110 protein-coding genes, 3 tRNA genes and 1 pseudogene (1 of these 114 only partly in view) are annotated in these 113,916 nt (G+C 70.8%); 69 read left to right on the top strand and 45 right to left on the bottom strand.

Annotated elements, in window-relative coordinates:
* Positions 1-730: 730 nt before the first annotated feature.
* The gene (locus MED15_RS21195; protein WP_112585916.1) at positions 731-985 is read right to left on the bottom strand and encodes an SCO4848 family membrane protein; all 255 of its coding nucleotides are present in this window, start codon (positions 983-985) and stop codon (positions 731-733) included.
* A 169-nt stretch (positions 986-1,154) separates the two neighbouring features.
* Here MED15_RS21195 and MED15_RS21200 point away from each other — a divergent pair, with 169 nt between their 5' ends.
* Together MED15_RS21200 and trpS are read left to right on the top strand one after the other, a co-directional pair.
* Positions 1,155-1,625, top strand: coding sequence for a PRC-barrel domain-containing protein (locus MED15_RS21200; protein ID WP_112736751.1), 471 nt, complete (start codon positions 1,155-1,157; stop codon positions 1,623-1,625).
* A gap of 269 nt (positions 1,626-1,894) precedes the next feature.
* Positions 1,895-2,953: a tryptophan--tRNA ligase gene (gene trpS, locus MED15_RS21205; RefSeq protein WP_112736753.1), complete on the top strand. Its 1,059-nt coding sequence runs from the start codon at positions 1,895-1,897 to the stop codon at positions 2,951-2,953.
* Between the two features lie 58 nt (positions 2,954-3,011).
* Here the strand turns inward: trpS and MED15_RS21210 are convergent, their stop codons facing one another.
* A complete protein-coding gene (locus MED15_RS21210) occupies positions 3,012-3,737 on the bottom strand; it encodes a hypothetical protein (RefSeq protein WP_112601335.1) in 726 nt (241 codons plus the stop codon).
* A gap of 72 nt (positions 3,738-3,809) precedes the next feature.
* Between MED15_RS21210 and MED15_RS21215 the strand changes: the two genes are divergently transcribed.
* From MED15_RS21215 to MED15_RS21235, 5 genes are all read left to right on the top strand, one after another.
* Complete coding sequence (locus MED15_RS21215) at positions 3,810-4,460, top strand: winged helix-turn-helix transcriptional regulator (RefSeq protein ID WP_146766738.1); 651 nt, start codon at positions 3,810-3,812, stop codon at positions 4,458-4,460.
* A gap of 40 nt (positions 4,461-4,500) precedes the next feature.
* The gene (locus MED15_RS21220; RefSeq protein WP_167457700.1) at positions 4,501-5,712 is read left to right on the top strand and encodes a low temperature requirement protein A; all 1,212 of its coding nucleotides are present in this window, start codon (positions 4,501-4,503) and stop codon (positions 5,710-5,712) included.
* A gap of 129 nt (positions 5,713-5,841) precedes the next feature.
* On the top strand, positions 5,842-6,189 hold the full coding sequence (locus tag MED15_RS21225) for a YciI family protein (protein WP_112736825.1): 348 nt from the start codon (positions 5,842-5,844) through the stop codon (positions 6,187-6,189).
* A 2-nt stretch (positions 6,190-6,191) separates the two neighbouring features.
* Entirely contained in the window at positions 6,192-7,448 is a 1,257-nt protein-coding gene (locus tag MED15_RS21230) for an RNA polymerase sigma factor (RefSeq protein ID WP_112736759.1), read from the top strand.
* 16 nt (positions 7,449-7,464) lie between these two features.
* Positions 7,465-8,055, top strand: coding sequence for an HAD family hydrolase (locus tag MED15_RS21235; RefSeq protein WP_112585927.1), 591 nt, complete (start codon positions 7,465-7,467; stop codon positions 8,053-8,055).
* 4 nt (positions 8,056-8,059) lie between these two features.
* Here MED15_RS21235 and MED15_RS21240 read toward each other — a convergent pair whose 3' ends face one another.
* A complete protein-coding gene (locus MED15_RS21240) occupies positions 8,060-9,031 on the bottom strand; it encodes a quinone oxidoreductase family protein (protein ID WP_208646705.1) in 972 nt (323 codons plus the stop codon).
* Between the two features lie 57 nt (positions 9,032-9,088).
* Here MED15_RS21240 and MED15_RS21245 point away from each other — a divergent pair, with 57 nt between their 5' ends.
* On the top strand, positions 9,089-9,964 hold the full coding sequence (locus MED15_RS21245; RefSeq protein WP_244220528.1) for a YoaK family protein: 876 nt from the start codon (positions 9,089-9,091) through the stop codon (positions 9,962-9,964).
* Between the two features lie 12 nt (positions 9,965-9,976).
* Here the strand turns inward: MED15_RS21245 and MED15_RS21250 are convergent, their stop codons facing one another.
* The 3 genes from MED15_RS21250 to MED15_RS21260 all read right to left on the bottom strand — a co-directional run bounded on the left by MED15_RS21250 (position 9,977) and on the right by MED15_RS21260 (position 14,529).
* Complete coding sequence (locus MED15_RS21250; RefSeq protein ID WP_112736761.1) at positions 9,977-11,056, bottom strand: COG1361 family protein; 1,080 nt, start codon at positions 11,054-11,056, stop codon at positions 9,977-9,979.
* Positions 11,057-11,145: 89 nt separating this feature from the next.
* On the bottom strand, positions 11,146-13,119 hold the full coding sequence (locus tag MED15_RS21255) for a purple acid phosphatase family protein (protein ID WP_112601345.1): 1,974 nt from the start codon (positions 13,117-13,119) through the stop codon (positions 11,146-11,148).
* Positions 13,120-13,263: 144 nt separating this feature from the next.
* Positions 13,264-14,529, bottom strand: coding sequence for a HupE/UreJ family protein (locus MED15_RS21260; protein ID WP_244220529.1), 1,266 nt, complete (start codon positions 14,527-14,529; stop codon positions 13,264-13,266).
* A gap of 133 nt (positions 14,530-14,662) precedes the next feature.
* On the opposite strand from MED15_RS21260, the gene MED15_RS21265 reads away from it, so the two are divergent.
* Positions 14,663-15,325 (top strand): type 1 periplasmic-binding domain-containing protein, encoded by a 663-nt coding sequence (locus tag MED15_RS21265; protein WP_112736765.1) that lies wholly within the window; start codon positions 14,663-14,665, stop codon positions 15,323-15,325.
* A gap of 70 nt (positions 15,326-15,395) precedes the next feature.
* Here MED15_RS21265 and MED15_RS21270 read toward each other — a convergent pair whose 3' ends face one another.
* The 3 genes from MED15_RS21270 to MED15_RS21280 all read right to left on the bottom strand — a co-directional run bounded on the left by MED15_RS21270 (position 15,396) and on the right by MED15_RS21280 (position 18,473).
* A complete protein-coding gene (locus tag MED15_RS21270) occupies positions 15,396-17,060 on the bottom strand; it encodes a glucuronyl esterase domain-containing protein (protein ID WP_244220530.1) in 1,665 nt (554 codons plus the stop codon).
* A gap of 230 nt (positions 17,061-17,290) precedes the next feature.
* Entirely contained in the window at positions 17,291-17,980 is a 690-nt protein-coding gene (locus MED15_RS21275; RefSeq protein ID WP_112601326.1) for an RICIN domain-containing protein, read from the bottom strand.
* Positions 17,973-18,473, bottom strand: a complete 501-nt coding sequence (locus MED15_RS21280) for a sigma-70 family RNA polymerase sigma factor (RefSeq protein WP_091396991.1) — start codon at positions 18,471-18,473, stop codon at positions 17,973-17,975. The genes MED15_RS21275 and MED15_RS21280 overlap by 8 nt, the downstream gene beginning before the upstream one ends.
* A gap of 181 nt (positions 18,474-18,654) precedes the next feature.
* Here MED15_RS21280 and MED15_RS21285 point away from each other — a divergent pair, with 181 nt between their 5' ends.
* Positions 18,655-21,885 (top strand): S8 family peptidase, encoded by a 3,231-nt coding sequence (locus MED15_RS21285; protein ID WP_112736769.1) that lies wholly within the window; start codon positions 18,655-18,657, stop codon positions 21,883-21,885.
* A 67-nt stretch (positions 21,886-21,952) separates the two neighbouring features.
* Here the strand turns inward: MED15_RS21285 and MED15_RS21290 are convergent, their stop codons facing one another.
* A complete protein-coding gene (locus MED15_RS21290) occupies positions 21,953-22,675 on the bottom strand; it encodes an SDR family NAD(P)-dependent oxidoreductase (protein ID WP_244220531.1) in 723 nt (240 codons plus the stop codon).
* 332 nt (positions 22,676-23,007) lie between these two features.
* On the opposite strand from MED15_RS21290, the gene MED15_RS21295 reads away from it, so the two are divergent.
* Complete coding sequence (locus tag MED15_RS21295; protein ID WP_112736773.1) at positions 23,008-24,495, top strand: MFS transporter; 1,488 nt, start codon at positions 23,008-23,010, stop codon at positions 24,493-24,495.
* 188 nt (positions 24,496-24,683) lie between these two features.
* On the top strand, positions 24,684-25,205 hold the full coding sequence (locus MED15_RS21300) for a class I SAM-dependent methyltransferase (protein ID WP_112585952.1): 522 nt from the start codon (positions 24,684-24,686) through the stop codon (positions 25,203-25,205).
* A 94-nt stretch (positions 25,206-25,299) separates the two neighbouring features.
* On the opposite strand, the gene MED15_RS21305 is transcribed toward MED15_RS21300, so the two are convergent.
* The 4 genes from MED15_RS21305 to MED15_RS21320 form a co-directional block, all read right to left on the bottom strand.
* Positions 25,300-26,829, bottom strand: coding sequence for a non-reducing end alpha-L-arabinofuranosidase family hydrolase (locus tag MED15_RS21305; RefSeq protein WP_112585954.1), 1,530 nt, complete (start codon positions 26,827-26,829; stop codon positions 25,300-25,302).
* A 527-nt stretch (positions 26,830-27,356) separates the two neighbouring features.
* Positions 27,357-28,949 carry a serine/threonine protein kinase gene (locus MED15_RS21310; protein ID WP_112736775.1) on the bottom strand — a complete coding sequence of 531 codons (1,593 nt, stop codon included), beginning with the start codon at positions 28,947-28,949 and terminating at the stop codon, positions 27,357-27,359.
* 340 nt (positions 28,950-29,289) lie between these two features.
* Positions 29,290-30,402, bottom strand: coding sequence for a ricin-type beta-trefoil lectin domain protein (locus tag MED15_RS21315; protein ID WP_112601323.1), 1,113 nt, complete (start codon positions 30,400-30,402; stop codon positions 29,290-29,292).
* A 389-nt stretch (positions 30,403-30,791) separates the two neighbouring features.
* Positions 30,792-31,073, bottom strand: a complete 282-nt coding sequence (locus MED15_RS21320) for an SCO0607 family lipoprotein (protein ID WP_112731767.1) — start codon at positions 31,071-31,073, stop codon at positions 30,792-30,794.
* Positions 31,074-31,391: 318 nt separating this feature from the next.
* Here MED15_RS21320 and MED15_RS21330 point away from each other — a divergent pair, with 318 nt between their 5' ends.
* The 3 genes from MED15_RS21330 to MED15_RS21350 all read left to right on the top strand — a co-directional run bounded on the left by MED15_RS21330 (position 31,392) and on the right by MED15_RS21350 (position 34,155).
* Positions 31,392-31,640 (top strand): dihydrofolate reductase family protein, encoded by a 249-nt coding sequence (locus MED15_RS21330; RefSeq protein WP_244220532.1) that lies wholly within the window; start codon positions 31,392-31,394, stop codon positions 31,638-31,640.
* 1,058 nt (positions 31,641-32,698) lie between these two features.
* On the top strand, positions 32,699-33,490 hold the full coding sequence (locus MED15_RS21345; protein WP_112736779.1) for an inositol monophosphatase family protein: 792 nt from the start codon (positions 32,699-32,701) through the stop codon (positions 33,488-33,490).
* A 473-nt stretch (positions 33,491-33,963) separates the two neighbouring features.
* Positions 33,964-34,155 (top strand): tyrosine-type recombinase/integrase, encoded by a 192-nt coding sequence (locus MED15_RS21350; RefSeq protein WP_112736781.1) that lies wholly within the window; start codon positions 33,964-33,966, stop codon positions 34,153-34,155.
* 73 nt (positions 34,156-34,228) lie between these two features.
* Here MED15_RS21350 and MED15_RS21355 read toward each other — a convergent pair.
* Together MED15_RS21355 and MED15_RS21360 are read right to left on the bottom strand one after the other, a co-directional pair.
* Positions 34,229-34,301, bottom strand: a tRNA-Arg gene (locus tag MED15_RS21355).
* A gap of 35 nt (positions 34,302-34,336) precedes the next feature.
* A tRNA-Ser gene (locus MED15_RS21360) sits at positions 34,337-34,427 on the bottom strand.
* Between the two features lie 146 nt (positions 34,428-34,573).
* Here MED15_RS21360 and MED15_RS34300 point away from each other — a divergent pair.
* A complete protein-coding gene (locus MED15_RS34300) occupies positions 34,574-35,980 on the top strand; it encodes a hypothetical protein (RefSeq protein ID WP_244220533.1) in 1,407 nt (468 codons plus the stop codon).
* A gap of 4 nt (positions 35,981-35,984) precedes the next feature.
* Here the strand turns inward: MED15_RS34300 and MED15_RS21370 are convergent, their stop codons facing one another.
* On the bottom strand, positions 35,985-36,755 hold the full coding sequence (locus MED15_RS21370) for a CPBP family intramembrane glutamic endopeptidase (RefSeq protein WP_112583994.1): 771 nt from the start codon (positions 36,753-36,755) through the stop codon (positions 35,985-35,987).
* Between the two features lie 144 nt (positions 36,756-36,899).
* Between MED15_RS21370 and MED15_RS21375 the strand changes: the two genes are divergently transcribed.
* Positions 36,900-38,015, top strand: a complete 1,116-nt coding sequence (locus MED15_RS21375; RefSeq protein WP_112583822.1) for a globin domain-containing protein — start codon at positions 36,900-36,902, stop codon at positions 38,013-38,015.
* A 68-nt stretch (positions 38,016-38,083) separates the two neighbouring features.
* Here the strand turns inward: MED15_RS21375 and MED15_RS21380 are convergent, their stop codons facing one another.
* Complete coding sequence (locus MED15_RS21380) at positions 38,084-39,613, bottom strand: peptide deformylase (RefSeq protein ID WP_112583823.1); 1,530 nt, start codon at positions 39,611-39,613, stop codon at positions 38,084-38,086.
* Between the two features lie 324 nt (positions 39,614-39,937).
* Between MED15_RS21380 and MED15_RS21385 the strand changes: the two genes are divergently transcribed.
* Entirely contained in the window at positions 39,938-40,714 is a 777-nt protein-coding gene (locus MED15_RS21385; protein ID WP_112601320.1) for an IucA/IucC family C-terminal-domain containing protein, read from the top strand.
* Between the two features lie 38 nt (positions 40,715-40,752).
* On the opposite strand, the gene MED15_RS21390 is transcribed toward MED15_RS21385, so the two are convergent.
* Positions 40,753-42,588, bottom strand: coding sequence for a DUF6311 domain-containing protein (locus tag MED15_RS21390; RefSeq protein ID WP_112736783.1), 1,836 nt, complete (start codon positions 42,586-42,588; stop codon positions 40,753-40,755).
* 212 nt (positions 42,589-42,800) lie between these two features.
* Between MED15_RS21390 and MED15_RS21395 the strand changes: the two genes are divergently transcribed.
* Positions 42,801-43,511: a class I SAM-dependent methyltransferase gene (locus MED15_RS21395; RefSeq protein ID WP_112583825.1), complete on the top strand. Its 711-nt coding sequence runs from the start codon at positions 42,801-42,803 to the stop codon at positions 43,509-43,511.
* 63 nt (positions 43,512-43,574) lie between these two features.
* Here the strand turns inward: MED15_RS21395 and MED15_RS21400 are convergent, their stop codons facing one another.
* Positions 43,575-44,117, bottom strand: a complete 543-nt coding sequence (locus MED15_RS21400; RefSeq protein ID WP_112583826.1) for a YbhB/YbcL family Raf kinase inhibitor-like protein — start codon at positions 44,115-44,117, stop codon at positions 43,575-43,577.
* Positions 44,118-44,227: 110 nt separating this feature from the next.
* Here MED15_RS21400 and MED15_RS21405 point away from each other — a divergent pair, with 110 nt between their 5' ends.
* Positions 44,228-44,416 carry a hypothetical protein gene (locus MED15_RS21405; RefSeq protein WP_112583827.1) on the top strand — a complete coding sequence of 63 codons (189 nt, stop codon included), beginning with the start codon at positions 44,228-44,230 and terminating at the stop codon, positions 44,414-44,416.
* Positions 44,417-44,539: 123 nt separating this feature from the next.
* On the opposite strand, the gene MED15_RS21410 is transcribed toward MED15_RS21405, so the two are convergent.
* Positions 44,540-44,629: transfer RNA gene (locus MED15_RS21410), tRNA-Ser, on the bottom strand.
* 161 nt (positions 44,630-44,790) lie between these two features.
* Here MED15_RS21410 and MED15_RS21415 point away from each other — a divergent pair.
* Positions 44,791-45,786 (top strand): NAD(P)H-quinone oxidoreductase, encoded by a 996-nt coding sequence (locus MED15_RS21415; RefSeq protein ID WP_112736785.1) that lies wholly within the window; start codon positions 44,791-44,793, stop codon positions 45,784-45,786.
* A gap of 20 nt (positions 45,787-45,806) precedes the next feature.
* Here the strand turns inward: MED15_RS21415 and soxR are convergent, their stop codons facing one another.
* The gene (soxR, locus tag MED15_RS21420) at positions 45,807-46,280 is read right to left on the bottom strand and encodes a redox-sensitive transcriptional activator SoxR (RefSeq protein ID WP_112583829.1); all 474 of its coding nucleotides are present in this window, start codon (positions 46,278-46,280) and stop codon (positions 45,807-45,809) included.
* A 47-nt stretch (positions 46,281-46,327) separates the two neighbouring features.
* Between soxR and MED15_RS21425 the strand changes: the two genes are divergently transcribed.
* Positions 46,328-47,023, top strand: coding sequence for a transketolase (locus MED15_RS21425; RefSeq protein ID WP_112583830.1), 696 nt, complete (start codon positions 46,328-46,330; stop codon positions 47,021-47,023).
* A gap of 5 nt (positions 47,024-47,028) precedes the next feature.
* Positions 47,029-47,922, top strand: a complete 894-nt coding sequence (locus tag MED15_RS21430; RefSeq protein WP_112698880.1) for a transketolase family protein — start codon at positions 47,029-47,031, stop codon at positions 47,920-47,922.
* Here MED15_RS21430 and MED15_RS21435 read toward each other — a convergent pair.
* A complete protein-coding gene (locus tag MED15_RS21435; protein ID WP_030487790.1) occupies positions 47,908-48,615 on the bottom strand; it encodes a glycosyltransferase family 2 protein in 708 nt (235 codons plus the stop codon). The genes MED15_RS21430 and MED15_RS21435 overlap by 15 nt on opposite strands.
* Before the next feature lie 123 nt (positions 48,616-48,738).
* Here MED15_RS21435 and MED15_RS21440 point away from each other — a divergent pair, with 123 nt between their 5' ends.
* Positions 48,739-50,958 carry an ArnT family glycosyltransferase gene (locus MED15_RS21440; protein ID WP_167457701.1) on the top strand — a complete coding sequence of 740 codons (2,220 nt, stop codon included), beginning with the start codon at positions 48,739-48,741 and terminating at the stop codon, positions 50,956-50,958.
* A gap of 209 nt (positions 50,959-51,167) precedes the next feature.
* Entirely contained in the window at positions 51,168-52,769 is a 1,602-nt protein-coding gene (locus tag MED15_RS21445) for a ricin-type beta-trefoil lectin domain protein (protein WP_112601315.1), read from the top strand.
* A gap of 39 nt (positions 52,770-52,808) precedes the next feature.
* Here MED15_RS21445 and MED15_RS21450 read toward each other — a convergent pair whose 3' ends face one another.
* From MED15_RS21450 to MED15_RS21475, 6 genes are all read right to left on the bottom strand, one after another.
* Positions 52,809-53,408, bottom strand: a complete 600-nt coding sequence (locus MED15_RS21450; protein ID WP_112601314.1) for a hypothetical protein — start codon at positions 53,406-53,408, stop codon at positions 52,809-52,811.
* Positions 53,409-53,464: 56 nt separating this feature from the next.
* Positions 53,465-54,931 (bottom strand): sensor histidine kinase, encoded by a 1,467-nt coding sequence (locus MED15_RS21455; protein ID WP_112736788.1) that lies wholly within the window; start codon positions 54,929-54,931, stop codon positions 53,465-53,467.
* Complete coding sequence (locus MED15_RS21460) at positions 54,924-55,616, bottom strand: response regulator transcription factor (RefSeq protein ID WP_112730307.1); 693 nt, start codon at positions 55,614-55,616, stop codon at positions 54,924-54,926. The genes MED15_RS21455 and MED15_RS21460 overlap by 8 nt, the downstream gene beginning before the upstream one ends.
* A gap of 87 nt (positions 55,617-55,703) precedes the next feature.
* On the bottom strand, positions 55,704-56,210 hold the full coding sequence (locus MED15_RS21465; protein WP_112583835.1) for a hypothetical protein: 507 nt from the start codon (positions 56,208-56,210) through the stop codon (positions 55,704-55,706).
* A 111-nt stretch (positions 56,211-56,321) separates the two neighbouring features.
* Positions 56,322-57,335, bottom strand: a complete 1,014-nt coding sequence (locus tag MED15_RS21470) for a phosphotransferase family protein (protein ID WP_112736790.1) — start codon at positions 57,333-57,335, stop codon at positions 56,322-56,324.
* 56 nt (positions 57,336-57,391) lie between these two features.
* Complete coding sequence (locus tag MED15_RS21475) at positions 57,392-58,564, bottom strand: thiolase family protein (protein ID WP_112736791.1); 1,173 nt, start codon at positions 58,562-58,564, stop codon at positions 57,392-57,394.
* A gap of 112 nt (positions 58,565-58,676) precedes the next feature.
* Here MED15_RS21475 and MED15_RS21480 point away from each other — a divergent pair, with 112 nt between their 5' ends.
* Positions 58,677-59,105, top strand: coding sequence for a PH domain-containing protein (locus tag MED15_RS21480; protein ID WP_112736793.1), 429 nt, complete (start codon positions 58,677-58,679; stop codon positions 59,103-59,105).
* On the opposite strand, the gene MED15_RS21485 is transcribed toward MED15_RS21480, so the two are convergent.
* Both MED15_RS21485 and MED15_RS21490 read right to left on the bottom strand, forming a co-directional pair.
* Entirely contained in the window at positions 59,098-60,009 is a 912-nt protein-coding gene (locus MED15_RS21485) for a rhomboid family intramembrane serine protease (protein ID WP_112583839.1), read from the bottom strand. The two genes, MED15_RS21480 and MED15_RS21485, sit on opposite strands and share 8 nt — an antisense overlap.
* A 94-nt stretch (positions 60,010-60,103) precedes the next feature.
* Positions 60,104-60,634, bottom strand: coding sequence for a peptidylprolyl isomerase (locus MED15_RS21490; RefSeq protein WP_091396894.1), 531 nt, complete (start codon positions 60,632-60,634; stop codon positions 60,104-60,106).
* A gap of 84 nt (positions 60,635-60,718) precedes the next feature.
* Between MED15_RS21490 and MED15_RS21495 the strand changes: the two genes are divergently transcribed.
* Positions 60,719-61,498, top strand: coding sequence for a hypothetical protein (locus tag MED15_RS21495; RefSeq protein ID WP_112583840.1), 780 nt, complete (start codon positions 60,719-60,721; stop codon positions 61,496-61,498).
* A gap of 81 nt (positions 61,499-61,579) precedes the next feature.
* Here MED15_RS21495 and corA read toward each other — a convergent pair whose 3' ends face one another.
* From corA to MED15_RS21515, 4 genes are all read right to left on the bottom strand, one after another.
* On the bottom strand, positions 61,580-62,734 hold the full coding sequence (corA, locus tag MED15_RS21500) for a magnesium/cobalt transporter CorA (protein WP_112583841.1): 1,155 nt from the start codon (positions 62,732-62,734) through the stop codon (positions 61,580-61,582).
* 323 nt (positions 62,735-63,057) lie between these two features.
* Positions 63,058-64,152: an aminotransferase-like domain-containing protein gene (locus tag MED15_RS21505; protein ID WP_112583842.1), complete on the bottom strand. Its 1,095-nt coding sequence runs from the start codon at positions 64,150-64,152 to the stop codon at positions 63,058-63,060.
* A gap of 106 nt (positions 64,153-64,258) precedes the next feature.
* Complete coding sequence (locus MED15_RS21510; RefSeq protein WP_112583998.1) at positions 64,259-64,717, bottom strand: ester cyclase; 459 nt, start codon at positions 64,715-64,717, stop codon at positions 64,259-64,261.
* Positions 64,718-64,800: 83 nt separating this feature from the next.
* Positions 64,801-65,193: a CBS domain-containing protein gene (locus MED15_RS21515; protein ID WP_091396882.1), complete on the bottom strand. Its 393-nt coding sequence runs from the start codon at positions 65,191-65,193 to the stop codon at positions 64,801-64,803.
* Positions 65,194-65,302: 109 nt separating this feature from the next.
* Here MED15_RS21515 and MED15_RS21520 point away from each other — a divergent pair, with 109 nt between their 5' ends.
* The 5 genes from MED15_RS21520 (at position 65,303) to MED15_RS21540 (ending at position 69,081) form a co-directional block, all read left to right on the top strand.
* On the top strand, positions 65,303-65,755 hold the full coding sequence (locus MED15_RS21520) for an NUDIX domain-containing protein (RefSeq protein WP_181518408.1): 453 nt from the start codon (positions 65,303-65,305) through the stop codon (positions 65,753-65,755).
* Positions 65,752-66,519, top strand: coding sequence for a hypothetical protein (locus MED15_RS21525; RefSeq protein WP_112583844.1), 768 nt, complete (start codon positions 65,752-65,754; stop codon positions 66,517-66,519). Before MED15_RS21520 ends, MED15_RS21525 begins: the two co-directional genes overlap by 4 nt.
* Before the next feature lie 78 nt (positions 66,520-66,597).
* Complete coding sequence (locus MED15_RS21530) at positions 66,598-67,329, top strand: phosphocholine cytidylyltransferase family protein (RefSeq protein WP_112583845.1); 732 nt, start codon at positions 66,598-66,600, stop codon at positions 67,327-67,329.
* A complete protein-coding gene (locus MED15_RS21535; RefSeq protein ID WP_112583846.1) occupies positions 67,317-68,384 on the top strand; it encodes an iron-containing alcohol dehydrogenase family protein in 1,068 nt (355 codons plus the stop codon). The genes MED15_RS21530 and MED15_RS21535 overlap by 13 nt, the downstream gene beginning before the upstream one ends.
* Complete coding sequence (locus tag MED15_RS21540; protein WP_112583847.1) at positions 68,359-69,081, top strand: CDP-alcohol phosphatidyltransferase family protein; 723 nt, start codon at positions 68,359-68,361, stop codon at positions 69,079-69,081. Before MED15_RS21535 ends, MED15_RS21540 begins: the two co-directional genes overlap by 26 nt.
* 164 nt (positions 69,082-69,245) lie before the next feature.
* Here MED15_RS21540 and MED15_RS21545 read toward each other — a convergent pair whose 3' ends face one another.
* Positions 69,246-70,517 (bottom strand): glycosyltransferase, encoded by a 1,272-nt coding sequence (locus MED15_RS21545; RefSeq protein ID WP_112583848.1) that lies wholly within the window; start codon positions 70,515-70,517, stop codon positions 69,246-69,248.
* Positions 70,518-70,597: 80 nt separating this feature from the next.
* On the opposite strand from MED15_RS21545, the gene MED15_RS21550 reads away from it, so the two are divergent.
* The 5 genes from MED15_RS21550 to MED15_RS21570 all read left to right on the top strand — a co-directional run bounded on the left by MED15_RS21550 (position 70,598) and on the right by MED15_RS21570 (position 76,074).
* Positions 70,598-71,458: an Fpg/Nei family DNA glycosylase gene (locus MED15_RS21550; RefSeq protein ID WP_112583849.1), complete on the top strand. Its 861-nt coding sequence runs from the start codon at positions 70,598-70,600 to the stop codon at positions 71,456-71,458.
* A gap of 264 nt (positions 71,459-71,722) precedes the next feature.
* On the top strand, positions 71,723-73,294 hold the full coding sequence (locus MED15_RS21555) for a sugar transferase (RefSeq protein WP_167457705.1): 1,572 nt from the start codon (positions 71,723-71,725) through the stop codon (positions 73,292-73,294).
* Positions 73,295-73,333: 39 nt separating this feature from the next.
* Positions 73,334-74,560: a sensor histidine kinase gene (locus tag MED15_RS21560; protein ID WP_112583851.1), complete on the top strand. Its 1,227-nt coding sequence runs from the start codon at positions 73,334-73,336 to the stop codon at positions 74,558-74,560.
* 23 nt (positions 74,561-74,583) lie between these two features.
* A complete protein-coding gene (locus MED15_RS21565; RefSeq protein WP_088950711.1) occupies positions 74,584-75,345 on the top strand; it encodes a LytR/AlgR family response regulator transcription factor in 762 nt (253 codons plus the stop codon).
* 66 nt (positions 75,346-75,411) lie between these two features.
* The gene (locus MED15_RS21570) at positions 75,412-76,074 is read left to right on the top strand and encodes a DUF5701 family protein (protein ID WP_112583852.1); all 663 of its coding nucleotides are present in this window, start codon (positions 75,412-75,414) and stop codon (positions 76,072-76,074) included.
* 92 nt (positions 76,075-76,166) lie between these two features.
* Here the strand turns inward: MED15_RS21570 and MED15_RS21575 are convergent, their stop codons facing one another.
* Positions 76,167-76,718, bottom strand: coding sequence for a Uma2 family endonuclease (locus MED15_RS21575; RefSeq protein WP_167457702.1), 552 nt, complete (start codon positions 76,716-76,718; stop codon positions 76,167-76,169).
* Between the two features lie 183 nt (positions 76,719-76,901).
* On the opposite strand from MED15_RS21575, the gene MED15_RS21580 reads away from it, so the two are divergent.
* From MED15_RS21580 to MED15_RS21600, 5 genes are all read left to right on the top strand, one after another.
* Positions 76,902-77,582 carry a response regulator transcription factor gene (locus MED15_RS21580; RefSeq protein WP_112583854.1) on the top strand — a complete coding sequence of 227 codons (681 nt, stop codon included), beginning with the start codon at positions 76,902-76,904 and terminating at the stop codon, positions 77,580-77,582.
* Positions 77,579-78,661 carry a sensor histidine kinase gene (locus MED15_RS21585; RefSeq protein WP_112583855.1) on the top strand — a complete coding sequence of 361 codons (1,083 nt, stop codon included), beginning with the start codon at positions 77,579-77,581 and terminating at the stop codon, positions 78,659-78,661. Before MED15_RS21580 ends, MED15_RS21585 begins: the two co-directional genes overlap by 4 nt.
* Positions 78,662-78,858: 197 nt before the next feature.
* Positions 78,859-80,361, top strand: coding sequence for a DUF4153 domain-containing protein (locus MED15_RS21590; protein ID WP_244220534.1), 1,503 nt, complete (start codon positions 78,859-78,861; stop codon positions 80,359-80,361).
* Positions 80,362-80,405: 44 nt separating this feature from the next.
* Positions 80,406-80,819 (top strand): DUF485 domain-containing protein, encoded by a 414-nt coding sequence (locus MED15_RS21595; protein ID WP_225855272.1) that lies wholly within the window; start codon positions 80,406-80,408, stop codon positions 80,817-80,819.
* The gene (locus MED15_RS21600; protein WP_091396835.1) at positions 80,820-82,463 is read left to right on the top strand and encodes a sodium/solute symporter; all 1,644 of its coding nucleotides are present in this window, start codon (positions 80,820-80,822) and stop codon (positions 82,461-82,463) included. It begins immediately after the preceding gene.
* A gap of 99 nt (positions 82,464-82,562) precedes the next feature.
* Here the strand turns inward: MED15_RS21600 and MED15_RS21605 are convergent, their stop codons facing one another.
* Together MED15_RS21605 and MED15_RS21610 are read right to left on the bottom strand one after the other, a co-directional pair.
* Positions 82,563-83,408, bottom strand: a complete 846-nt coding sequence (locus MED15_RS21605; RefSeq protein WP_112583857.1) for a hypothetical protein — start codon at positions 83,406-83,408, stop codon at positions 82,563-82,565.
* Positions 83,401-83,901, bottom strand: a complete 501-nt coding sequence (locus MED15_RS21610) for a SigE family RNA polymerase sigma factor (protein WP_112583858.1) — start codon at positions 83,899-83,901, stop codon at positions 83,401-83,403. The genes MED15_RS21605 and MED15_RS21610 overlap by 8 nt, the downstream gene beginning before the upstream one ends.
* A gap of 215 nt (positions 83,902-84,116) precedes the next feature.
* Here MED15_RS21610 and MED15_RS21615 point away from each other — a divergent pair, with 215 nt between their 5' ends.
* The 15 genes and pseudogenes from MED15_RS21615 to MED15_RS21685 all read left to right on the top strand — a co-directional run bounded on the left by MED15_RS21615 (position 84,117) and on the right by MED15_RS21685 (position 99,343).
* Positions 84,117-84,881 carry an ABC transporter ATP-binding protein gene (locus tag MED15_RS21615; RefSeq protein WP_091396824.1) on the top strand — a complete coding sequence of 255 codons (765 nt, stop codon included), beginning with the start codon at positions 84,117-84,119 and terminating at the stop codon, positions 84,879-84,881.
* Entirely contained in the window at positions 84,866-86,569 is a 1,704-nt protein-coding gene (locus MED15_RS21620; protein ID WP_373861052.1) for an ABC transporter permease, read from the top strand. The genes MED15_RS21615 and MED15_RS21620 overlap by 16 nt, the downstream gene beginning before the upstream one ends.
* 90 nt (positions 86,570-86,659) lie before the next feature.
* On the top strand, positions 86,660-87,559 hold the full coding sequence (locus MED15_RS21625; protein WP_112736797.1) for an alpha/beta fold hydrolase: 900 nt from the start codon (positions 86,660-86,662) through the stop codon (positions 87,557-87,559).
* Positions 87,522-88,073: pseudogene (locus tag MED15_RS21630) on the top strand (flavin reductase family protein); the annotation flags it as partial. The gene MED15_RS21625 and the pseudogene MED15_RS21630, both read left to right, overlap by 38 nt.
* Positions 88,074-88,248: 175 nt before the next feature.
* On the top strand, positions 88,249-88,614 hold the full coding sequence (locus MED15_RS21635) for a DUF485 domain-containing protein (RefSeq protein ID WP_088950720.1): 366 nt from the start codon (positions 88,249-88,251) through the stop codon (positions 88,612-88,614).
* Positions 88,592-90,283, top strand: a complete 1,692-nt coding sequence (locus MED15_RS21640) for a solute symporter family protein (RefSeq protein WP_091396810.1) — start codon at positions 88,592-88,594, stop codon at positions 90,281-90,283. Before MED15_RS21635 ends, MED15_RS21640 begins: the two co-directional genes overlap by 23 nt.
* 80 nt (positions 90,284-90,363) lie before the next feature.
* Positions 90,364-91,341, top strand: coding sequence for an NAD-dependent epimerase/dehydratase family protein (locus MED15_RS21645; protein WP_112601302.1), 978 nt, complete (start codon positions 90,364-90,366; stop codon positions 91,339-91,341).
* Positions 91,342-91,417: 76 nt separating this feature from the next.
* Entirely contained in the window at positions 91,418-92,644 is a 1,227-nt protein-coding gene (locus tag MED15_RS21650) for an LCP family protein (protein ID WP_112601301.1), read from the top strand.
* A 159-nt stretch (positions 92,645-92,803) separates the two neighbouring features.
* Complete coding sequence (locus tag MED15_RS21655) at positions 92,804-94,075, top strand: LCP family protein (protein WP_112601300.1); 1,272 nt, start codon at positions 92,804-92,806, stop codon at positions 94,073-94,075.
* A 220-nt stretch (positions 94,076-94,295) separates the two neighbouring features.
* On the top strand, positions 94,296-95,213 hold the full coding sequence (locus MED15_RS21660; RefSeq protein ID WP_225855274.1) for an LCP family protein: 918 nt from the start codon (positions 94,296-94,298) through the stop codon (positions 95,211-95,213).
* Positions 95,214-95,271: 58 nt separating this feature from the next.
* Positions 95,272-95,607, top strand: coding sequence for a rhodanese-like domain-containing protein (locus tag MED15_RS21665; RefSeq protein WP_030487745.1), 336 nt, complete (start codon positions 95,272-95,274; stop codon positions 95,605-95,607).
* Positions 95,608-95,617: 10 nt separating this feature from the next.
* Positions 95,618-96,406, top strand: coding sequence for a glycerophosphodiester phosphodiesterase (locus MED15_RS21670; RefSeq protein ID WP_112736799.1), 789 nt, complete (start codon positions 95,618-95,620; stop codon positions 96,404-96,406).
* Positions 96,407-96,460: 54 nt separating this feature from the next.
* Positions 96,461-97,915, top strand: a complete 1,455-nt coding sequence (locus tag MED15_RS21675; RefSeq protein WP_112583864.1) for a sensor histidine kinase — start codon at positions 96,461-96,463, stop codon at positions 97,913-97,915.
* A 61-nt stretch (positions 97,916-97,976) separates the two neighbouring features.
* Positions 97,977-98,396 (top strand): ATP-binding protein, encoded by a 420-nt coding sequence (locus tag MED15_RS21680; protein ID WP_225855275.1) that lies wholly within the window; start codon positions 97,977-97,979, stop codon positions 98,394-98,396.
* 59 nt (positions 98,397-98,455) lie between these two features.
* Positions 98,456-99,343: a DUF5926 family protein gene (locus MED15_RS21685; protein ID WP_112583866.1), complete on the top strand. Its 888-nt coding sequence runs from the start codon at positions 98,456-98,458 to the stop codon at positions 99,341-99,343.
* Between the two features lie 116 nt (positions 99,344-99,459).
* Here the strand turns inward: MED15_RS21685 and MED15_RS21690 are convergent, their stop codons facing one another.
* On the bottom strand, positions 99,460-100,677 hold the full coding sequence (locus tag MED15_RS21690; RefSeq protein WP_112601298.1) for an arginine deiminase: 1,218 nt from the start codon (positions 100,675-100,677) through the stop codon (positions 99,460-99,462).
* A 163-nt stretch (positions 100,678-100,840) separates the two neighbouring features.
* Here MED15_RS21690 and MED15_RS21695 point away from each other — a divergent pair, with 163 nt between their 5' ends.
* The 5 genes from MED15_RS21695 to pheA all read left to right on the top strand — a co-directional run bounded on the left by MED15_RS21695 (position 100,841) and on the right by pheA (position 104,337).
* On the top strand, positions 100,841-101,578 hold the full coding sequence (locus MED15_RS21695) for a hypothetical protein (protein ID WP_112583868.1): 738 nt from the start codon (positions 100,841-100,843) through the stop codon (positions 101,576-101,578).
* A 169-nt stretch (positions 101,579-101,747) separates the two neighbouring features.
* The gene (locus tag MED15_RS21700; protein WP_112583869.1) at positions 101,748-102,206 is read left to right on the top strand and encodes a hypothetical protein; all 459 of its coding nucleotides are present in this window, start codon (positions 101,748-101,750) and stop codon (positions 102,204-102,206) included.
* Positions 102,207-102,281: 75 nt separating this feature from the next.
* Positions 102,282-102,671, top strand: a complete 390-nt coding sequence (locus MED15_RS21705; RefSeq protein WP_112724985.1) for an ACT domain-containing protein — start codon at positions 102,282-102,284, stop codon at positions 102,669-102,671.
* A 207-nt stretch (positions 102,672-102,878) separates the two neighbouring features.
* Positions 102,879-103,373, top strand: a complete 495-nt coding sequence (locus MED15_RS21710) for a hypothetical protein (protein WP_112736801.1) — start codon at positions 102,879-102,881, stop codon at positions 103,371-103,373.
* A 10-nt stretch (positions 103,374-103,383) separates the two neighbouring features.
* Positions 103,384-104,337: a prephenate dehydratase gene (pheA, locus tag MED15_RS21715; RefSeq protein WP_091397560.1), complete on the top strand. Its 954-nt coding sequence runs from the start codon at positions 103,384-103,386 to the stop codon at positions 104,335-104,337.
* Positions 104,338-104,424: 87 nt separating this feature from the next.
* On the opposite strand, the gene MED15_RS21720 is transcribed toward pheA, so the two are convergent.
* From MED15_RS21720 to MED15_RS21730, 3 genes are all read right to left on the bottom strand, one after another.
* Complete coding sequence (locus MED15_RS21720) at positions 104,425-105,147, bottom strand: AIM24 family protein (RefSeq protein WP_112583872.1); 723 nt, start codon at positions 105,145-105,147, stop codon at positions 104,425-104,427.
* A gap of 110 nt (positions 105,148-105,257) precedes the next feature.
* The gene (locus MED15_RS21725; protein ID WP_181518411.1) at positions 105,258-105,605 is read right to left on the bottom strand and encodes a metallopeptidase family protein; all 348 of its coding nucleotides are present in this window, start codon (positions 105,603-105,605) and stop codon (positions 105,258-105,260) included.
* Positions 105,606-105,754: 149 nt separating this feature from the next.
* Entirely contained in the window at positions 105,755-106,186 is a 432-nt protein-coding gene (locus tag MED15_RS21730) for an OsmC family protein (RefSeq protein ID WP_112583873.1), read from the bottom strand.
* Between the two features lie 131 nt (positions 106,187-106,317).
* Here MED15_RS21730 and MED15_RS21735 point away from each other — a divergent pair, with 131 nt between their 5' ends.
* The 3 genes from MED15_RS21735 (at position 106,318) to MED15_RS21745 (ending at position 108,971) form a co-directional block, all read left to right on the top strand.
* Positions 106,318-107,058, top strand: coding sequence for a hypothetical protein (locus MED15_RS21735; protein ID WP_112601297.1), 741 nt, complete (start codon positions 106,318-106,320; stop codon positions 107,056-107,058).
* 279 nt (positions 107,059-107,337) lie between these two features.
* Complete coding sequence (locus tag MED15_RS21740; protein WP_112583875.1) at positions 107,338-108,159, top strand: HAD family hydrolase; 822 nt, start codon at positions 107,338-107,340, stop codon at positions 108,157-108,159.
* A complete protein-coding gene (locus MED15_RS21745) occupies positions 108,159-108,971 on the top strand; it encodes an HAD family hydrolase (protein WP_091396753.1) in 813 nt (270 codons plus the stop codon). Before MED15_RS21740 ends, MED15_RS21745 begins: the two co-directional genes overlap by 1 nt.
* 2 nt (positions 108,972-108,973) lie before the next feature.
* On the opposite strand, the gene MED15_RS21750 is transcribed toward MED15_RS21745, so the two are convergent.
* The gene (locus tag MED15_RS21750; protein ID WP_091396749.1) at positions 108,974-109,576 is read right to left on the bottom strand and encodes a bacterial proteasome activator family protein; all 603 of its coding nucleotides are present in this window, start codon (positions 109,574-109,576) and stop codon (positions 108,974-108,976) included.
* Positions 109,577-109,660: 84 nt separating this feature from the next.
* Between MED15_RS21750 and MED15_RS21755 the strand changes: the two genes are divergently transcribed.
* Positions 109,661-110,458 (top strand): alpha/beta hydrolase family protein, encoded by a 798-nt coding sequence (locus tag MED15_RS21755; protein WP_112583878.1) that lies wholly within the window; start codon positions 109,661-109,663, stop codon positions 110,456-110,458.
* 80 nt (positions 110,459-110,538) lie between these two features.
* Positions 110,539-111,726: an ABC transporter substrate-binding protein gene (locus MED15_RS21760; protein WP_112583879.1), complete on the top strand. Its 1,188-nt coding sequence runs from the start codon at positions 110,539-110,541 to the stop codon at positions 111,724-111,726.
* Between the two features lie 66 nt (positions 111,727-111,792).
* Here MED15_RS21760 and ddaH read toward each other — a convergent pair whose 3' ends face one another.
* Positions 111,793-112,626 carry a dimethylargininase gene (gene ddaH, locus MED15_RS21765; RefSeq protein WP_341866351.1) on the bottom strand — a complete coding sequence of 278 codons (834 nt, stop codon included), beginning with the start codon at positions 112,624-112,626 and terminating at the stop codon, positions 111,793-111,795.
* A gap of 59 nt (positions 112,627-112,685) precedes the next feature.
* Between ddaH and MED15_RS21770 the strand changes: the two genes are divergently transcribed.
* Both MED15_RS21770 and MED15_RS21775 read left to right on the top strand, forming a co-directional pair.
* A complete protein-coding gene (locus tag MED15_RS21770; RefSeq protein WP_030331732.1) occupies positions 112,686-113,150 on the top strand; it encodes an Lrp/AsnC family transcriptional regulator in 465 nt (154 codons plus the stop codon).
* Positions 113,151-113,222: 72 nt separating this feature from the next.
* A protein-coding gene (locus tag MED15_RS21775) for a zinc-binding dehydrogenase (RefSeq protein WP_112736803.1) crosses the window boundary here: on the top strand, positions 113,223-113,916 show its 5' portion. 263 nt of this gene lie beyond the right edge of the window; the window shows 694 of its 957 coding nt (coding positions 1-694); it begins with the start codon at positions 113,223-113,225; the stop codon falls past the right edge of the window.

The following is a 113,916-nucleotide window of genomic DNA, read 5'->3' on the forward strand; positions in this document are numbered from 1 at the left end:
CCCAAAGGAATCCCAACCAGCCAGACACAAAGCCTGACCAGTCCGGGGTATAAATCATAATTGGCACTGGCTTTACAAGCACCCTGTTGAGTTCTCAAAGAACAACCACACACCGACCAGAAGCCCCACCAAGTGGAACCCCAACCGGGGCTTTTCGTACCGCGTCCCCGCCGCTCTCGCGCCGGGCACTTTTACTACGTTACCTCACCGTCTTCGCCGTGTCAAACCGTGTGTCCCGGTCTGTCATGCTTCGTACGGGTCAGCGCCGGCGCACTCACGCAGCAGCGAACCGCTGCGTCAGGTCGTCGGATTCAGCAGGCCGGCCGCTGCGATCTCCCGCAGTCTCGCCCGGTTCCCTGCCGGTCGTGAACCTTACCCGGTCGGCTTCGCCGCACCAAATCCGCCTCGCGGCCGATCCGGCAAGCCCCGCCCGGACCGCGTCGCACAGGAGCGAACCCCTGCTTGACCCGGTTGCCACCCCGTTTCGGTGCTCTAGGACCTTCGTCCCGTTTGCCCCGTTCCGCGCTGGCAGAGAGAAAGTTACGCGTCTGCGGGTTTGATCGTCAAATCCACGGGTAGCGGCGCGCGTCACATTCTCGCGCCCGACCGGTTTTCCCAGGTCAGGCCCATCCGGCAGCAACCGAGCTCGGTCCGCCCCACCCGGCAGCAACGGGATCCGGCGGCCAACAGCGGGGCGCCGACCGGTCTGATCTCTAGGAGCGGGTGCCGATCAGGACGGCTGCCGACGCCGGGCGGCGAGCCAGGCCCGGACGCCGAGAACGCCGGCGGTGGTGCCGATTGCCAGCGACGCGGCGATCAGCAGCGCGTGCACCCACAGGAAGCTGGTGGGTGCGCCGTCGGCCACCGTGCCGGACGCCCAGGACCGCGGGTCCTGCCAGATGGCCACCGCGAACCTCGGCCAGATCACCCAGGTCCAGACGCCGACCCCGACCAGGAAGAGACTCCACCCTCGCGACAGCACCATGGCAGCCGAGTATGCCAGCGCACCTGTTCAGCGGGCGGGCGACGCGGACGCGGACGCCCTGCCACACCTGAGCAGGAGCGCCGCCGTGCGGAGCGCAGGCTGTTTCCGGCGTCAGCGGGATGGGCACTGCGAAGGGGGACAGCTGAGGACCGTCCCCTGGAGGTGCCCCATGCAACCCTCGATCTTCAACCCCTGGGCCTGGCGTGATCCATCCGCCTTGGCCGGCGGGTATACCCAGACCACCCCCTCGGTCACCCCTCCGGAGGGTCAGGAGGGTGGGCACGACGGCCCGGATGCCCCCGGCCCGGGCACCCTCGTCGACCTGGTGGGTTATCAGGTGCAGGCGAGCGATGGGCGCGTCGGCAGCATCGACGAGACGAGCGACGAGGTGGACGCCGGGCACCTGGTGGTGGACACCGGGCCGTGGATCTTCGGCCAGAAGGTGTTGCTGCCGGCCGGAACGGTCGACCGGGTGGATCACCAGGAACGCGTCGTGTACGTCGACCGGACCCGCCAGCAGATCAAGGACGCGCCACCGTTCGATCCGGACTCGGCCGACCAGGAGTACCGGGAACGCGTCGGCGCCTACTACGCCGACAGCTACCTTCCCCCTCCCGGCGCCATCCCGCGGGTAATCTGAGGCCGTGGTCCGGACGGGCAACTGCGCATCCGAGGCGGTCGACCTGGTCGACGACCGCTTCCTCGCTGCCGTGCCCGAGATCCCGACCAGCTCCGGCGATGGCCGTGAGCAACTTCTGAACGTCCTCCGTGCCGGTGGTCTGCGGTTTCGCGCCGGCGCGCGATGGCGGGCGACTCGCTGAGTCGATCTCGCTGACCGAGCAGGGCTGAGCCAGCCCTGCTCGGCGCGCGCCCACGCGTGACCCACCTTCGGATACGAGAGGCACCACCATGTCCGTCGCACGAATGCTCACCGGCGACCGGCCTACCGGCCGCCTGCACCTCGGCCACTACGTCGGCAGCATCGCCAACCGGGTACGGCTGCACCGGCGCTACGAGAGCTTCTTCATCATCGCCGACCTGCACATGCTCACCACCCGCAACCGCCGGGAGGACATCGATCAGGTTTCCGGCAACGCCCGCGAGATGGTGACCGACATCCTCGCCGCCGGCGTCGACCCGGACCGGGCCACCTTCTACCTCCAGTCGGCCATCCCCGAGGTCGGCGACCTCAACACTCTCCTCCAGAACCTGGTGACCGTCCCCCGGCTGGAACGCGTGCCCTCGCTCAAGGACATGGCCCGCGACGCCGGCAAGGAGGAGATGCCGTACGGGCTGCTGGGTTATCCGGTGCTCCAGGCCGCGGACATCCTCTGTGTGAAGGGGGAGGTGGTTCCGGTCGGCCGGGACAACGCCGCACACGTCGAGGTGACCAGGGAGATCGCCCGGCGGTTCAACCACCTGTACGGGCCCGTTTTCCCGGTGCCCGAGTTGATCCCGGCGGACACCCCGAGCCTGGTGGGCACCGACGGCGCCACCAAGATGAGCAAGAGCCGGGGCAACGCGATCGCGCTCTCCGACGACGCGGCGACGGTGCGTCGCAAGGTGCTCGGCATGTACACCGACCCGAACCGGGTGCGGGCCGACGTGCCGGGCACTGTGGAGGGCAACCCGGTCTTCGCGTACCACGAGGTCTTCAATCCGGACCGCGACGAGGTGGCCGACCTGGCCCGGCGGTACCGGGCCGGGCGGGTGGGTGACGTGGAGGTCAAGGAACGACTGATCGTCGCGCTGGAGGAGTTCCTGTCGCCGATCCGGCAGCGCCGGGCCGAGATCGAAGCCGACCGGGGCCTGGTCGACCGGCTGATCGTCGAGGGCACGGAGCGGACCCGCCAGGAGGTACGCCAGACGGTGCTCGAGGTACGCCGGGCGATGGGGCTGACCGGCGCGTACCAGCAGGTGCGGCGGCGGGCTGAGCGGAGCCGACGCCGGACGGACGCCTCGACCTGAAGGCCGGGGCGTCCGGTCGGCGGCGTGACGCCGGGTCCGCTGCGACACCGCCGGGGTGTCAGCGGATCCGGACGTCAGCCAGGTCCAGGGTGATCGGCGTCCAGGAGAGATCCGGAGTGCGGTCCTCCTGGCGGATGTGGATCCGGCGTCGCGTGGGCACGACCAGCCCGTCGACCTCGGTGGCTCCGCTGACGTAGTGCGCGGTCGGGGAGGAGCCGTTGACCACCGGCTGGTAGTCCATGCGCCGTAGCAGCCCGCCGTCGTCGAAGTAGTACAGCTGGGTGTCGGTGTGGGTGTGCAGGCTCTCGGGGAACGTGACGCGCAGTACGCGCCACGACTCGCCGTTCTCCTGCGTCCACGGCTCGACCTCGTGCGCCTCGACGCCCGGCCAGGTGAACAGGAACGGCTCGACGAGGTAGTGCCAGGTGGCGTAGCCACGGAAGTAGGCAGCCTGGGCGAGCGTCCACTGGCTCTCCCGGGTGTAGCCGGCGAAGCTGGCCCGGGGGTTCGCCAGCTCGTCGATCAGGCTGCCGTCCGCCGCGGTGACGGTGACCCGGTCGGTGTCGCTGTCGTACTCGGTGACCTGGCCGGTGCCCTCCTGGACGTGGCGGATCCGTTCCCGGTGCAGGTCGGCCTCGACCAGTTCGGTGCTGTCGAAGTCGGGGCGACCCTTGAACGCCCAGAACGGGCCGCTGTAGGTGAGCCGGGTGGTGAGGGTCGACGCGGTGTTCCAGCGATCGAGGCCGCCGTGCCGCTCGATCACCTTGGCGAGCAGTGCATCCATGACTTACTCCTAAGTTAGGACTAGGAGGTCCGACATTAGCACTGGTCGGTGGGCGCCGACTACGATGGCGATGTGACTCAGCGGACTTACCAGGACGCCTGCGGGGCGGCGCGCACGATGGACATCGTCGGCGAGCGCTGGGCTCTGTTGATCGTCCGAGAGCTGGTGTTCGGCCCGAAGCGTTTCGGCGATCTGCGGGCCGGCCTGCCGAAGGCCAGCCAGAACGTGCTCAGCCAGCGACTGCGGGAGCTGGAGCAGTCCGGCATCGTCCGGCGGGTGCAGCTCGGGCCGCCGGCCAGCGTGCACGCGTACGAGCTGACCGAACGCGGTCAGCAACTGGAGCCGACACTGATCGAGCTGTCCCGGTGGGGCGCCGGCCTGCCCGCGGAGCCGGACGTCGAAATGAGCACTGACGCGTTCATGCTGTTGCTCAAGGCTCTCTATCGACCACCGACCAGCGCGCCGGTGACCGCTCGACTCCAGTTGCAGGTGGGCACCGACGCCTTCGAGGTGGGGGTGTCTCCGAGTGGGATCAGCGTGGTCCGTGGCCGGTCAGGCGAGGTCGACGTCACGGTCACCGGCACGGTCAGAGCAATGCGGGGCCTGATGTTCGGCGGCACGCCGCTGCGATCGGCGGTCTCGGCGGGCCAAATCGACGTGCACGGCGACATCGCAGCGGCCCAGCGGTTCTTCCTGCTGTTCGGAGCGACGCCAGGCGAGTAGACCGGATGAACAGTCGACCCCTATGGCGCAGAATGCGAGGATGAGGAGGGTTCTCGACATTCGTCCGGTGCCGGCGGGGGTGACGCACCGGACCACGATGTTCGAGATCTTCTTCGACCTGGTCTTCGTCTTCGCGCTCACCCGGGTCATCACGTTCATGGCGGGGTCGCCGAGCGCGCTCACCCTGGCCCAGGGCTTGCTCCTCCTGCTCCTGCTGCTCTACTCCTGGGGTCCGTACACCTGGGTGGGGAACCTGGTCCGGCCCGACGTCGGCCTGGTCCGCGCGGCCACCCTGGTCGCGATGGCGGCGATCTTCGTGGCCGCGCTGGTGCTGCCGGACGCCTGGAAACAGAGCCCGGGGTTGCTCGACGCGCCGCTCACCCTCGCCCTGGCCTACGTGGTCGGCCGGGCGGTGCAGCTGGCGATCTTGTTCTGGGTGAGCGCGACGAACCCGGCACTGCGCTCGACGCTGCGCTTCTTCAGCCTGCCGGTGATCCTGGCGTGGCTCCCGTTGATCGTCGGCGCCCTGCTCGGCGGCGCGGCCCAGACGGCGCTCTGGACCGCCGCGTTGCTGGTGGACATCGGCGGCGCGCGGATCGCGTCCGCCTTGCGGCCGTGGCAACTGGGCAGCGTGGACCACTTCACCGAGCGGTTCGGCCTGGTGCTCATCATCGCGCTGGGCGAGTCGTTGATCTCGGCCGGCGAAGGGCCACGGACGATGGCACCGGTCGGTGCGGCCGTGCTGGCCGCGCTGCTCGGCCTCACCAGCACGGTCTGCCTGTGGTGGCTCTACTTCGATCGGCTGGCCCCCGCCGCGCGGAAGGCCGTCAGCACTGTGCCGGTTGAGCGACGGGCCAGCGTGGCCGGCGACGCGTACGGCATCGGGCACTCCCCGCTGATCATCGGTGCCATCTACGTCGCGCTCGGCATCGAGGAGGTGATCGCCCAGCTCACCGAGGAGTCGGCGCACCCCGACCGACTGGGCTGGGAGGCCGCCACCGCTCTGTACGGCGGCGCCGCCCTCTACCTGCTCAGCAGGTTGGTCTTCCGCCGGCTGACAGTTGGCGCGGCGTACCCGACGCAGGTCGTCGCCGCGCTGCTGCCGCTGGCCCTGCTGCCGATCGGCCGATCCCTGCCGCCGCTGGCCGCGCTCACAGTGCTGACCGCTCTCCTGATCGGGGTGACCTGGTTCGAGCGACGGGTGGACCGACGCGACGAACGACCCGGGTCGGCACAGCCGGACCTGTCCTGAGCAGCGCCGCGGCTTCGGTGTGGCCCGGCCGAAAAGATCTGCCCGCGCCGTGTCGATATCCCCGGCCCGCGTTCGTCGTCATGCTGTACGGCGACCCGCCGCACCGAGAGGAGCCGAAACGTGAAGTACATGCTGCTGTTCATGAGCCCCATGGTTGACGGGGAGGTCGTCGACAACGGGTGCAGCTTCGAGGACTGGATCCGCTACGACCGGGAGATGAAGGACGCCGGGGTCTGGGTCTCCGGGCACCCCTTGCAGGACCTGACCACCTGCACCACCGTGCAGGTCGGCCCGGACGGCGAGCGCACGATCACCGACGGGCCGTTCGCCGAGACCCGCGAGCTGCTCGGCGGGTACGACATCATCGACGTGCCGGACCTCGACGCCGCGCTGGAGTGGGCGGCCCGCAGTCCCGGGGCCATCGGCACCGGATCGGTCCAGGTCCGTCCGATCTTCGAGATCGACATGCAGGAGTGACCATGCAGGGCGAGGGGGCAACCGTCGGGTCGTCGGTGGAGGCGGTGTTCCGGGAGGAACGCGGCCGGCTGCTCGCCTCGCTCGTGCGCCGCTTCGGCGACCTCGACCTGGCCGAGGAGGTCACCTCCGAGGCCATCGAGGCGGCGCTGACGCACTGGCCGACCGACGGCGTCCCGAGCCGGCCGGGCGCCTGGCTGCTCACCACGGCTCGGCGTCGGGCCGTGGACCGGCTGCGCCGGGACCGGGTGCTGGCGACCCGACTCGCCGTACTGCAGGCGGAGGCCGAGCGGGCCGATCACGCGCCGCCCGCCGACGCGGACCGCGACCTGCCCGACGACCGGTTGGCGCTCTTCTTCACCTGCGCGCACCCGGCGCTGGCCGCGCAGGATCGCGGCGCGCTCACCCTGCGGTTCCTGGCCGGCCTCACGACCACCGAGGTCGCGCGGGCCTTCCTGGTGCCGCCCGCCACCATGGCCCAACGACTCGTCCGCGCCAAACGCAAGATCCGCGACGCACGCATCCCGTTCCGGGTGCCCGGCCCCGACGAGCTGCCCGGCCGTCTGCCCTCTGTGCTCCAGGCCGTCTACTCGGTCTTCACCGAGGGGTACGCGGCCAGCTCCGGCCCGGATCTGCAACGGATCGACCTGGCCGAGGAGGCCATCCGGCTGGGCCGGATCCTGCGTCGGCTGCTGCCGGCCGAGCGGGAGGTCGCCGGGCTGCTCGGCCTGATGCTGCTGGTCCACGCCCGACGGGACGCGCGTACCGGGCCGGACGGCGCCATGATCCTTCTCGACGACCAGGACCGTGGACGCTGGGACCGTCAGATGATCGAGGAGGGGCGGAGCCTGGTGGTGGTCGCGCTGACCGGCCGAGCGCCCGGCCCGTACGGCGTGCAGGCCGCCATCGCCGCGCTGCACGACGAGGCCGCCGACGTGGCCAGCACCGACTGGCCGCAGGTGGTGGCCCTCTACGACGTGCTGCTCGGCCTGGTGCCCTCACCGATCGTCGCGCTGAACCGGGCCGCCGCGGTCGCCATGCGGGACGGGCCGGCGGCGGGGCTCGCGCTGCTCGACGAGTTGGCCGACGAGCCTCGGCTGCGCGGCCACCACCCCTATCCGGCGGCGCGGGCCGACCTGCTGCGCCGGCTCGGCCGGTACGACGAGGCCGCCGCCGCGTACCGCAGCGCGTTGACGCTGGTCGGCACCGAACCGGAGCGCGCGTACCTGCTCAGCCAGCTGAGAGCCGTCACGACCGAGTGAGCTGTACCCTTCCCGGGTGAGTCTGCCTCTGCCTCCCGGGCCGTTCGCCGCGTACCTGTTCGACTGCGACGGCACCATCGTCGACTCGATGCCGCTGCACTATCTGGCCTGGCAGCGGGCCCTTGAGGAGTGGGGCTGCGAGTTCCCCGAGGACCTTTTCTACGCCTGGGGTGGGCGGCCGACCGCCGACATCATCGTCGCGCTGAACGAGCAGCAGGGTCTTGCCATGCCGGTGGCGGCCGTCGTCGAGCGCCGGGAGAGCTACTACCAGGAGTTGCTACCGCAGCTCGCCGCCGTGCCCGAGGTGCTGGCGCACATCCACGACGCGCACCGGCGGGTCCCGTTCGCCGTCGTCTCCGGCAGCACCCGCGCGTCGGTCACCGCCTCCCTGGAGGCGCTCGGCCTGTTGGACCGGTTCGACGTGCTGGTCTGCGCCGACGACTACACCCGGGCCAAGCCCGACCCGGAGGCGTTCCTGCTCGCGGCGGAGCAGCTCGGCGTACCCCCGGAGTCCTGCCTGGTCTTCGAGGACACCGACCTGGGCATCCAGGCCGCGACGGCGGCCGGCATGGCTTCGGTACGCGTGCCGCAGCAGCGCACGCCCTGACGTCTCAGGCGACCGTCAGCAGGAGCTTGCCGGAGTAGGACGTCTGTAGGCGCTGGTGCGCGTCCCGCACCTTGCCCAGCGGGAACTTCTCCGCGACGTGCACCACGAACGGCCCGGCCTCGATGAGTTCGTTGAGGCGCTGCAACTGTCGAGGGTTCGATTCGCCGTCGTACGCGCGGACCATGACGCCCGGCCGCTCCTGCGGCTCCGGCCGCACCCCGTGGGGGAACGCGACAACTCCGCCGTCGGCCAGCGCCTCGGTGAGCCGGTCCAGCGTCGCGCCGCCGGCCATCGCCAGGATGGCGTTCACCCCGCCCGGCGCCGCGTCCCGGATCCGGGCCAGCACGTCGGTCATGTCGCCGTGGCCCTCGAGGGACACGTCGGCGCCGAGCCGGGTCACCAGCGCGACGCCGTCCGCCCCGGATGCCACGGCGATCACGTTCAGCCCCTGCCGCTTCGCCAACTGCACGGCCAGGTGGCCCTGACCACCGCTCGCACCGAAGATCAGCAGCCAGGCACCGGCCGACAGGCTGATCGCGTCGAGCCCGGCCAGCGCGGTCAGCGCATCGGTGGGCATGGCCCCGGCGTGTTCGGGAGGCACGCCGTCGGGGACCGTCGCCGCGTACTCCGCCTTTACCGACGCGTACTCGGCGTAGAAGCCGCCCTTCGGCCGCATGGTGGCGGAGACATAGACCAGGTCGCCCACCGCCAGGCTGGTCACCTTGCTGCCGGCCGCGATGACGGTTCCGGCACCGTCGGAGCCGGGCACGATCGGGAGCGCGGAGCCCTCCGGCACCAGCACACCCTCGCGCTCGTACGCGTCCCACACCCCGACACCGGCGCTCAGGACCTTGATCAGCACCTCGTCGTCGGCGACCTGCGGGATCGGCAGCTTCCGCAGGGTGATCACCTCCGGCCCGCCGAACTCGTCGAAGGCCGCGGCCTGCATCCGCTCTGGCACATCCCCGTCAACCATGTGGATTCCCTCTCCGTGCCGGCGTCACCGTCGCAGCATGCCGGTTCGGGAACGGGCGTGGCCCGGGGCCGAGCGTCGTTCACCCACAAGGACGAACGTCCGCGCTCGGTGGGCCTCGCCGGGCGTAGCCAGGGCGGGCTGGGGAATGTCCGCGGGCAGCGCCGGGCACGCGCGGGTGCGTTCGACGTGGAGGACCGGGCGCGTCGCGCTGGCCGCGGGACCGACGGAAGGGGCATCGTGCACGCTCCGTCGACGCGGGCCGCGGCCTGGCTCCTGGTGGCACTGGCCGCGGCCTCCGGCTGCATCGACGTGATCTGTCTGACCAAGCTCAACGGCTACTTCGCCAGTGTGGTCACCGGCAACCTGGTGCACTTCGGCCACGCGATCGCCACTGCCGACACCCGCTCGCTCGCCGGGGCGGTGGTGGCGGTTGGCGGGTACGCGGTGGGCGTGGCCGGCGCCACTGTGCCGTTGCGGCACACCCCGCCGGGTTGGAACCGCCGTACCGCTGTGGTGACGTCGGTCGAGGCGGTGCTGCTGCTCGGCTTCACTGTGGGCTGGGTGGCCTGCTCAGCGCGTCCGGGATACGGCTTCGGGCTCGTGCTGCTGGCGATGGCGGCCGTGTCGAGCGGCATCCAGAGCGTGATCACGGTGGCCGCCGGTGTACGGGGCGCGTCGACCACCTACCTGACCGGCTCGCTGACCGAGTTGGTCCGGCGTCGCGTCGTCGACCCGCACCGGTTCGCCGACGTGGGTGGCGCCGGCCGGCTGGCGGGGCTGGTGGTCGGCGCCGTGCTCGGCACGTTGGTGCTGCGTACGGCCCCGACCTGGGCATCCGTGCCGGCGGCGGTGCTGGTGATCGCCGTGATCGCGTTCGCGATCGGCCTGACCCAGCGGGCGAGAACCGCCGCCGGCCGAAGCCAGCCGAGTTGACCGGAGCCGCGATCAGGAGGTCTGCGGCTCCGGGCCACGAAGCGCCTGCTCGACGGCGTCGCGGACGCGGGCGTCCTCGCGCGCCTTGCCCTGCGCCCGGTTGCGGCGTCGGTAGAGGTACGCACCGACGAGCACGGCGATCAGCACGACGAGCACCAGCACCAGCATCCAGGGCAGGGCCCAGCCGTGCGCGGTGACCTGGACCGGCTTGAGCGAGGTGGTGGAGCCCGAGGCGTCGGTGAGCAGGGGTGTCACTGTCGCGGTCGCGGCCAGCGAGATGGCGGGAGCCACCCCGTGCACGGGGACCGTCACGTCCCAGCTCTCACCCGGAAGCAGCTCCGGCGGCGCGGCGACATCCTCGGCCCGCACCCGCAGCAGGCCGAACGGGCCCGACACGGTCACCGCCTGCTTACCCGACAGGGCCGCGTTGCCGACGTTGTGGACCTTGTAGGTGATGGTGGCGTCACCCTTGCTGAACGGGTTGGTCGGCCCGGCGTACGTGACGTGGAGGTTCTCGATCGCGAGGTTCGGCTTCAGCTCGCCGCCCACCCGCAACTTGATCCGGATGCCGAGGCGCCGGTCGACGTTGATCCCCTCAGCCTGGTCGGCCTGGGTCAGCGTGGTGAGGATGCCACCGACGTAGTCGCCGGGCGTGGCGTTCTCCGGAACGTTGACAGTGAAGGGGACCTGGGCGGTCTTTCCGGGTTGGATGATGACGCTGCCGGCGTTCGGCTTCACCCAGGCGCCGATCGCGATGGACTTCTTGTCCCTGGTGAGCAGGTCGAGCTGGCCGGCGTCGGTGGTGAAGCCGTCGGCCGCGTACACGGAGAGGGTGAGCGCCGCCGGGCCGCGATTGGCCACGACCATGGCGTCCTCGACGGCACCACCCGGATTGACGTTGTAGCTGTAGCTGGACCGGGCCTCGCCGTAGCCGTTGGAGGCCGTCCGGACCGTCCAGGCGACGTTGCCGTCCGCCGCGAGGGCGGGACCGGCGCCGACACCGACGGCCGCGACGACTGCGAGCAGGGACAGTGCCGTCGTACGGAGGCTTGCGGCGGTCGTGGTCTTCCAGCGAGTTACGGACGGTCGCATCTCAAGTCCTTGTGGTGATCTTGGTAGTGGGTGAACCGGTGGCGGGGTAGGCCCCGAAGGTGCCTACCCCGCCGAATGGAACAGTCCGGTCAGCTGCTCAGTGCGGTGATCGTGAGGGTGGTGCGGTAGCTGCCCTTCGCGATGCTGTCCGGGATCTTCAGATCCAGGTCAGCGCCGAGCTTGGCGCCGCCACGCGGGTGACCCTGCGCGGCCGCGGCGAGCGCGCTGGAGACCGAGAGGCCCTTGCCCTGGTCGTCGAGGGACGACAGGACCGGGGCACCGGCCTCGGCACCCGCGCCGGCGTCGAGCACGTACGGGTTCCAACCGAGGTAGGAGCCGGAGAACGTCTTGTCGGCGTCCTGGAAGTCGCCGACGTTGGCCGAGATCGACCACGGGGCGAGCGACCGGCGGCTGTCCGACACGAGGATCGGGTTGATCTTGCCGTTGGCCTGGAAGTAGGTGCCGTTGCGCTCCTGCGCGGTACCCAGGTCGACCAGACCGTTGTAGCCGTCGATCGTCCAGCCGAACTCGCCCGGAGCCGGGTTCGGCACGTTGACCTGGATGGCCTGGCCGTCACCGTGGAACGGGTGCACCGTCACGTTGTCGACGATCGAGCCGACCGGCTGACCGTCCGGAGTGTTGACGCAGGACAGGCCCTTCTCGACGGCCGCGTTCGGCGCCGCGCAGGTGCCGCTGCGAACGTTCGCGAGAACCAACTTGTCGCCGCGAACCTGCACCTTGACGTAGCTGCGCACGTGCTCCTGGTTCTGCACGGAGTTGTACCAGTACTTGTTCGCGTCCAGCGGGTCCGGGCCGTTGCCACGGATGCCGGTGCCGGTGGCGTCCGGCTTCTTGATGTCGTAGTACTTCGAGCCGGAGGCCGAGTTGGCCGTCACGTAGATGACGCCACCCGGGCCGGGGAACACGTCGGCAGCGCCCGGCTTCTCAGCCGGGTTCTCCTTCTGGCCGTTCTTGATGGAGTAGCTGCGCGAGTAGCTGTGGTCGTGGCCCTGCAGGACCATGTCGACGCCGAGGTTGGAGAACGCGGTGGTGAAGTCTTCCCGCCGCTGCTTGTTGTCGGTGTCGGTCGCGTGGCTGGCCGGCGAGTAGATGGAGTGGTGGTAGACCAGCACCTTCCACTTGGCCTCGGAGCCGTGCTTGTTGATGACGTCGGTGACGTACGCGACGTGCGCCGCGTCGCCGCCGGCGGAGCCGTCCGCCGGGTTGGCGTAGCTGTTGCTGTTCAGGTCGATGAACAGCACATCCTTGTGGATGAACCAGTAGTCGCCGCCGGACCGGGTCGCCTGGTCCCCGTTGTAGTACGCGGACGAGCGGTCGGTGTTCGGGGTGAAGTGGTGCTGCTCGTAGGACTTGCCGCCGACGTCGTGGTTACCGATGGTGGCGACGAGGGGGATCTGACGCAGCTGCTCGGGGGCCAGGAACGAGGTCCACTGACCCTCGTCGTTGGCGCTCTCGACGTGGTCGCCGGCGGAGACCAGCAGCTCGGCGTTCGGGTTGGCCGCGGTGGCGACCTTCAGGGTGTCCTCCCAGCCGGCCTGGTCCTTCAGCCGGTCACCGGAGGAGCCGATCTGCGGGTCGCCGAAGAACAGGAAGTCGTAGTCGCCCTCGAAGTCCTGCGTCTTGAAGGCGTACGCCGGGGACCAGCTGCCCTCGGCGCCGACCCGGTACGAGTACGCCGTCTTCTCACGCAGGTTGCTGATCGTGGCGTGCCGGTTGAAGCCGGTGGTGGAGGTGTTCGCCGCACCGACGGCGTCGAAGCTGACCGCGCCGGCCGGGAACTCGCCGTTGACGATCTCGGCGGTCGGGGCGAGCTGGATCTTCTGCGCGGTGTCGGCGGAGGAGTACCAGCTCACGATGCGCTGGGTCTCGTTGGCGCCGACGCCGAGGACCACGCCGGTGATCGTGGTGGACTCGGCCGCGCTCGCGGTGGCCATCAGGCCACTGCCGAGGGCCGCGCCCATACCGAGGAACCCGGCTGCGACCCCGGCGACCAGGCGCCGCCGCACGAGCGCGGAGGCCCGTGTCGAGGTGCTCAATGTCATCGACATTGTTCCCTTTTCAAATAGAGAAATGGATTGTGCCTTCACCCGACGCTGGGGAAGCAATTCCACGCTTTCGCCGCCCGATGAACCGACCATGAACGTGATCTTGCGAAAGACTGCACTTCACGAACTACTTAGCCCTACTCATGATCCAGAAATGCGCTGCACAAACCAGATCAACCCCATAATGGACACGGCTGCGGAAACAGCCCCGGTCGCCCAGAGGCCGGCTTTCGGCGCACGGCGGCGCAGCACGAACAGCAGCGGAAAGACGGCAGCGATAATCGTCAACTGAACGGCCTCGATGCCGACGTTGAACACCAGCAGCGACCACAGCAGGGTCCACGACCACGCCTCGTCGATACCCAGCGCGCCCGCGAAGCCGAGGCCGTGCACGAGGCCGAAGCAGAACACCACACCGAGGCGGATCCAGCCGGCCCGATCCAGGCTGAAGTGGCCGCGCCCGGCCGTCTCCAGGTCGGCCGCGTGCTCACCACGCCGCCAGATCCCCCACAGGTGCCAACCAGCGACGACGGCGATCGACAACGCGATGATCGGCTCCACGATCACCCCCGGCACCTCGACCAGGCCGAGCGCGGCGAGCATGAACGTCACCGAGTGCGCGAGGGTGAAGCTGGTGGCTGCGAGCACGATCTCCCGAAGCCGCCGAGACCCGGCGATGAGCGCCAGCAGGAACAGGATGTGGTCGATCCCAGTCAACAGATGCTCGGCGCCCAGGAGGAAGAACTCGCCGAACCGCTGGTACCAGGCCTGCGCGGTCGAGAAGGACGAGTTGGCGGCGTCGAGCGCCGCGCTGCCCGAACGGCCGTCGATCTCGTAGGTGACGATCGTCTTCGTACCCTTGACGTAGCCCTCGCCATCCGGGAAGAGGCCGCTGCGCACCACGTGCTCGTCGACAGGCTCCGGGCAGGTCCAGTCGAGCAGCAGGTCCGCGTACGGCACACCCTCGCGCTCGCCGATCGTCGCGTCACCCACCTGGGTCGGTCGGCAGGCCGCGCCCCGGGAACTCACCGAGAATCGGTCGGAGACGTACCCGAGAACCGCCGACGCGTGACCCTTCAGGGCAGCGGCCTGGGCGGCGGTGTCGCCCGCCTCGAACGCGGCGGTTCCCGCCTGGAAGAGCGGGTCGTCGTCGCCGGCATCCGCCGCGGACACGACGAGGAGGTCGTATTCGAGCTCCACCTCGGTTCGAATGTGACCCTCATCTCCCGCCGCAATTTTCGCGTACACAGTCGACGAGAAGCCGTGCGCGGACGCCGGCTTGGCTCCCAGAAACGGAACCACCGCTGCGGCGAAACCGACAGCGGCGACGATAACGGTACGGCGGATGCGGCCTGACATTCGACTCCCTCGGTTGGCCAGTGCACGTTGCATGCCGTGGGTGAACACCAACCCGCGCACCGACGAACCGCCGGAGAACAACTTCCCCGAACGGCCGCCCACCGATTACCGGTGACCGGAATTGAGATAGGAATACGAAGAAGTACGCGCACTTTCCGCCACCACCCGGAGGACGATCACCTTGCGCCCCCCGCTTCGGGCCGTTGCCATGCTGGCCGCGACCGCCGCGCTGGTCACCGCGTGCAACTCCAGCGACGACTGGTCCGAGCCACGTCCGGCGCCCAGCGCCATCGGCACTCTCGGCCCGGGGTTCGTCGACCCCTCCACGAAGCCCGCGCCGGAGGCGACCATCACCCCGCAGCCCGGCTCGTGGGCCGACGTCCACCCGCCGAAGGACTACCGGGTCGTCCTGTTGACCAGCGGTGCGGACAACCCGACGAAGGCCCTCGTGACGGCGGTGAAGGAGTGGGCCGACGACGAGCACGTCGACCTGAGGACCATCGTCGTCGGCAACGCGCACGACACCGTTCCCAGCATCGCCAAGGCGATGGAGATGGGCCCGGACCTCATCGTCAGTGCGGGCAACGACCTCATCGACGGCCTCGCGCTGGTCACCCCGAACCACCTGGACGAGAAATTCCTCGTGGTCGGCGCGGAACTCGCCGAGCCCACCCACAACGTCACAGCGGTCGACTGGGAGGGCGCGTCGTTCCGTGGCGAGGGGCTCGGGATGTCCTCGACGTACGACCCGAACTCGTTCACCGCGGACCGGTGCGCGGCGGCCGTCCGGGCGGGCGTGGCCGCCGTCCTCAACGACCTGACCGGGCTCGTGGTCTGGCTCTGACGCTCGGGCTCCGCCGCGCAGCCGCGCGACCCGGCGCGGAGGCTGTGCGCCTCCGCACCGGGCCTGCGGGTCACCCGGTCGAACAGGTGGGAGTCATCCCCGCACCGGTGCCGCTGCCCTGGTAACCGAACTCGGTCGACTGCCCGGCCGCGATGGCGCCGTTGTAGGCGACGTTGGTGAACTGAACGGTCCCGGTGCTGCCGCTCCGGTTGGCGCTCCAGATGCTGGTGATGCTGGCACCCGACGGCAGAGTCATGGTGACCGTCCAACCGTTGATCGGCGCGGTGCCAGCGCTCACCCGCACCGTGGCGACGAAACCGCCCGTCCACTGGTTGACCGACACCGTCGCCGCACAGCCACCACCAGTCGGGGGCGGGGTGGTCGGAGGCGGCGTGGTGGGGGGCGGCGTGGTCGGCGGCGGCGTGGTCGGGGGCGGTGTGGTCGGCGGCGGGGTGGTCGGGCCGTCAGCCAGGACCGGGGTCGGCCAGTCCCGCCAGTCGGCCAACCGGCCGAGCGCCCTGCTGGAAATCCGGATCACACCCGGCTCGTTGCCCGTCTTCAGCAGGAACTTGCGGATGTTGTTCTGCAACGGGGTACGCCACTCCGGGCGGTTGGCGCAGTGGCTGCCGTCCTGGACGTCGGACCAGTAGGTGATGTTGTCGCCAGCGCCGAGCGCCTTGTAGACCTCGGCACCGCCCAGGGCCGCGACGCTCGCCGACCGGGGGCCGAGGTTGGCGATGTGCGGGTTGTCCATGATGAACAGTCCGCGCGGTGCCACCATGGCGACCATCTCGTGGGTGTCCACCGGGAGCCGGTTCGGGCTGCCGGTGAAGGACCCGAACGCGTCACCCAGCCAGGGTTGCTCCCCGTACGCGCTGCTGAGGCTCTGCGCGCCCTCACCCGGGATGCCCCGGAAGATGGGGACGCCCGCGCTGCCCGACTCGATCGGCATGGTCAGGGCGATGCGCTGGTCGAACACACCGATCGCGAAGGCGCCCTTGCCGTAACGGGAGCAACCGGTGACGCCCATCGCGTCCGCCTTGAGGATCCTGCCGTTAGACTGCTCGATGACGTCGATGATCCGGCTGACGCCCCACCCCCAGGCGGCGAGCAGTCCGGTGCTGCTCGATGAGCCGTAGATGCTGTAGAACGCACCCTGCTTGTTGTTCCGGGGAGTGCCCTCGCGGCCGACTGCCAGTGGGTCGTAACTGATCACGGCAGCGCCGGCGGCCTTGATGGTGGCCGTGTCCGCGCCGAACCCGCCGACGACCACGACGGCCGGGAAGGGACCGGTGCCGCTCGGCAGTTCGACCCGCGCCGAGAAGGTGGAGCTCCTGCCGTTGTGTGCCACGTTGACGGTGATGCTGCTGTTGGACACCGTCCCCGTGACCGTCGCGGGCTTGGCGGGCTTTTCGCCGAAGACGAACTTCTCGGCAAGCTCCTTGATCTCCGCCCGCCGGCAGCGCCATTCGGACTTGGCGGTGATGGTCGTCCCGTTCAGCTTCTTGAAGGGATCGGGAAGCCTGGCGTTGGTGGGCAGCGAGCCCAGGTCAGGCAGACCGGGCACGGCGCAGTCGACGCCCTCGTCCTCCACTGCCGCGGCCAGCGTGCCCACAGCGGCCTGAGCGTTCGTCGTTCGTGTCACTACCGATACCGATCCGGCGACCGTGAGCGCTGCCAGCGCCAGCACGACGACCGGGAACCGGGTCCTGGAACGGCCCGAGGGGATGGTCACTAGAGGTCTCCTTCCGAGGTGGTGGTTACAGGAAGGGACGAAGCGAGATCGATGATCACGATTGCCAGCCACGTAAAGCCTGAGCCAGCCCATCGCAGAGTGTCAATGTTTTTCCGAAAGTTTCGGGCCCGTCTTATCGAAACCTTTCGACGCCAGCGTCCGGCTCGACGGCCGGCATCACGTCCACGCCGAGCACCCCCGGCACAATCGTGGCCCGCTGTCGCGGCTGCTCACCTCGGCCCGCGGTCCAGGAACTCGTACGTGGTGGTCAGGCCCTCGGGCAGGTCGGGGACCAGGGCGTTGGTGCCGTCGACCACCTGGACGTAGCGCTTGCCCTGGAAGATCGAGTAGCTGCCATCAGGCACCTGATCGATCCGGAAGAGCTGCGTCGAGGCGGCGGCATCACACGCCCGGCCGCGTACGCTGCCCGGAGCGGCGTCGTGCACGACGGTCATGCAGATCGCGTCGGCACCGGACGCCAGGACGATCCGGTACCTGTCGCCCTCGGGGCGCAGCACCCACAGCGCCCGAACGTCGATGCCCTGTTCGGTGGTGGCCCGCACCTGATCGCCGTCACGGTCGATCGCCAACGTGGCCCCGCGCATGCCGGGCAGCACGATCTGGACCTGCCGGCGGCCGCCGAGGATCTCCTGCGGTCCCGCCGAGGCGGTCGCGGACGGGACCACTGGCGGTGCGACCTGGGTGGCCGGACCGGCACCGGGCGTGTCGACGTTGTTCCGCACCTGCACCACTGCGGTGCCAGCGGCGAGGGCCACCACGGCCAGCCCCGCTGCGCCGACGGCCGTCCGACGCCGCCGACGCCGGTCGCTGCGGTGCCGCAACGTCTCTGCCCCCGGCAGGATGGTGACTCGCCGGACCTCGTCCACGATCGCGGTGAGATCGTCGCGCGGATCAGCCATGGGAGGTCTCCTCCTGGTGCGCATCGGTCAGCAACCCGGCCATCGCTCTCCGACCACGGGCGAGGTACGTCTTCACGGTTCCGACGGGGGCCTGCATCTCGGCTGCCACCTCCGCGACGCTGAGGTCGTTGAGATGGTGCAGCACAACCGCCCGCCGCTCGTTGGCGCTCAACCGTTGCAGCGCCTGCAACAGCGCGACGTGATCCTCGTTCAGTCCCGGCACGCCCTGGTCGACCGCGGCCCGGCGGTGCGCGCGGACCCGGTTGAACGCCTTGCGCCAGCTGCTCACCGCGATCCGGGAGGCCACCCGGCGGACCCACGCCTCCGGACTGTCCGTCTCCCGCACCGTCGCCCATCGCTGCCAGGCCCGCATGAACGCCTCGGCGACGGCGTCCTCCGCCTCGGCGCGGTTGCCGGTGAGCGCGTACACGTGACCCACGACCCGTCCCGCACAGGCCGCGTAGAGGGCGTCGAACTCTTCGGCGTCACGCATCCGACCGGTGCCCTCCCATGCCTCGTCCCCTGGTCACCGCCGCATGGAACTCGCCCGGGTGGACCGGCCGCGTCGGCGCGGGGCGCGATTGTGGCCTCCGTCACACCGCAGTGATCAACCTAACGACCTGGCCAGGCGTCATCGTGCCGACCCGGGAGACGCCCGTGGCGGAGAGGACGATGTGCGACGACGGCAACGACGCGCCCTGACAGCCGGCGTACTCGCGACCGCGCTGGTGGCGGCGAGCCTGACCGCCCAAGCGGCGAACGCGCAGGAAAAGCCGACGGCCACGGCCCCCGGCACCCACGGAACCTTCACCCTGATCACCGGGGACCGGGTGTCGCTGGACGCGGCGGGTCGCCCGCAGATCCAGCGCGGGCCGGGTCGGGCCGCCATGCGGTTCGTGAGCAGCCGGGAGGACGGTCACCAGTACGTCATCCCGGTGGACGCGATGCCGCTGGTGCGGGACGGGCGGCTCGACCGGCGCCTGTTCGACCTCACCACGCTCGGCGAGTTCGGCTACGACGACCGGGCCGCCGAGTTGCCGCTGCTGGTCGCGTACCCCGAAGACATGGCGGCGCGGGCACGGACCGCGACCACCGGGGGTGCCGGGCGGGTGCGGGCCGACCTCCCGGCCGCGCACGCGCTCGCGGTCCGGGCGGACCGGGACGACAGGGTGACCCTCTGGACGTCGCTCACCCGGGGTGCACCGTCCGCGCGCACCCTCACCACTGGCGTCAGCCACATCTGGCTGGACGGCAAGCGCACTGTCTCCCTCGATCGCAGCGTGCCGCAGATCGGTGCCCCGGCGGCCTGGCAGGCCGGTTTCGACGGCACCGGCGTCACCGTCGGCGTGCTGGACACCGGGATCGACGCCAGCCACCCCGACTTCGCCGGCCACCTCACCGAGGTCCGGGACTTCACCGGCGGCAACGACCCCGGCGACGCGGTCGGCCACGGCACCCACGTGGCGTCGACGATCGTCGGCAGCGGCGCCGCCTCCGGCGGCAGGTACCGCGGGGTCGCGCCGGGGGCGAAGCTGCTCGTCGGCAAGGTCTGCGCCACCACCGAATGCCAGGACTCGGACATCATCACCGGCATGCAGTGGCTCGCGCCGCAGGCCCGGGTGGTCAACCTGAGCGTGGGCGGCGACGACGCACCCGGCCTCGACCCGCTGGAGACCGCGGTCCAGGAGCTGAGCCACCGGTACGGCACCCTCTTCGTGGTCGCGGCCGGCAACGAGGGGAAGCCGAAGTCGGTCTCCTCGCCGGCCTCCGCCGACGACGCTCTCGCCGTCGCCGCCGTGGACGCCGACGATCAGCGGGCCTACTTCTCCAGCCGGGGCCCGCGCGTCGGCGACAACCACATCAAGCCCGAGATCAGCGCGCCGGGCGTCGACATCGTGGCCGCCGCCCCCGGCGGTGACTACGCCACCATGTCGGGTACGTCGATGGCGACCCCGCACGTGGCCGGCACCGCCGCGATTCTCGCCGGGCAACACCCGGACTGGACCGGCCCGCAGCTCAAGGCCGCCCTGATGGACTCGGCCAAGCCGACCGGCGAGGACACCATCTACGAGCAGGGGGCCGGCCGGGTGGACATCGCCCGCGCGGTCGCCCAGCCAGTCGCCACCGACATCGCCGCCATCGACTTTCCGGTGCAGCGCTGGCCGCACGCCGACGACAGCCCGATCACCCAGGTCGTCGGCTACCGCAACACGGGCACCGCGCCGGTCACCCTGACGCTGGCCATCGCTCCGGCCCCGGCGGGCATGCTCACCGTCAGCCCGGCCACGCTGGTGGTGCCGGCCGGTGGCCGCGCCGAGGCGACGATCACTGTGGACACCCGGGTGGACGCCCCGGACGGCGTCTACCAGGGCGCGCTGACCGCGACCGGCGCCGGCGACCTGCGGGTACGGACGCCCTTCGTGTTGAACCGTGAGATCGAGAGCTACGACGTACGGCTCGACCACACCGGACGCGACGGCAAGCCGGCCACCGAGTACACGACAGTGGCGGCGAACCTGACCACCGGCGAGTTCAGCACCCTCCCCGCGACACCGGGCGGCGGCGTCCTGCGGCTGCCCAAGGGTCGGTACGCGCTGTACAGCACCATCCACGAGGGTGCCGTGTCGACCCTGCTCGCGCAGCCGGTCCTGGACGTACGCGGCCCGGTCACCGAGGCGGTCGACGCCCGCACCGCCAAGCCGGTCGCGTTGACGGTGCCGCAGCACGACGCCGCGCCGACCTCGATCAACGTGAGCGCCAACTGGGACGACGGCCTGCGCTACCCCGGCGTCCAACTCAGCGGAGTGTCCTTCACGGACGTCTTCTTCGGCCGGCTCGGACCCGCCGCCGCGGCACCCGAGTTCACCGCGACGCTGGGCGTCGGGCTCGCCCGGCCGGGCAGGGACAGTACCTTCCGGAACAGCCCCTACACCTACGACCTGGCGTACGTCAGCACTGGCGACATGTTCACCGGCCTGACCAGGAAGCTGTCGTCGAAGAACCTGGCCACGGTCAAGACGACCTACCGCAGCCAGTCCACGACGGCTACGGCCACCCGCTTCCACCGCGCGTCGGCGCCCGGAGGCGCGGGCCCGATCGGGTCGAACACGCCTGTCGACCTGCCGTTCAAGGGCACCGAGTACTACAACACCGACGGTGGCATCGTCTGGACGTCCACGTTCGTCGAGGGGGACAACCTCACGACGCAGGACTCGACCTTCAGGTCGGGGCGTACGTACACCCAGACCTGGAACGCGGCGCCCTTCGGACCCACAGTGACCCAGGCGCCGACCCTGTCACCCCTGGGGTACGCGGGCCGCGACGGCGACACCATCTCCATCGCGTCGGTGCCGCTGTTCGGCGACGCGACCGGTCGCCCCGCGAGCCGCGACGACCAGCCGGTGCGGTTCCGGCTGCTGCGCGACGGTAAGGAGATCGGCACCTCGGACAGCCCGTGGGCCGAGTTCGCGGTGCCCGCCGGGAAGGCCACCTACCGGCTGGAGGCGACCGCCACCCGAGGCGCACCGGACACCCTGTCGACGTCGGCCTCGGTGGCCTGGACCTTCACCTCGGCGCACACCACGTCGCCGGAGCGGTTGCCTCTGACCACGGCTCGCCCGACGCCCATGCTCGACGACACCAACACGGCACGGACCGGCCGGATCATGACGATCCCGGTGGCGCTGGACCGGCAGGCCGGCTCGAAGGCCGCGCCCAACCGGACGCTCGCCGTGTCCGCGTCGTTCGACGACGGCCGGACCTGGGTCGCCCTGCCGGTGATCCGAAACGTCGCGCTGATCAGTCATCCACGACGGGCCGGATTCGTCTCGCTGCGACTGACCGCCACCGACACCGTCGGCAACACGGTCACGCAGACGATCCAGCGGGCCTACCGGATCGCCTGACGCATTGCCCGGTCCGGGGCGGTCGCTGGAGCCGCCGCCCCGGACCGGACCTCAGTGCCTCGGTGCCTCAGGCGGTGAGGGCGCCGTCGATGGCGATGGACGCGCCGCTGATGAAGGTGGCCTCGTCGCTGAGCAGGAACGCGGTGAGCGCGGCGACCTCGTCGGAGGTGCCGGCTCGTCCGGTCGGCTGCGCCGACAGGTAGCGCTCCGCGATCTCCGGGGCCTGGCTGACCACGCCCTGCCAGAGCGGAGTGTCGATCAGGCCGGTGACCAGGGCATTGACCCGCACACCGGAGCGCGCCACGTCGAGGGCCGCCGAGCGCGTCAGACCGATGACCCCGTGCTTCGCCGCGTTGTAGGCGGCCTGGGTCCCGTCGCCCTTCACGCCGGAGACCGAGGCGTTGTTGACGATCGCACCACCGCCGGAGGCGATGATCGCCGGGAGCTCGTACTTGAGGCCGTAGAAGACGCTCGTCAGGTTGAGGGCGAGCGACCGGTGCCAGTTGTCGCTGTCGGTCTCGCGCACGCTGGCCATTGGGCCACCGCCGGCGTTGTTGAACGCGCCGTCCAGTCGCCCGTACTCCGTCACGGCGGCGTCGACGAGCCGCGCCATGTCCTCCTCGACCGTCACGTCGGTGGGCACGAAGAGGGCGCTGCCGCCCGCGTTCCTGATCTGCGCGGCGACCTCCTCGCCCCGGTCCTTGTCCCGGGCGCCGATGACGACGCGGGCCCCTTCCGTGGCCGCCCGCTGGGCGAACGCCAGGCCCATGCCCTGCGTACCGCCGGTCACGACCAGCACCTTTGCTTCCAACCGTCCAGACATCTCGTCTCACATCCACTTCGACTGGTGAGCCGCCACGGGGCCCGCAGGGCTCTTCGTGGGACGGAACGCTAACCTTTTCTGGAACGTTCGACAAAGTAACGACAGTCACAGACGGCGCCTCTGCAGCCGCGACTGCCTCTTGCTTGGGTGTCTTCAGCGGACAAGTGCACTGATTTAGACCTGGCGATCACTCAGAACGACGCTGTAATCGCAGGCACATTCTTTGGTGAGCGTTCCATAAACTAGTTAGCGTTGGGCGAGTCGTCCGAATCCACACAAACCACTCTTAAGGAACAATCATGCCCACAGGTCGCGCCGCTCCGGAGTCCCAGCGGTGGAAGGCCCTGCTGTTCATCTCCATCGCTCAACTGATGGTGGTGCTCGACGGGGCGGTCATGAACATCGCGCTGCCCTCGGCGCAACAGGCGCTGCACTTCACCGACGGGAGCAGGCAGTGGGTGGTGACCGCGTACGGTCTGGCCTTCGGCGGTCTGCTGCTGGTCGGCGGCCGGATCGGTGACATGGTCGGGCGCAAGCGCACCTTCCTGATCGCGCTGGGTGGCTTCGCGATCGCCTCGGCCATCGGCGGCCTGGCCGTCAACGCCGCGATGCTGCTGCTCGCCCGGGCGCTCCAGGGTGTGTTCGCGGCCCTGCTCGCGCCGGCCGCGCTCTCGTTGCTCTCCCTGTCCTTCACCCAGCCGAGGGAACGCGCGAAGGCGTTCGGCGTGTTCAGCGCCGTCTCGATCGCCGGCGGCGCTGTCGGTCTGATCGTGGGCGGGTTGCTCACCCAGTACCTGAACTGGCGCTTCGCGATGTTCGTCCTCGTGCCGATCGCGGTCATCGGGATCCTGGGCGCCAGTCGCACCGTCCACGACGACGGCGAGCGGCACCGCGCCCGACTCGACCTGCCCGGCGTACTGCTGGCCAGCTCCGGACTCGTCGGTCTCGTCTACGGGTTCGGTGTCGCCGAGAGCCGCGGATGGTCGGCGGGGGTGACCATCGGGTCGTTCACCGCCGGGGTGCTGCTGCTGGCGGCCTTCGTCGTGGTGCAGGCGCGGGTCACGTCCCCCTTGCTGCCACTGCGCGTCCTGACTGAACGCAACCGGGCCGCCGCGTACCTCTCGGTGGGCCTTGCGATCGTCAGCATGTTCGGGATGTTCCTCCTGCTCAGTTACTACTTCCAGCAGGTCAAGGGATGGTCGCCGGTGATGGCCGGGTTGGCGTTCATGCCGATGGCCGTGCCGCAGGCCATCGGCGCCACGCAGATCGGCGCCCGACTCGCGCACCGGATCGCACCCCGGCCGATCATGGTCGGCGGGTACCTCGTCACAGCGGTCGGTCTGGTGCTGCTGGCTCTGCTCGACGCGGACAGCGGCTTCCTGGAGATCGCGTTCAGCGAAGCGGTGATCGGGCTCGGCATCGGCACCGCGTTCATGCCCGCGATGAGCATCTCCACCCATGGCGTCGAGCCCAGGGACGCCGGCGTCGCCTCCGCGATGATCAGCTCGTCGCAGCAGGTCGGCGGGTCGATCGGCACCGCGCTGCTCAACACCATCGCGACCAGCTCGGCCGCCACCTACCTGCTCTCGCACGGTGGCCCGGCGGCGCGAGTCCAGGAGCGGAACGAAGCCCTGATGCACGGCTACTCGGTCGCGTACTGGGTCGCCGTCGGATTTGTGGTCGCGGCGGCAGTGGTCTCGGTGGTCATGGTGAACGCCGGTGCCCCGAAGCACGTCCCGGCCCCGACTGACGCCCTCGGGGACGTCACCCCGGTGCCCGTGCACTGATCGCTGTCGCGCCTGCCGATCCGGCGCGGTGACCGAGGACACGGTGCACCGACTCCGCTGAGAGGGTGGAATCAGGGGTGTGAGCAGAGAAGGCACCGGCGAGTGACGTCGTGAGGTCCACTCTTTCGAGCCGCGATGCGGGTTCGTCCAGCGCTGGCACGACGCCCTCAGCGAACGAACCGGTTCGCGTGACGCCCGCCCATCGGCAGCGCTGGGCGGTGCAGATCATGGCTGTCGCGCCCGACGACCAGGTGCTGGAGATCGGCTGCGGTCGGGGAGCTGCCGTCTCCCTGGTCGCCGGCCAACTCACCACCGGTCGGATCGTCGCCATCGACCGTGCCACGACGATGGTGCGGCTCGCGACCGAACGGAACCTGAGCCACATCGACGCCGGTAGAGCCGAGATCCGGCGAGCAGGGTTCGAGTCGGCCGACCTTCCGACCGGCCACTTCACCAAGATCTTCGCAGTGAACGTCAGCCTCTTCTGGTTGGGCGACGCGGCGCAGCAGATCGCTCGGATGCGCAGCCTGCTGGCGCCGGGAGGGCGGCTCTACGTCTTCGGCGAGCGACCCACCGAAGCCCACGCCACCGCGAACCTCACAGCGACCGAACTACTGCTCGAAACCCACGGTTTCGCCACGACCACATCGAGCGCCACCCGTGGTCAGGGCCGGGTGCTGACCTGTGTCACCGGCACGCCGATCCGGTGAGTCTGGGCTGATCGCAGCGTTGACATGAGCCGGGCGGGCTCGGCGTGACGCCGAGCCCGCCCGTTCCGTGTCAGTCGAGCTTGATCAAATCGGGTCAGCGCTGCAGGGTCAGCAGACCCGGCCGGTACGGCAGCAGGCCGTAGTCGACGCCGTCGGAGCTGGGGGAACGCCCCTGGTAGAGCAGTTGCAGGTTGCAGGCGTCCACTGTCATCGTCTGGTCGGCGTTGGTGCGCAGCAGCTCACCGTGGCTGATGTCGTTGGTCCAGGTCGCGCCGCTGTTGACCTTGCCCGCGAACGGGTTGCTCTGGGACGCGGCCTGCGGCGTCCACGAACCGTTCAGGCTGGTCGCCGTGAACGAACGGAAGTAGCGGCCCGTCGAACCGATCGCCTCGACGATCATGAGGTACTTGTTCAGACCCTGCAGCTTGTAGACCTGAACGGCCTCGAACAGGTTGTTCGTGGTGTCGCTCATGATGGTCGTGTAGCTACTGCCGAAGTTGCCCGGGAAGTTCCCGATCGGCATGCTGGCCCGGTAGATCTTGCCGTTGTCCCCGGCGAAGAACAGGTACATGTTCGTACCGTCACCGATGATCGTCTGATCGATCGGACCGGTACCGGACCCGGTGATGCTTCCGGTGAACAGCGGCTGCGCCGCGGACCAGCCGTTCGCGTTGGTGGGGTTGGTCGAGGTCCGGTAGGAGAACGCCGTGCCACCCCACTGGTAGGTGAGCACCCAGATGTTCTTCGGCGCGAAGTAGAAGAGCGACGGCGCGACAGTCCCGGAGTTCATCGTGTTCTGGGTGGCCGAGGCCATCTGCGAGTAGTTCGAGAAGAGGCTGAAGTTCATCGAACCCCAGCTGCTACCGAAGTCGTGCGTGGTGGCGTAGACCAACTGCTGGCCGTTGTACGGGGCGACGGTGAAGTCCTTCAGCGACACCCAACCCGACTTCGGGTTCGCCAACACTCCGGTGGAGGACCACCGGTACGTCGAGGGAAGGTCGCACGTGCCGCCCGGCGGCGGGGTCGTCGTCGGCGGCGTGGTTCCGTCGACGCGGACGAACTGCCACTGCTGGTTGGTGCCGTTCCAGTCGTCGTACTGCACGATGTTTCCGCCGTCGGCGGTCGAGGCGCCCTGCACCTCCATCACCTTGTTGCTGTTCCGGTTGATCAACCGGACGTAGCCGCTGTCCGAGTCGGCCAGCCGGAACTGCTGGTTGGTGCCGTTGAGGTCACTCCACTGCACGATGCTGCCACCGTTGGCGGTCGAGAAGCCGGAGACGTCCAGCACCTTGCCGGACAGCCGCGACTTCACCCGGTAGTAGCCACCACCGGAGTCGACGAACTGCCACTGCTGCTGGTTGCCGTTGTTGCGGGCCCACTGGGTGATCCGGGCACCGTCATTCGTGGCCAGGTTGTAGACGTCCAGGGCCTTGCCGCTGTTGCGATTGACCAGCACGTACCACGCGTTCGTGTCGACCGACGCCGCAGCGGCGGGAGACGACACCACCGCTACGGCAGCGCCACCGACCATCAACGCCGCCGCGCTGGCGGCGAGGATGCGGGGCAACCACCAACGCCGCCGCGACGGCGTTGCGATCGATGGAGACCTATCGAGGGCAGACATGATCCTCCTCCAGTGACCAAGAGCCGAACGGCCTGCCCGAGGGTGGGCGTACCGCGACGCGTGGCCGAGCGCGCAGGCGTCAGAGAGTTAGCGTTAACAAGACGCCGGCGCGCAGTGGCGCACGCCTGATTCGAGATCGACGAAGCAGGGCTTGCCCGGAAAGCCAAGGTGTCGTCGTCCTTAGGCATCGACTGTGAGCGATAACATGCCGTTCGTCAAGACGTAATGTGCTGGGAACATCTGCCGCTGCCGGGCTGCGGATCTTGGGGTGGAGCGTCTCGAACCGCATTCCCGCAGGCATCGCCCCAGATCCCAGGCGAGGACCACCACCGAACCCTTGAGGAGGCCCCTGCGAGCGCGTTAACATCGACGACTGCCCATCGCCGGCGGCTCGCTGGCGGCGCCGGTGAACTCAGCCTGACAAGTCGACCGGCAGGAGCGCTGGCGCGGCGACGGTCAGGAAACGAGCGCCGTGCGCGTCGAGGCCCACCGGGTGGCTGGTCCGCAGGGGCCGGGGTACGTCCGAGTCAGACCGCGCCTCGGTCGACCAGGCTGAACGTGGTGTCCAGCGGGGCGTCGCCGAGAAACTCGACGAAGATCTCCTTCTTGGTCGGGCTCCACTGCACCGGGCCGTACTCCTCGTTGATGATGGAGTAGGAGGCGCGCCCCTTGTCGTCCTGGCCCTCACGGAAGATCGTGAACAGGGTTGCCTTGGTGGGCCGACAGTCGGCTCCCACCAGCGACTTGTACCCCTTTGAATCGACCTTGACCCCGAGGCACGGTCGGTGGGTGATCTCCGGGTTGGTGGACTTGATCATGTAGTCGACACCGACCGGTTCGAGCACGAAGAGCGCATCCTTGCCGGTTCCGTTCCCGACCTCGACTTCACCGTGCGACGGCAGCGACAGGTCACCGTCGATCTCCACTACGTGCAGCAGGAATCGCCGCTGACCGGCCAGCATGGCCTGGGTCGGGTCCACGCTGGCCGACGGTGAGGCGGACGGCCTGCCCGATGCGGGCGTGGACGTCGTGGCCGCCGGCCCGCTCGTCGTCGGGCTACCGCTCGGCGTCGAGCCGGTCCGGTCCGGTTTGGACAGCCCACTCAACAGGTGCGGGCCGAACAGGAAAGCGGGCACCAGCACGGCGATCACCGCAGCAGTCGCCCCCAGCGCGGTGAGCCAGCCACGTCCGCGTGGACCCTCGCGACCGGCCGTGGCGCCCTGATCATCACCGCCGGCAGCGGGCGTCACACTCGGTGGCGTCACGCCCGGGAGTTGAGCCGGCCCGCCGGCACCCACCGGAGACGCTGCGGTCAACAACCCGTCGAGCAACTCCCGGGCGGTGGGTCGGGCAGCTGGGTCCTTCTCCAACGCCCGGGAGACCAACTCCCGCAACGGCCCACCGAGCCCGGTCAGGTCCGGCGGTTGAGTGAGGATCCGCATCGCGGTGGCGGTAGCGGAGTCGCCACCGAACGGGCTGCGGCCGGTCGCGGCGTAGGCGACCAGGGCGCCCCAGGCGAAGATGTCCGCGGCCGGGCCGGACGGGCGGCCGGAAGCCGTGTCGAACCGCTCCGGCGCCATGTACGAGACGGTCCCGACCATCTGGTTGGTCCGGGTGTGCTGGCTCGTCGCCTCGAACGCTCGGGCGATGCCGAAGTCAATGACCTTGATCCCGCCCGGCGCGACCAGGACGTTCGCCGGCTTCAGGTCGCGGTGGATCACCCCGGCACCGTGGATGGCGGTGAGCGCGGTGGCCACCCCAACCGCGATGCTGTGCAGTCGCGCCGCTCCCAGCGGGCCCTGCTCCCGGACCACCTGGGCCAGACTGGGGCCCTCGACGTACTCCACCACCAGGTACGGCGGGTCATGGTCCGGGTCGGCGTCCAGGACCTCGGCGGTGCAGAACGGTGGAACCTGGCGGGCGCGGTTCACCTCACTACGGAACCGACCCCGGAACTCCTCGTCGTGCGAGAGTTCCGCACGGACGACCTTGACGGCCACCCGCCGCCCCTGCGGCGAACGGGCCAGGAAGACACTGCCCATACCCCCGTCGCCGAGCCGGTCGAGCACCTCGTACCCACCGAGGCGTGCCGGGTCACCGGGACGCAACCCGTTGCTCACGCCGGGTGCACGCAGACCGCGACCACCGCGCGAACCGTTCCGCCCATCACCCGTTCCCCCCAGGTCACTCCAACGCCGGCCGCAGCCTATCGCCCGCCCACCGAATCCCGTCGATGCCGTCCACCAGTCGGCCGCGACCCGGAGCTTGTCGCCTCGTCACGGCTGGCGCTACTGAAGCCGCCCCTGTCCGTCTGGCCGGGCAGGGGCGGCTTCCGCCCGGGACGAGACCTTTACCGCTTGGAGGCCCAGAAGACATAGACAGCGCCGTACGGCACGGCCACCGTCGCGCCGTCGGTGCAGGCGCCGGCCGGGGCGACGCCACCCGCCGCGACCGTACGAGCTATCGGCGGCTCCACTGCTGGTTGGTCTGGCCGGTGCAGGTCCAGAGGACGAGCTTCGTGCCGTTGCCGGTGCCCACGTTGTACGGGTCCAGGCAGAGGCCGGACTGCACCCCGGTGATGGTGCCGTTGGCGTTGACGTTCCACTGCTGGTTCGTTCCGCCATGGCAGTCGTAGATGGTGACCAGGGTGCCCGGCGAGGTGCCGTAGCCGGCGGCGTCCAGACACTTGTTGCCGTACACGGTCAGCGTCTTGCTGCTCGTGTAGGTCCACTGCTGGTTGGTGCGGCCGTGACAGTCCCACAACTGCACCTGGGTGCCGTTGGTGGTGGAAGAGCCGGGGACGTCGACGCAGCGACCGGACAGGGCACCCACGATCGCAGTGGTCTGCCCGGTGCCGCTGCCCGGGTTGCCGATGCTGCCGGGCACCGACTGCAGCGCGCTGTACCAGCGGGCAGCCATCTTGTCGTATCCGCCGGACGTGGGGTGGACGCCGTCGATCAGGTCGGCGGTGGTGAGTGCGCTGTGCATGTCGACAAGGCGTACCCGCTTGCCGGCGTTCACCTTGCTCTGCACGATGCCGGGGATCGCCGCGTTGAAGGTACGTGCGGCCGCCTCCTGGTTGCTGTTGGAGAGCGGGATGATCTGCGCGACGAACACCTCGGCGGTGGGAGCCGTGGTGGTGATCCGGTCGATCAGGGTGGAGAGCCGGTTCGGCGCGGTGCTCACGTTGTAGTTCTGCAGGATGTCGTTGGTCCCGATGTGCAGCAGAACGGTCTGCGGTCGTTGGGTGTTCAACCAGCCGACGATGTTCGCGTCGATCTGGTCGATGCGCCAGCCGGGATGTCCCTGGTGGTCGTGGTCACCCAGGCTGGCTGGCCCGTTGAACTGCGACCCGACGAAGTCCACCGTGTATCGACCGTTGACGAGCCGCTGCCAGAGCCCGATGCGGTATCCGCCCGGCACCTGGGTGCCCTCGGTGATGGAGTCGCCGAGAGGCATCACCCGCACCCCGCCGTTGGATTCCGCGTTGGCCGGGCCGGTCGAGGTCAGCACCCCGGCGAGGACAACACCGAGTGCGGCAGTCGCCGCGAGCCATCTTGCCCTCGTTCGCATAGGTTTCTCCCCTGCAGTGGTAGTGCTGACCGAGGAGTCAGGCCGTCGCGGCCGTCGCGACATCGGCATGACGATGCCGTCGCAGCACTGGGACGGATTGTTAACGCTAACAGCGATTCCTGTAAATTCTTGTCGCTGATCTGGCCCACGTCAAGCACCAGCAACCTCGGTTTCCGCGCACCGAACCAGCGCGATGGCCGCGAGGCACCAGGATGGCGCTGGCGGTGGCGGTGACTTGCCGCCCCCGCTCTCGGCGAGCGGTATACCTGAGAGTCATATAAATACCTCTGAGGTATAGCGCCTTCGATCGACCCGCCCTCCCCGCGGAACGACCGCCGGGATTCGAACCGTCGCTCCTCTGCCGGGCGACGATCCTCCGGGTAGCCGGTTCAGGTATCGATGATGTTGTTGTTCTCGTCGATGCCGTGGCTGCGCCAATAGACGTCCCACTCGTCGTCGACGTGCTGCGGGACCTTGCCCTCCGGGTAGCGGACGTACGGCGGGGTCGGCTCCTCCCCATCCGGGAAGCAGGCGCTACCGCCCTGCCCGCCCACCGCGATCGCCGGATACTCACCGCCAGCGCAGATGTTCTCCTGGAACGAGCAACCGGTGGTGGCCATCAGCCCACCCAGACCGACCATGGCCAGGGCGATCATGATTCGCGTTCGCATGGAGGGAATTCTGGTCGCCGCAGCCGCGCCTGCCATCCGCACGCGTACTCATCTCGTACCGGGCGTCACGATTCCTCGCCCGGGGTCGACCAGGCCGGAGGTTGTCGGTCCTGACTGTCGACGTCGCCAGCCTCAGGAGGAACCTCGGCAGGTTGAAGACGGAGGAGGCCCTGGCGTTGCGGTTCGAGCATCGCGACACCGAGACCGACGTGAGCCTGCAGCCTCGATCGTCGATGGGTACGTGCCGTTCCCAGTGACGGAATCGGGCAGGATCGTCATCGGCGGCGAAAGCTGGGAGGCGCCGACGTTCGAGAACTCGTGCAGACGCTGCACCAGGCAGGACTCGTCGATGTCTACCGGCTACTCCAATACCCGGTCATCGTCGGCACGGGAAAGCGCCTGTTCCCGGACGGATCGACGCCCGCGACGTTCGCAACCGGCGAAGAGAGCTCGCGCGTACTGCCCGGCGGCGTCGTCTCGCTGACCCTCAACCCCACGAGCCTCGGCGCGATCTCCGCAGGCGCGTACGCGGTCACGGCAGGGCGCTCGGCGACGGTCCTCGACTGACAACGGCTTGCGGCAATCCCACGCCGGCGCAGGTAGGCCCGGCTCGCCTTCGACGCGTACGCCTTGTCGGCCAGGACCCGGTCCGGCCGGTCCTGCGACGACCCGTGGCCAGGCGGGGAACACGAATAGCCCCGAGGATCGCTATGAACGCCGACGTAGGTGGACCATCTCCAGAGGTCGCTCTCGGTAACTCTCCGTAACGGTCAGCCAGCGTCAGCGGCCGGGTCGTGCACCCGCGGGTGCACGAAAAACGCCCCTCTGGTCGACTTCCGTCGACGGCCAAAGGGGCGTTTTCTCTGCTCAACTGCTGTGCGCCCGAAGGGACTCGAACCCCTAACCTTCTGATCCGTAGCCTCGACGGTGCTGTCCCAATCGGTCCGGACCGGCGCTTGGCCCCTGGCCACAGAGCCTGCTGGCGTCCATGCCCGTGCGTCACTGTCCGAGGCCGTTGCTGTCAATCGCTGCTGTCAAGGCAGCCCGGCCTTGCCTCGACCTGGTTGCCGACCACGTCTGCTGGGTAGAGATAGATCTATGGACCCCCAGGACTTGGTCCAGGTGCTGTCGGGCGTCGGCGGCCTGGTGCTGGCCGGCTACGGTGTTCGTCTCCTGCTGACTCGCCGCATGTCGCCTTTTGCCCAGAGGAGGTGGAGGCGGCCGGTCGATGCAGGGATGTGGTTCCTCTGCAGCGGGCTCTCCCTCTTGTCACTCGCAGCGGGATACCTCGGCCTACTCAGCGGCGCGTTCGGCCCCGCAACAGCGTTGACGCTGGCGGCCGTGGCGGTCGTGTTCCTCTCACTCGGCCTCATCAGGTATCGGCCACGTGATAGCAGACGTGGCGGGTCTTCGGACGTGATGTAGCCGCGCTCCTACCGCACCGCCAGTTTGGAAGAGCGTGCTCAACCGGTCGTCATGCCCGAAACGCCTGCCGCAGGCGGGCCGCGTGGTTGCACCTGCTGCCCGCTCGTGACCGCTGGGTGCCACGGTTACTGGCCCGTGGATGGCCCAAGGTGGGGCCCAGTCAGATCAAGCCGCACGAGCGCTGTGGCTAGTGTGGACGCGTGAATGCGCCCCGGCTCGATCGGACGACGTTGGAGTTTGCGATCGGGCTCTCAGAGCGCGCGGGCACGCTCGCCGCCGAGAGGTTTTTCGCGGCTGATTTTGCGCTCGCGATCAAGGCGGACGGTACTGAGGTCACGGATGCTGATCTCGCCGTCGAGACGCTGATCCGTGGCGAGCTGGCGGCACGCTTTCCGGCTGACGAGATCTACGGCGAGGAAACCGGTGCGACGGCAGGCATCTCCGGCCGGCGGTGGGTCATCGATCCGATCGATGGCACCAAGTACTTCGCGTATCGCATCCCCATCTTCGGTACCAACCTTGCGCTTGAGGACGAGTACGGTCCAGCCCTTGCCGTGATCAACCAGCCAGTGGCCCGTCAACTGGTCTATGCAGGCCGCGGCTGCGGATGCCGTGTCCGCACTGACAGCAGGGATCTCGTACCGGTGCTGCGGGACAACCCTGACTTGGCCGCCGCCCGGGTGGAGCTCGTCAATCCGGCTGGCTGGCCCGCTGATCTGCTACTCACGCTGCATCGCCATACGCGCATCACCGGTCACCTGGGCGGCATCGGCGGTTTGCTCACCGGCCTGGTAGACGCGTTGGTGATCGCGGGTCCTGAGATGGGATACGAGGACCTCGCACCGCTACCGCTGATTCTTGAAGAGGCTGGCGGAAGGGCGACTGACCTTCACGGCAACCCGCTACTTGCCGGAGACGGAACTGCCCTGCTCAGCACCGGACGCCATCATGACGCCCTGCTGGACCTGTTAGCGCCCGTCCTGACCGGCTGACTCGGCTTGGCGCCAGTGAGGGATCAGACCGGCTTCCGGTGAGCGGATCTCCTCGTCGGGCAGTCGTAGACCGTCCAGCCTTCCCGGACGGGGACAAGGTGGAGCGCCTCACCAGCCGAACGACCTTGGCCCCGTCCGGGAAGGCTGGTAGCCCTTGTGGTGCCCGGCGAGGTGATCTGCGGCGGCATCTCTGAGGAGGGCCGGGGTTCGGGGCGGAGCCCCGAGGTCTTCGGGTCCTGTCGTCCCTCAATGTGGTCGGCCGGCCCGGCCGATGCCGGCCGGAGGTCGCCAGCAGGCCGGGGCCGGGCCGGCGCGGCCCGCTTGCGGGCCGCCTTGATCTCATAGAGCGGAATTCGGCAGTTCGTGGTGTAGAGCTCTTGCCAGCTCGGCCATGCCGTCCGTACCTTCGCTGATGGCGTCCGCTCCCGCCCTCAGGAGGCGAGCGCGCTTTCCCGGCTTGTTGGCGAACCCGGCTGCATGACCTGCGGCACGGCTGTGTCTCGGTGCTGCTTGCTCTGGGCGTGCCGCCCCGGACGGTGATGGACATCGTGGGGCACAGCACGTTGGAGATGACCATGACGGTCTACGGTCACGTGAGCCTGGACGACAAGCGGGCGGCGCTGGATCAGCTGGGTGGACTGCTCGATGACGGGGTGGAGGAATGACGTTGCTGTCACCGGTTGCTGTCAGGGCCGGTCGCAAGCGACCGGCCCTGTGCGTTTTTCCTGTTCAGATGTGTGCGCCCGAAGGGACTCGAACCCCTAACCTTCTGATCCGTAGTCAGATGCTCTATCCATTGAGCTACGGGCGCTTGTGCTCAGCCAGTGTACACACCCGGCTTTCGCGCGGAGACTCCGGGATTCGAACCCGGGAGGGGCTTTAAGACCCCAACCGCATTAGCAGTGCGGCGCCATAGACCAGACTAGGCGAAGTCTCCCTGGTGATCCTCAGACCACCGCGCCCGAGGATACAGGTCGCCACCCACCGGGAGCAAAACGACTTCCGGGGTACGCCCCCCGGGCTTCGCCCGGGCCCGTGTTTCAACGCTGTGCGCCGGCGTGATCGGGACTACGCTCCATCGATATGCAGGAGCAGCCGCCCAGCGAGTCGACCCGTCGAGAGCCTGCTGAACGAGCGCGTCGGCGCTCCCCACGGGCCACCTTCCGGCCGCCGATCGTGGCCGACGAGCCCGCCGAGGTGGTGGAGCCTGAAGCGGCGGCACCGCCGGCAGCCGCCCCGGCGGGCCAGCGCCCTCGACGGGCCAAGGCTGCCCCGGCGGTGCTCTTCCAGCCACCGGAGCCGGACCGCCCCCTGCCTCGACAGCCCCGGCGCGCACCGACCGAGCTGACCGCCGAGGCCAGCGCGGAGCACACGGAGCACGCGGAGCAGCCGACCGGCGACCATCCAAGTCCAGCAACCGGCCTCGCGTCGACACCGCCGAAGGCGCGGACCGCCCCTGCTCGCAGGGCTGCCCCTCCGCAGGCGGCCGACACGCCCGCCGAGGTGACCCCGGCCACGCCGGCACCCCGCAAGCGCGCCGCAAAACCCACCAAGGCCGCGAGCATCACCGAAGCCGCGAGCACCACCGAAGCGCAGACCACCACCGAAGCGCAGACCATCACAGCCGCGAGCACCACCGGCGAGGCGAGCACCATCACGCCAACGGCCCCGGCCAAAGCCGCAAAGACCACCAAGCGCGCGGCCACCCCACGAAAGAGCACCACGCCGGCAAAGAGCACCACGCCGACAGAGCCCGCCCCCGAACCCGTGGTCGGGCCGCACACGGCGCCCGCCGAGCCGCGGACGGCACCGGCAGCACCCACCGTGCGGCAGGCTGAGCCGGCTCTGCGGCGTACCCCGGAATCGGAGCTGCGCGCGGTCGCCGCGCGCGTGCTCGACCACCCTGGCTTCGCACCGGAGCTGCTGGCTCTGGCCGCGGTGCGGGCGTTCGGGCCCGGCGCGGCCGGGTGGGCCGCTGGGTTGCGTGCCCGGTACCCGGACGCCTCGGCGGACGGCCTGGCCCGGTTGGCGACCCGGCGGTTCGTCCGCTCCGCGGGTGCGGGTGGGGCGACCGCCGCGCTGGCCGGCTTCTTCGCGCCGCTGGCCGAGTTGGCGGCGGTGCTGTGGACGCACTCGGAGCTGGTGCTGCACCTGGCCGCCGCGTACGGCAAGGATCCGACGCATCCCGACCGGGCCGTCGACCTGCTGGTGCTGACCCAGGTGCACCCGGATCGGGCGAGCGCGGCGGCGGCCCTGGCCGCCGCCGAGTCGGCGGGCGACCCGGTCGAGGGGGCGTGGCCGCGGGCGGCGGAGGCGGCTTGGCGGTTGGCCGCGCCGCTCACGGCGCAGGCCGGTGGTTGGGTGGCGTTGCGGCTGGTGGCCCGGTTGCTGCCGGGCGCGGCGGTGCTCGCGGCGGCGTTGGGTGACGCGGCGGCGGCCGACCGGCTCGCGGCCCGAGCGGTGGCCGTCTACCGACCCGACCAGCGCTGACGGGTCAGAGCCAGTCGAACCACTCCCGGGGCAGCAGCGCGTAGCCGACGAAGGCGAACACGTCGAGCAGTGTGTGCGCGATGATCAGCGGCAGCACCCGCCGGGTGCGCAGGTAGAAGAGGCTGAACACGACGCCCATGATCGCGTTGCCGACGAAGGCGCCGAAGCCCTGGTAGAGGTGGTACGAGCCGCGCAGCAGCGCGCTGGCCGCGATGATCGCGGCCAGCCGCCACTGGAGCTGACGCAGCCGGGTGACCAGGTAACCGACCACGATCACCTCTTCCAGCACGGCGTTCTGCACGGCGGCGAGGATCAGCACCGGAACCGTCCACCAGACGTCCGGCAGCGCGGCCGGCACCAGCGTGGCGTTGAGGCCCAGGTGGGCCGCCACCCAGAACAACGCCAGCCCGGGTAGGCCGATCAGCGCCGCCAGGCCGGCGCCGCGCGCCACGTCCTGACCGGGCCGCCGGGCGTCCAGGCCGAGAGTCCGCGCCGGGTCGCCGGGGTCACGGGTGAGCAGGTGTACGGCGAGCAGCACGGGCAGCAGCGCGAACACGATGCCGAGCAGCTGGTACGTGAGGTCCAGCCAGGGGCGGGCCGACGCCGAGGTGTTCAACGAGGCGGTCTGCTTGGAGAGCGGACCGTCGGCGGTCAACTTCGCGATGATCGAGACCACCGCGTAGATCGCGGACTGGCCGAGGGAGAGGCCGAGGACCAGCAGCGTCTCGGTGCCCAGCAGTCGGCGGGACACCGGGCGGGTCAGCTCAACGGTCACCGCACCACTCTGCCCGACGCACGGCACCCGGGACACGGCCGACCGGCCACCATGAGCCGATCGCACATTCTGTGCGACCGGTCGACACTCTCCGTGGAGATTCTATGGGCGCCCGATCCGTTGCCGTCTGGAGAAGGAGCGTCCGTGGACAACCTCGCGCGGTTGCTGAAGGAGAGCTGGACCCTGGTCGAGGACGACCGGGTCCGGTTGAGCGGTCACTTCTACGCTCGGCTGTTCCTGCTCGACCCCGCCCTGCGGCAACTCTTCCCGGTGCAGATGACCGGCCAGGGCGACCGCCTACTCGAAGCGATCATCACGGCGATCCACACTGTCGACGACCCGGAGAGCTTCGACGAGTTCCTCCGGGCGCTGGGCCGCGACCACCGCAAGTACCACGTCGACGAGCGGCACTACGCCACGATGGGCGTCGCACTTCTGGACGCGCTGCGCAGCACCGCCGGCGACGGCTGGAACCTGGAGTACGACCAGGCGTGGCGGGAGGCGTACGCGGCGATCGCCGCCCTGATGGTGGCCGGCGCTGCCTCCGACGACGACCCGCCGTTCTGGCACGCCGAGGTGCTGACCCACGAGCGGTACGGCCCGGACACCGCCGTCCTGACCTGCCGGGCGTTGCAGCATCCGCTGCGTTGGCAGGCCGGGCAGTACGTGAGCCTGGAGGTGCCGCGCTACCACCCCCGGGTGTGGCGTAACTACTCCGTGGCGAACGCCCCGAACGACGACAACGTGCTGGAGTTCCACGTGCGGTCTCCGGGGGCCGGCTGGGTGTCCGGCGCCCTGGTGCGGCGGGTACGGCCGGGTGACCTGCTCCGCCTGGCGGCGCCGATGGGGTCGATGACAGTGGACCGCGCCTCGGAACGGGACATCCTCTGCGTGGCCGGCGGCGTCGGGCTGGCGCCGATCAAGGCGCTGGTGGAGGAGTTGGCCACCTTCAACCGGACCCGGTGGGTGCACGTCTTCTACGGCGCACGGCAGGCGGCCGACCTGTACGGCCTGGACGGGTTGCAGGAGTTGGTGGCCGTACACCCGTGGTTGTCGGTCACCGCGGCGTGCAGTGAGGATCCGGACTTCGACGGCGAGCAGGGCGAGATCCCGGAGGTCGTGGCCCGGTACGGCCCGTGGACCACGCACGACTGCTTCGTCTCCGGGGCCGCCCGGATGGTCCGGTCCACCCTGCGGGTGCTGGCCGCGGACAACGTGCCGCCACCGCGCATCCGCTACGACACCTTCGGTGACCTCTAGACGTTCCTCCCCCCACACCGGGGCGCGTGCCCCTGCCCCCTGGGGCACGCGCCCCGGTCCCTTCCTGGTCAGTAGCGCCAGGGGCGCCCGGTTTCGCGGTACTCCTCCACCGGCACCAACGGCACGCCGGGTGCCATCCGGTCGACGTAGAGCCGACCCTCCAGGTGGTCGATCTCGTGTGCGACCAGCCGGGCCATGCCGAATTCGAACGACGTGATGATCCGGCTGCCGTCCCACTGGGCGTGTTCCACGTCCAGGCGCAGCGGCCGGGGCACCAGACCTCGGTGGTCGAAGAACGAGAGGCAGCCCTCGTACTGCTCGTCGGTCTCCGGGTCGGCGTCGACCACACGTGGGTTGAGCAGTACGACCGGCTCCGCCGACCGGTCGGGGGGCCGCACCACGGCCGCCGCGCGGCCGATGCCGAACTGCGGGGCGGCGACGCCCACCCCCTTGTTGAACGGGTGCAGCTCGTCGAGCCGGGCCAGGGCCATGGTGAGCCGGTCGACCACGTCCCGGGCGACGTGTTCCTCCCCGGGCAGGTCGAACGGGCGAGCCCGCTGGCGGAGCAGGTCGTCCCCGCGTTGCACGATGCCGAGGCCGCGCATCCGGTCGCTGGGTCGGACCCGTGCGCCGCCGGGGCCGATGTCCGGTTCGGTGTCCGGGCGGGCACGGAACCGCCACTGCATCCGGTAGCGGGCGTTCAACGGGGGATCGTCGGTCTGCCAGTCGTAGATCACCCGGTCGCCCTCGTCGTGACGCTGCGGCGCCGTCCGCAGCGGGCCCTCCTCCGCGCTGAGGGAGGTCTCCACGCCCCAGACCTGCGGGTCGAGGGCCGCGGGCAGGTCCAGGCGTACGGCGAGCTGCCGGGTGGGCAGTCGGACGGCTCGCTGGAACCAGGGGCCCCACTTCTCGTGCCCGACGCTGTACGCGTACTCGATGGTGGCCCGGTCGCCCGGGTAGAGGGGGAAGCGTCGCTCCCCGTTCTCGAAGAGCAGCCAGATCTCCTTGAACGCGTCCCGATCGTGCTTGGCTCGCCAGTGCATCGGCTCCGGGTCTCCGCCGCCGTCGTCTCGACGGGCCTGTATCTGCAGCTCGGCGAAGGTGAGGGGGTGCTCCCGATGGTGCCGGTTGGAGCGGCCGGGGTCGTTCGGGTAGCGGTCGACGGCGACCCGGACCAGGTAGCGGGTGACCGGCTCGGTGCCGGCGTTGTACAGCTCACGGTGGATGACGCACCGGTAGCCGTCGTCGGCGTGGGTGAGGGTGGCCAGTTCCCGTTCCACGACCAGGCCGGTGCCGGGTGGCAGCCACTGGCCTGGCAGGTACGGCTCGCGGTGCGGCTGACCCGACCGGGCGTGGCGTAGGTCGTCGTACTCCCGGAAGCGCTGCCAGATCGCGCCGCTTGCCTCCAGGACGGCCTCCGCGCGGCGGGCGAAGTCCTCGGTTGGGCGGTGCCGGCGCCCCTCGACATGGCTCACGTAGGACGGGTCGAACCCCATCAGGACGGCCAGTTGCTTCTTGGACAACCCGCGCCCGGTCCGTTGCCGGGCGAGTTCGGCCGCGAAGGAGTCGGCAGCCCGTTCGAGGGGTGAGGTCGTCATCAGCTTCCTCGTGGCCGGGGCTATAAGTTTCACGTTCCGTGCGCAAGCACACACGCAAGTGGCATGTTTTCGACACACTGCTTGACAATCCACCGATGGTCATCGATTGTGCGGCGGCGTTTCCCAGCACTGACTCCGGGTAGTACGCGAAGCGCTACACCCGTCGGATACGGGGTGACCTGGGAGTCAGGGATGTGACCAAGGTGAGGCTTCCCTTACGGCCAGGGGCTTGGTTAGGCTAGCCTTAGCTCAGGACGGCACTGGTTCGTCCGCCGGGGCGCACTCCTCGGTCACAGACAGGGGACGACTCAGGTGACAGCGGTGATGCCACGGCGAGAGGCCGCCACCACGCCGCTCGCTCCCGTCACCGCGGCGCTCCGGGCCATGTTCGGCACCGACGACCTCCCCGGCCTCGCCCGGGGCCTGCTGGTCGACGACGAGCTCGGCTGGGCGCCCGCCACCACCCTGATCGACGGCAGCCGACTGCCCGAGCTGCTGAACGGCGCCGCCGTCCGCTGGGGCGGCACCCCGCACGCCTGCGCGGCGCTGGCCTGGAAGTCCTACAGCTACTGGGCCGCGCTCCCGGTCGTGCTCGGCTGGGCCTCCGCCCGGCGCGTGCCACTGCTCGATCCGGCCGACCTGCTGATCCACTTCGAGGACCATCGGCAGCTGCTCACCATGGGCCTGCGCCGGGGCACCACAGTGGCGGTGCTGCCGAACGATCCGCTGGCACTGGCCGGCCTGCCGGAGGTGCGGGTCGTCGCCGACGAGGCGGAGCTGCTGGCCGCGTTGCGCGCATCCCTGCTCGACGCTCACCTGGCGCCGCTCATCACGGCGATCCAGTCCGAGGTCCGGGTGGGCACCCGGACGCTGCTCGGCTCTGTCGCCTCCGGCATCGCGCACGGCATCCTGCGGGCCGCCGACGCCCTGCCCGGCTCCACGGTGCAGAGCATCGACACAGTGCTCGGCGCGCTCGACCTGGCCGACCTGATCGAGCTGGTGCCGGGGCCGACCGGTGAGCCGACAGTGCAGCGCCGCACCTGCTGCCTCGCCTTCACGCTGCCCCGCCCGAAGGTCTGCCAGGGCTGCTGCGTCCGCTAGGGCGGCCTGGCCGCGCCGCTCAGTCGGTGCCGTACTGCTCAGTCGGTCAGTGACCGGACATCCCACACCCACACGCCGCCGGTAAAGACCGGTTGTATCCCGGTCAGCTCGGTCATGCCCCGGCGCAGTGCGGCCTCGTGCTCGTGTGGCCCGAGGATGACCACCCCGGCCCGCCAGTAGCGCAGGTCGTCGACCGCTCGGACCCGACTCTGCGGTGTAATCGGCGGCACCGCCCCGGTGCGCCGGATGGTGGCGAAGAAGCTGCTGGTGGGGCGGGGCGTCGCACCGAACAACGCGACCTTCGGCGGATCGGCGTTCGGGCGGGTGTCCGGGCCGAGGAAGTAGCCACGGGCCAGCGGCATGTCCAACCGGGTCGCCGCGGACCAGCGCAGCGGCTCGGCGTAGGTGGTGTCCGGCAACGGCAGGGTCACCACACTGCGCCCACCGGTCACGTACGGCCGCCAGGCCCCACTGGTCACGAAGCTGGGGACCGGGTCGGGGCGGGCCACGGGCAGCGGGGTGGGGACGATCGGCAACAGGGCCATCGTGAGCACTGTGGCGGTGACGAAGCGAACCTGCCCCCGAGCGGCCGGGTGCGCCTCGGCCAACTCGCGGGCACGTTCGGCACCGTAGGCGAGCAGCAGCCCGATGATCGGGGTGATCGCCAACGCCCAGCGTGTCGGCACCACCGAGTGCAGGATGGGCAGGTTCTCCAGCGCCGCCCAGGGGCCCGGCACACCCGTACCCCGGTTGTCGAAGCGGACCTCCCGACCCAGCGAGAGCACCGCGAAGAGCAACCCGAGCGCGGCCAGCGCGAGCACCACGATCGAGCGGCGCAGCCACCAGACCAGGGCGATCACCAGCACCACCAGTGACCAACCGAAGAAGCTGTTCTCCTCGGTCGGGTTCTTGGCCAGGCCCGCGGCGGTGCGTGCGCTACCGGCGAGTGATTCCCGGGAGTACGCGACGAACGAGGCCACGTCGCTGGAGTAGCCGCGGATGAGGCGGGACAGCCCGGAGTACGCGTCCGGTCCGAAGAACTGGACGTAAAGGGGGTACGCGAGCAGGAGCGCGGCGACCCCGGCGGCGACGGCCAGCCCGGCGATGAAGGATCGGGCCCGCGACCGTAGATCCGGGCGGCCGAGGGCGAGCACGCCGACGGTCACGCCGAGCCCGATCGCGGTCATCAGCAGGATCTCCAGGTTGAGGAACGCCTGCCAGACGATGACCAGCGCGAGGAGGACCCCGTTGCGTAGCCAGCGGCCCGGTTCACCGAGTCGTAGCGTGCGCCAAATGATCAACGGGACGACGAACTGCGACACGATGTTCGGGTGCCCATTGGCGTGCGACACCATGGCCGGCGCGAACGCGCAGAAGCCGGCACCCAGCCACGCCGGCCCCCGGCTGCCGATCAGAACCCGAGAGAGCACGAAATACCAGGCCGCGGCGGTGGCAATCATGCCGGCGGTGAGAAAGATCAGAAATGACGCTCGCGGTCCGAACAACAGGGTGATCGGCGTCATTGGCAATGAAATGGATAATACGGACGTATTGGCCATCAGATTGACGCCGTCGGGGACGTTCATCTGATTGGAATGGAACGGATACGCAAAGTGCGTGACTACTCGCGCACCGTGGGCCATCATCCATTCGAACTGCGACTGATCGGACTGGTTGTCCCGCACATCGCTGCCCGGGTCCAGCCAGAGTCGACAGGTGACCCAGAAGCCAAGCAGCACGAAGCTCAGCACGGCGACCAGATCGGCCCACATCCCCCTACGGGAAGGCCGAACGGCACCGGAGGCCCCCTCCGCCGACGGCGCGGCGGCCGGGCCGCCGCTGTCGCTGGGCACGTCCGGTTCAGGAGTAGTCATGACAATTCATAGGGTAGTCAGCGTATGGCGCCGCCGTGACATGTTTCGGGGTACTGCCGTACTATGTGCCGGGTTCGCCGACCGCCGATCACGAACCCACCCCCCGACCACAATTCGGCCACCCCGATGCCCCGATTCTTTCGCCATCCCAGCGGATGATTCACTCTGTCGGTCCAGGCACGGGTCGAGTTCATATCGTGAGGAATCGACGCATGGCAGAAATCACTGGGGATCAGCGCGTGCAGTCCGAGGTGCTGGAAGGCCTGGCAACCGCTGTCAACCACCGTCGCTGGTTCATCGAACTGGCCGTGCCGTATCTCGGCGACGACCCGATCGAGATCGGCAGCGGCCTCGGTGACTACGCACTGGAATGGTCCGAGCGGCTGCCGCGGTTCACCGCAACCGAGGCCGACCCGGACCGGCTCGTGCAGCTCAAGGAGCGCCTCGCCGACCGTCCGAACATCGACGTCCGGCAGATGCTGCTGCCGCACAACGACCGGGGCGACTACAGCGCCGCCGTCTCGTACAACGTCCTGGAGCACATCGAGGACCACGTGGGCGCGCTGGAGAGCATGCGCGACCTGGTCCGACCCGGCGGCGCCGTGATCATCATCGTGCCGGCGTTCCAGTTCGCGATGGGCCCGGCCGACATCGCCACCGGGCACGTCCGCCGCTACACGAAGAAGACGCTCGGGGCGGCGATGACCGACGCCGGTCTGACCATCGAGAAGATGCACTACGCCAACGCGCTCGGGCTGATCGGCTACTTCATGGCCACCAAGGTCTTCCGGCTGATGCCGAAGGAGGGCCCGATGGTCAAGGTGTACGACACCCTCGTCCTGCCCGCCACCAAGGCCGCCGAGCAGCTCGTCCTCCCGCCGTTCGGCCAGTCCGTCTTCGCCGTGGCGCGCGTCCCAGCCTGACCCACCCATCCCCGCGATCTTGCACCGCACCTCGCGGTCACGTGCAAGATCGCGGGGTACGGATCATTCCTTGATCTGGTAGGTCGGGCGGATCACCGCTCGGGCCAGGGTGTGGAACGTCAGGTTGAAGCCGACGTAGGCGGGGCTGGCGTCCGGAGTCAGGTCCAGGCGGTCGACGTCCAGGGCGTGCACCGCGAAGACGTAGCGGTGCGGGCGGTCGCCGGGCGGCGGAGCCGCGCCGCCGTAGCCCTGCTCGCCGTAGTCGTTGCGGACCGGGAACGCCCCGCCGAGGTCGGTGCCCGCCGCGCCACCAGCCCCGGTGGGCAACTGGGTGACGTTGACCGGCACGTTCACCAGCACCCAGTGCCAGAAACCGCTGCCGGTCGGCGCGTCCGGGTCGTAGCAGGTCACCGTGAAGCTCTTCGTCTCGGCGGGGAAATCCGACCAGGTCAGCTGCGGCGAGACGTTGTCGCCCCCGGTGCTGCCATGCGCGTGCCGGGCGTCCATCGGCTCGCCGTTCTGCACGTCGTCACTCGTCAGCGTGAACGAGGGCACCGTCGGCAGCAGCTCGTACGGGTCCGGGGCGATCGGTCGTTCCAGGGTCATGGGGACGCGTCCTTCCGATGTGCGGAGATACCAGCCCCTTCTTACCCCGCCACGGCCCTCCCGACGACCGGAAGCGCGCGCTGACCGACCATGGTTTCGCGGAGCTACGTTTGAGTTCGGGCAACGTTCCGCAGGGGGACATCGTGGCCGGCATCTGGCGGGACTTCGTGGTAGCTGTTGTCACCGCGTTCCGCCGCCGGGACGAGCGAGCCATCGCCGACGAACGCCGACGCGCTGTCGAGCGACTGGCCGAGGAGACGATCCGCCGGGAACGGCGGTCCACCGACCCGCCGGAGTGACCGGGACACGGGGGCACCGGACTGCCATCACCCCACCCGCGCCAGATCCACTCGACATTCAGGAAATCGCGGCATCCGCGTGGGCCGAACCCCCCGACTTCCGGGAAGTCGAGTGGATCAAGGTGGCGGAGGGTGTGGGATTCGAACCCACGAAGACATCGCTGCCTTACCGGTTTTCAAGACCAGCGCCATCGGCCACTAGGCGAACCCTCCTGGGCCGTCACCCGTGGGCGTACGGCCACGCATAGTCTGCCACGGCTCGCTCCGGGCGGCCCGGCGTCCCTCCCCGGTGCGCCGGCCAGGCGGTCTGCCGCGTCCACTGTGGGCTGGAGGGTGCGCCTGCGGCACCCGGTGAGATCGGGAAGACTGGGCCCATGCGAGCCATCACGATTCCGCAGCCCGGTGGACCCGACGCGCTGGTCTGGGCCGAGGTGCCCGACCCGGAGCCGGGCCCCAACGAGGTGATCGTGGATGTGCGGGCCAGCGGGGTCAACCGCGCTGACCTGCTGCAACGGCAGGGGCACTACCCTCCGCCGCCGGGCGCGCCCGCGTACCCCGGGTTGGAATGCTCTGGGGTGATCACGGAGGTTGGCGCGGAGGTCGTCGGTTGGGCGGTCGGGCAGCAGGTCTGCGCGCTGCTGGCCGGCGGTGGGTACGCGGAGCGGGTTGCGGTCCCCGCCGGGCAACTGCTGCCGGTGCCCTGCGACCCGGTCGACGCGGCGGCGCTGCCCGAGGTGGCCTGCACGGTCTGGTCGAACCTGGTTCAGGTGGCGCGGCTCGGCACGGGCGACACGCTGCTGGTGCACGGCGGGGGCAGCGGGATCGGCACCTTCGCCGTGCAGCTCGGGGCGGCCCTCGGCGTCACAGTGCTGACCACCGCGCGGGAGGGCAAGCACGCCCGGCTGCGCGAGTTGGGTGCGGCACACCTGATCGACTACCGGGAGCAGGACTTCGTCGAGGAGGTCCGGCGGGTCACCGACGGGCGCGGCGTGGACGTCATCCTCGACATCATGGGTGGGTCCTACCTGGGGCGGAACGTTTCCGCGCTGGCCACCGGCGGTCGGCTCGTGGTGATCGGGATGCAGGGTGGGCGCAAGGCGGAGTTGGATCTCGGCGCGCTGTTGACCAAGCGGGCGAGCGTCACCGCGACGTCGCTACGGTCCCGTCCGCTCGCTGAGAAGGCGGAGATCGTCCAGGGCGTACGGGACGAGGTGTGGCCGTTGGTCGAGGCGGGTCGGATCCGGCCGATCGTGGACCGGCGGCTGCCGATGACGGAGGCGGCGGAGGCGCACCGGCTCGTCGAGTCGAGCGATCACTTCGGCAAGGTGCTGCTCACCCGCCCGCCGGGTGGCGGGTCGGCCGTCAGCTGAGCGAGCCTGCCGGGTGGCCGTCAGTTGAGCGAGCCTGCCAGCGTCGGGTCGTCCGTCGGTCGGGGCAGCACCAGCCGGGCGCCCGGGCCCTCGCCGGCCAGCGTGTCCTCCGGGTTGTTGAGCGTGCAGCGCTGCAAGGACAGGCAGCCGCAGCCGATGCAGCCGTCCAGGTCGTCACGGAGCTTGGTGAGCAACCGGATCCGCTCGTCCAGTCGGCTGCGCCAGCTCGCCGAGAGCCGCGCCCAGTCCTGCGGGCTCGGGGTGCGGGCCTCGGGAAGCGAGTCGAGTGCCTCCCGGATCTCGTCGAGCGAGACGCCGACCTGCTGGGAGATCCGGATGAAGGCGACCCGCCGCAGCTCGGCGCGGGCGTACCGGCGCTGGTTGCCGCCGGTGCGGTCGGCGCGGATCAGCCCGAGTCGCTCGTAGTAGCGCAGCGCCGACGGTGCCACCCCGGAGCGGGCGGACAGCTCACCGATCGTCAGTAGATCCGGCATCCCCAGGTCCTTGAGTTGAAGTCCACTTCAACTCACACAGTAGTGGCATGACCACCACACTGCCCACCGACAGCAGCGCCCGACTGCCCGGGCTGATCCGACGACTGACCGGCGACGAGAAGCACGCGCCGAGCGCGCACTCCACCACCGATGTGCTCCAGGTGCTCTACGACCGCGTGCTGCGGGTCACCCCCGACACCGCCGACGATCCGGAGCGGGACCGGTTCCTGCTCTCCAAGGGTCACGGACCGGCCGCCTACTACGCGGTGCTCGCCGCGCACGGCTTCATCCCGGACGCCTGGCTCGACGACCTGGCCGGACCGGCGAGCCGGCTCGGCCACCACCCGGACCGGCTCCTGGTGCCCGGGGTCGAGATCGGCTCCGGCTCCCTCGGGCACGGGCTCGGGCTGGCCGTCGGCACCGCGCTCGGCCTGCGCGCCCAGGGGCTGCTCAACCCCCGGGTGTACGTGCTGCTCGGCGACGCCGAACTGGACGAGGGGTCCAACCACGAGGCGATCGCGTACGCGGGAGCGACAGGCCTCGACAGCCTCACCGCGGTCGTTGTCGACAACTCGTCGGCCAGCCACGGGTGGGCCGGTGGCATCGCCAGCCGGTTCACCGTCAACGGTTGGACTGCCGACACCGTCGACGGCCGGAACCACGAAGCCCTGTACGCGGCGCTGACCGGGCACCGACCACGACACCCGCACCTGGTGGTCGCCCGCACCGAGAGCAAGGGATGACCGACATGCGTACCGCCTTCATCGACACCGCCAACGCGCTCCTCGACGAGAATCCGCGTACCGCACTGGTGCTGGCCGACATCTCGGTGGCCCAGTTCGCCTCGGCCAGCCACCGCCACCCGGACCGGGTGCTCAACGTCGGGATCCGGGAGCAACTGATGATCGGGGTGGCCGGCGGGCTCGCCCTGACCGGGCTGCGTCCGATCGCACACTCGTACGCGACGTTCCTGGTGGACCGGGCGTACGAGCAGATCAAGTTGGATCTGGACCACCAGGGCGTGGGCGCCGTCCTGGTCAGCATCGGCGCGTCGTACGACGGGTCGGCTGAGGGCCGCACCCACCAGTCCCCCGGGGACGTGGCGCTCTTCGACTCCCTCGGTGACGGCTGGACGGTCCGGGTGCCCGGCCATCCGGACGAGGTGGCGCCGCTGTTGCGCAACGCCGCGACCAGCGACGATCCGATCTACCTGCGGCTCTCCGAGCAGCGCAACGCCGAGGCGTACCCGGACGCCACAGGGCTACGGGTGATCCGGCGAGGCCTGACGAATGCGCCCCTCGTGGTGGCGGTCGGACCGATGCTCGACCCCACAGTGGCGGCGACCGAGGGAATGGACGTGACTGTGGCGTACACCCACACGCCCCGGCCGCTCGACACGCCCGGGCTGCGGGCGCTCGCCAACACCGACGTGGTGCTGGTCGAGCCGTACCTGGCGGGAACGTCGAGCGCGCTCGTCAGCCGGGCCCTGGCGGACGTACCGCACCGGCTGCTCGCCCTCGGGGTGGGTCAGACCGACCTGCGACGGTACGGCGATCCGGCCGACCACGCCCGGTGGCATGGTCTGGACGCCGACGGCCTGCGGCGGTCGATCAGCGGGTTCCTGGGGTCAGTTGGCGGCTGAGACGGCGGGGCGGCGGCGAGCGCGCTCGCGCCCGAGGATCCAGATCGCCTCGACGCCGTCCTTCCAGGTGATCTTCTTGCCCTCTTCGCGGCCGCGCGCCCGGTAGCTGATCGGCACCTCGTACGGCCGGATCCGGCGACGCAGCAGCTTGCCGGTCACCTCGGCCTCCATGCCGAAGCCGCGCGAGCGCACCTCAAGCGACCGGTAGAGCGCCACCGGCATCAGCTTGAAGCAGGTCTCCAGGTCGCCGATGTACGAGTTGAACAGCACGTTGGCCGCCATCGTGACGCCCTTGTTGCCCATCACGTACCAGAAGCTGTAGGCGCTGTGGCTGCCGAAGGTGCGATTGCCGTAGACCACCGTGGCCCGACCGTCGAGCACCGGGTCGAGCAGCTTGGGGATGTCCTGCGGGTCGTACTCCAGATCGGCGTCGAGGATGACCATGTAGTCACCCTCGGCGCTGTCGACCGCCGTCTTGATGGCGGCACCCTTGCCGGCGTTGCGCTGGTGGGTGATGACCCGCAGGCGCGCGTCGTCGGCGCGACCGAGGACCTCGCCGGTGCCGTCGCGGCTGCCGTCGTCAACAACGACCAATTCGATCTCACAGGGATAGTCCACCGCCAATGCCTGCTTGAGGGCATCCGCGATGCGTTCTTCCTCGTTGTAGACCGGCATGAGGATCGAGAGCTTCACGGGGATCTCCACGGTGGCGGCAACACGTCGGCCATAGCCTAGCCTGGTTGGTTTGTTTACCGCGTACCGCTACCGCTGGGCAGTCGGCGCGGCGGCTTCAGATCAATGGTGTTTACTTCCGCCATGTCGGCTGCCGGCTCCCTGCTCGCGGCGGTTCCTGCCGCCGCGGTGCTCCTGCTCATCGTCGCGGCGATGCCACGCGAGGCTGGCGCGGTCGCACCGCTGCGGCTCGCCGTGGTGCGCGCCGTCCTGCTCACCGGGGCGTACGCGGTGCTCGTCGTCGAGGTGCTCGGCGCGTCGCACGCGCTGACCCGAGGCGCGTTCACCGTCGCCTGGCTGCTCTTCCTGGTCGCGGCGGCAGCGGCGACCGGTCTGCGCTGGCGACGGGCGACCCGCCTCGGGCAGCCGCCCGCCGCCGCACCGGTGCCGGTCAGCGCTGCGCCGGCAGTCAGCGCTGCATCGCGGCCGGTGCCGGTCGGCGCTGTGGTGTCCGGTGGCGGACCCGACGTGTCCACCCCGGCCGCCGAGCTCGGTGAGCCCACCTCCGCGCCGACCCGGGCTGGTCGAAGGTTCGCTGACCTTCGTGCCGTAGCGGTCGACGGGTGGCGTACGGCCCGACCGGGTGAGCGGCTCCTCGCCGGCACGGTCGGCGGGCTGGTCCTGGTGGAGCTGCTGGTCGCGCTGCTGGCCGAGCCGAACAACTTCGACTCGCAGACGTACCACCTGCCGAAGGTGGAGCACTGGGTGGCCCAGGGCGACCTGGACTTCTGGCCCACCGCCATCCACCGGCAGGTGACCATCCCGCCTGGAGCCGAGTACCTGCTGCTGCACCTGCGCCTGCTCACCGGCGGGGACCACCTGCACAACCTGGTGCAGTGGGCGGCCGGGGTGGTCTGTCTCCTGGTGGCTGCCCGGATCACCGCACAGCTCGGCGGCGGCAGGCGGGCCCAGTTGCTCACCGCGTTCGTGCTGGCGACCACGCCGATGGTGGTGCTCCAGGCCACCAGCACGCAGACCGACCTGATCTGCGCGGCGTGGGTGGCCTGCGCGGCGACAGTGGTGCTGGACGGGCTGAGTCGACGGACCGGCTGGGGCGCGCTGCTCGGGCTGGGCGCGGCCACCGGGCTGACCGCGGTGACCAAGACCAGCGGCCTGATCGCGGTCGGCCCGCTGCTGGTGCTCTGGGGACTGGCCCAGTTGAGGCTGGCCCGGAGCAGGAACGCCGCGTCGACCGACCCGGCAGCCGCGGGCGGTGGTCGGCGGTCCTGGCCGGTCGGTGGGCTGGCCCGCACGGTCGGCGGTTCGGTGCTGATCCTGGTGGTCGCTGCCGTGGTGGTCGGCCCTTTCCTGGCTCGGGTGACCGCCGAGTTCGGGCACCCGCTGGGGCCGCCCCGGCTGCGCGAATCCATTCCGATGGAGCGGCACGACCCGGCGTCGATAGTGGTCAACGCGCTGCGGATCGGGCACACCGCGTTCGACACGCCACTGGCGCCGCTGCGTCGGGCCGGGGCCGAGGTGATCATCAGCGGCGCCGAGGCGATCGGGGTCGACCCGCAGGACCGTGCGATCACCTTCGGGCGGGAACTGTTCCCGGAGCCGGCCTGGTATCCGGACGAGGACCGGGTCGCGTTTCCGCTGGCCGGGGCGTTGGCGGTGATCGGTGCGGTGATGGCGCTCGCCCGACCACGGCGGATCGCTCCCGAGCGGGCCGGGTCGCTGCGGGCGTACGCCGCGGTGGTGCTGACCGCCGTGCTGCTGCACACCGCGATGATCAAGTGGCAGCCGTGGGGGAACCGGCTGCTGCTCTACGCCGTGGTGCTCGCCGTGCCCCTCGCCGGCCTCTGGCTGGACGCTCTCCTGCGCAACCGCGCCGGTGGGCGTCGAACGGTTGCCACGGTGGCGGCCGTCACCGTGCTGGCCACCTCGGCGCTGGCCGGGGTACTCGCAGTGTCGTACGGCTTCCCGCGTCGGCTGGTCGGCGTCGGCTCGGTCTTCACCACCTCGGACTGGGACACCCGGTTCCTGCGCCGCCCCCAGTGGGCCGACGAGTTCCGCTGGGCGGCGACCGCGGTCCAGGACAGCGGTGCGCGGCGGATCGGGCTGGTGCAGCAGAACGACAACTGGGAGTACCCGTGGTGGCTGCTGCTGCGGCAGCCCGACGGCGGCTCACCGGACCTGGTGGCGTTGCAGTCGGTACTGCCGGAACGGCCGCCGGCCAACCCCTCCTCGGTCGACGCGATCGTCTGCACCGGCAACAAGGCGGCCTGCGCCAAACTCGTCCCGGCCGGCTGGCGGCTGGAGTTCCGCGGCTACGTGGGCTACGCCCTGCCGCCAGGCCGCTGAACCAGAAGCCGGCCGCACCGCCGCCGGACAGCTGAACCAGAAGCCGACCCGCGCTGCCGTGGCGCTGGCGCGCGGGCCCGGATAGTCCGATCCGGGCGGTTCCGCATCCGGCGCGCAAGGACCTGAAGCGCATTCACATCTATGGATCCGCACGTTACCGTCTGGTAACTCAATCGACGTCCCGCGATTGAGCCGAAAGGAGTGCGTCGATGCCTGCAATCCCCGCCAGGCCCGAACGCGCGACCCGACGACGGGCCATCACCGTCGCCGTCGCCGTCGCCGCTCTCGTCCTACCGATGCTCGCCGGACCGGCCACCCCCGCCACCGCCGCCGACAGACCGACCGTCCAACCACTCCCCGCCAACCTCGAAGCCATCCGGGCCGCCGAGGCGACCGCCCTCTACGGCAGCCCGGCGATCCGCCCGATCGAACAACGGCGTACCGCGTTGATCACCATGGGTGACAGCGAGATATCCGGTGAGGGGGTCGGCAACTACGTCCCCGGCACCCACCAGGACGGCAACTGGTGCGACCGCTCGTACGACCAGGCGGTCTTCCGCACCGGCATCACGTCGGACGCGCAGTACAACATCGCCTGCTCCGGTGCCACCCCGTGGAACCTGATCGCCGGCGGCCCGACCCAGCACAACGAGCTGAACCAGGGCGACTACCTGGGCATCAAGGCGCGCAACACGCACGTGAAGCTGATCTGGGTGGTGGTCGGCGCGAACGGTGACGGCACCATCCAGTTCGGTCCGGTCGCCACCGACTGCGCCGTCCGCCGCGTCTTCTTCCAGGGTGCCTGCTACCCCACCTACACCGACCAGTGGACGATCCGCACCGACGGCAGTCGGCAGGCCGTGGAGTCGGCGCTGACCGACATCCGGCAGACCATGACCAACGCCGGCTACCTGCGGTCGGACTACGAGCTGGTGCTGATGTCGTACCCGAGCCCCGGCAGCCCCGACGTGGAGGACAACCCCAACTTCCCCGGCTGGTACTCCGGCGGTTGTCTGCTCTACCTGGCCGACGCGGCGTTCGCCCGGAACAAGGCGGTGCCGATGTTCGAGTCGGCGCTGCGCTCGGCCGCGGCGAACACCGGCACCCGCTACCTGGATGCCAGCCGGCTCTTCCACGGGCACGAGGTGTGCACCGACAACACCTCGGTCCGCGGCCTCTTCATCGAGGTCGGCATCTGGAACGAGAACGCCGCCCGACAGTCGTTCCACCCGAACGCCCGCGGGCACGGCATGTTCGCCCAGTGCATCACCCAGTTCTGGAACTCCGGGCAGACGCGGGCCAGCTGCGTCGACCCGGCCAGCACCGGCGGTGGCGTGCTCTACCCGGGGCTGCTGGAGTTCAAGCAACTGCGCAACGTGGCCACCGGCACCTGTGTCGACGGCAAGGGGTACGACTCCCGCAACGGCACCGCGCAGCAGCCGTACTCCTGCCACGGCGGGCGTAACCAGGGCTTCTGGTACGACTCGGCCCGACGGTCGCTGCACTCGGAGCTGTCCCACGACCGTTGCCTGGACGTCGCCAACAGCTCGATGACCGCCGGCACCGCTGTCAACATCTACGACTGCAACGGCACCGGAGCGCAGCAGTTCGTCTTCGTGGGTAACCAGATCAGGCCGGCGAGCGCCAACAACCTCTGCGTGGCGTTCGACAACCCGCTGCTGGGCAGCTCTCGCCTGCGGTTGGCGAACTGCTCCAGCAGCACCCGGCAGCAGTGGTCGTTCGAGGCCCGTACCGCCGCCAACCCGGTCGGCTACGGTCACGACGACTTCATCGGCTCCCGCGTCTACTGACGAGGGCAGGGGCCCTGGCGTCGACCAGGGCCCCTGCGCTCACTTGGCGCGGGGAATGAGGACGAGCCGGGCCACGCCCTTGTCGCCGTCCTTCGCGCCGGCGACGCCGAGCGTCGCGCCGACAGTGACGTCGCTCGGCTGCACTGTGGCCCGCCGCTCGACCACCCGCAGGTCGTCGCCGAAGGTCCAGGTCATGGTGAAGCCGTCGGTGGACTTGACGGTCATCGAGTCGCCGTCGATCGCTGTCACCTCGCCGCGCTGCACGGCGACGGTCTGCGTACCGCCGTCCTTCGTCTTCACCACCGCCTCACCGTGCAGGGTGTTCTTGCGCAGCAGCACGCGGGCCTGGCGGCGCTTGCGCCACTCCTCACCGCGCTTGTCCCGGGCCTTCTCCTTGGCGCTGGGGGACGCACCCGGCGTCGGCGTGGCCGGTGCGGCGACGGTCCGCACGTCCAGGTCGTCGGCGTCGAAGCCCATCGCGGCCAGCGCCTGACCCTCGACTCCCATGGCGGCGGCGACCTCGACGGCGACATCCCGGGCGGGCTGGCTGGCCACCTCGGCTGCGCCGCAGCCGCTGACGCCGAGCGCGACCGCCGCGAGCAGTGCGGTAGTGCCGGTGGCGATACCCCAACGTGGCATGACTCTCCCTCTCGTCCGTGGAGCCCTCAGCCTTCCCGGGAACGACGAGCGGAGCGTCAGGCCGATGTTCGGGTCAGGTAAGGATCGCCGGGCAGCCGGACGGTGAAGGCGGCGCCGCCCTCCGGCGCGTGCCCCGCGGCGATCTCCCCGCCCAACCGGCGGACCAGCCCGGCGGCCAGCGCCAACCCCAGTCCGCTGCCCACCTTGCGCACCCCCCGGTAACGCTCGTGCAGCGCACCGCGTTCGAAGGCCACCGCTAGGTCGTCGTCGGTGAAGCCGGGCCCGCCGTCGCGAACCTCCAACACGCCGCCGTGCGCCGGGTCCGCACCGGCCGGCCGGACCGCGAGCACCACCGGCGACCCCGGGGGTACGACCCGCAGCGCGTTCTCCAGCAGCCCGTCCAGCACCTGCCGGATCCTCCCCGGATCGGTGTACGCGGGCACCGGCTGGCCGGGCGTCTCCACCCGGAAGGGCACGCCCACCGCCGCGCACCGCCCGGACCAGGTCGGCTCCGCGTCCACTGCCAGTTGGGTCAGGTCCACCAGCACCGGTTCCAGGGGAAAGTCGGCGGCCTCCAGCCGGGCCAGTGCCAACAGGTCGCCGATCAGCCGGTCCAGGTGTTGAGCCTCGGCCAGCATCGTCCGACCGGTGTCCACCGTGTCGTCGGCACCGAGCACCCCGTCGGCGAGCGCCTCGGCGTACCCCCGGATCGCGGTCAGCGGGGTGCGCAGCTCGTGCGAGACGGAGAGCAGGAACTCCCGCTGTCGGCCCTCGCTGGTGGCCAGCGCGGCAGCCAGACCGTTCAACGCCTCGGCCAGGTCGGCGACCTCGTCCGGCGGCTCGACCGGCACCCGGACGGCGCGGTCACCCGCGCGCAGCCGGGCGGCGGCGGTGGCCGCGACCCGGATCGGCCGGGCCAGCCGACGGGCCAGCAGCAGCCCGGCCACCACACCGGCGGTCAACCCGGCCAGCAGCGGCAACCACAGACTGAGCAGCACCCGGGCCCACAGCCCGTCGGCCAGCGGACGGGAGAGCACCACCCCGTTGCCGCCGGGCAGGGCCCGACCCTCGACCAGAGCCCGCTCACCGTTGACCGAGCGGCGGGCCGACACGTTGCGGCCCTGCCCGATCCGCTGCACCACCCGGGGCGGCAGACCCGCCCGGTCGACCGCCCCACGGCGGACCAGGTACGCGTCGATGCCCTGGTCGCGCAGTTGCCGGATGAGCCGTTCCTCGTCGGCGCTGCGACCCCGGTCGAGCCGGGTCCGCAGCACCTCGGCGGCGAGTCGGGCCTGGGCGGCGAGCGCCTCCTGCTCGCTCCGCTCCGCGCCATGGATCGCCAACGGCACCGCGACGATGGCGGTGACCAGCACCGACACCAGCGCCACAGCGCAGGTGACGAGCACCGCGCGGGCGGTCAGCGTACGGCCGAGTCGGCCTCGTCGGGGTGCGGTGGGTGGGGCGGCGCCCACCACCGGCAGGGCCATGGTCGGCGACTCGACGTGCCCAGGGTGGTCAGGCATCGACCGCGTACCCCACGCCGCGATGGGTCCGGATCACACTCGCCGGGCCGAGCTTCGCCCGCACCTGGGCGACGTGCACGTCCACCGTCCGGGTGCCGGCGTGCGCCGCGTAGCCCCAGACACCGGCCAGCAACTCCTCCCGCGTGAAGACCCGGCCGGGCCGGGCCATCAAATGGGCCAGCAGGTCGAACTCGGTGGAGGTGAGCTGCACCGGAGAGCCGGCGGCGGTGACAGTACGGCGGGCCGGGTCGAGCGTCACCGGGCCGACGACACGCTGCCGGTCCGCGCCCTCCGGGCCGCCGGCGGATCGGCGCAGCACCGCGCGGACCCGGGCAACCAGCTCCCGAGGGCTGAACGGCTTGGTGACGTAGTCGTCGGCGCCCAACTCCAGACCGACGATCCGGTCCACCTCGTCGTCGCGGGCGGTGAGGAAGATGACCGGGGTCCAGTCGCCGGCCTCGCGCAGCCGGCGGCAGATCTCGGTGCCGGGCAGGCCCGGCAGCGCGATGTCCAGGACGCAGGCCACCGGGCGCAACCGGCGTGCCGCGCTCAGCCCGGCCTCGCCGTCACGTTCCAGGTGGACGCCGAACCCGTCCCGGGTCAGGTAGAGCCGGACCAGGTCGGCGATGGCCGGCTCGTCCTCCACGACGAGGACGAGCCCGCGATGCGGTGGTTCGACGGTCACCGGCCCATGATTGCCGACTGCGCAGGCTCGGCGCGATCGGTGTGTGTTCGAGTTCGGTAAAGCCGGGCGACGCCCGGCGGAGTCAGCTCACCAGGACGGAGCGAACATCCCGGGCCGGGCGGCGGCCGGTGCGTCACCGATGCTGGCGACGACCCGCGCGCCGGCCGGCCGTAGGCGGGTCCGGAACGCCTGGTTGAGCAACGCGTCGAGCTGCCAGACCTGCTTCGGGTGACTGGTCCGGATCAGGAACCGCTCACGGATCCCGTCGATCGCGGTGGCCGCCATCTCCACCGACTGCAGCCGCGGGTCCGGGCTCCAGGTGACGTTGCTCAGCTCGCGCAACTCGGTGTTGAGGTGCAGTCGCAGTCGGTGCAGGAGCCGGGTCTGCTGGGTCACCACCAGGCGGCGGTGCGTGAGTAGCAACAGGTAGTCGCCGGTGACCGGGCGGTCGGGGCGGCTGCAACGGGTGACCAGGATGGTGGCGTCACCGGAGCCGACACAGCGCCGGAAGACCGGCATGTGCCGGCTCACCGTCTGCACGGCCAGGCCAGCCTCAGCGGCGGCCGGGAGGAACGTTCGGGAGAAGACGTCCATGACCTGCCCAACGACGCCCCCACCAGGGTGACGTGGGTCACGCGGGATTTTTGGAAGTTCCACGCCGCCTGTCGCACTGCCTGTCCGACTTCCGACTCGGACGGATCATGGTCAGGAGTTCGGCTGAAGTGGACTGGCGGCGAACAGCTCCTCCAGCCAGCCCGGGACCGCGTCGGCGTACTCGGCGCGGGACTCCTCGGGGGTGTCCAGTGCCCGACGCCAGGAGAGCGACCGGCTCACCGGCCCCAGGCCGATCGCGAGGTCGGCGGCCTCCACGAGGGTTCGCCGGTCGTACCGGTCGGTCCACACCTCCAGGTACGCGTCACGCAACCGCACCAGCTGGGCGTCGTCGGCAGCGAGCTTCCCGGCGTGCCCGATGGAGCGCAGCGTCACCAGCAGCGTGCCGAACGGGTGCGCCACCGAGGCGTCGCCCCAGTCGAAGTACCGGTACCCGGCCGCGCCGGCGAAGACGTTGCCGTCGTGCAGGTCGTCGTGTTGCACGGTCGCCGGAATGCCGAAATCGGCGAGCCGGCGACACCGCTGCGCGTACGCCGGCAGCTCGGCCCGCAACCGCTCGTGCACCTCCGGACTGAGCCCGCCCTCGGCACCGACCAGCAGCGCCTCGTGATCGTCGAGCAGCTCGGCGAAGAGACCGGCCAGCACCTCCGGACGCTGATCCGGCACGCCCAGGGCGACCAGCTCGTCGGCGCGCGACGCGCTCGCCAGTTGCAGTGCCGCGTACCCGGGCAGCGCCCGCTCCCAGTGCGCCAGGTCGGGGTCGCGCGCCAGCACGTCGCGCAACGACTCGCCGCCGTCGGGCAGCAGCGACCAGCCCTGCGCCGGGTCCACCGCGATCGGCGTCAGCACCCGGTCGGGCGTCAACTCGGCGAGCGCCGCGATCAGGACGGCCTCGTGCACAGTGCCCGGGTTGTTGGCCTTGAACCAGACCGGACCGTCGTCGGTGGGCACCCGCCACACCAGCGACCAGGGCCGCAGCCTCGGCTCCACCAGCCCGGTCACCCGTCGGCCGGTTTGGCTCAGCTGCGCGTCGACCCAGGATCGGGCCCGCACCTGCCACTGCTCGCTGGACCAGTCGGGGGCGCGCTCACCGGCGATCGTCGTCACGCTGGGCACCTTAGGCGGCCGTTCCGCGTCGAGGCGAGGCGTTTTCCCGCCCCGCGTCAGACCAGCTCGACGATGGTGGCGTTGGCCATGCCGCCGCCCTCGCACATGGTCTGGAGCCCGTAGCGGATGCCGTTGTCCCGCATGTGCTGGAGCATGGTGGTCATGATCCGGGCACCGGAGCCGCCGAGCGGGTGGCCGAGGGCGATCGCCCCGCCGCGCGGGTTGAGCCGCTCCGGGTCCGCCTCGGTCTCCGCCAGCCAGGCCAGCGGCACCGGGGCGAACGCCTCGTTCACCTCGTACACCCCGATCTCCTCGATGCCCAGCCCCGCGCGGCGCAGCGCCTTCGCGGTGGCCGGGATGGGCGCGGTGAGCATGGTGACCGGGTCGTCGGCGGCGACCACGGCGGTGTGGATCCGGGCCAGCGGGCGCAGACCGTGTCGGCTGGCCCAGTCGGAGGTGGTCACCGCGAGGGCCGCGGCGCCGTCGGAGATCTGGGACGCGGAACCGGCGGTCACCACGCCGTCGGCGCGGAACGGGGTGGTCAGCTCACCCAGCTTCTCCAGGGAGGTCTCCCGGCGGATGCCCTCGTCGGCGGCGAACTTGCCACCGTCGGCGAGCGGCACCGGGGTCAGCTCCGGGTCGAACGCGCCAGCGTCCTGCGCGGCGGCCGCCTTCTCGTGACTGGCCAGCGCGAACTCGTCCAGTTGGGTACGCGAGAGGCGCCACCGTTGGGCGATCAGCTCGGCCCCGACCCCCTGGTTGAACGGCAGCGGCGCGTCGTCGGCGAAGCCCTCGACGCCCCGGTAACGGGCGCGTAGCTGGTCACTGAACGGCATGCCGCCGGCCACACTGGAGCCCATCGGCACCCGGGTCATCGACTCGACGCCGCCGGCGACCACCAGGTCGGCCTGACCGGAGAGCACCGTCGCTGCGGCGAAGTGCAGAGCCTGCTGGCTGGAGCCGCACTGCCGATCCAGTGTGGTGCCGGGCACCGTCTCGGGCCAGCCGGCGGCGAGCACGCCGTTGCGGGCGATGTTCCACGACTGCTCGCCGACCTGGGACACGCAGCCCCAGAAGACATCGTCGACCTGGGCCGGGTCGAGCCCGGTGCGCTCGGCGAGGGCGCGCAGCACGTGCGCCGAGAGGTCGACCGGGTGGACGCTGGCGAGGCTGCCCTTGCGCCGCCCGACCGGGGTACGTACCGCGCCGACGATGACCGCGTCACTCATGTTTACTCCCCGGTAACTTGGGCTGCCCCGATCCTACGTCGTCCATCGACCGGTCGTCCGGCCACACCCGCACGAGGTGCCGGAGTCCGACTGCCGCTGGCATGCTGGGCGGGTGAATGAGACCTCCCCGGCACAGCAGTGGCGGGTGCCGTCGAGCCTGCCGGCGGCGAAACTGGCCGGCGCCGTCCTGCTCGTCGCGCTCGGGCTGCTCTTCGCCGACGGCGACCCGGTCCGCCTGGCGGTGGCCGTCCTGGCCGCCGCCGCGCTGGCCGGCTGGGCGGTGCGTGACCTGGTCGCGCCGGTCCGACTGTCGGTGGACCCGGCCGGGCTCACCGTCATCCACGGCTTCGCCGGCCGGCGACTGCTGCCCTGGTCGGCGGTCGAGGCGATCGCCGTCGACCGGCGGCCCCGGCTGGGGCTGACCAGCGAAACCCTGGAGATCGACGCGGGCAACTCGCTGCACCTGTTCGGCCGGTACGACCTGGGGGCCACCCCGGAAGAGGTGGCCGCCGCGTTGCGGGCCGCCCGCCCGGTCAGGTGAGCAGCGCGGCGGTCCGGAAGAGCACCAGCGCGAGCAGGATCAGCAGGATCAGCGCCCCACCGGTGACCTGCACCAGCGTGCGACGACTCCGCGGCGCGTACGCGAGCACCAACGCCATCAGCGCGCCGACCACGAGCCCGCCCAGGTGCCCGGGGATCGAGATGCCCGGCACGGCGAGCGTGAACACCAGGTTGATCACCAGGATCGGGATGATCCGGGAAATGTCCCGGCCCAACCTGCGCTCGATGATGATCAGTGCGGCGAAGAGACCGAACACGGCGGTCGACGCGCCGACGGTGGCCGCCCGCGGGCTGCTGAACAGGTAGGCGGCCACGTTGCCGCCGAGGCCCGCGATCAGGTAGAGCGCGGCGAACCGCACCCGCCCGAGGTTGGCTTCCAGCGATCGGCCGAGCACCCACAGCGCCCACATGTTGAGCAGCAGGTGGAGCACGCCGTAGTGCAGGAACATTGCCGTGACCAGCCGGTACCACTGGCCCTCGGCGATCCCGCCGAGCGTGTAGTCGGAGAGGTAGGCCCGGCCGAGCACCGCACCCCACTCGGTCAGCGGCGTGCTGCCACCCATCAGGCCGCCGAAGCCGGAGCCGCCCACCGCCGCGTCCCCGCCCCGGGCGGAGGCGATGGAGGCGAGCAGGAACAGCACGTTCACGGCGATCAGCGCCTTGGTGACATAGCCGTGCCGGCCGGCCGTACCGCCGCCGAAGGCGGTACGCGCCGGCCGGACACTGCGACGTCCCTCGTTGACGCACTCCGGGCACTGGTGCCCGACGGAGGCGTCCCGCATGCAGTCCGGGCAGATCGGCCGGTCACAGCGGGTGCACCGGACGTAGGTCTCCCGGCCGGGGTGCCGGTAGCAGACCGGGGTGGTCGGCGGAGACTCGCTCACCGGGCCGACCCTCCGTCCGCCACCGCACGGTCCACCGGCACCGGCTGTGCTCCGGAGCGCTCAATCATGCGAGCAAAGGTACCTCGCCAGTCGTTCAGGAAGCGGACCGCTCGATCTCGACCCGCTCGATGACGACGTCCTGGAGCGGACGGTCGCTCGGACCGGTCGGGGTGTTCGCGATCGAATCCACGATCTTCACCGACTCCTCGTCGGCGACCTGGCCGAAGATGGTGTGCCGGTTGTTGAGGTGCGGCGTCGGGGACACGGTGATGAAGAACTGCGAACCGTTGGTGCCCGGTCCGGCGTTCGCCATCGCCAGCAGGTACGGACGGTCGAACCGCAGCTCCGGGTGGAACTCGTCGGCGAACTTGTAGCCCGGTCCGCCCCGGCCGGTGCCGGTCGGGTCGCCCATCTGGACCATGAAACCGCTGATCACCCGGTGCGAGATGGTGCCGTCGTAGTACGGCCCACTGCCCGGCTGACCGGTGCGCGGGTCGGTGTACTCACGGTTTCCCTCGGCCAGGTCGACGAAGTTGCGGACGGTCTTCGGCGCGTGGTTGGGGAAGAGCTCCAGCCGGATCGGGCCAGCGTTGGTGTGCAGGGTGGCGTAGACAGCCTCGGCCACGGGTACTCCTCACTCGTTGGTCAGTTCCATGCGGATCCTCCCATGTGCCCGATCTGGCATCGCGGAGGCATCCGAAGGTGGAGGATGACGAAGGAACAACTCCCAGGAGGTAGGACCGTGTTTGGATTCGGGCGGCGTAAGTCCCAGGGGCAGCTGGCCAAGGCCGAGCTGAACCAGAGCATCAGCCACCTGATGCTGGCAGCCAATCACGCCGCGAAGGGCGCCGGCGCGACCGTCGGCCCGCGGGTCCAGGTGGCCCGGGGCTACGTCGCACCGACGGCCGCGAAGGTACGCGACCGCGCGTCCACCGGCTGGGGGACGACTCTCACCACGCTGGCACCGCTGGCGGCGGCTGCTCGTGACGGCGCCGCGCAGGCAGGGCCGCTGACCAGGAAGGCCAAGTCGAAGACCATGCGGATCACCGGTAAGAAGAAGCAGCCGCGTCGTCGCGGCTCGATGATGACCGGCCTGTTGGCGGCGGGTGCCATCGCCGGCCTGGCCGGCGCGGTCGCCCTGCGTCGCCGCCGGGAGCAGCAGGAGTGGGCCGAGTACGACCCGACCCGCAGCACCCTGGAGCCGATGCGCGACGAGGTCGACTCGATCGAGGTGCGTACGCCGTCCGCCGCCCGGGGGTCCGACGGGTCCGCCATGTCCGGCGCGGCGGGGATGACCGGCGCGGGCAGCTCGGCGGTGGCCGGCGGCTCCAGTGCCAGCACCACCGCCCCGGCCAAGCAGACCGGTGTCCGCCCGACCGACAAGGTCCCGTCGGTCGCCGAGGGCGCCACCGATGTCTCCGGTCGGCCGACCGACGACCTCACCAAGGCGCTGGGCAAGGACACGGCCCGCACCAACGGCCGCCGCTGAGATCAACAGCAGCGCATCGGGCGCCGGCGAGTGGGTCCACCCACTCGCCGGCGCTTCCGCGTGAGCGGCGCTACCGAAGGGTCAGAGCCAGCCGTTGCGGCGGAACCAGCGGTAGAGGGCCAGTGAGACGCCGAGCATGAGGGCCAGGGCCACCGGATAGCCGTACGTCATCTTCAGCTCGGGCATGTTCTCGAAGTTCATGCCCTCGACGCCGGCGATGGAGGTCCAGACCGCGGCGATGGCCGCCCACGCGGCAATCTTGCGCATGTCGTTGTTCTGGTCGACGGTGACCTGGGCCAGCCGCGCCTGGAGGATCGAGTTCAGCAGGTCGTCGTAGGAGTTCACCTGCTCCACGGTGCGGCTCAGGTGGTCCTGCACGTCCCGGAAGTACTTGCGGATCTCCTTGGGCACGTCCCGGTTGACCTGGGAGGTCAGCGTCATCAGCGGCCGTTGCAACGGCACCACCGCCCGCTTGAACTCCACCAGCTCCCGCTTCATCTGATAGATCCGCTGGATCCGCCCGTGGCCGTGCCGGTCGAAGACCTCCGCCTCCAGCACGTCCAGGTCGTCCTCGATCTGCTCGGCCACCTCCAGATAGAGGTCGACCACCCGGTCGGTCACGCCGTACGCCACCGCCCACGGGCCGTGCAGCAGCAACTCCTGCTTGGTCTCCAGGTCGGCGCGGATCGGGGCGAGCCGGCAGGCATCGCCGTGCCGGACGCTGATCACGAAGTTCGGGCCGATGAAGAGCATCACCTGCCCGGTCTCCACCACCTCGGAGTTCTCGGTCAGCTCGGTGTGCTCGCAGTAGCGGGCGGTGCGCAGCACCAGGAAGACGACGTCGCCGAACCGCTCCAGCTTGGGGCGCTGCTCGGCCTTGACCGCGTCCTCGACCGCAAGTTCGTGCAGGCCGTAGGTCTCCGCGATGGCGGTCATCTCGGCCAGCTCGGGCTCGTGCAGACCGATCCAGACGAACCCGTGCTCCTCGCGGCGGGCAGCGGCCAACGCCTCCGCGTAGGTCCAGTCGCCGGGCTGCCGCCTGCCGTCGACGTAGAGCGCGCAGTCGACCACCGCGCTACGGCCGGTGCCCGTGCCCGCCGGCGCCGGAACGGGCGGCGAGCCGTCGGCGTTGAGGATCCGGGTCATCGCCCGGACCGGGGAGGGCCACGCCCGAGGTCGCAGCACCCGACCGGTGGTCGACGGTGCCGTCCGGTCCCGCTCTGTCCGATCCGTCATCGCGTCACCTCCCGCGCTCAGCTGCGGCTTGCAGGCTACGCCGATCGCGGTAGAGGACCGGTGTGACGGCGGTCGCGTGGGGGGCGGCGCCGGGCGGGCCGGGCCGCATCGGGGGGTGTGCGGGGGACGACACGGCCCACCCGGCACCTGTGGGGGCGGGAGGTTGTGCTGCCGCGTCAACCCGGCAGGGCCGGCCCGGAGGCCGGGCGGTGAACTCCGCAGCTGGCGGGGTGACGCTCGCAGCATTGTGGGCCAGCCGGCCGCCCGGAGGGGAGCCCCGGGACGGCCGGCATCGTCGTTCTGTCAGGAACCCGACAGTTAATTCAGCTGCGGACGGCCTCGACGGCCGAGGCGAGCCGCCGGACACCCTCGTCGATCCGGTCGGCGGTCACCGCCGAGAAGGCCAGTCGGAGAGCGTGCCGCCCGCCGTCCAGCACGAAGTCACTGCCCTTGACCACGGCGACCCCGCGCTCGGCCGCCGCCGGGGCGAGCCGGTCGACCAGCACGTCCTCCGGGAACTCCACCCAGAGGAAGTAGCCGCCGTCGGGCTCCACGAACCGCGCCTGCGGCAGGTGCCGGCGCAACGAATCGGCGAGCACCTGGGCCCGCTCGCCGAGCGCCGCCCGGACCGTCTCGATCGAGCGGTCGATGTCACCGGAGACGCAGAACTGGTGCACGATCGCCTGGGACACCATCCCGGGCGAGATGTAGAGGCTCGTCGCGTTCTTCGCGATGGAGGCGATCAGGTCGGCCGGGCCGACCAGGTAACCGACCCGCACACCCGGGCAGACCGTCTTGGTGAAGCTCGACGCGTGCACCACCACGTTGCGGGTGTCCAGCGAGAGCATCGACGGCAGCGCCTCGCCACGGAAGCGGACGTCCGCGTACGGGTCGTCCTCGAAGATCGTGAACTCGTACTCGGCGGCCAGGTCGAGCAGCTCCCGGCGCTTCTCCAGGGACAGCGTCATGCCGGCCGGGTTCTGGTAGTTCGGGATGACGTGCGCGAGCCGGGGGCGGACCCCGGACTCCAGCAGCTTGCGCAGCTCGGCAGTGTCCAGGCCATCCGGCTGGACGGCGATGCCGTGCAGCTCACTGCCCATCCGCTGGAGGTTGAGCAGCGTCCGGTCGTACGTCGGGCGCTCCACCACCACCGCGTCGCCGGGGCGGACCAGGTGGTCGAAGAGGAACGCGTCGGCCTGAAGCGACCCGTTGGTGACCAGCACCTGGTCGGCCTCGACCCCGTGCTTCTCGGCGATCCACTTTCGCAGCGGTAGGTACCCGACGGAGGTGCCGTACGCCGTCACCCCTGCGGGGTCGGCGTCGAAGGCGCGGACGGCGGCGGCCTTGAGCCCCTCGACATCGACGATGTCCAGCGAGGGAGCCCCACGGGCAAAGGAGATCAACTGCTCGGCGGTCATGGATGTTGAGCGTACGGGCGGCGGCGGGGGACGCGCGGTCGGCACGGCGATGTCCGCATCCTGAGCCACCGGGTCGGGTGACCCCACTCCACCGGACGGCGGCAGATCAGACCGGAAGGGCGAGCGCGTCGTGCTGCGCGGCCCGGGAAAGTCCCTCCAGCTGCACGCCGAGCGCGTCGAGGAGCTGACTCCAGTCGAAGTAGGAGCGCCAGGCGGTGATCCGTCCCTTGCGGGCCCGGACCACGTCGGCCACCTCCCAGCTCACCAGCCGGCCGGTGGGCGCGACGGTGCCGTACGGCGAGTGCAGTGTGCCGGTGTGGGTGCCGGTCAGTCGCAGCTCGACCGCGGCGCCACCGCCGGTGCGGACCGCGCCCATCGGGTCGACCCGCAGGTCCGGAAAGGCGCCGGTCCAGGTGCGCAGCAGCGCGGGCAACTCGATCGGCCGGACCGTCACGCCCGGCATGGCGTAGAACGCCTCCGGGGCGTAGAGATCCGGCAGCCGGGCCACGTCCCGACGCAGGAGCATGTCGTACTGCTGCTCGACCAGCCGCTCCGCGTCGCGCATCGGGACCTCCCCCACGGGCCACGGCATCTCCGCGCCCGCAAGGGATGTCTACCCATCGATCCGGCCCCGCACACCACCCCCGGTCAGGTCGTGGCGACCGCCTGGCTCTCCGACCAGACCCGCATGATGTCCCGCACGGAGATCACGCCGGCCACCTCCTGGCCGTCCAGCACCACCAGGTGCCGGAATCCGCCCCGGGCCATCGCGGCGGCGGCCTCGGCCACCGTCCACTCCGGCCCCGCGTAAACCACGTCCCAGGTCAGGTGGGCGCCGGTGCGTTCCACGTCGCAGTCCAGGCCGGCGCCGATGGCCTTCAACACGTCACGTTCGGTCATGATCCCCACACCCTCGGAATCCGGGTCGATCACGACCGCCGACCCGACACCGCGGGCCGACATCATCCGGGCCGCCTGGCGGAGCGTGTGCTCCGGACCGACGACGAGGACCTGGCTGGACATCGCATCCCGTACCTGCATCACACATCACCCCTTTGGGACGGTGGCATTCGGTACGGACATGGTGGTCGGTGGATGTTTCCGGGACAAGAGCGGCATCGCACAAGCTGCGGACGCTGGCTACTGTCGGATGGTGTCCACCGAGCCCCTGCGCTGCGCCGGCGCGCTGATCGTCGACCATGACGGCCGCATCTTCTTTCAGCGCCGCTCACCACACCGACGCCTGTTTCCCAACTGTTGGGACATCGTCGGCGGTCACGTGGAGCCGGGCGAGGACATCGACGAGGCACTGCGTCGGGAGATCACCGAGGAGACCGGCTGGGTCCTCTCCCACGTCCTGGGCCAGGTGGGCGAGTACAGCTACGTCGGCGACGACGGCCTGGCCCGGACCGAGTACGACTTCCTGGTCCGCGTCGACGGTGACCTCGACCGCCCGATGCTGGAGGCCGGCAAGCACACCGAGTACCGCTGGCTGGCCGAGCACGAGGTGACAGTGCTCGACGAGCACCGCGACGTCAACGACGGGCTGATCCGGCGGATCGCGGAGGAGGGCTTCGCCGTCCTGCGGTCGATCGGTCTGTGAACACCGTCGAACTGGCGCCCCACCGGATCGCCGGGCTGCTCGCGCCGGCCGTGGACCGGACCTTCCGCGCCGGCATCCTGGCCGGCCGGGACGGTGGTGGCGCCGAGTTGTCCCAGCGCTACGGCGGAATCACGGCGACCGGTTTCCTGGTCGACCTGCGCACCCGGCTGGCCGCACCCGGTGGCACTGTCGACGGGCCCGGTTTCGCAGCGATCACCCGCTACCAGGACCCGGTCGCCTGCCGGCGGACCGTGGACAAGCAGGTGGCCCACGGGATGATCTACCGCGGCCCGGACGGCGCCCTGTCCGCCACCGAGCGGGGCGCCGCCTTCCTCGCCGAGCTGTACCAGGTGCACGCCGAGGTCACCGAGGAGTTGTGGGCCGGCCACGAAGATCGGGTGGTCCGGCTGGTGGCCATGCTCGGCCGACTGCTGTCGTACGCCCTGGTGCTGGCCGACGAGGAGCCGGACCGGGTCGCCTCGGCCTTCGCCGCGCTGGCACCCCCGTACGAGCCGGACGGCACCCCGTCGGGCGTGCTGCTGCTCAACCGGCTCAGCACGCTGCGACACCACAGGGCCGACGCGCACGCCGCCGCCTGGACCGCCGCCGGGCACAGCGCGTCGAGCATCGCCGCCCTGCCGGCCGGCCCCGAGCGACTCGCCATCGAACTGGAGACCGACCGGCGAGCCGCCGCCCCGTACGCCGCGCTCAGCGCGGAGGAGCGCCTGACCATGCTCGCCGACCTGGCGGCATTGCCCGGCTGACCCGGTTGGCCGGAGCGGCACACCCGGCCGGCGCTATCCTCCAGCGGTGACGGGAGCAGGACTAGGGAGGATGTCGCGATGATCGGAATGGTGCTCGCGGCCGGAGCGGGACGACGGCTGCGCCCGTACACCGACACCCTGCCCAAGGCGTTGGTGCCGGTGGACGGCGAGACGACGATCCTGGACATCGCGCTGGGCAACCTCGCCGAGGTCGGGCTCACCGACATCGTGATCGTCGTCGGCTACGCGGCGGACGCGGTCCGCGAGCGGCAGGCCGACCTGGAGAAGCGGTACGGGGTCACGCTCACCCTGGTGCACAACGACAAGGCCGAGGAGTGGAACAACGCCTACTCGCTCTGGCTCGCCCGGGAGTACTTCGCGCGCGGGGTGCTGCTTGTCAACGGGGACACCGTGCACCCGGTGAGCATCGAGAAGACCCTGCTGGCCGAGCGCGGCCCGGGGATCCTGCTGGCCGTGGACACCCTCAAGCCGCTGGCCGAGGAGGAGATGAAGACCACCTTCGACGCCGCCGGCCAGCTCACCCGGATCACCAAGATCATGGACCCGGGCGAGGCGTACGGGGAGTACATCGGCGCGACGCTGATCGAGCCGCAGGTCGCCGACGCCCTCGCCGACGCGCTGGAGGCGACCTGGCGACGGGACCCGAACCTCTACTACGAGGACGGCTACCAGGAGTTCTCCGACCGGGGCGGGGAGGTGCGGGCGGCGCCGATCGGTGACGTCCCGTGGGTCGAGGTCGACAACCACGCCGACCTCGCCCGCGCGCGGGAGATCGCGTGCCGCTACTAGCCCGGAGCGTCCTCACCCCGCTGCACATCGACGTGCGACGGGGGGCGGTCGCCGACCTGGGCGCGATCCTGGCCGACGGGCGGATCTCCTCCGGGGGCGACGTCGCGGTGGTGGTCGGCCCGGGTCAGGGTGCCCAGATCGCGGAGCTGATCCGACCGTCACTGCGCTCGGCGGACGTGTTCACCGTCTCCGGCGGGACGCTGGACGCCGCCGACGACCTGGGCGGCAAACTCCGCGCCCGGTCGTACGACGCGGTGGTCGGCATCGGTGGCGGCAAGACCATAGACGTGGCCAAGTACGCGGCGACCCGCCGAGGGCTGCCGATGGTGTCGGTGGCGACCAGCCTCGCCAACGACGGGATCGCCTCCCCGGTGGCCAGCCTGATCACCGACGGGATCAAGGGCTCCTACGGCGTCCACATCCCGATCGGGGTGATCGTCGACCTGGACTTCGTGGAGAGCGGCCCGGACCGGCACAACCGGGCCGGCATCGGCGACGTGATCAGCAACATCAGCGCGCTGGCCGACTGGGAGCTGTCCCGACAGGTACGCGGCGAGCCTGTCGACGGGCTGGCCGCCTCGCTCTCGCGGGCGGGCGCCGAAGCGGTGCTCAACCACCCCGGCGACATGAGCGACGACGCCTTCGTGATCGTCCTCGCCGAGGCGTTGATCTCCAGCGGTCTGGCGATGGCTGTCGACGGCACCAGCCGTCCGTGCAGCGGCGGCTGCCACGAGATCATGCACGCGGTCGACTCGCTCTTTCCGGGGACCGCCTCGCACGGCGAGCTGGCCGGGCTGGGTGCGCTGTTCTGCACCTGGCTGCGCGGCGACCTCCGCCGCTTCGGGGAGATGTCGGCCTGCCTCGCCCGGCACGGTCTGCCCCGGCTCCCCGCCGAGGTGGCGCTCACCGACGACCAGTTCATCGAGGCGGTGCAGTTCGCGCCGCGTACCCGGCCGGACCGGTACACCATCCTCGAACACCTGACACTGTCGCCTACCGAGACCCGGGAGCGGCTGGCAGACTACGCCGGTGCAATCCGCGACCAGCTTGGCTGACCCCCGTCCCACCGTCGCCGACTTCCACCGGGTGAACCGGGGCGGCGGCCTGTTCAGCGAGTCGATCAGCCAGTGGCTGGGGGCCGTGTTCGCGCTCGTCGCCCAGCGGCTCGGGCTGCGACCGACCGCGTTGACCATCACCAACCTGGTGCTCGGCCTGGCCACCTCGGTCACCGTGGTGGCGCTCGCCGGCCCGGTCGCCGCCGGGGACGTACCGGCCTGGGTGGTCGGCCTGCTCGCCCTGGTCGGCTGGCAGGTGGCGTACTCCCTGGACTGCGCGGACGGGCAACTGGCCCGGGTGACCGGCCAGGGCAGCGCGGCCGGCGCGCGTGTCGACGTGCTCTGCGACGTGGCCGCGCAGATCGCCCTGGTGGCAGCCCTGGCCGCCACCGCCCTGGCGCAGGAGCCGGGCACGCCGACCTGGCTCGTGGCGACCTTCGCCGGCACCTGGATGGTCAACCTGGTGACGTCGGTGATGCAGGCCGGCCCGAACGCGGCCAGCATGGTCACCTCGACCTCGCTGCCGGTGCGCCTGGTGAAACTGGTCCGCGACTACGGCGCCGTGGTCTTCGTGGCCGCCGTGGTGCTCGCCGTGGCCCCCGCGCTGGTCCTCTGGGTGATGGTCGCCTTCACGATCGTCAACGGCGGCTTCCTGCTGGCGAGCATCGCCTTCTCGGCCCGCGCCTCCCTGCGCTGACCAGCCCCTCACCCGCGCGCCACCCGTCCGCAAGATCCACGCGGGAGGGCCATGATCGCGCTCGATCCAGGATGTAGTGGCCTCGGAGCAGCCGGATGGGACTACTTCCTGGATCGAGCGCGATCATGCACGGCGCAAGGCGGGACGGGGTGGGGCGGGGTGAGTCAGACGTGGTTGGGGGTCCGGGCCAGGCCCGCGTAGATGTCGATGAGCTGCTTGGTGACCACGTCGGGGTGGAAGATGCGCTCGTAGCGGGCGCGGGCGGCCACTGTCAGCCCGGGCGCTCCGGCGCGGGCGACCGGCAGGGCGGCCGCGAGCGCGGCCGGCTCCGGAGCGACCACCCAACCGGCCTCGCCCAGACCGATCCCCGCCGGCATGGCTGGCCCGCCGCCGCCCCCGGCGACCGTGGAGGCGATCTCGGCGGGCCCGGTGCCGGCGGGTTCGTGCGGGGCGTCGGCCCCGAGCAGGTACGGAATGCCACCCAACGCCGTACCGAGCACCGGACGGCCGCTCGACAACGCCTCGATGATCACGGTGGGCAGCACGTCGTGCCACATCGCGGCGACGATCACCACAGCGCTCGCCTCGACTGCGGCCCGCACGCCGGCCCGGTCGAGCTGACCGAGGTAGACCACGTCGGGTCGCTCGGCGGCGGCTGCCTCCACGAGTGGGCGCAGCTCACCGTCACCGGCGATCCGCAGCGTGCCCAGCGCACCCACCGGGTGCCGGCGCCAGGCGTCCAGCAGCAGGTCGACGCCCTTCTCCGGGGAGAGCCGGGCCATGTAGAGGAACCCGTCACCCAGCGGCACCGGCCGACCCGGGTCGGGTACGGAGTTCGGCTTCACCACGACGCGTTCGTCCGGAATGCCGTACTCGCGGAGGTGATCGGCGATCGCCGAGGTGAGCGCGATGTACCGATCCACCGAGCGCCAGGTGCCCCGGTGCACGGCCAGGGTGGTCGCCATCAGCGCGCTCTGCACCGCCGAGTCGCGGTAGCAGCGGTGCTTGATCGCCGGCACACCCAACGCCCGACCCTTGCAGTCCTGACAGATCACGCCGTCGCGGAAGTAGATCCCCGACGAGCAGACCTGCCGGTAGTTGTGCACCGTCTGCACCACCGGCACACCGTGCCGGTGCGCGGTCCGCACCACCCAGGGCGAGATCAGGGGGTACGGGTTGTGCAGGTGCAGAACGTCCGGTCGGTGCTCGGTGAGCAGCCGGCTCAGGTCGTGCTGGGCGCGCGGCGCCCAGATCGGCGAGATCGGCAGCAGCGCCTTCGCCGCCTTCGACATCGACGGGATCTCGTCCGAACTGCGAATGAAGGGCAGCACCTCGACGCCAGCGGCGGTGAGCTGAGCGATCTCCGAGTCGACGATCGTGTTCTCACCGGAAGGCTGGGCTTCCCGGTACCGGTTGTGTGCCACCACGATTCTCACGGAGCTTGCCTTTCGTTCGCGATTGCGGGACTCGCAAGCTCATTCCTCACGCTCACGGGAAAGAAGGCTACCGTTGTGTCGTGCCCGAACTACCGGAGGTTGAGGCGCTCGCGGGTTACCTGCGTCAGCGCGCGGTGGGGCGGCGCGTCGATCGGCTGGAGATCGCCGCGATCAGCGCCCTGAAGACGTACGAGCCGGCGCCGACCGAGGTCGCCGGCCGGGCGGTGGTCGACGCCAGCCGGCACGGCAAGTTCCTCGACGTCCTCTTCGAGGGCGGCCTGCACCTGGTGGTGCATCTGGCGCGAGCGGGCTGGCTGCACTACCGGGAGGCGTTCCCCGCCACCACCCCGTTACGTCCGGGCAAGGGCCCGATCGCGGTGCGGGTACGCCTGGACGACGGTTCCGGCTTCGACCTCACCGAGGCCGGCACCCAGAAGAAGCTGGCCGCCTATCTGGTCACCGACCTCGCGACGGTCCCCGGGGTGGCCAAGCTGGGCCCGGACGCGCTCGCCGCGGATCTGCCCACCTTCGCCGAGCGGCTGCGGAGCAGGCGGGGGCAGGTCAAGGGGGTGCTGACCGACCAGTCGGTGCTGTCCGGGGTGGGCAACGCGTACTCCGACGAGATCCTGCATGCCGCGAAGCTGTCCCCGTTCGCGATCACCGACCGGCTCACCGACGCCCAGATCGCCACCCTGCACGCCGCCACCCGACAGGTCCTCGGCGACGCGGTCGAGCGGTCCCTCGGCCAGCGGGCCGCGGAACTGAAGGGTGAGAAGCGCTCCGGGCTGAAGGTGCACGCGCGCGCCGGGCTGCCCTGCCCGGTCTGCGGTGACACCGTGCGCGAGGTGTCGTTCGCCGACTCAAGCCTCCAGTACTGCCCCACCTGCCAGACCGGCGGCAAGCCGCTCGCTGACCGTCGGTTGTCTCGCCTCGTACGGTGAGTAATTGCACTTCGGGGCTACGGAGCGGAATCGCCCTCCCTGAGCGGAAGCTCCGGTCCGCCCTTCTCGCCACGCGCGCATCCATCGGTATAGTGGCCCGGTCCCCGGCTTCTGAAATGGTGCGGAGCCGGCCAGATCCCGCCAGCACCGTCGGTCGCCAATCTCCTTTGGGGCGACGATCGGTCGGAGGCCGCGTGGGAGACTGGGACGGTGGGCGACCCGGGCCTTCACGCCGAGTGAGCGGCCCGTGTCATGCGGGAGGACATGGGTGAGGTGACGGCAAGCCTCCAGCGCCCGGTAACCAACGAAGGCCGGAGCAGACTCGTGCGGCACGTCGACAGCTTCGAGATCCAGCCGCCGACGCCGCCGTCCCACAACGGCGTACCTCGGTCGGCTTGGACGAGGGCGCGACGCCGTGTCTCCCGCTGGCACCGCCCCTACATCGCGATCCTGCTGCTGCTCGACTTCGGCGCGGCGGCGTTCGCCAGCTGGATCGCGATCCAGCTCTTCGACCAGGCCGCCTCCGGGTTCTCCGGCACCCAGCAGGACCCGACGTGGTTCCACACTGTCTCCTACCTGCTGCTTCCGCTCGGCTGGGTGATCATCCTCTGGAGCAACAGGGCGTACGACCGGCGCTATCTGGGGCTTGGCCCGGACGAGTTCAAGCGGGTGATCCGCGCCTCGGTGACAGTTGCGGCGAGTGTCTCGTTCCTCGCCTTCTCCACCGTGACCCAGCTCTCCCGGTTCACAGTAGGCACGGCGCTGGTCGGTGCGACGCTGCTGATCCTCTGGGGTCGTTTTGTGGCCCGCTGGGCGTTGCACTACATCCGGCGGCGGGCCGGCCAGGCCGCGCACCGGATGGTGCTGGTCGGCACCCTGCCCGAGTGCCTGGAGGTCTACGCGGCGGTCACCCGCAGCCCGGCCGCCGGGCTGATGCCCGTCGCCATTCACATCACCGACGGGTACGCGGCTGCCCGGGGCATGCCGACCCCGGTTCCGGTGTACGCCGGACGCGACGTCCTGGCTCTGGTCCGTGAGGTCGGTGGGGACACGATCGCCGTCTGCGGGTCGGCCAGCGCGGAGCCGGGCGAGTTGCGCCGGCTGGCCTGGCAGCTGGAGGGCTCCGGCGTCGACCTGGTGGTCGCGCCGCAGCTCACCGACATCGCCGGCCCTCGCGTGCACATCCGGCCGATCGAGGGTCTGCCGCTGCTGCACGTCGAGGAGCCGACGCTCTCCGGGCCGGCGCTGCTGGCCAAGAACCTGATGGACCGGGTCGCCGCCGGTCTCGGCCTGCTGCTGCTGATCCCGCTCTTCCTGGCCATCGGCGTGGCGATCCGGATCTCCGACCCCGGGCCGGTCTTCTTCCGCCAGCCCCGGGTGGGGCACGAGGGGCGCACGTTCCGGGTGTGGAAGTTCCGAACCATGTACGTCAACGCCGAGGACCGGCTGGCCAGCCTGGTCGACCGCAACGAGACCGACGGCATGCTGTTCAAGATGAAGGAGGACCCTCGGGTCTTCCCGGTCGGTCGTTTCCTGCGGGCCACCTCGCTGGACGAGCTGCCGCAGCTGATCAACGTGCTCTGGGGCGAGATGTCGCTGGTCGGGCCCCGGCCGCTACCGGCCGACGACGGTGACTTCCTGGGTGACGTACGGCGCCGACTGCTGGTCCGCCCCGGCATGACCGGGCTGTGGCAGGTCTCCGGCCGCTCCGACCTGTCCTGGGACGAGTCGGTCCGACTGGACCTCTACTACGTCGACAACTGGTCGCTCGCGTACGACCTGAGCATCCTGTGGCGCACCGTCGGGGTGGTGCTCGCCCGCAAGGGCGCGTACTAGAGGGTTGGCGCGCCGGCTCGCAGGGGCGAGGATCGCTGCGTGGCTGCCAACCTCTCCGCCGTGGTCGGCGTCGTCTCACTCGTCACCGCGCTGACCGCAGCCCTGCTGGCGGTGCTGCGACTGCGAGCCCGCCGTGGCATCGCCACCGCCACCCAGCGGGCCACCTACGAGGTGCTGCACACCGCCGGCCTGGCTGCCGAGCCGCTGCGAGCGGGGTTGAGCGCGGCGGGCGCGGCGAAGGCCGTACGGCATCTGCGGGCGCTGGTGGGCGCGGTCGGGCTGGCGCTCACCGACGCCGACCGGCTGCTGGCCCTGGACGGGCGCGGCACGCACCACGGAGAGCAACTGCTCGCGGCGGCCCAGCGGACGGTGGACAGCGGCCGCTCGACGGTGCTGGGTGAGCAGGAGCTGCACTGCGACCGGGTCGACTGCCCGGTCCGCGGGGCGGTGGTCGCGCCGTTGCTGGGGGCGGACGGCCGGGTGGTGGGCGCGCTGGTGGCGGTCGCCGACAGCCCGCCGCCTCCGGGGTTGGTGCAGGCCACCCTGGAGACGGCGCACTGGGCCGGCAACCAGCTCGCCCTGGCCGAGCTGGACTCGTCACGGGAGCGGCTGGCCCGCGCCGAGATCCGTGCGTTGCGGGCGCAGATCAGCCCGCACTTCATCTACAACGCGCTGACCGCGATCGGCTCGTTCGTACGCACCGACCCGGAGCGGGCCCGGGAGCTGATCCTGGAGTTCGCGGAGTTCACCCGGTACTCGTTCCGGGCGCACGGGGAGTTCACCACGCTGGCCGAGGAGCTGCGGTCGATCGACCGCTACCTGACCATCGAGCGGGCCCGGTTCGGTGACCGGTTGCAGGTGCGGTTGCAGATCGCCCCGGAGGTGCTGCCGGTGACGCTGCCGTTCCTCTGCCTCCAGCCGTTGGTGGAGAACGCGGTTCGCCACGGGTTGTCCCGCAAGCCGGGCACGGGCATGGTGAGCATCGAGGCCCGGGACGCGGGAGCCGAATGCCACATCACGGTGGAGGACGACGGAGTGGGAATGGATCCGACCACGCTGACCGCCGGCATCGCCGAGCTGGCCCGCGGCACCGGCGACCCGGGCGACGACACGGGCCAGCACGTCGGCCTTTCCAACGTCGACGAGCGGTTGCGCTCGGTCTTCGGGGACCGGTTCGGTCTTGTCGTCGAGACCGGGTTGGGCTCGGGCACGAAGGTGAGCATGCGGGTGCCGAAGTTCCACCCCGGCGTGCGGGCAGGGTCGTGAGCGAGCGGACCGCGACGGGTGCGGTGAACGCGTCCGGTTTCCTGCGCGTCCTCGCGGTGGACGACGAGCCGCCCGCGCTCGACGAGCTGGCGTACCACCTGCGGGCCGACCCCCGGGTGGCCCGGCTGCACACGGCCGGCGATGCCACCGAGGCGCTGCGGCTGTTGCGCGACGGCGACGTGGACGTGGTCTTCCTGGACATTCGGATGCCCGGCCTGGACGGCATGGAGCTGGCCCGGGTGTTGCGCCGCTTCGCCCGGCCACCGGCGATCGTGTTCGTCACCGCGTACGACGACGGCGCGGTGGACGCCTTCGATCTGGGCGCCACCGACTACGTGCGGAAACCGGTGCGCGCCGATCGGCTGGCCGAGTCGCTGCGCCGGGTGATCGGCTCGCGGGTGGTGCCGTCGCACCCGGCGGCGCTGGCCCGCGCGGAGGAGGACCCGACCATCCCCATCGAGTTGGCCGGCACCACCCGGATGCTGCCCCGGTCGGCGGTGCGGTGGGTGGAGGCGCAGGGCGACTACGCCCGGTTGCACACCGCGGAGGGGTCGCACCTGGTGCGGGTCTCGCTGGCCACGCTGGCGGAACGCTGGGCCGATGCCGGCTTCGTCAGGGTGCACAGGTCGTACCTGGTGCAGTTGAAGTTGATCGCGGAGTTGCGGCTGGTCAACTCCGGTTACGTGGTGGTGATCGACTCGACCGAGCTGCCGGTGAGCCGGCGGCACACCCGGGAGCTGAAGGACAAGCTGGTCAGGGCCGCGAAGCAGGATTGGAGTCGCTGACCCGGGAATGGAAGCAGACCTACCGTACGTTGTACGCTAGTCCGTACGACTTCCGGGAGGCTTGCCGTGACCGAGACCCCGTTCGACGCCGAAACCGAGTTCGACAGCCAACTCGACCGACTGGTGCAGCTCGGTTACCCCGCCCTCGCCGGGCTGACCGAGAGCGCCTTCCGCGACCTGGTCGCGCCACTGCGGGCCAGGGCGGTCGAGGGCACCGCCGGCCTGCCCGACCCCACCGACGCCCGGGTGCCGTTCCTGCTGGTCATCACCCGGGAGCTGATCGGTGTGCCGGAACGGGTGGAGCTGACCACCCTGGCCGGCAAGCGCAAGCCCGGCGTCATCGACCGGAACTACGCCGAGGACGACCTGCCCCGCTTCGACCCGATCAAGGAGCTGGAGGTGCCGGCCGGGCCGGCGTACCTGCTCTTCGACGTCGACCGGGGCGAGGAGTACCGCAATCTGGCACCCGCCACGGCCATGGAGGGGATCACCGCTCAGGGCCGGTTGCCGCTCAGCATCGACGAGGGGCTCGCCTTCATCACGCTGCACCCGGCCGCGTTGGCGAGCAACCGGTGCTTCTCGCTGGTCGGCTCCCGCTGCGGCGACAAGCGGGTGCCTGCGCTGTGGATCAGCCAGGGCGCACCCAAGCTGGGCTGGTGCTGGTACGGCAACCCGCACACCTGGCTCGGCTCCGCCTCAGCCCGGCCGGAGCGCATCGGCCTGGAGTGACCGCAGGCCGTACTCGGGTTCCTGGAAGTCGGGCCATCCCACCGGCCCGGATGGCCCGACTTTCAGGAACTCGAGTGGATCGAGCCCCGAGGTCAGAAGATGTCGGCCAACGGCAGGGCGAGGGGGAACGGCTGCTCGGTGCGGTAGACCTCGCCGACCGCCAGAACGGCCTGCTCGCGGTAACCGCCCGCGCTACTCACCAGCACGGTCAGGGTCTGCTTGCGGGGCTCCACCAGCCAGTAGAGCGGGATGCCGACGGCCGCGTACTCGTGGCGTTTGAGCACCAGATCCCGGCCAGCGTTGCTCGGCGAGATCACCTCGACGACGAGGAGCACGTTGGCCGGGTCGAGCGCGGCACCGCCGCTGTCCAGTGCGCTCTCACTGGCGACAAAGAGATCAGGCACGAAGTACGACGAGCGTTTCGCGCTGACCCCGATGTCCTGTCCAACGAGCACACCGACGGGGGCCTGCCGGTCGAGGATCCGGCGGAGGCGATTGGCGACCGCGCCGTGGAAGACGTCCGCATGGGGGGACACGAGCAGGCTCCCGTCGAAGATCTCGTAGACCTGGTCGTCCTCGGGGAGGCTCTGGAGGTCGTCCACCGTCCAGGCGTCACCCCAGCCGGGCCGGGCAGGGTTGGTCACCGTCACACCTCCTCTCTACCGGACCACAGTGACAGCTCGGTCGGTTGTCCACAACGAGCCTCCGGAGTTCCCACACGCCAGCCGGCATGATCCCCGAGTTATCCACAGCCGTGGCCGGTTCTCCACAGGTTATTCACAACGCAAACCACTGATCTCCACGGCCGCTGCCTACAGTCAGGACCCATGAACGCACGCCGGGTACTGGTGGTTGAGGACGAACGGACCATCGCCGAGTCCATCGCCGCCCGACTACGGGCCGAGGGTTTCACTGTGGAGATCGCGGCGGACGGGCCCAGCGCGGTCGCGCAGTTCCGCGCCGGACATCCGGATCTCGTCGTCCTCGACGTGATGCTGCCGGGCTTCGACGGCCTGGAGGTGTGCCGCAGGATCCAGGCCGACCGGCCGGTGCCGGTGCTGATGCTCACCGCCCGGGACGACGAGACCGACCTGCTCGTGGGGCTGGCGGTCGGCGCGGACGACTACCTCACCAAGCCGTTCTCGATGCGGGAACTCACCGCCCGGGTGCATGTCCTGCTGCGTCGGATGGAGCGGGCCGCCGCCACTCCCGCGCCGCCCGCCATCCGCCTCGGCGACATCGAGATCAACGAGGCCGAGCGACGGGTCCGCCGGGCCGGGGCGGACGTGCACCTCACCCCGACCGAGTTCGACCTGCTGGTCCACCTCGCGGGGCGGCCTCGCACGGTGCTCCCCCGGGAACGGCTGCTCGCCGAGGTCTGGGGATGGGGCGACGGGAGCGGCACCCGCACCGTGGACAGCCACATCAAGGCTCTGCGCCGCAAGCTGGGTGCCGACCTCATCCGCACCGTGCACGGGGTCGGCTACGCCCTGGAGCTGCCGTCATGACGGCGACCCTGCTCACCCGGCTGGACCGGGTGTTGGAGCTACTGCCCCGACCGCTGGATCCGGTGCGCTCGATCAAGCTGAAGCTGGGTGTGCTGCTGGTCGCCTCCGGGGCGGCCGGCCTGGCCTACTTCTCGTACGGCATCGGCTGGCCGCCGCCGATCACCTCGGCCACGGCCATCGCCGTCGCCCTGCTCACCTCGCAGGTGCTCGCACACGGCATGACCTCACCGTTGCGGGACATGACGGCGGCCGCCGGCGCGATGGCCCGCGGCGACTACACACGTCGGGTGCGCGCCACCTCCCGCGACGAGGTCGGCGAGCTGGCCCAGGCGTTCAACAAGATGGCCGAGGATCTGCACGCCGCCGACCAGCGTCGACGCGAGCTGATCGCCAACGTCTCGCACGAGCTGCGTACGCCGATCACCGCGTTGCAGGGCGTGCTGGAGAACATGGTGGACGGGGTCGCCGACCCCGAACCCGCGGCGCTGCGTTCGGCGTTGGCCCAGACCGAACGGCTCGGGCACCTCGTCGCCGACCTGCTCGACCTGTCCCGACTCGACGCCGGGGTGGTGCCGCTGCGGCGCGTACGCATGGACGTGGGGGACTTCCTCGACGAGGCGGTGGAGCACGCCACGGCCAGCGCGTCCGGCGCCGGCCTGGACGTGCGCTTCCAGCTCCGTGACCTGCCGACACCGCTGACGGTCCACGCGGACCCGTGGCGGCTGCACCAGGTCTTCGCGAACCTCCTCGACAACGCGGCCCGACACAGCCCACCCGGCGGCACGGTACGGGTGTGCGCGGAGGAACACGGCGACCAGCTCCGCTTCGAGGTGAGCGACGAGGGCCAGGGCATTCCGCCGGACGAGCGTTCCCGGGTGTTCGAGCGGTTCACCCGCGGCGACCGGTCGGCCGGCGGCGGGACCGGGCTCGGCCTGGCCATCGCCCGGTGGGTCGTCGAACTGCACGGCGGTCGGATCGGTGTCCTCGATCCCGCCGGGCCAGACCGGGGTGACCGGCCCGGCTGCCGCATTCAGGTCACCATCCCGTGCGACGGGCCATACCGAGAAGAGGCCGCATGACCAGCCCCGGCAGCACCCCCCTCCCGGCCACCGGGCCGACCGGGCCGGCGCAGGCCGCCCCGGCCGTCAGGCCCGGCCCGGCCGCACCGCCGGCAGCCGGTTGGCCCCCGGCAGCTCCGGCCACACCGCTCCCGCCCCGGCCACCATCGGTGATCGCGCGGCGCTGGCCGGGACCATCCGGCGATGCGGTTCCGACGGTGCTGGTGGCGTCGGCGGCGGCGGCGGTCGTCGGCGCCTCGGTGCTCACGATGGTTCGTCCGGGCCTCGGCTGGCTGGTCGCCGCGTTGGCCGGCACGGCCGCCCTCAGCACCGCCGCGGTCGTCAGGTCCGGGGCGTCCTCCCCGGTTGCGGGCCGCACCGCGCCGACCGAGCCCGGCCGCGCAACCGGCGCCGAACCCGCCCGTCCCGGTGCCACGGGGGCACCGGGGCGGGTGGCGCAGGCCACCTGGGCTGCCGCGACTGTCGCGTTGATCGCCGTCGGCACCTTCCGGGCCGCCGGTTGGCTCTTCGCGCTCTGCCTGGTGGCAGCGGTGGGGGCCGGGACGCTCGCGGTGACCGGCGGGCGAAGCCCATTCGGAATGCTGGTCGCCGTGACCCTGCCACCGGCCGCGACGGTACGGGCGCTCCCGTGGGCGGTACGCGGAGTGCGCACCAACCGCTCGGCGGGCTCGGGGATCGGGTTCGGACGCATCGTTACCAGCCTGGTGGTGTCCGCCGTCCTGCTGACGCTGTTCGGACTGCTCTTCTCCTCCGCCGACGCGGTCTTCGCCAACCTGGTCGGCGGTCTGCTGCCCGACATCGCGCCGGCCGGTGTGATCGGCTGGTTGCTGCGGCTGGCCCTGATCGGCGGTGGTCTGCTCGGTGGCGCGTACCTGGTCACCCGCCCACCCGACCTGGAGGGCCTGCGACCGGCGTCGTCACGGCCGGCCCACCGGCTGGAGTGGACCCTCCCGCTGGTGTTGCTCGACGCCCTGTTCGCCGCGTTCGTGCTGGTCCAGCTGACTGTGTTGTTCGGCGGGGCGGGGCACGTGCTGCGTACGGCCGGGCTCACCTACGCCCAGTACGCCCGTGGCGGGTTCTGGCAACTGCTCGCCGTCACCGCGCTCACCCTGCTGGTGATCGCGATCGCCGCCCGTCGGGCGCCGAAGGCCACCCGAGGGGACCGGCTGCTGGTCCGCGGACTGCTCGGCACGCTCACAGTGCTCAGTCTGGTGATCGTCGCCTCCGCGCTCTACCGGATGCAGGTCTACGCCGACGCGTACGGTGCCACCCGGCTGCGGCTCGTCGTGTCGACCATCGAAATCTGGCTCGGGCTGCTCTTCGTCCTGGTCGGGGTTGCCGTGGCGCGGTTGCGGGCCGAATGGCTCCCCCGGCTGGTGGTCGGCACCGCGGTGCTGGCGCTGCTCGGGTTGGCCCTTCTCAACCCGGATCGCCTGATCGCCGAACGGAACGTCGACCGGTACCTGGAGACCGGCCGGTTGGACGTCAACTACCTGTCCGGGCTGTCGGCCGACGCCGTACCGGCCCTGGACCGACTGCCCGAGCCGATGCGCTCCTGCGCGCTGGGGGAGATCGCCGCCGAGCTGCCCCGGGACGGCTTCTGGGCGGCGAACCTCGGCAGGGAACGCGCCCGGCGGGTTCTCCACACGACCCCGGTGCGCGCCAGCGTGACCGACTGCCTCGGCTTGCAACGCTGGTGAGCATGAACGCTTGACAATCGCGTACGGCGGGCGAGACTGCCGGGGTGGCCAAGCAACTCCCCGACGTGGGGTCGAGCGGTGCGGTACCGCCGCCCCGGCGGTCCCGGATCGTGCTGGCCGAGATCACCAGGCAGGACACCCGCGCCGAGCGGACCCGCGCCGAGCTGGCCCAGCAGACCCAGGTCGGCGAGGCGCTGGTCCGCGGCCTGGTCCGGGCCCAGCTCGCGCTGGCGCTGCGGCTGTCCCTGGTGGTGGCCATCGGGTTGGGCGGGCTGCCCTGGCTGTTCGCGATCGCGCCCTCGCTCGGCCGGACCACAGTCGCCGGCGTCAACCTGCCGTGGCTGCTGCTCGGGGTGGCCTCCTTCCCGTTCCTGATCGGCGTGGGCTGGGCGTACGTGCGGCTGGCCGAGCGCAACGAGCAGGACTTCACCGACCTGGTGCAACGGCCGGAGCACTGAGTGGGCAACGACTTCGTGGTCCCGGCCATCGTCGCGGTCACCCTGGTCACCGTCGGGATCGGCTTCTACGGGCTGCGGTTGGCCCGGACCACGTCCGACTTCCTGGTGGCGTCCAGGGCGATCAGTCCGACCTGGAACGCCGCCGCCATCGGCGGGGAGTACCTGTCGGCGGCGAGCTTCCTCGGCATCGCCGGGCTGGTCCTCAAGTACGGCGTGGACGTGCTCTGGTACCCGGTCGGGTTCGCCGCCGGCTACCTGGCCCTGCTGCTCTTCGTGGCAGCGCCGCTGCGCCGCTCCGGTGCGTTCACGCTGCCCGACTTCTGCGAGCTGCGGCTGGGGTCGCGTCGACTCCGCATCCTGGCCACCGCCTTCGTCATCTTCATCGGTTGGCTGTATCTGGTGCCGCAGCTCCAGGGCGCCGGGCTGACCCTGGCCACGGTGGCCGGCTCCCCGTACCCCCTCGGAGCCCTGCTGGTGGCGGCCGTGGTCACCGCGAACGTGGCGTTGGGCGGCATGCGCGCGATCACCTTCGTGCAGGCTTTTCAGTACTGGCTCAAGCTGACCGCTCTCGCCGTACCGGTGATCTTCCTGGCCCTGCAGTGGCAGGCCGACGGCCGCCCGGCGGTGACCCCGCCCGACGGGCCGACGTTCCGGGCCGCGACCACCGTCGTGGTCGAGCACCGCGCGACCCTCACCCTGCCCGACGGTGACATCCGGGAGGTACGCCCCGGTGACGAGTTGACCTTCGCCGCCGGTGATCCGGTGCCGGACGTCTCCGGGGTCGCCACCGATGCCAACGACTGGTTGCTGCCCAGCGCCGCCGGTGACGACGACCGGGGCCTGTTCGCCACGTACTCGCTGATCCTGGCCACCTTCCTGGGCACCATGGGCCTGCCGCACGTGCTGGTGCGCTTCTACACCAATCCGGACGGCGCGGCGGCCCGCCGGACCACCCTGGTCGTGCTGGCGCTGGTCGGCGCGTTCTACCTGCTGCCCACCCTGTACGGGGTCCTCGGTCGGATCTACACCCCGCAGTTGCTGCTCAGCGGCCAGACGGACGCGGTGGTGGTGCTGCTACCCGAAGCGGCCCTGGGTGACGGCCTGGCCGGGCGGCTACTCGCCGCGCTGGTCGCCGCGGGTGCCTTCGCGGCGTTCCTCTCCACCTCGTCCGGCCTGCTGACCAGCGTCGCCGGGGTGATCTCGACGGACGTGCTCGGTCGAGGATCGGTACGCGGGTTCCGGCTGGCCACCGTCATCGCCGGTGGTGTGCCCGCGGTGCTGGCGCTGCACGTCTCCGGGCTGGACGTGTCGCAGGTCGTCGGGCTGGCCTTCGCGGTCGCCGCGTCGAGCTTCTGCCCGCTGCTGGTGCTCGGCATCTGGTGGCGCGGGCTGACGGACGTGGGCGCCACCGCCGGCGTGGTGGCCGGCGGCGGCGCGGCGATCGGCGCGGTGCTGGTCACAGTGCTCGGCCCACCGCTGTCCGGCTGGCCGGCCACGCTCATCGCGCAGCCGGCCGCCTGGACGGTGCCGCTGGCCTTCACCGTGATGGTCGCCGTGTCGATGGCGACACGCAGGCGGGCCCCGGCCGACGTCGCCGCCACCATGCTCCGCCTACACACCCCGGAAGCCCTCCGCATGCAGTGATCACCGCCGCGACATGCCCTCAGCCATGATCACCGCCATGCGCCTTTGCCCTCGGATCCAGCTTGACCATGGCAGAGGTGCGCCGGGGGCGCCACCAGGTCAACAGGTGTCACTGCCGGCGCAGAGCCGCTGCGCCACCGGGCGGGCGTACCGCCGCGCCTCCTTCGGGGTGGTGTCCATGTCCAACGCGACCTGTGCCACCAGGTCACCCTGCCGTACGACGAGCCAGCGGCTCCGCACGCCCTCGATGTCCGAGCCCACCAGCAGAGACTCGTCACCGGCCCCCAGCCCATCGGCCAGGACCGACATCGAACTGGTCGCCCCCCTGGGTTTGCAGTCGGTGAAAAGTGCCCGGACCGCGTCCATCTCAAGGGCAGCATCGCGAATCGAGAAACGGACGACGCGTTGGATCATCCTGTCGGTCGGCGAGTCGAACGAGACGGTTCGCTGGGCGAGCCTGCCGTTGGACGTCCCCGTCGGCGCTTCGCGACAGTAGATCGACACTGACTCCAGGCTCCAGTCGCCGTCGATGTCGTCCTCTGCCATCGTGAAGCCGGCGGGCAGATCCGAGAGCCGCAGCATGGCTGCGGCCGGAATCGCCGGGTCGGTGGAACCGGCCGACGGCGTACGTGACGGGCTCGATGGCGGTGCGGCGGGAGTGGTGCTGGTCGTCGACGGCCGAGGTGCGGCCGAGGTGGCCGACGGCGCGGGTGACGGGGTGGGTGATCCGGTCGCCGGCAGCACCGGCGTCGGCGCGCCCTCCCGGCCGCCGGCCAGCGCCACCGCCCCGGTGGCCACCACTGCCACCGCCACCACTGCGGCGAGCGCCGCCGCGATCCTCGTCTGACGGGTCCGCCGCCGGCCGCGCTCCCGCACCTGTGCGGTCGGGGCCCAGCTCAGGTGCTCGGTGTCGCGGAACAGGTCGGCGAAGGGCTGATCAGGCATTGCTGACCTCCTCGGGGAGGGTGGTGCCGAGCATGGGGGCCATGGCCTGGCGGCCCCGGGAGAGCCGGGCCTTGACGGTGCCGAGCGGTACACCGATCTGAGTCGCGATGTCAGCGACCGAGAGGTCCGCCAGGTAGTGCAGGACGATCGCCTCGCGTTGTTCCAGCGGCAATCGACGTAACGCCGCGACGAGCGCGACGGTGTTCTCCGAGGGTGGTCCCACGGCAGTGGTCGGACCGTGCCGCCGGTTCGCGCGGATGCCGTTGCGGATCTTGCGCCATCGGTTGATGAGGAGGCGGTGCCCCACGCCGCGCACCCACGCCTCCGGATCGCCGTACTCGCCGACGCGCTGCCAGCGCTGCCAGGCCCGCACGTACGCCTCCTGTGCGGCGTCCTGCGCCTCATGGATGTCGCCACCGAGCGCGTACAGCACGGTGACGACCCGATGCCTGGTGGCCCGATAGAAGTCCTCGAACCCCTCGTCTCTGTCCAACGTCCCCCTCCCCCGTTGTCTTCTGCCACTGTCACCCGCCAGCACGACGGTCGGTTGCATCAGGTGCAGCAAGGAGAGCGGAAGTTCGGCAAGGAACGAGGCTGCCTGGCGCGACGCCGAGCTCGTTCCGCGCGATCCTCGTCCGCCTCGGGGATGATCGCGGGTCCGCCCGTCGCCGGACGGCGGAACTGGCGATCGACGGATAACGTCGGCGCATGACTGTTGAGCACCCCGCGCTCGCACTGCGTGGCCTGGCCAAGCGGTTCGACGGCACGATCGCGGTGGCCGGCGTCGACCTGGACGTCCCCGCCGGCTCCTTCTACGGCCTCCTCGGCCCGAACGGCGCCGGCAAGACGACCACCCTGTCGATGGCTGTCGGGCTGTTGCGGCCGGACGCCGGCTCGGCCTGGGTGCTCGGGCACGACGTCTGGCAGGACCCGGTCACCGCCAAGCGGCTGCTCGGCGTGATGCCCGACGGGGTCCGGTTGTTCGACCGGCTGACCGGCGCGGAGTTGCTGGCGTACAACGGGTTGTTGCGGGGGATGGACCCGGCGGTGGTCGACCAGCGGGCTGCCGAGCTGCTGGACGTGCTGGCGCTCGGCGACGCCGGTCGGACGCTGGTGGTGGACTACTCGGCGGGCATGAAGAAGAAGATCGGCCTGGCCTGCGCGCTGCTGCACGGCCCTCGGGTGCTGGTGTTGGACGAGCCGTTCGAGGCTGTCGACCCGGTCTCCGCCGCGCTGATCCGGGACATCCTCACCCGCTACGCGGCCGGCGGCGGCACAGTGGTGTTCTCCAGTCACGTGATGGAGGTCGTCGAGCGGCTCTGCTCACACGTGGCGATCCTGGCCGGCGGCACCATCAAGCGGGTCGGGACCATCGACGAGGTCCGTGGCGGTCGCTCGTTGGAGCAGGTCTTCGTCGAGGTGGTCGGCGGCCGCACCGCGACCGGCGAGGAGCTGTCGTGGCTCTCCCAGTGAGCGCGGACGCCACCCCCGCCGCGCCGGTACGGTCGGTCTCCGCTCGACACTTCGTGCGGCTCAAGCTGCGGGTGATGGGCAACAACTTCCGGGGCCAGGGCTGGCGGATCGCCCTGTTCGTCGGCGGCGCGTTGCTCGGGCTCTGGTTCGCCGCCGCGGGGTTCTTCCTCTTCGCCGCGCCGGGCCTGACCGGCGACGGCCGGTACGCGGTGCTGATCGCGGCGGCGGGTGGCGGGCTGCTGGTGCTCGGTTGGCTGTTCCTGCCACTTGTCTTCTTCGGTGTGGACGAGACACTGGACCCGGCCCGGTTCGCGCTGCTGCCGCTGCCCCGGCGCACGTTGGTGACCGGCCTGTTCGTGGCGGCCCTGATCAGCGTGCCGGTGCTGGCGGTGCTCATCGCGTCGTTCGGGCTGGTGCTGACCGCCTGGTCGTTGGGTGGCTGGTCGGCGGGGTTGGTCGCCGTCGTGGGTGTGCTCGCCGGGATACTGCTCTGTGTGGCCGCCAGCCGGGCGGTGACCAGCGCCTTCGCCACCATGTTGCGGTCCCGACGGGTCCGCGACCTGGCGGCCGTGCTGCTGGCGGTGACCGCCGCGCTGCTCGGCCCGTTGCAGATCTTCGGCCTCGCCGCGCTGCGCGAGGCGGACTGGACCCGGTTGACCGGCGTGGCGACCGTCATCGGGTGGACGCCGTTGGGCGCTCCGTGGACCGTCGGCATCGACGTGGCCCAGGGGCGGGTGTGGGCGGCACCGGTCAAGCTGCTGATCACGGTGGTGGCGCTCGGCGCCCTGCTGGCCTGGTGGTCCCGGTCGATCGAGTCGGCGATGGTGGGTGCGGCGAGCGCCGGTAAGGCCCCGGTGCGGCGCGGGGTCACCGGCGGCGCTGTCGCCCAACTGTTTCCCCGGGTCGCCACCTGGGCCGGCCGGGACCGGTTCGGTGCTCTGGTCGCCCGGGAGGCCCGTTACTGGTGGCGGGACGCGCGCCGCCGGGCCAACCTGATCACGATCGCGGTGGTCGGCATCTTCGTGCCGGTGTTGATCAACGTTACGGGCGGGGACTTCGCGTTCGAGGACGGTGCCGGGTTCACGGCCGCCGCCAGCGACAGCTCACCGGTAGTGGTCACCATCTCCATGCTCCTCGTGGGCGTGCTCGCCGCCGTCACCCTGGCCAACCAGTTCGGCTTCGACGGCAGCGCGTACGCGGCGAACGTGGTGGCCGGGGTTCCCGGCCGGGTCGAGTTGCGGGCCCGGATGACGGCCTTCTCGCTGTACGTGCTGCCGATGTTGGGCGTCGTCGCGGTGGTGTTGTCGTTTCTGCTCAGCCGACCGGAGTGGATCGGTCTCACCATCGGCGGCCTGGTCGCCACCTACGGCGCCGGGCTGGCGGTGAACAGTTTGATCTCGGTGCTCGGGGCGTACTCACTGCCGGAGACGAGCAACCCGTTCGCCATGAACAGCGGTGCGGGCCTGGCGAAGGGGTTGCTGACCCTGCTGGCCATGCTCGCCTCGGTGGTCGCCGCTGTGCCGATGGTGGTGGCCGCCGCGCTGCTCGGTGACGCGTGGCTCTGGCTGGCCCTGCCGGTCGGTGCCGCGTACGGGCTGGGCGCGGCACTGCTGGGCGCGTACCTGGCCGGCGACGTGCTGGACCGCCGCCAGCCGGAGCTGCTGGCCACTGTCACCCCCCGGCGCTGAGCGCGGGCCGCCCCCCGTCCGGTCGAACGCCGGTCGGGGGCACCCGACCCTCGTTATGGTGCGAGCAGTCGGGGCGAAGGGGCGGTCGGCATGGGCTCGCACACGCGTTACCGCAGCATCGTCGTCGACGGGCTCTCGATCTTCTACCGGGAGGCGGGGGCACCGGACGCGCCAGTGCTGCTGCTCCTGCACGGTTTCCCGTCCTCGTCGCGCATGTTCGAGCCGCTGCTCGACAGGCTCGCCGACCAGTTCCGGCTGATCGCGCCGGACTACCCCGGCTTCGGGCACAGTGCCGCCCCGGATCCGCGGAGTCCGTACACCTTTGACGGGATCGCCGAGACGATGGCGGGTTTCGCCGCCGCCGTCGGCGTGGATCGCTACCTGCTCTACGTGCAGGACTACGGAGGACCGGTGGGGTTCCGGATGGCCCTCGCCGATCCGGGTCGCCTGCGCGGCCTCATCGTGCAGAACGCGGTGGCCCACGACACCGGCCTGGGCCCGCTCTGGGGCACCCGCCGGGCCTTCTGGCAGGACCGGGCCGCGCACGAGGCGGCGGTCCGGGAGAACGTCCTCTCGATGGCGGCGATCCGGACCCGGCACGTCGGCAACGATCCGGACCCGGAGCGGTACGACCCCGACCTGTGGGTCGACGAGCACGCCTTCCTCAGTCGCCCCGGGGAGATCGAGCGTCAAGTGGACCTCCAGTACGACTACCGGACCAACGTCGCCTCGTACCCGGCCTGGCAGGACTGGCTGCGCCGGACCCAGCCGCCGCTGCTTGTCGTCTGGGGTCGGTACGACACCTCGTTCGAGGTCACCGAACCCGAGGCGTACCGCTCCGACGTGCCGGGGGCGGAGGTGCACCTGCTCGACGGGGGTCACTTCGTGCTCGACACGCGACCGGACGAGGTCGCCGCCCTGATTCGCTCCTTCGCCGGTCGGGTTCGGGCGACGGGCGGGGCGGGTCACAATGTTTCACGTGAATCATGAGCCGGGTGCCGAGATCCACCACACCGATCCGTTCGCGGTGCCGACCGGGCAACGGTCGCCGGTACGCCGGCTGCGTGGTCGCCTCGCCGCACCGGTGACCCTCTGGACGACGCCCGGTCCGGCCGGGCTGACCGTCTCGTCCACCCTGGTGGCCGAGGGGGAACCGGACCGGCTGCTCGGGCTGATCGACCCGGAGTCCGACCTCTGGGCGGCCGTCGAGGAGTCGGGTCGATTCGCGGTCACGCCGCTCGGCCCGCCGCACCGGCAACTCGCCGACCGGTTCGCCGGCCTCTTCCCCGCCCCGGGCGGGCTCTTCGCCACCGGCGCGTGGAACGACACGCCGTACGGGCCGGTTCCGGCGGACGCCGGCGGCTGGGCCGGGTGTCGGCTGGACACCGCCCGGGAGTACGGCTGGGGCCTGCTGGTCGAGGCCACGATCGAGGCGGTCGACCTGGCCGAGGAGGCAACTCCGCTGCTTCACTACCGCGGTCGTTACCACGAGCTGCCGGCCTGAACGGACGCCTCGCCAGGGGCGACCGATCACCGCAGTGACCTGAGTCACTTGGCGCAGCCAGCCAACCGCTCGGCGCACTCGCCGACCGGCGTCGATCTCAGCCTTCCCTGCCGGGGAGTGCGCTCTTTACGGTGCGCGAAACTCCTCTGACGCCTGTGAAGGTGGTGATCCACAGATGTCCACGGACACACCCGCTCCGGCTGCTTCCCAGTCGGACAAGTACCTGGCCGTACAACGGTCGGACGAGTTCGCCGGGCTGCGGCGTGCGCTGCGCGGCTTCGTCTTCCCGATGACCGTCGCGTTCTTCCTGTGGTATGCGCTCTACGTCATTCTCTCCGCGTACGCCCGGGACTTCATGGGCACGAAGCTGTTCGGCAGCAACATCAACGTCGCACTGGTCTTCGGCCTGCTCCAGTTCGTCTCCACGTTCCTGATCGCCTGGCTCTACTCCCGGTACGCGGACCGGAAGATCGACCCCATCGCGGACCGGATCCGCGCCGAGATCGGGGAGGTGACCCGTGAAGACGGTTCACGCGGTTGAGACGTTCCTCGCGGCTGAGGCGGGCGATCACACGGCCCGCAACCTGACCATCACGCTCTTCCTGGTCTTCGTGGCGGTGACCCTGGGCATCACCATCTGGGCCAGCCGGCAGACCAAGACGGCGACCGACTTCTACGCTGGCGGCCGGTCCTTCTCCGGCTTCCAGAACGGCATGGCGATCGGCGGCGACTACATGTCGGCCGCTTCGTTCCTCGGCATCGCCGGCATCATCGCGTTGTACGGCTACGACGGCTTCCTCTACTCGATCGGCTTCCTGGTCGCCTGGCTGGTGGCCCTGCTGCTGGTCGCGGAGCTGCTGCGGAACTCGGGCCGGTACACGATGGCGGACGTGCTGGCCTTCCGGATGCGTCAGCGTCCGGTGCGTACGGCGGCGGCGGTCTCCACCATCACGGTGTCGATCTTCTACCTGCTCGCCCAGATGGTCGGCGCCGGCGCGCTGGTCGCGCTGCTGCTCGGCATCCGGCCGGGGACGACCTTCCTCGGCATGGATGCGGACACCGCGAAGGTGGCCACCATCATCATGGTCGGCACGCTGATGATCATCTACGTGACCGTGGGTGGCATGAAGGGCACCACCTACGTGCAGATCGTCAAGGCGTTCCTGCTCATGGGCGGCGCGCTGTTGATGACCATCCTGGTGCTGGCGAAGTTCAACTTCAACCTGTCGGAGCTGCTCGGCCAGGCGGCCGCCGCCTCCGGCAAGGGCAGCGCGTTCCTCGAACCCGGGCTCCGGTACGGCGTCGAGGTCGCCGGCAACTCGACACAGACGTTCTACAACAAGGTCGACCTGCTGTCCCTGGGCATCGCCCTGGTGCTCGGCACCGCCGGTCTGCCGCACATCCTGATCCGCTTCTACACGGTGCCGACAGCGAAGGCGGCCCGTAAGAGCGTGCTCTGGGCGATCGGTATCATCGGCACCTTCTACCTGCTCACCCTGGCCCTCGGCTTCGGTGCGGCGGCACTGGTCGGCAGCCAGGCGATCACGGCACAGGACAAGGCCGGCAACACCGCCGCGCCGCAGCTGGCCGAAGCACTCGGCATCGACTTCTTCGGCGGTGAACTGGGCGGGGCAGCCCTGCTGGCGATCATCGCGGCGGTCGCCTTCGCCACCATCCTCGCGGTGGTCGCCGGGTTGACGCTGGCCTCGTCGTCCAGCCTGGCGCACGACTTCTACGCGAACGTGCTGAAGAAGGGTGAGGCGTCGGAGCGGCAGGAGGTGCGGGTCGCCCGGATCTCCGCCCTGGGGATCGGCGCGGTGTCGATCGCCCTGTCGATCTATGCGCAGAACCTCAACGTGGCGTTCCTGGTGGCGCTGGCCTTCGCGGTCGCCGCCTCGGGCAACCTGCCGGCGATCCTCTACAGCCTCTTCTGGCGGCGGTTCAACACCTCCGGCGCGGTGTGGGCGATCTACGGCGGGTTGCTCTCGGCCGTGCTGCTGGTGTTCTTCTCGCCGGTGGTCTCCGGTGCGGCGACCTCGATGTTCCCGGACCACGACTGGCAGTGGTTCCCGCTGTCCAACCCGGGCATCCTCTCCATCCCGTTCGGTTTCCTCTGCGGGTGGATCGGCACTGTCATCTCCAAGGAGCACGACGAGGACAAGTACGCGGAGCTGGAGGTGCGGGCCCTCACGGGCTCCGGCGCCCACTGATCCGAGCGCTCGTCACGAGAGGCCCCCTGTGCTCAACAGGGGGCCTCTTCGTGGAAATGGGGGTCGGTAGGCTGACCGGCATGAAGGTTGCTGAGCGCTTCGGTTCCGGTCACCGCGTTCTCGTCACCGGCGGCGCCGGTTTCGTCCCGTCGCACCTGGTGGATTCCCTGATCGCCCGGGGCTGCACGGTGGTGGCGCTGGACAACTTCGTGACCGGCTCCAAGGAGAACGTCGCCCACCTGCTGGATCGGCCGACCTTCACCCTCGTCGAAGCGGACATCTCCGATGGTCTGCCGACCCACCACCCGGCGCTGGCCGAGCGGTTCGACGCGATCCTGCACATGGCCTCTCCGGCCAGCCCCACCGACTTCGCCCAGTTGCCGGTGGAGATCCTCCGGGTCGGCTCGGTCGGCACCCTGCACCTGCTGGAGCGCGCGACCGCCGACGGCGCCCGGTTCCTGATGGCCTCCACCTCCGAGGCGTACGGAGACCCGAAGGAGCACCCGCAGCGGGAGACCTACTGGGGCAACGTCAACCCGATCGGGGTCCGCAGCGTCTACGACGAGGCCAAGCGCTTCTCCGAGGCCGCGACGATGGCGTACCACCGCTACCGGGGGCTCGACGCGGCGATCGTCCGGATCTTCAACACCTACGGCCCGCGAATGCGCCCGGACGACGGCCGCGCCATCCCCACCTTCATCTCCCAGGCGCTGCGCGGCGAGCCGATCACCGTGCACGGCACGGGCAACCAGACCCGGTCCATCTGCTTCGTCGAGGATCTGGTGCGCGGCATCCTGCTGCTGCTCGACTCGACCGAGACGGGTCCGGTCAACTGCGGCACCGAGCACGAGCTGACCATGCGGCAACTCGCCGAGTTGATCGTGTCGCTCTCCGACAGCACCTCGAAGGTGACCTATGTCACCCGCAGCTCGGATGACCCGGAAATGCGTCGACCGGATCTCACGCTCGCTCGTGAACTGCTCGGATACGAGCCGTCGGTCGCGCCCGAAGATGGCCTGCGACGCACGATCGAGTACTTCCGGTCGCGGCTAGGGTAACCAGATTTTCGCGTACCGCCTGCCGCTGAGTGTCGCCTGAAGGCGGCAGTGGCTCCCGCTACGTACCCTGAGTTACATGTCCGCGACCTCGTCTGCCGGCGTCCCGCATCCGTACCTGCACCGCAGCGCCGGGCGCGCCTCGGTGCCCGGCCCCGACCGGGGTGCCTCCGGGCGTGCCCGTCCGACCGAGGCGCGCTTCTACCCGTCGTACGACGAGGAGCAGCCCCGCTCCGGCGGGCCGGCGGGGCCCCCCGGGCCCGGCGGTCCGGGTGGCACCGGTGGTCCGGGGCGGCGCGGCCCGCGACCGCGCTGGGGTCGGATCGCCCTGGTGGCCGGGGCCGTGGTGCTGGTGCTGGCGCTGCTCGGCAGCGTCGGCGCCTGGTTGTACGCCCGCAACCTCAACAGTGACCTGGCCCGCACCGACCCGTTCGCGGAGATCACCGGTGGTCGGCCCGCCAAGACCGTCGATGGCGCGCTGAACATCCTGCTGGTCGGCAGCGACTCACGGGACCCGGACGCGCCGGTCGACAGCAAGAGTCAGTGGCGCGCCGACACGATCATCGTCATGCACATTCCGGCCGACCACCAGGAGGCCTACCTGGTCTCCATCCCCCGCGACCTGTACGTGCCGATCCCGGAGAGCGCCGGCGCGGACTGCGGCTCCGGTTCGCGCGCGAAGATCAACGCCGCGTTCGCGTTCGGTGGGCTGCCGCTGGCGGTACGCACCGTGGAGTGCTTCACCGACGTTCGGATCGACCACGTGATGGCGATCGACTTCGGCGGTTTCAAGGAGGTCACCGACGCCCTCGGCGGGGTGGACCTGAAGGTCGAGCGCACCGTCACCTCGATCCACAAGCCGTACCGGACCTTCACCAAGGGCACCAACCACATGGACGGCGCGGAGGCGCTGGACTGGATCCGGCAGCGCAAGCAGTTCCCGGACGGGGACTTCGCCCGGATGCGGCACCAGCAGGAGTTCCTTCGGGCACTGATGGACAAGGCGGCCAGCACCGGCACGCTGGCGAACCCGAAGAAGCTCAACGATTTCCTCAAGTCGGTGACCGCGGCCGTAACCGTCGACCAGACTTTCTCGGTTACAGACATGGCGCTGCAGTTCCGCAACCTGCGCGGCCAGAACCTCACCTTTGTGACCAGCCCGAACTCGGGCAGCGACACCATCAACGGCGAGTCGGTGGTGGTGTCGGACCGGGAGAAGGCGCTCGCGATGTACCAGGCCATGTCCGCGGACACGATGGCCGAGTGGGTCAAGGCGAACCCGCCGAAGAGCAACGACGGCGGCTGACGACGGCCCGACTGGCACCAACCGTTCGGGTCATCGAGCAGCGACGATCGACTGAGTCTGCAAAATTCGACGTCCGGATTGACCCGGGATGAACTCGCCAAGTCGATTTGATGTACGTACAGTGGTGCCGCCCCCTCCTGATCACGAGCTGGAGCACGCATGCCGGTTCAGGCCAGTCGTCGCCCTTCTACCCCCGGGTCCGCCGCCCCCAGCGGTCGAGTCGCTGCGGCCATACCCGTGCAGGCACGCCCCTCGGGCGGCGGGCCGGGCTCGCGTCCGCCCGGCAGCGGCGGTGGCGGCGGTGGCGGCGACCGCCCGGGTGGCGGTGGGTCGAAGAAGCGGACCAAGCGCAAGGACCCGCTCTGGGCCAGGCTGACCGTTGTCTTCGGTGCCGTGCTGATGCTCAGCAGCGGGGTGGCCATCGTCGGCAGCAAGGCGTTGATCGGGCAGGCGACCGGCGGCATCGCGAAGGGCAACCTGCTGGGTGATGCCGGCAAGTCCGACGCCGAGGGCGGTGCGAGCCTGGACGGCCCGATCGACATGCTGCTGCTCGGCGTGGACGCGCGGGAGCGCTGGGCCGCCGACGACGTCCGCTCGGACAGCATCATCATCCTGCACATTCCGGCCACGCACGACCAGGCGTACCTGATCTCGATCCCTCGTGACACCGAGGCGCAGATCCCGGCGTTCAAGAAGAGCGGCTACGGCGGCGGCTCCGGGAAGATCAACGCCGCGTTCCAGGCCGGTGCCGCAAACGGTGGCGGCTGGGAGGGCGGCGCCCAGTTGATGGCACAGACGATCAAGCGGCTCACCGGGATCAGCTTCGACGGCGCGGCGATCATCAACTTCGGGGGCTTCAAGAACGTCATCGACACCCTGGGCACGGTGCGGATCTGTGTCAGCCAGGAGGTCAAGTCGCTGCACATGTCGTACGTCGACGGCAAGCCGATGTGGAACGCGGACGCCAAGAAGACCGGCAAGCAGCGGACCCCGGTGGTGCACAAGAAGGGCTGCCAGGAGATGGAGGGTTGGGCCGCGCTCGACTACTCCCGGCAGCGCAAGTCCCTCAAGAACGGCGACTACGACCGGCAGGCCAACCAGCAGCAGCTGATCAAGGCGATGGCCAAGAAGGCCACCGAGGGCGGGATGTTGTCCAACCCGGCCAAGATGAACAACCTGATCAAGGCGGCGGGCAAGGCGTTCGTACTGGACACCGGCGGCGTACCGATCGAGGACTTCATCTTCACCATGCGCGGGGTCACCGGCAACGAGCTGACCATGCTCAAGACCAACAACGGCACCTTCCACGCCAACAACAACAACACCGAGGGCTTGAGCGAAGAGACGATGGCGATGTTCCAGGCCGTCAAGCAGGACAAACTCGCCGAGTTCGTCTTCACCCACCCCGAGGTGATCTCCACCCGCAAGTGAGGCCGGGAGTCGCGGAAAGCCAGCGACGGCCTCGTCACCGCCCGTAGCCTGACGTGAGCAGGTTTCACGTATCGGCTGCGGGGAGGCGGTCACGTCCAGGTGGGGACGGAACGCAGCAGGCCGGGCCGGAACGACACCGTCCGCCCGGTCGCCTCGCGTCCGTTGGCCGCGGATCCTGCTCGGCATCGGCCTGGCTCTCGTCCTGCTGGCGGGGCTCGCCGTGGCCGGGCTCAAGACGCTCAGCCACCGCTACGACCGCACGGTGACCAAGGAGCAACTGCTCGACGCCGACGCCCGCACCGAGCGCACCGACCTGGACGGGCCGCTCAACTACCTCCTGGTCGGCTCCGACCGGCGCCCGGGCGACAGCGGCCCGGACCAACGCTCGGACACCATCCTCATCGTGCACGTCCCCGCCGGGCAGCGGGAGGCGTACCTGGTCTCCATCCCGCGTGACCTGCTGGTCGCCATCCCGCCGGGGAACGGCTTCGGCGGCGGTCAAGACAAGATCAACGCCGCGTACGAGCACGGTGGCGGCGGGCAGGCCGGCGCCCAACTGCTCTCCGCCACCCTGCACCGGCTCACCGGAATCCGGTTCGACGGCGCCGCGCTTATCGACTTCTCCGGCTTCCGGAAGGTCATCGACCTGCTCGGCGGGGTGGAGATGTGCGTGGACACCGAGGTCCGCTCGATCCACACCAACCGGGTCTTCACCACCGGCTGCCACCAGATGGACGGTGCGCAGGCGCTGGACTACGTGCGACAGCGTTACGACCTGCCCGGCGGTGACTACGACCGGCAGCACCACCAGCAGCAGTTGCTCCGGGCGATGCTGGACAGCGCCGGCAGGGCGGACCTGCGGAGCAACCCCGTCAAACTGGACCAGGTGCTCCGGGCGGTCGGCAGCTCGTTGACAGTCGACACCAACGGCGTACCCCTGGAGGACCTGCTCCTCGCGCTGCGCGCGCTGCCGCCCGACGGGATGCGCGGCGTCCAGGTGCCCTCCTCGCCGCAGACCATCGACGAGGTCTCGTACGTGGTGCTGGACAACGGCGGCAACGGGCTCTTCGAGGCGGTCCGCGGCACCCGGGTACCGGCCTGGGCGCAGGCAAACCCCCGCTGGGTGACCCGGTTGTGACGGTGCCGACGGCCCGGTCGGTGCCGAACCGGGCCACAAGGATCTAGTGTTGCTTCCTGTGTTCGGACCCCAGGTTCCCACCGTGCCCGTGACCGAGATCGCCGACGAGACCTACCTGCTGGATGTGCGGGAGGACGACGAGTGGGCGGCCGGCCACGCGCCCACCGCCCACCACCTGCCGATGATGGAGCTGCCGGCCCGGCTGGCCGAGGTGCCCACCGACCGGGAGGTGGCGGTCGTCTGCCGTTCCGGCGGGCGTTCCGCCCAGGTCGTGGCCTACCTGATCAACAACGGCTGGGAGCAGGTGCGCAACGCCGACGGCGGGATGCGCCAGTGGGCTGCGGTCGGCCGACCGGTGGTCGACGCGAACGGGCAGCCCGGCCAGGTCATCTGAGGCCGGCGGAATGGGCGGGCCACTGGTTTTCGCGCACCGCGGCGCCTCGTTCGACCTACCCGAGCACACCCTCGCCGCCTACCTGCGCGCCCTCGACGAGGGCGCCGACGGCCTGGAGTGCGACGTTCGGCTGACCCGGGACGGGCACCTGGTCTGCGTGCACGACCGACGACTCGACCGCACCAGCAACGGTCGCGGTCTGGTCAGCGCGCGTACGCTCGCCGAGCTGGACGCCCTGGACTTCGGCTCCTGGCACCCGGGCAGCGCCCCGAACGGCGACCTGCCACCGGACGAGTCGCACACCCGGCTGCTGACCCTGGCCCGGCTCCTGGACGCGGTGCTCGCCGCCGGGCGGCCGGTCCGACTGCTGGTGGAGACGAAGCATCCGTCCCGCTACGGCTCGAACGTGGAACGGCGACTGGTCAGCCTGCTGCGCCGGTACGGGCTGGCCGACCCCGCGCCGGACGACCCTGTGCAGGTCACCGTCATGTCGTTCTCCCCGCTGGCGGTCCGTCGGCTGCGCGAGCTGGCCCCGACGCTGCCCACCGTGCTGTTGCTGGAGGTGCTGCCGCCCTGGCTGCGGTTGGGTCGGCTGCCGTTCGGCACCCGGATCGCCGGGCCGGGCATCGGCCTGGTCCGGGCCCGCCCGCAGCTGCTGCCCGCACTGCGCGCAGCCGGCAACCAGGTGTACGTCTGGACGGTCAACGAGCCGACCGACCTGGAGCTGGTGCTGGCCGCCGGGGTGGACGGGATCATCACCGACCGGCCCGCGTACGCCCTCGCCCGGCTGGACCGCTGACCCATCGACCGGGCGGGGGTGCCCAAAACCGGGCCGGCGGGGCAGACTCGGCACATGCCGGAGCGTATCGATTTCCCCGCTCTCCTCGCCGGCCACACCGTCGTGATCGAGATGATCAACTCTGGGGACGCGGGCCTACCGGTCCTCACCCAGCTGCTCCGGGTGGCCCAGCCGGCGCTCGGAGCGACCGGGATGGCGTTCGTCGAGTTCGGTCCGACCGGCGGTCGCGTCATCGCCGCGACCGGCGCGGCGGAGTGGGCCCTCGGCCGACCACTGGCCGTCGACGACCCGGACACCGTCTGCCTGCTCTCCGGGCCACGGGTGCGTCAGGCGCGGGTGAGTGACCTCAACGGCAAGCTGGCCGGCGAACTGGCCGGCAGCGGCCTGCGCCGGATGGTCGTCTCCCGGGCCGAGATCGGCGGTCACACCGTCGGCAGCCTGCACGCGCTCTACCCGGGCGACGAGGAGCCGGGCGCCGAGCAGCAGGGAGTCATCGGCTATCTCGCCTCCTGCATCGGGCACATGTACGGCGACCAGAGTGGCCTGCCGGTGCACGGCGACGGCCCGGTGGTGGCGGCCCTCGCCGACGGGCTGGCCGTCGTCGACCGGGACGGGAACGTCCGGCTCTGGAACCCGGCCGCCGCCCAGGTCACCGGCCGGACGGTCGAGCAGGCGCTGAGCCGCCCGTTGCCGTTCCCGCTGCCGCCCTCCGGGCAGGTTCGGGACCACCGGATGCCGGACGGCCGCTGGCTGCGGATCACCTCCGGCGACCTGCCCGGCCCGGGAACGCTACGGGTGGTCACCTTCCGCGACATCACCGACCAGCAGCGCCGCGACCACGACCGCGAGCTGTTCGTCGCGGTGACCAGCCACGAGCTGCGCACCCCGGTCACCGTCATCAAGGGGTACGCGGACACCCTCACCGACCACTGGGAGTCGCTGACCGACGTCGACCGACGGCAGGCGGCCCGGGTGATCGGGCAACGCGCCAACGAGCTGGCCCGGCTGGTCGACCGTCTGCTCAGCTCGGCGGCCGAGGTGGGGCCGGGCGACGACCCTCCCACCCCGTTCGACCTCGGCGAGGCGCTGCGCTCCGCCGTCGTCGACCTGCCGGCGGAGCTGCGCCGTCGGCTGGTGCTCCGCCTCCCGAGCGATCTGCCCAAGGCGCTCGGTCACCGGCCCAGCCTGTCCACGGTGCTGACCGAGTTGACGACCAACGCCGGTAAGTACTCGGCACCTGGTTCTCCCATCGAAATCACCGCCTCGGGCGACGGTCACCTGGTGGCGTTCCGGGTCAGCGACCAGGGCATCGGCATCCGACCCGAGCACGTGGAACGGGCGTTCGACCGGTTCTGGCAGGGCGAGTCCGGCGACCGTCGCGGCTACCCGGGGGCCGGGCTCGGCCTCTATCTCGTCCGCCGGATCGTTGAACAGCAGAATGGATGGGTATCCCTACGTCCGAGGACCGGCGGCGGTACGGTCGCAGAGGTGCGGCTACCACGCGGTTGACCAGGGGTGGCGCGACGTGGAGGCGACGGTGGCAGCGGCAACGAGGGATCGAGCCTGGTGCGTGGTGGTTCCCCACCACCCGGGCGGGGCACGGCTGGCCCGACACCGGCTCGCCGCCGAGCTGGCGGACGTCGTACCCCCGACGCTCCTCGCGGACCTGATCGCGGTGCTCGCGGAGCTGGTGGGCAACGCGGTGCGGCACGCCAGACCGCTGCCCGGCGGCGTGATCCGGGTTGCCTGGCAGCTGCGGCCCTCGGCCGAGGGCGCACTGATCCAGCTGCGGGTCACCGACGGCGGCAGTGCGAGCGCCGGGCCACGGCTCCGGACGGCCAGCCCGGACGCGGCGGACGGGCGAGGGCTGCACATCGTGGCCGGCCTGGCCACCCGTTGGGGCGTCGAGCAGGACGGCATGGGCCAGCGCGTCTGGGCGGAGTTCGACAGGGTGCCGACACCCCGACCCGACCTGGTGCCAGCGGGCTGAGGACGGCTCGGGCGGGTCCCGGTCACGGCGAGCCGCTCGGGGCTCTAGGCTGTGACGCCGTGAGTAAGCGTCGAAAGAGCCAGCGCGCCGCCGCCGACACCACCCCCCGTCGCGACAAGGTGCGGGACGTCTTCGTGCCGCGTCCGTTCGACGGGCTGGTCGACGAGTCCGAGTGGATCGCGCTGCGCGAACTGGTGCCCGCCGCCTCCGCCCCGCTGCGGCTGGCGCCCGCAGTGGTCGAGGAATTCGGCGACCGGACGGTGACGCTCGCCACGGTCCTGCCCATGGCCGCCCCGGCGATCACCAAGCCGGACGGCCGGGTGCTGATCGGTCTCCAGCGCCACCAGCAGTCCGGTGACGTGTCGCGGGATCTGGCAGACGCGTTGCTCAGCGCGCTGCGTGCCGAGCCGGGTGGCCAGGTGGCCGTGCCGCCACTGCCCGGTCCCGGGCCCCGGCTGCAGGACATTCTCGTGGACGGTCCGCTGGACATCACCATGCACGACGGTTTCGACTTCTGGCTCGACCCCGGGGCCGCCGACGATCCGACCGTCCAGGCGTCGCTGGAGCGGGCGAACGCGGCCATCTACCCGACGGTCCGGCTGACCGCGGCGAAGGCCGCGTACTGGTGTCAGGTCCCGGAGAAGGCCCACGTGCGCTGGGTGCTGCCGGACGACGAGGACGCCGCACTGGACGCGCTGGCCCGCCTCGGCGCGGCCGGCACGCTGACGCTCGGCGAGCAGACCAGGTTCGCCGGCATGTTCCGCGCGCACGGTCGACTCGTGCCGGTCTGGGACCTGCCGGAGGAGACCCCGGCGGCCGAGTGGGAGGAGCCGGTGGCGCAGTTCGCCAAGCGGTACGCCGAGGCGCTCACCGTCACCGATCCACTCGACGCCGCCGGTCGCCGGGCCCGTCAGGGGCTGCTCGGCCGCCAGCTCACCCTGCGCTGAGCCGGGGCCGTCGTCCCGCACAGCCGGGCGGCGGTGCGGTCGTCCCGCTCGACCGGGGCGACGGGCGCGGTCGGTCCGTTCCGCCCAACCGGGCGGCGGGTGCGGTCGTCGCGTGCTCAGCTGGCGACGGGTAGCGGGTCGCGGGTGATCGGGCAGGACATGCAGCGCGGTCCGCCACGACCGGAGCCGAGCTCGGAGCCGGCGATCGGGATCACCTCGATGCCGGCCCGCTCCAGTTGGGCGTTGGTCTCCGTGTTGCGCTCGTAGCCGACGCACAGCCGAGGGGCCAGCGCGAGGGTGTTGTTGCCGTCATCCCACTGCTCGCGTTCCGCGGTGACCGGATCCAGCCCGGTGTCGATGACCCGGAGCAGGTCGAGGTCCATCGCGTCGGCGGCGGCCCGCAGGAACGGCGCCGGCCCGTCCACCCGCGGGTCCTCGCCGTCCCCGCCGGCGATCACCGTGTACGCGGACAGCGTGCTCGCGATGTTGGGGTACATCAGGACGGCGTCCACGTCGACCATCGTGCACACAGTGTCCAGGTGCATGGTGGCGCGCTTCTGGGCGATCGGCACCACCAGGATGGTGTGGGCCAGGCCGGCGGCGAAGACCTGCCGACTGAGGCGTTCCGCGCCGGCCGGGGTCGTCCGCTCGCCCACCCCGACCGCCAGCACACCGGGCGCGAGCAGCAGCACGTCCCCGCCCTCCAGGTGCTCGAGGCTGGGACGGTAGACGAATTCGGTGCCGGCGAACCGGGGGTGGTGGCGGTAGATGGCGTCGGTCAGGGTGGTCTCACGGCGGCGGGCCGGCATGGCCAGGCTGGTGACACCGACCCGGTCGCCGATCCACAGCGACGAGTCTCGGGTGAAGAGCAGGTTGGGCAACGGGTCGATGACGAAGTCGTGTCGGTCCATCAGCGTGTAGACCAGCCCTCCCGGTCGCTCGGAGCTGATCCGCAACTCCTCGTGGGCCAGCCCCGCGGTGAGCACGTCGGCCAGCGTGGCCGGGTCCAGGTAGGAGAGGTGGTCGGCGACGCGGGCGCGCAGTGTGTCGCCGAGCCGCCGGGAGCGCAGCACCTGCTCGGTGAGTTCGGCCCGGGCGTCCGCGACGGCCAGCGTCTCGGCCAGCAGGGTGGCCAGGTAGAGCACCTCGACGCCGCGCTCGCGCAGGGCGGCGGCGAACGCGTCGTGCTCCTCCTGGGCGCGCCCCACCCAGGGAATCGCGTCGAACAGGAGCGAGTCGTTGTTGCGCGGGGTGAGCCGGGCCAGTTCGGGGCCGGGCCGGTGCAGCAGTACCGTGCCGAGCCGCCCGACTTCACTGTCGACGTAGTGGGTCACTCCCGCAGCGTAGGGCAGGGTTTAGCGGCATCCGAGAAAAGAACTGTGGATGAATATGGCATTCATCCACAGTCACTCCGGCGTTCCGGCTTGCCGAACACCGGTAGTGGCAACGTAGGGTAGTGAGGACATAACTTCGAGGGACCTTTTGCCGGAGGTCGCGATGACTGTCTTTCCCGCACGACGAGCCGTACCGTCCGCTCGGGCACTGCCGCCCGTCGCGGTGCCACACCCCCGCGTCGAGGCGCCGGGGGTTCTCGAACCGGTCCGTCCAACACCGCTCGAATGGGCCCGCCGCCGTCGGGCCGAGCGGGGTGCACGCCGCCTGGAGGCGGCCGGGGCACGGGCGTTGGGTCAACTCGACCACCTCGGGCCCGCCTGGCACGTGATCGAGTGGCCGCGCACCGACGTGACAGACGTCCTCGACCGCGGTCAGGACGAGCGAGCCGGGTTCCTCGCCATCGGGCCGAGTGGCCTCTTCGCCGTGACCATCGCCGACCACGGCCGAGCCAGGGTGCTCGTCGCCGGAGACGTGGTGCAGATCAACGGCAAGCGGCCCCCGTACGTGGCCGAGTCCCGCCGGGACGCGAAGCGGGCCAGCAAGGCGCTCTCCGAGGCGGTGGGGCTGCCCGTTCCGGTGACGCCGGTGCTGACTTTCGTCGGCTCGGGCGTGATCAGCGTCTACGGCCTTCCGAAGGACTGTCTGATGGCCACCCACCGGGAACTGGACCGGCTGCTCGTGGCTGGCGGCAGCCGGATCAGCCCCGCGACCGCCGAGAAGCTTTCCCGGGTCGCGCAGCACCCGGGCACCTGGCTGAACGGCACGTACCGTCCAACCGCCGACTACCGGTGGTACGACGAGGGCCGAACGGCCGCTGACAAGCCGGCCCACCGCCGGTAACGTCACCGGCGACGCCACGCGGCTCCGGTCCCCCCGTTCACCTCACCGGTCTCCGCGCCGTCACCGGTCGCCTCGGTTCACCCTGTGCGCCCCGGTGACCAGGTGCGCTCGGTGATTCCGTCGGCGACCCGCTAGCGTGGACAGTCGATCGGTGCACATAGGAGGCGCGGTGGCCCACGTCGAACTTTCGCTCTCGGAAGCGTTCGTGCCGGCGGCGCGGGCCTCGACAGAGCCGGAGTCCGACAACGTCGGCCAATGGTCGTCGACAGTCTCCCGGGCCGACGAGCCATGCCTGCTGATCGACGCCGACACCCGGGTGGTGGCGATCTCCACGGCCGGTTGCGAGCTGCTCTGTCTCGGTGAGCCGGCCGGGCTGATCGGGCGACCGTTGCTCGATGGCGGGCTGCGCCTGCTCGACTTCACCGCCAACCGGGGCGAGCTGACCGAAGCCGAGATCGACAAGATTCCGCCCCTGCTGGCGCTCTCCTCCGGCCGACTCGCTCGTGGGCTACTCAGGGTGCAGGCCGCCTCGGCGAACAGCTCCGACGCGACAGTCGACGCGATCTCCACCCCCGTGCTCACCGACGGCACCGTCGCCGGCTCACTCACCTTCTTCTCCGAGGTCTGACCTGCGGCGCGGTGTGTCCTTCGCCGCACGCGGCGTTGCCCGGGTGAGCCCGCACGAAGGCCGTAGGGTGCCCTCATGCTCGATATCGCTCTGCTGCCGGGGGAATACGCTGTGTGCCGGCTGGCCGCCGGCACCACCCTGCCGTACGCGCTGTCGAGCGGGCTGCGCGGCGCAGACGTGGTGACGGTGAGCTGGACCTCCGACGGGATCTCCGTGATCTGCCCGACCGACCGGGCGCCGGCACAGGCCGTGGTGGAGACGACCTGGCGCTGCCTACGGGTCACCGCCCCGGTGGCGCTGGCCGGCACCGGCAGCCTGGCCGCGCTGGTCGACCCGCTCGCCGAGGCACGGGTCAGCGCCGTCACGTTCTCCACGTTCGACACCGACTATCTGCTGGTGCCGACCGTCCGGCTGACCGAGGGCACGGCCGCGCTCCAGCGCGCCGGGCACCGCGTCACCGGCTGACCTTCACCCGACCGGCCGCTCACCCTACGATGGGCTCGGCCACCCCGGCCGCGACGAATTCTCCGATGTCCCGAGGATCGGCCCGTGCCGTTCACCCCACCCCCGCCCGCGTCCCCCTCACCGCGGTCGACGATCCACCCCCCACCGGCGACTCCTGGCCGGGCAGCCGACCGCGTTCCGGCGCGGAGCCTCGTCCGAGTCCTGCCGATGGTGCTCGCCGTCGCGGCGCTGGCCGGCTGTGGCGCCCCACCCGGGCTGGGGGAGCCGACCAGCGTGCCCACCCACACCGCGGCCCCGACACCGTCCGGTCCGAGCACCCCACCGGCCACCCCGCCGACCACCGCGCCGTCTCTCGGTACGGTCACGCCCACCCCGGACGCCGGGTTGGTCGCGACGGCCTGCCGCAACGGGCCGACCGGCCAGCGGGTGCTGCAACTGTTGCGCGGCCGGGCCGGAGTGCTGCCGGCGAACGTCCGGGTCCAGGTCCGCACCGGGCCGCTCTGCGCCGGCGACTGGCAGTTCACAGTGCTGACGGTGACCGGGCACGAGGAACTCCAGGTGGTCACCCGGGGTGAGCCCGGTTCCCCGGTGCTGGTCACCGCCGGAACGGACGTCTGCACCATCGAGGTACGCGCCACCAGCCCGGCCGGGATTCGCGCCCTCGCCTGCGACGCCGGCCCGGCCAACGGACCGGGTGCGTAGGCTGATCGGCATGCCGGGAACACCGCCGACACGTTTCGTCTTCCTCGGGCCGGAGGGCACCTTCGCCGAGCAGGCCCTGCGCTCCATACCCGCCGCCGAGCGCGGCACCCGTACGCCCGCCCGCAGCGTCGGAGAGGCGCTGGACAGCGTCCGCGCCGGCGACGCCGACGCCGCGCTGGTGCCACTGGAGAACTCGATCGGCGGCGCGGTGGGCGTCACGCTGGACGAGATGGCCGAGGGCGAGCCGCTGGTGATCACCCGGGAGGTGATCCTGTCGGTGGAGTTCGTGCTCGCCGCACGGCCCGACACCCCGCTGCCCTCGATCCGCACCGTGGCGGCCCATCCACAGGCATCCACCCAGTGCCGAGGCTGGTTGCGCGACCACCTGCCCGACGCCGTGGTGGTCGACGTGCTCTCCAACGGCGCGGCCGCCGCCGGTGCCGGCAGGGGCGAGTACGACGCGGCGATCTGCGCACCGATCGGAGCCTCCCGGCACCGACTCACCACACTCGCCGACAAGATCGCCGACCACCCCGACGCGGTGACCCGGTTCGCGCTGGTGTCCCGCCCCGGGCCGCCACCGCCGCCGACCGGTGACGACCTCACCTCGCTCGCTGTCTACATCGCCCACGACCGGGTCGGCGCACTGCTGTCGGTGCTGATGGAGTTGGCCGTCCGTGGGGTCAACCTGACCCGGATCGAATCGCGGCCGACCGGCGAGGCGTTGGGCCGCTACGTCTTCTTCCTGGACTGCACCGGCCACGTGGCCGACGTACGCCTGGGCGAGGCGTTGCAGGGGCTCCGCAGGGTCTGTGCCGACGTCCGCTTCCTAGGCTCCTACCCCCGGCACCGGTGGGCCGAGGCGGGCGAACGCCCGGTGCCCGCACCAGCGGGCCTCTCCGACGTCGACTACGCCGACGCGGCGGCCTGGCTGACCCGCCTGCGTACCGGCGAGTTGACCTGATCGGCGCGGAGCGCCCCCAAGAGAACGGGAGTGCCCGCGCCGCCGCCGTCAGCTCGACAGATCAGGTGCGCCCCGCGCCACTCCCGGTCAGCTCAGCAGACCGCCGAGCAGACCGCCCTCCTGCTGCTGCTGGCCACTGCCCAGGACCGGCGGCTCCTCGGACGGCTGCACCACCACGAAGCCCTGACCCGCGAAGCTCATGGTGAACGACTCACCGGTGCGGCGCCCGAGCAGAGTGCCGAGGCCGAGCTGCTCGGCCCGGTGGTAGCCGGTCTGGAGGTTGGCCGACCAGCAGACCGCGGCCTGGGGGTCGACGTACGTCGGGGCGTCCACGTTAAGCACGACCGGGGTGCCCTTGGTGGTGATGGCGATCCGCCCGTAGCCGCTGAACACACAGTTGAAGAGGCCGGACGAGGACGCCATCCCAGCGCCACCGACCATCCTGATGTCGTACTGGAGGGTGGAGTCGAAGGCGAGCACGCTGCTGCCGTTGATGGAGAGGGCGTCGCCCGGCTCCAGGTCGATGATGTGCACGTCCTTGGCCAGCTCGGCGAGGAAGACGTCACCCTGGCCGGTGACCTTCATCAGCGGGACGCCCTCGCCGGTGAGCTTCTGCTTGAGGAACTTGCCGAGCCCGCCTGAACCCAACGCCTGGAACTGCACATTCCCCTGGTAGGCGACCATCGACCCGACCCGGGCCATCGCCTCGCCGTTGAGCTCGATCTTCAACATCTTGGAGTTCTGCAACCGCATGCCGGGCTGCGCGGACTCCTTCTCCAGATTCTCCGCGGAGAACAGCTCGCTGCGCATGAAAGGGCCTCCTGAATAGGGTCGCGTTCGCTGCACCGACGGTAGGCGACCTCGGCAAGCACCGGCCATCGGACGGACGGCGCGGCGCGGGCGGGTCGAGCGGCGCGGGCTCAGCCCCAGCCCAGCGCGTGCAGGCGCGCGTCGTCGATGCCGAAGTGGTGGGCGATCTCGTGCACCACTGTCACCGCCACCTCGTCGATGACGTCCTCGTCGTTGTCGCAGATCCGAAGGATCGGACGGCGGTAGATGAAGATCCGGTCGGGCAGCACGCCGGCATAGTCCCAACCGCGCTCGGTGAGCGCATACCCCTCGTAGAGGCCGAGCAGGTCGACCTCTCCCGGTGGCGGGTCGTCCTCGACCAGGATCACCACGTTGTTCATCAGGCCGAGTAGTTCTTCGGGCACCTCGTCGAGGGCTTCGCCGACCAACTCCTCGAAGCGCTCACGGCTCATCTCCACCGGCACCTCGCCCATTGTGCCCGACGCGGGGGCACGCGGCCCGGTCCTGCTGGACGACCATGGCCGTCATCCGCACATGCACGGAAGAAGCGACCACCCGGGACCGGGCGGAGGCTCCTTCCGTGGACGTACGGTGTGGTCCGGCTAGCTCAGGCAGCCAGACGGGCGTTGAGGGTGATCTCGGCACCCGGCGAGAGCAGGCGGGAGATCGGGCAGTTGGCCTTGGCGGCCTCGGCGAGCTTCTGGAACTCCGCGTCGTCGATCCCCGGGACCTGGCCGACCGTCTCAAGGTCGATCCGGGTCACGGTCATGCCGGCGTCGGTCTTGTCCAGGTGCACCTTGGCGGTGGTCTCGACCGAGGTGGCCGTCGAGCCCGCGTCGGCAAGCGCCTTGGAGAACGCCATCGAGAAGCAGCCGGCGTGCGCGGCGGCGATCAGCTCCTCGGGGTTGGTGCCCTCACCCTCCTCGAAGCGCGACTTGAAGGAGTAGTTGCCGGACAGGCCGCCCTTACCGGTGCGGACGGTGCCCGCGCCCTCGGTGAGATTGCCCTGCCATTGTGCTGAAGCGGTACGGATAGGCATGGGGCAAACGCTAGCGGAAAGGCGACCGCCGAGCGACAGACCGGCGCGCTCGCCAGCCCTGCGATCCCGGTCACCACCAGCTTGCTGTGCCATGATGCGACACAGGTCCGTGACCGGCGGAAGGGTGGCCGATGTCCGAGGAGCTTCCAATCCCGCGGCAGGGCGACCGATCCGAGGCCCCGGCGGTGATCGAGTGGGGTGCCGACGAGCGGGCCCCGCGACGCCGCTTCGCCTTGTCCCTGGCCGATCTCGCGCAGGATCCTCGGCTGCCCCTGCTGCTCGCCGGTCTGGGCGCGGTGGCCGCTGTCGCCTCGCTCGTCGGTGAGTGGCTGGTGATGAGCCTGCCGAACGGCGGGCCCGAGGGGAACGCGACGTTCGAGGTGCCCGCCGGGGTGTCCGAGGTCGGTGGCTTCGGGGTCGGCTACCTGGTCGGGCTTCTCGCCCTCGTCTGCGCCGTGGCGCTGACGTTGCGCGGCACGGCGGCCGTGCGGCCGAACGCCCGGCTGGCCGGCCTCACCCTGGCCGGTGCCCTGCTGGTGCTGCTGGTGGCCGCCACTGCCGGCCTCGACAACCCTGGTCAGCGAAACTTCTTCTACTCGCTTGAGGACGGCTTTCAGATCGAGTACGGCCGTGGGCTGGTGATGGCCTTCGTCGCCTGTGTGCTGTTCGCGGCCGCCCTGCGGCTGACCCCCGCCACGCCTTCCGGCGTGTTCGCCGGGCCACCAGACGATGACCGGCCCGGCGACGCGCCAGCACCACGGCCCTGGCGCCGGCGCCGGAACCCCGACCCGATCGAGGACGGCCTCCCCGCTCCAGCCGACCTCACGGTCACCCCCGCCGCCCCCTTCGCCCGCCCCGACCCCCAGCCCTGACTCCCACCCACCCTCGCCACCCCTCGCGTCGCCGATCTTGCAATTGCTGTCCGGACAAAGGGTGCGTAACACGCGAATCAGCAACCGAGAGTGCGAGATCGCGCGGGGAGTGGGATAGCGCGGGGCGCTCATCTGGCGGGTGCCCGGGGTTGGCGTCCGATTCGCCTGGAAGCCATGGATGCGACCGGTTCCGCGAGGTACGGTTGCTGCCCGCCGTCACGCCGGGCCTCGGTTTCCTTGGCCACGGCAGGTGCGACGGCGGCGGGCGAAGGAGGAACGATGACCCGCCCGGGACTGCCCAAGTTGATCGCGACCGACCTCGACGGGACGCTGGTCCGCAGCGATGACACCGTCTCCGCGTACACCCATGGGGTGCTCGACCGGGTGCGCGCCGCCGGAATTCCGGTGGTCGGCGCTACCGGCCGCGGCCCTCGGCTGACCGAGTTGACCCGCAACGACATCCGCGCCGCCGACTTCCTGGTGATGGCCGGCGGCGGACGGGTGGTCGACCAGAGCGACCCGAGCGGCCCGGTGGTGCTCCGCGACGAGCGGCTCCCCGCCGAGGTGCTGGCCCGGCTCCTCGCCGACCTGGAGGCGGAGGTCGGCCCACTGACCGTGATGGTCGAGGCGTCCGACGAGCACGACGCCCCGCTGTGGGGCGACTACCACGAGAGCTGGCCCTACCAGGACCGCTTTGAGGCACGCACTCGCGACGAGTGCCTCGCCTGCGACGTGATCAAGGCGTTCGCCCGGACCGCCGACCACCACGTGGACGAACTGTTGGCGGTGGCCCGCCGGATCGTCTCGCCGCAGGTCGCGACGCTCACCCAGGCCGGTCTCGGCTTCATCGAGATCTGCCCGCCCGGCGTGGACAAGGCGACCGGGCTGACCGTGGTGGCGCAGACCCTCGGGGTCGACCCGGCCGATGTGCTGGTCTTCGGTGACATGCCCAACGACCTGCCGATGTTCGAGTGGGCCGGTTGGTCGCGGGTGGCCGTGGCCAACGCACACCCCGCGCTGCGTGCCGCCGCCGACGAGGTGACCTTGCGCAACGACGACGACGGGGTGGCGGTGTATCTGGACCGGCTACTGTCCCGGTAATGGGAGACACACCCCGCCTCATTGCCACCGACATCGACGGCACGCTGATCCGCGACGACCACACCGTCAGCCCACGCACCGCCGACCTGCTCGCGCGGATCTCCGCGCGAGGCACGCCGGTCGTCCTGGTCACCGGCCGTCCGGTCCGCTGGCTCAAGATGGTGTACGACCAGCTCGCCCGACCGCTGCCGGCGGTCTGCGCCAACGGCGCCGTGGTCTACGACCCGTTCTCCGACGAGGTGGTGCGGGCTGACCCGCTCGCCCCGCACCACCTGGCCGAGGTCGCCCGGAGGCTACGGGCCGAGGTGCCCGGCATCAGCTTCGCCGTGGAGATTCTGGACAGCCGGGAGATGCGGCACGAGGCGCACTACCCGCTGCGCTGGGACGCCGACGCCAACGGCATCCGGCCGATCGAGACGCCGGAGGAGTTGCTCTCGGTCCCGGCGGTGAAGCTCCTCGCCCGAGCCGGCGAGCAGGACCCGGACGCCTTCGCCGAGCTGATCGCCACGGCGGTGGCGGGGTTGGCCGAGGCCACGCACTCGTCGTCCTCCGGGCTGGTGGAGATCTCGGCGGCGGGGGTGACCAAGGCGGCGGGGCTGGCCTGGTACTGCGACCAGCTCGGGGTGGCCGCGGCGGACGTGCTGGCCTTCGGCGACATGCCCAACGACGTGCCGATGCTGACCTGGGCCGGGCGTGGTGTGGCGGTGGCCAACGCGCACCGCGCCGTCCTGGCGGTCGCCGACGACGTGACGACGGCGAACACCGAGGACGGCGTGGCGGCGTACCTGGAAAAGATCTTCGGGGTGGACTGAGGTCAGAGGTACTGACCGGTGTTGTGACCCTCGCCGCCGCCCGGCTGGCCGATGCCCGGCATCCCGGGGACGACCCCACCGGGGCCGCTGGGCAGCGCCTGCCGGCCGCCGCGCATCTGTTCCAGCTGCACCCGGGCGGCCATCTGCTGGGCCACCAGGGCCGCCTGGATGCCGTGGAACAGGCCCTCCAGCCAGCCGACGAGCTGGGCGTGCGCGATCCGCAGCTCGCCCTCGCTGGGGGCCTTGTCCTCGGCGAAGGGCAGCGAGATGCGCTCCAGCTCGTCGCGCAGCTCGGGGGCGAGGCCCTCCTTGAGCTCGACGATCGACCGCTCGTGGATCTCCCGCATCCGGTTGCGGCTGGCGTCGTCGAGAGGTGCGGCCTTCACCTCCTCCAGCAACTGCTTGATCATGCTGCCGATCCGCATCACCTTGGCCGGCTGTTCGACCAGGCGGGTCGGGTCCTCGCCCTGGCCCTCGTCGGTCTGCATCGTGCCGATCGGTCGGCCGTCCGGGCCAACCACCACCACGGTGCCGGAGTGGCCGGAGTCGTCGGGGCCGGGCTCGTCGTTCTGTCCAGCGGAGCGCGCTTCGGTCATGGGGTCCATCTTTACCCAGCGGGCGCGAACCATGCCGGCCGGGACCGACTACCGGGGCCGAACCACCCGGGCGGGGCGCGCTACCGTCGCGCCATGCCTGTCGACCCGCGCGCCGTGTTGACCCGGCCCGCACCGGAACCCGACCGGACCGTGGCGTACGGGGACCACCCGGATCAAGTGGCCGATCTGCGCCTCCCGGCCGGAACCGGGCCAGCCCGGCCGCTGGTCGTCGTCCTGCACGGCGGCTTCTGGCGGGCCGAGTACGACCGGCGGCACACCGGCCCGCTGGCCGCGGCCCTCGCCGCTGACGGCTACCCGGTGGCGCAGCTGGAATACCGCCGCACCGGGCAGCCCGGAGGTGGCTGGCCGGGCACCCTGACCGACGTACTGACCGGGGTGGCCGAGCTGCCGGCGCTGGCAGCCGAGGCGCTGCCCGGCAGGGTGAGCCTGGCCCCGCCGATCCTGGTGGGGCACTCCGCCGGCGGCCACCTGGCGCTGTACGTGGCGGGCACCGCCCCGGCGACGGTGAGCGGAGTGCTCGCCCTGGCCCCGGTGGCCGATCTGGGCGAGGCGTACCGGCGGGATCTGGACTCGGGCGCGGTCGCCGCGCTGCTCGGCGGCGGACCGGCGGAGGTCCCGGACCGGTACGCGACGGCGGATCCACGGATGTTGGTACCGATACGAACACGGATAGTAGTTGTTCATGGCTCTGACGATCATCAGGTCCCGGTGGAGATGAGCCGGGATTTCGTCGCGGAGGCGCGTGCCACAGGTTCCGATATTTCCCTTGTTGAACTGCCCGGATGCGAGCATTTCGGGCTGATCGACCCCGAGGCCGTCGCCTGGCCTCAGGTCCTCGTCGTGTTGCGGTCCCTGCACGATGATCACTAGCCATTGACGCAGCGTCGCGGACCAGGTAGAACGCCGGTGGGGCTGTGTTCGGCCCTGCAACGCTCCTTGGAAGGAACTCGGTGTCGCAGATGAATCGCAGGCGGGCGCTCCAACTGTTGGCCGCGCTCGGTACCACCGGGTTCGTCGCCGCGTGTGGCTCAGACGGTGACGCCGAGTCGACCGCCGACCGGGGCCCGATCAAGATCGGTTTGATCACGCCGCAGGCCGGTGGTTTCAAGAGCATCGGCGACGACATCACCAATGGCTTCCAGCTCTTCCTCGACCTGCACGACCAGCGGCTCGGCGGCCACCCCGTGGAGCTGCTGACCGCCGACGAGGGCGACACCGCGAAGACGGGCAAGGCTGCCGTCGAGGGCCTGCTCAAGCAGGGCGTGCTGGCACTCACCGGCGTGGTCAACTCGGCGGTGATGGTCGGCATCCGGGACACCGTGGAGCAGGCCCGGGTCCCGCTGATCGGCTCCAACGCCTCACCGAGCAGTCTGCAGAGCGTCTTCTACATCTGGCGGACCTCGTACGTGCTCGACGAGGCCGGTCGGGCGCTGGGCCGGTACCTGCGCGACCAGCTGCCGGCGAACGGCCGCATCGCGATCATCATGCCGGAGAACGTCGGCAGCCCGGACGTGGTCCGCGGCTTCCGGCAGGAGTTCGGCGCGACCGACCCGCGGATCGGCGACCCGGTGACCTACACCAACGCCACCTCCAACCCCGGCAAGACGACGTACGCCTCGGACATCACGAAGGCGCTGGCCAAGAAGCCCACAGCGGTCTTCTGCTTCTTCGCCGGAGCAGCGGCGGTGGAGTTCATCAAGCAGCTGCGTGAGAAGTTCGCCGGGCCGATCTACGCACCCGGCTTCCTCACCGAGGGCGCCGTGCTGGAGAACCTGAAGGACAACGCGCTGGGCATCCAGACCGCGTTGAACTACTCGGCCGACCTGAACAACACGTCGAACCGGGTCTTCGCCTCGGCGTACCGCAAGAAGTACCAGGTCACCCCCACCACGTACGCGATGGCGTCGTACGACGCGGCGCAGGTGCTCGACCAGGCCATCCAGCTGACCGGTGGAAAGCCCACGCCGCAGCAGGTCAACCTGGCCCTGGGCAAGATCGGCCAGATCGACAGCCCGCGCGGCATCTGGCAGTTCAACCAGCCGCGTACCCCGCAGCAGAAGTGGTACCTGCGCGAGGTGCAGCGCGACGGTCAGGTCATGTCGAACGTGCTGATCAACGAGCTGGCCACGCTGGGCTGACGCCCACCCGGAGCACGATTCGGGGCCGGTCTCCCAGTGGGAGGCCGGCCCCGAGACGTTCGCGGGTCAGTGCCGCAGTTCGGCGATGCAGCACTTCACGCTGCCGCCGCCCTTCTTCAGCTCGGCCAGCTCGACGGGGACCGGGGTGTATCCGGCCGCCTTGAGCTTGCCGGCCAGGCGGGTGGCCTCGCTGTTGAGCACCACGTTCGCGCCGTCGCTGACCAGGTTGAGCCCGAAGGCCATCGCGTCCTCGTCGTCGGCGATCACCGCGTCCGGGAAGAGCTGGGTGAGCACCCGCTGACTGGCCGCCGAGAACGCACCCGGGAAGTAGACGACGTTCGTGTCGTCGATGGCCGCGAGCGCCACGTCCAGGTGGTAGAAGCGGGGATCGATCAGGCGCAGCGACACCACCGGACGACCCAGCGCCTCCTGCGCCTCCGCGTGCGCGGGGATCTCGGTACGGAAGCCGTGCCCGGCCAGGATGAGCCCGCCGTGCGCCTCCGGCACGTACGCGAAGTCGCCCTCACCCTCGTTGGTCTCGCTGGGTGCGATGAACCGCCAACCCTGCGCCTCGTAGAAGGCGTGGTGGGCGGCGGCCTCGGCGGCCCGCTGTTCGTGCTTGAACCGGGCGCCGTAGACGGTGCCGTCCACGACGAAGCCGCCGTTGGCGGCGTAGACCATGTCGGGCAGGCCCTGCTCGGCGGTGAGCAGGTGCACCTCGTGGCCGAGGCCGACAAGCGTCTCGCGCAGCCGGTCCCACTGCTTGACGGCCAGGTCCCGGTCGACCGGGGTGGTCACGTCCATCCACGGGTTGATCGCGTACTCGACCGCGAAGTACTCCGGCGAGCACATGAGATATGTCCGCTTTCGCGGGAAACGCTGCTGGTTCACGGTCACCAAGAGTAGGTACCGTAGAACTTTGAAAACAGCCACAAGCGTTGCTTCCCAGAGGCGGAACGTTGCAGATAGACGCGGTAGACCAGCGGATCATTGCGTTACTCGTCGCGGACGCCCGTGCGTCCTACGCCGACATCGGTGCCCGGGTGTCACTCTCCGCCCCAGCGGTCAAGCGTCGCGTCGACCGGCTGCGCGCCACCGGCGTCATCAGGGGATTCACGGCCGTCGTTGACCCGGCCGCCGTCGGCTGGACCACGGAGGCCTTCGTCGAGTTGTTCTGCGCCGGCCGGACCACCCCGGCGCAGATCGGCGTCGCCGCCCGCCGACACCCCGAGGTGGTCGGCGCGTACACCGTCTCCGGGGAGGCGGACGCGCTCGTGCACCTGCGCGCCGCCGACATCGCCCACCTGGAGGCGGCCCTGGAGCGGCTGCGCGCCGAGTCCTTCGTGACCTCCACCCGCAGCACCATCGTGCTCTCCCGGCTGGTCGAATCGCCCGGCGTCGGCCCGTCCGCCGGCACCTCTTGACCTCAACCCCGGTTGAGGAGATGGACTGACCCCGAGTGGGCGAGACAGCCCATCGGGGCCGAGGGGACTGTCATGCGAGCGATCTGGTTACGTGAGTTCGGCGGGCCCGAGGTGCTGATGCCCGGCCCCGCGCCCGACCCGGTGCCTGGCCCCGGCCAGGTGCTGATCGACGTCGCGCACGCGAACATCACCTTCATCGAGACGCAACTGCGCGCCGGTCACCCCGGCCCGTTCCGCCTCACCCCACCGCTGATCCCCGGCAACGGCGTCGGCGGGATGATCACGGCGGTCGGGTCGGACGTCGACCCGACGCTTACCGGGCAGCGGGCGGTCAGCGCCACCGGAGGTTTTGGCGGTTACGCCGAACGCGCGGCGGTTGACGCGTCGGCGACGATCGCGGTGCCGGCCGGGTTGGCTCTGGACGAGGCGGTGGCGCTGCTGGCCGACGGACGGACCGCCACCATGCTGATCGAGGCGGTCGGCGTCCGCCCAGGTGACCGGGTGCTGGTGGAGGCCGCAGCCGGCGGCGTCGGCAGCCTGTTGGTGCAGCTCGCGGCCCGGGCCGGGGCCCGGGTGATCGGCGCGGCCGGTGGGCGACGCAAGGTGAACCTGCTACCCGGCCTGGGCGCCGAGCTGGCCGTCGACTACCTGCTGCCCGAGTGGGCCGAGCAGGTCCGCGCTGCGGTGGGCGGGGTCGACGTGGTGCTCGACGGGGTCGGTGGTTCGGTGGCCCGGGCCGCCTTCGACCTGCTCCCTCCGGGCGGCC

This window comes from Micromonospora noduli (assembly GCF_003264475.1).
Lineage (GTDB): Bacteria > Actinomycetota > Actinomycetes > Mycobacteriales > Micromonosporaceae > Micromonospora > Micromonospora noduli.

What these genes read in the sequence shown, in the direction of transcription:
- MED15_RS21505 (WP_112583842.1), bottom strand. Translation starts at nt 64,152, where the DNA reads ATGACCGCCGAGCAGTTGATCTCCTTTGCCCGTGGGGCTCCCTCGCTG.
- MED15_RS21720 (WP_112583872.1), bottom strand. Translation starts at nt 105,147, where the DNA reads ATGCGCAGCGAGCTGTTCTCCGCGGAGAATCTGGAGAAGGAGTCCGCG.
- MED15_RS21305 (WP_112585954.1), bottom strand. Translation starts at nt 26,829, where the DNA reads ATGTCTGCCCTCGATAGGTCTCCATCGATCGCAACGCCGTCGCGGCGG.
- MED15_RS21730 (WP_112583873.1), bottom strand. Translation starts at nt 106,186, where the DNA reads ATGCCTATCCGTACCGCTTCAGCACAATGGCAGGGCAATCTCACCGAG.
- MED15_RS21740 (WP_112583875.1), top strand. Translation starts at nt 107,338, where the DNA reads ATGACCCGCCCGGGACTGCCCAAGTTGATCGCGACCGACCTCGACGGG.
- MED15_RS21585 (WP_112583855.1), top strand. Translation starts at nt 77,579, where the DNA reads ATGACGGCGACCCTGCTCACCCGGCTGGACCGGGTGTTGGAGCTACTG.
- MED15_RS21580 (WP_112583854.1), top strand. Translation starts at nt 76,902, where the DNA reads ATGAACGCACGCCGGGTACTGGTGGTTGAGGACGAACGGACCATCGCC.
- MED15_RS21295 (WP_112736773.1), top strand. Translation starts at nt 23,008, where the DNA reads ATGCCCACAGGTCGCGCCGCTCCGGAGTCCCAGCGGTGGAAGGCCCTG.
- MED15_RS21705 (WP_112724985.1), top strand. Translation starts at nt 102,282, where the DNA reads ATGCTCGATATCGCTCTGCTGCCGGGGGAATACGCTGTGTGCCGGCTG.
- MED15_RS21650 (WP_112601301.1), top strand. Translation starts at nt 91,418, where the DNA reads ATGTCCGCGACCTCGTCTGCCGGCGTCCCGCATCCGTACCTGCACCGC.
- MED15_RS21735 (WP_112601297.1), top strand. Translation starts at nt 106,318, where the DNA reads ATGTCCGAGGAGCTTCCAATCCCGCGGCAGGGCGACCGATCCGAGGCC.
- MED15_RS21510 (WP_112583998.1), bottom strand. Translation starts at nt 64,717, where the DNA reads ATGCGCGACGCGGAGCGGCTGGTCGAGCAGCAGTACGACATGCTCCTG.
- MED15_RS21750 (WP_091396749.1), bottom strand. Translation starts at nt 109,576, where the DNA reads ATGGACCCCATGACCGAAGCGCGCTCCGCTGGACAGAACGACGAGCCC.
- MED15_RS21745 (WP_091396753.1), top strand. Translation starts at nt 108,159, where the DNA reads ATGGGAGACACACCCCGCCTCATTGCCACCGACATCGACGGCACGCTG.
- MED15_RS21555 (WP_167457705.1), top strand. Translation starts at nt 71,723, where the DNA reads ATGGGTGAGGTGACGGCAAGCCTCCAGCGCCCGGTAACCAACGAAGGC.
- MED15_RS21670 (WP_112736799.1), top strand. Translation starts at nt 95,618, where the DNA reads ATGGGCGGGCCACTGGTTTTCGCGCACCGCGGCGCCTCGTTCGACCTA.
- MED15_RS21530 (WP_112583845.1), top strand. Translation starts at nt 66,598, where the DNA reads ATGATCGGAATGGTGCTCGCGGCCGGAGCGGGACGACGGCTGCGCCCG.
- MED15_RS21255 (WP_112601345.1), bottom strand. Translation starts at nt 13,119, where the DNA reads ATGACATTGAGCACCTCGACACGGGCCTCCGCGCTCGTGCGGCGGCGC.
- MED15_RS21390 (WP_112736783.1), bottom strand. Translation starts at nt 42,588, where the DNA reads ATGACTACTCCTGAACCGGACGTGCCCAGCGACAGCGGCGGCCCGGCC.
- MED15_RS21455 (WP_112736788.1), bottom strand. Translation starts at nt 54,931, where the DNA reads ATGCCTGACCACCCTGGGCACGTCGAGTCGCCGACCATGGCCCTGCCG.
- MED15_RS21430 (WP_112698880.1), top strand. Translation starts at nt 47,029, where the DNA reads ATGCGTACCGCCTTCATCGACACCGCCAACGCGCTCCTCGACGAGAAT.
- MED15_RS21275 (WP_112601326.1), bottom strand. Translation starts at nt 17,980, where the DNA reads ATGGCTGATCCGCGCGACGATCTCACCGCGATCGTGGACGAGGTCCGG.
- MED15_RS21440 (WP_167457701.1), top strand. Translation starts at nt 48,739, where the DNA reads ATGTCGGCTGCCGGCTCCCTGCTCGCGGCGGTTCCTGCCGCCGCGGTG.
- MED15_RS21225 (WP_112736825.1), top strand. Translation starts at nt 5,842, where the DNA reads ATGCTGCTGTTCATGAGCCCCATGGTTGACGGGGAGGTCGTCGACAAC.
- MED15_RS21475 (WP_112736791.1), bottom strand. Translation starts at nt 58,564, where the DNA reads ATGAGTGACGCGGTCATCGTCGGCGCGGTACGTACCCCGGTCGGGCGG.
- MED15_RS21220 (WP_167457700.1), top strand. Translation starts at nt 4,501, where the DNA reads ATGAGGAGGGTTCTCGACATTCGTCCGGTGCCGGCGGGGGTGACGCAC.
- MED15_RS21635 (WP_088950720.1), top strand. Translation starts at nt 88,249, where the DNA reads ATGTCCACGGACACACCCGCTCCGGCTGCTTCCCAGTCGGACAAGTAC.
- MED15_RS21385 (WP_112601320.1), top strand. Translation starts at nt 39,938, where the DNA reads ATGCCACGGCGAGAGGCCGCCACCACGCCGCTCGCTCCCGTCACCGCG.
- MED15_RS21655 (WP_112601300.1), top strand. Translation starts at nt 92,804, where the DNA reads ATGCCGGTTCAGGCCAGTCGTCGCCCTTCTACCCCCGGGTCCGCCGCC.
- MED15_RS21230 (WP_112736759.1), top strand. Translation starts at nt 6,192, where the DNA reads ATGCAGGGCGAGGGGGCAACCGTCGGGTCGTCGGTGGAGGCGGTGTTC.
- MED15_RS21425 (WP_112583830.1), top strand. Translation starts at nt 46,328, where the DNA reads ATGACCACCACACTGCCCACCGACAGCAGCGCCCGACTGCCCGGGCTG.
- MED15_RS21195 (WP_112585916.1), bottom strand. Translation starts at nt 985, where the DNA reads ATGGTGCTGTCGCGAGGGTGGAGTCTCTTCCTGGTCGGGGTCGGCGTC.
- MED15_RS21605 (WP_112583857.1), bottom strand. Translation starts at nt 83,408, where the DNA reads ATGCCTGATCAGCCCTTCGCCGACCTGTTCCGCGACACCGAGCACCTG.
- MED15_RS21240 (WP_208646705.1), bottom strand. Translation starts at nt 9,031, where the DNA reads ATGGTTGACGGGGATGTGCCAGAGCGGATGCAGGCCGCGGCCTTCGAC.
- MED15_RS21400 (WP_112583826.1), bottom strand. Translation starts at nt 44,117, where the DNA reads ATGACCCTGGAACGACCGATCGCCCCGGACCCGTACGAGCTGCTGCCG.
- MED15_RS21315 (WP_112601323.1), bottom strand. Translation starts at nt 30,402, where the DNA reads ATGCGAACGAGGGCAAGATGGCTCGCGGCGACTGCCGCACTCGGTGTT.
- MED15_RS21395 (WP_112583825.1), top strand. Translation starts at nt 42,801, where the DNA reads ATGGCAGAAATCACTGGGGATCAGCGCGTGCAGTCCGAGGTGCTGGAA.
- MED15_RS21675 (WP_112583864.1), top strand. Translation starts at nt 96,461, where the DNA reads ATGCCGGAGCGTATCGATTTCCCCGCTCTCCTCGCCGGCCACACCGTC.
- MED15_RS21645 (WP_112601302.1), top strand. Translation starts at nt 90,364, where the DNA reads ATGAAGGTTGCTGAGCGCTTCGGTTCCGGTCACCGCGTTCTCGTCACC.
- trpS (WP_112736753.1), top strand. Translation starts at nt 1,895, where the DNA reads ATGTCCGTCGCACGAATGCTCACCGGCGACCGGCCTACCGGCCGCCTG.
- MED15_RS21450 (WP_112601314.1), bottom strand. Translation starts at nt 53,408, where the DNA reads ATGCCACGTTGGGGTATCGCCACCGGCACTACCGCACTGCTCGCGGCG.
- MED15_RS21615 (WP_091396824.1), top strand. Translation starts at nt 84,117, where the DNA reads ATGACTGTTGAGCACCCCGCGCTCGCACTGCGTGGCCTGGCCAAGCGG.
- MED15_RS21520 (WP_181518408.1), top strand. Translation starts at nt 65,303, where the DNA reads ATGGTGTCCACCGAGCCCCTGCGCTGCGCCGGCGCGCTGATCGTCGAC.
- MED15_RS21465 (WP_112583835.1), bottom strand. Translation starts at nt 56,210, where the DNA reads ATGGACGTCTTCTCCCGAACGTTCCTCCCGGCCGCCGCTGAGGCTGGC.
- MED15_RS21710 (WP_112736801.1), top strand. Translation starts at nt 102,879, where the DNA reads ATGGTGCTCGCCGTCGCGGCGCTGGCCGGCTGTGGCGCCCCACCCGGG.
- MED15_RS21515 (WP_091396882.1), bottom strand. Translation starts at nt 65,193, where the DNA reads ATGCAGGTACGGGATGCGATGTCCAGCCAGGTCCTCGTCGTCGGTCCG.
- MED15_RS21495 (WP_112583840.1), top strand. Translation starts at nt 60,719, where the DNA reads ATGACGAAGGAACAACTCCCAGGAGGTAGGACCGTGTTTGGATTCGGG.
- MED15_RS21380 (WP_112583823.1), bottom strand. Translation starts at nt 39,613, where the DNA reads ATGACGACCTCACCCCTCGAACGGGCTGCCGACTCCTTCGCGGCCGAA.
- soxR (WP_112583829.1), bottom strand. Translation starts at nt 46,280, where the DNA reads ATGCCGGATCTACTGACGATCGGTGAGCTGTCCGCCCGCTCCGGGGTG.
- MED15_RS21445 (WP_112601315.1), top strand. Translation starts at nt 51,168, where the DNA reads ATGCCTGCAATCCCCGCCAGGCCCGAACGCGCGACCCGACGACGGGCC.
- MED15_RS21280 (WP_091396991.1), bottom strand. Translation starts at nt 18,473, where the DNA reads ATGCGTGACGCCGAAGAGTTCGACGCCCTCTACGCGGCCTGTGCGGGA.
- pheA (WP_091397560.1), top strand. Translation starts at nt 103,384, where the DNA reads ATGCCGGGAACACCGCCGACACGTTTCGTCTTCCTCGGGCCGGAGGGC.
- MED15_RS21320 (WP_112731767.1), bottom strand. Translation starts at nt 31,073, where the DNA reads ATGCGAACGCGAATCATGATCGCCCTGGCCATGGTCGGTCTGGGTGGG.
- MED15_RS21755 (WP_112583878.1), top strand. Translation starts at nt 109,661, where the DNA reads ATGCCTGTCGACCCGCGCGCCGTGTTGACCCGGCCCGCACCGGAACCC.
- MED15_RS21200 (WP_112736751.1), top strand. Translation starts at nt 1,155, where the DNA reads ATGCAACCCTCGATCTTCAACCCCTGGGCCTGGCGTGATCCATCCGCC.
- MED15_RS21250 (WP_112736761.1), bottom strand. Translation starts at nt 11,056, where the DNA reads ATGCGACCGTCCGTAACTCGCTGGAAGACCACGACCGCCGCAAGCCTC.
- MED15_RS34300 (WP_244220533.1), top strand. Translation starts at nt 34,574, where the DNA reads ATGCAGGAGCAGCCGCCCAGCGAGTCGACCCGTCGAGAGCCTGCTGAA.
- MED15_RS21695 (WP_112583868.1), top strand. Translation starts at nt 100,841, where the DNA reads ATGACTGTCTTTCCCGCACGACGAGCCGTACCGTCCGCTCGGGCACTG.
- corA (WP_112583841.1), bottom strand. Translation starts at nt 62,734, where the DNA reads ATGACGGATCGGACAGAGCGGGACCGGACGGCACCGTCGACCACCGGT.
- MED15_RS21210 (WP_112601335.1), bottom strand. Translation starts at nt 3,737, where the DNA reads ATGGATGCACTGCTCGCCAAGGTGATCGAGCGGCACGGCGGCCTCGAT.
- MED15_RS21625 (WP_112736797.1), top strand. Translation starts at nt 86,660, where the DNA reads ATGGGCTCGCACACGCGTTACCGCAGCATCGTCGTCGACGGGCTCTCG.
- MED15_RS21415 (WP_112736785.1), top strand. Translation starts at nt 44,791, where the DNA reads ATGCGAGCCATCACGATTCCGCAGCCCGGTGGACCCGACGCGCTGGTC.